Here is a 113,677-nt window from a genome sequence, read left to right as displayed (position 1 = left end):
CTCGACTGTTTGCGGGTTATATGACCCGCGAATGATGTTCAGCCACTTTTGCACATCATCCTTGTGCTTGAAGGTCGCGAGGACGCCGGTCCCACTGGCTGAAAAAAATTCGTTCAGGTCGAATTCGTCAAACTCACCCGCGCTGGCGATGGCTGTCAGTTCCTCGGGCATCTGGTAGGTGAACAGGCTGAGCATCGGTAGCGCCCCATAGGGATTGCGCTCTCCGGGACGCGTGGCGGCAAAATTGGCCTTGGCGCGCTGCTCGTCGGTATAGGTCCAGTTGAAAATCTGCTCTTCGATGAACTCGCCTGTGGCCAGCGCCTTGAACGGTGTGCCGGACAGATAGAGATAGGCCCGCGCCCTGATCGGCAGGAATTCCGATTCCGCCTCCAACGGCTGCTGCAAATCGGCGGCCTTGGCATTGATGCGCTCGATTTCCTTTTCGGTTCTGGCCGATAGCAGCGCCTCTTCGCGGGCAATGGCGTCTTCTTCGCCCTCGAAAAGCTCTTTGGCGCTGTCGCGCCACGCCCCGAAATGATACTCGTCGAAAACCACCAAGTCCCAGTTTACCGAGTGAATCCACTCGTTCTTGAGCTTGATGTTGCCCAAGGCATCACGCCCCAGAAGGTCTTGGAAGGAGCCGAAATACACAAGCGGCTGGTCGGCATCATATTCGACCGATCCGTTTCCGGCATTCTGCGAACGATACTGCCATCCATCAAAATCGACATGGCTCTCCAGGTCAGATTGCCAAGCATCCTCAACGGCTGGCTTGAAGGTGACGACCAACACCCGCTTTGCGGCCATCTGCTTGGCAAGCTGATAGCTGGTGAAGGTTTTGCCAAAGCGCATCTTGGCGTTCCACAGGAAGCGCGGCGCGGCCTTGGGGTTCTCGGTCCAGATTGAGTTGAAGTAGCCCATGGTTTTTTCCACGGCATCGGCCTGCTCGTCGCGCAGCGGAAAGTCTTCGTGATGCGTGCCGGATAGCCGCAGGCCCTTTTGCAACTCGGCAATGGCTGTTTTCACATCATCTGGCGAACACCGCATCCATTCCCGCGATGCGCCGATAACGACATTCTCGAACTTCTTGTCGATCAGGCGCTGGCGCACATCGTTGTCGCGAAACAAGGTGCCATCGTCACGTTCCGCCAGTGCGTCAACGTGCAGCGTGTAAGCCTGCTGCATCTGACCCTGCGACTGCCGAATCCGGTCATTGACGTCGGCCCGCGTCGTCTGCCCAACTTTGATTAACCCCGCATAGGCAGCAGGCGCATCATTGGGTGTCCATGCATAAATTCGTAACCGGGCCTCGGGCTTGGGGGCAAGGATCTCATCAATCGACCTACTCATCGAACAGGTCACCGTCCATCGGGCGTATCATGCTTTCAATGTAAGCTATTTCTTCTTCGGCTAATCCATATTTTTTGTATAGAACCGCGTCATTCCAATTTGCATCCCACGACTGCTGCGGAACCCAAGTATAGGTTGATCGAAGCGCGTGCTGGGTAATTTTTCTCAAAGAAACCAGAAATCTGAACAAACGCGTGCGATAGTAACTTGTAAAGCTACGCGCCTCTGTTTCAGAGACAAAAGGACCAGCCACAAGGTATGTTTGAGTGCATACTGAATTTGGCACGGCTATAATCGGAGGGCCGAGGACCATTGCGGGAATGGCTCCTCGCTCACCGTATGCTTCAGGTAACAACACCTTCCAATTTGGTATCAGTTGGCGATTTTTTCTGATGATTGAATCGTCCACCCAGCCGGTCGTGCGCCGCCCTTTCACAGTCAGATAAATTGAAAGCGTGCCGGGATTGCTTTTCGTTGAATAGTCTGTGAAATTTGTAGCCAAGCCAAATGGAGTATCGCCGCTCACGACTGATTCCAGCGTCGCCTCACGTTTGGCAAGAACCTTTTCAAGAATGGAGAGCGCGCGCGTATCGCGCACGAAAATGTCATGCTGGTCGAGATTCCGCTCGACGGTTGGCAGCTCTTCCTCCCCTTGGAAGAGGGTGTACCGGCATGAACCAGTGGTTTCTCTGTCCCATAGAAAATAGCCGACTCCGCCTTCGAAATCGACGCCGGGAAAAGCGGTGCTCATTTTCGTGTAGTCTATTAACTCGCGAATATGCCCATCGGTAAACATCCGCTTCCTGAATGAACCCATGTCTCGACCGCCTGCCAGCCAGCGGGATGGAACAACCATGGACAGGAATCGAGGCTCCAAGTCCATCGCCTGCTCGACAAAAAGGTGGTAGATTGAGGAGTCATTCGATCCTCCGCCCCCGCCTTTTAACTGATACGGTGGGTTCCCGATAATCACGTCAAACTGCATATCGGCTCCGAACAGCTCGCCGATGCGAGCCTTAATGTCATTGGTATGGATGAAAGCGTAAGCGTGGTTTTCCAGCTCTGGGCCACGATCAAAGATAGCGCGCGGTGCCCCGCAAAATTCACACTTGCCGTCCTTGCCTTCGGCAAACTTCTTGACCGTGTTGCCATGCTTGTCGGTAACATTGGTCCATTTGCTGCTGCCGACCCACGAATGATCGGTGTGCTGAAACCAGATGTTCCCATCATCATTCTCGAACGAACTGGTAATGGAATATTTGCCCGTGGCGTGCTTGGAACAATAGAGGCTGCGGCGCGCCAGCAGGCTGGTCAGCCGCGTAATGCCGATGCCGAAGATTTGCTGCGTAAGGATGTGATCTACGCGCGTTTGAAGGTCGGGAATCTCCGCTTCAAGCCCTGCGATCAGGCGCTTTGCAATCTCGCGCAGGAACACGCCCGATTTTGTGAACGGGTCCAGAAACCTGACCGAACTATTCGCCCAAATGTCCGCACCGGCATGGCTCTCCGCCCAAGCCTGCGCCAGCGTGTCCAGCATCCGATTGGCAAATTCGGGCGGCGTGAAAACCTCGTCGTTCGATAGATTGGCAATGCAGGTCAGCACATCGGGATTGCGCCCGCGCAGGGCAAAGCTGGCCGGTTCGTTCATGCTGCGGCCCCCAAGCCATCAAACGCTGCCGCCAGATCGGGCACGGTCATCGGCGGATAGCTTTTGGCCGGGGTGAAAATCTCATGCTTGCCAAGCCCTGCAAACAGCGACCCTTCGGCGCTGAAACTGGCCATGCCAGTCAGCACATCAAGCCGGAAATCGCGGCGCTGGAATTTGCCCTTGCCCAGATAGCCCCACTCCACAACGGTGATTGGATTGCCGTCAATCCCGCGCATTGTCATCGCGTCCCCATGCACAAGGTTGAGCGAAAGCACGTGGGCAGCAGCGCGATAAAGGTCATCGGCCTCGTCCAACCCCAGATAGTCGGCAAAAATGTCCAGCATGTTGGCCCGGCATTCCGCGATGTTATCCTCCAGCAACTCCACCCCGTAGGCGCACATCAAGCCATACAGCGCATAATGCCGCTTCTCGAAGTCAGACTTGCCGAACTTCAATTCCACTGCGGCCAATTTGCGTTGCAGGATCGGCACAAGGAAATTGCCACTGCCGCAAGCAGGCTCAAGAAAACGTGCGTCGATGCGCTCCGCTTCCCCTTTTACAAGGTCAAGCATCTGCTCGACCAACCAAGGCGGCGTGAACACCTCCCCATGATCGGCAACGCGCTTTTTTGATTTGATCAGGTTCATTTACAATACTTTGGAATAAACATCGCGTCAGTGTCGCTCCTTGGCGCTGAGGATAGACTGAACTGCGATTGTTCTCAACGCATTGCTTACCCGATTCCTGCACTTGCCGCCTTCGACGCCGATGGTCCCGGCATAGCGGCCTGTGCGATGGCGGTTTGCACTTGCCCTGCCCGCTCATTGATCGCGGAAACCAGCTTGCCGCGATCATTGGTGTAGATCGCGACGGACTCCTTCGCGCGGGATATGCCGACATAGAATGACTTCTGATCGACAAGGTTGGTGGCCTTGCTGTCGGCGTGGATCATCACATGATCGGCGGTGCGGCCTTGGGCGGCGAACGCGGTTTCGACATAGGCATGAGCAATGTGCTGGTCGCGGGCAGCATCAAGGCTCAAGGTCTGGGTTTGGCCGCGCGGATTTCGGATTTCCGCCGTGCGAGCCTGCGCGTCAATCGCGGTCACTTCGCCGCGCGCGCCATTGATCCGTCCCGCCTCCCGGTCGTTGCGGGTGAACCGGATGCTGTCGCCGGTTTTGAGTTCGAGCGATTGGGCGGCGAATGTCTGGCTGTTGCCTGCGCCCCATTGCCGCAAACGCCAATCGACCTCCCGCCCGTCTTCTGATTTGAGCGCAATGGAGGCTTTGGCCGGGTCTATGCTCTCCACCCTATACGCTTCCCCGCGCGCCACGCCCTTGTCGGCATAGTCGCGGGTGAAGCGGACAACATCGCCCTTGTCATAACTCATCGGGTCGCAAGCCTCGGCGCGGGTCAGCCCTTTATTGGCAAGGCTTTGCATGGTGACGGCGGGTCCGGTCAGCGCACCCGTTTTGGCAAGCTCCGCGCGTATGTCGGCGGTCAGCGTATCACGGCCCTCGCGTGATGGCTCGATAACAAGGGTGCGGGCGCGGCTGGCCTTGTCCAGCTTGGCATATTGCTCGGCGATGGCGGTAAACCGTTCGGCACGGTCGGCATTCTCCACGATCCTGCCGCCGCCACGGTCCAGCGCGGCGAGAGCCTTCTTGGCGTCCCCCTCGATGGATGCCAGCACTGCGTCTTTGGTCGCGGTATTGGTCTGCCGGACGATCTCGCTCAGCTTGGCAACCTCCATGCCCGCGCCCTGCAATTGCGCGAAAGCCGCGCCTGCTTCGACCGATCCGAGCTGCTTTACATCGCCCACGAGGATGATGCGGGCGTTCTGCTTCTTCGCCAGGTCGAACAGCTTGGCAGTATCGCGGGCGGACAACAGCGATGCCTCGTCCACGATCCATGCTGCGGTCTGTCCCTGACTTGGGCGCTCGGGTGATAGCAGGTGCCGGGCAACGGTATCGCTGCGCACGCCAAGCGCATCGCCCAAGACCATCGCTGCCGACGCGGTGGGCGCAAGCGTGACAACGGGAACGCCCCGCGTCTCGGCCTCGCGGGCAAAGGTCGCCAGAACGGTGGTGGTCTTTGCCGTGCCAGCATAGCCCTGCAACGCGGTTATGCGGTTGCGGCTGGTCAATAGCTGCTCGGTCGCGGCGCGCTGCTCGGCATTCCAGCCAAAGCCCGCGCGTTCACCCTGCGCCGATGCGGTTGCCACGGCCATGGCGGCGACAAGCGGTGTGGCGATGGGGGACAACGTGCCGCGTCCCTCGGCCTCGATCCGCAGCAGCTTGGCCTCGGTTTCGACATTGGCGCGGGTGGTGAACCCGGCAAACTCCGCGCCGCGCCGGTCGATGTGGGTGCGGTCGATCAACTCGCCCTGTTTGGTTGCTGCCGCAATGGCCTCCTCGATTTGCGCATAGCTGACCTTGCCCAGCCCGACGCGCCCCGCTTCCTCGTGCAAGGCAGCGGCGGAGAAAACCGATTGCCGCTCGCCCAGCTTGTCGGCGGCATGGGCAACGGCGCGGTTTGCCACGCTATCGCCCTGCAATTCTATCGTGGCGCGATGGTCGCCGCTGGCGGCGATGCCCTCGGCCTCTTTGACCATCGCCAGCCTCGCCTCTGGCCCGAACCCGGCTGCGCTGGCGGTATCGCGCCAATCTGCGACAAGCGCCGCAGGATCGGCGGAAACTTTGGCCTGCCGGGTATCGAGTGCCGCAACCTGCTTCTCGGCGGCGGAGGCATCGTCGCGGGACGTGCCACGTTCGCCAAGTGCGGCCTCGATCTCGGCGCTACGGGTGCTGAATGCGGCCATGACCTCGGGCGAAACGCCCTTGATCTCGAACATGGAGCCTTTGCCCACTTCGATCTCATAACCCAACTCACGCACCTTCAAGGCCAGCTCCTGCCGGTAGATCGCACCAATCTGCTTTTGCAGTTGGTAGATCGCGCGCGGTTCAAGGCTACGCCATGTGCCATCCTCGCCCTTGGTGGCATTGAGAATGACATTGTGGGTGTGAAGCTGCGGGTCTTGGGCGCGGCTCGTGCCGTGCTGAAAGCTGGCGACGACAAGATTGCCGGTAGCCTCACGGTTTACCGCGCCGCCGTCACGGATGCGGGTTGCCGCAATATGGCTCTCGACATGGGCAAGTGCGGTTTTCACCGCTGCCCCGTGCGCCGCGATCAATCGTCGGTCGCCCGCCACCTCGGCCATGATCGACACGGACTTTGGCGCGCTCAAGGTCACATCCCAGCCGGGGCGGTGTTCCAGCTTGCCGTCGCGCGTGGTTCCCAACTGCTGGTCGGCAACTTTGCCATCCAGCAACTCGCGAAACTGGTCGCGGTCAACATCGCCGGACAAGCCCAATTCCTCCGCGCCTTTGCCCTGCCATTCCGATGGGGACTGGCCCCCGTCGGCATAATATTCGCCAGCGGATTCATAATAGCTGGCGGCCTGACCCGAACTGGTCAGCGCGGACACGGATGCAACCATCAGACTGGCCCCTTGCTGGTGGGCGATGGCGTTGGCGGCGGCACAGCCTTTGGCGCGGTCGCCTCTGGCTGCTTCCAGTGGGTGGCCTTAACATCGCCGGGCACAAATCCTGGATGACGGGCACCCCCGCGCCGCGCGATATGATCGGCGGTCAGCCTGATCCGCGCCACCGGCAAGCCGTCCGGGAACAGCAAGTAGCCCTCGAACTTGGGCAGGCGCAGTTCGCTTTCCAGAATAGCCGGGCGCATATTGCGGATTTTGCTCAGCGTGGTCCGGGGCTTGTCGTCGCCGTCTGCCAGCGCGTCGGTCATGGTCTGAATCTCGACCTCGCATTCGCCGATGGTCTGACTGGCCCAGACGCGCGTCTCGCTGTCGATGGTTTGCAGGAACAGCTTGGTGTTGCAGCAGCCCAGCATGGCTTCGGCGATCTTCGGGCCGTAGCGATGCTGCATCTGGCCCAGCGCCTGAAAGGTCAGCACCACTGCGGCACCGAACTTGCGGCCCTCGGGTAGCAGCCGCGCCAGATTATCGACGCGGGGTAAATCGGCCAGCTCGTCCAGCACGAACCAGATGCGCCGGTCGGGCGATGGGGGAAGGCCCAGCACGGCGCTGGCCGCGCATTCCAGCCAGCAGGCGAGCAAGGGCTTCGACGCCTCGAAATAGTCCTCCTTGCGCGGCACGAATATCCACGGTTTCGCGCCCTTGCGCTTGTCCAGCCCGTGTATGAAATCCCGGAATGCGAAGGGTGTCCCGCCGCTGCCATCAACTCTCAGAAACTGGATAAGGTCGGCGGCCTTCGCGAGCATGAACAGCACGCTGCCTGTCGCCCGGTCGGCATCATCGGCAAAGGTCCGCGCCGATGAACTGCCTGCCAGCCACGTTTTCAGGTCATCCTTGGTCCGGTCCTGCAAGGCGTGCAGCAAAGCGGGCAAGGTGGCGTTGCCTTCGCGCCAGAGCGCTCGGATCATGTTAGCGACAAGGATGCGGCTAGTGTCGAGCCACACGTCGCTGTCATGTTGCCCTGTCTCGGTAATGAGCTGGCGGGCAATGCGGTCGGCGTCGGCGGGGTGGGCAATCTCGGCGAAGGGCGACCAGTAGGCGCACCGGGCATCGAACGGGTTCAGGATCACGTCGCCGCGTTCGGGCTGGTAGTAATGCGCGACGAACTCGCCGCTGGTGTCATAGACCAAGGCGGCTTCGCCCCGCGCTTCGATCCCGTCGAGCATCTGGCGCAAGGCGGTGGTCTTGCCGCTGCCGGTCGTGCCGATCATCGCCACGTGCCGGGTTTCGAGCCTGCCGGGAATGGGTACGGTGCCAACGCGCAAGGCATTGGGCTGCGCCTCGGTGCTGGTCAACGTCGCCAGTCCTGCCTCGCTCGTCACCAGCGTTCCGGCGATAACTCGGTCACGCAACGCGCGTTCGCGCCGCCGGGCGATGGCTCCGCGCAACAGGATCAGGCTCACCAGCCATCCGCCAAAGCCCAGCGAGCATCCCCAAATCCCGTATGCAAAGACATCGTGCGCCGCATTGCCGTAGTAGGGATGCGCGGCAACCGCGCGGGCCGGAACGGCATAGGCTTGGCCGTCCTGGCTGATCGTTATGGCCGGATCGACCACCGTGCCTTGGGCGAACCACAGTTTTGCCTTGGCGGCGGCGTATGTGCCCGCTGCCTGCATCGCCTGCTGGTCCAACGCCACATAAGGTGTTGCGACTGCGCCCATAGCGATGGACGCAAGCATGATACCTGCCTGCCGCCGGAAGCGCGCGGCCTGATTGTTGCGGTTGTGGCGGCGCAAGGCGTCGGCATGGGCGCGCCGGTCGTGAGACTGGTTCATTCCCGGCCCTCCTGCGCGCGCCGCCGCTGGCGGTCATAGGCCGCGTTGATCTCGGCGGTAACGGCCTCATCGGTCGTGCGAGCACCCAGCGCCGCATGGCGGGCATAGCAATAGGCCGCGCAAGCGGTGAACAATGCCCGGTCCAGCATCCGCTCGACATCGACTATGCGGGTGCTGACCGACGCCAGTTCGCTGACGATCTCGCGGTTGTCGATCTGGTTGCCTGCCCCGTGAACGAGGGCGGCAAGGCCCGCGTCTACGACGCGGGCGAGCATCGCATATTCGCTTAATCCATAGCTTTTGGCGAACCCGGCAAGGGCGCGATGACGGGCGGGGGTTAGCCGCACGGTCTGGGCGCGGGCGCTCATCGTGCCGCACCCGATGAGATGCTATTCGCCATCGCGGAAAATGGCAGAATTACGCCGTTCTCGCGGTCTGACCTTTGGCGAGAGGCTATTAGCATCCCGCCAAACCCGCAGAATTGCGCCATGCACCCGTGCGTGAGGTGTGTATCTGAATTGCTGGCTCGATGCGTAGCATCGCAGCCCCCCAACATTGCCTTTTGGCGGTTCGGTTCAAGCATGACCCAGCCCCTTCCGGCATACGGCGCAAAGCGCGGGAACGGGTTCGCCAGATGCAGTTTTGGCCGTGGCAGCGGGCGGCTTTGTCGAAGCATCTGCCTGCCGGTCGCTGCCAGCCAAAGCCGCGATCAGCGCCTTGGCTTTCCGGTCAGCCCTGCACCTGTCGAAATGCTCCGGGACCGGTGGCAGTGCGGTTAGATCGTGATCTTCGACCCACGTTTGAATGACGGCCTCAATCGCCTGCTGCATCTTTTCGTGAAGTGCCTGCGCCTCGAACGGATCAAGATGGGCAGTAACGCCGGGTGACAAGATCAAGCCGCCAAGCGGAACCCAGTCCCGCCCAGCTTCCTGCCAAGGCCCGTCGATCCTGCACCGGGATGTGTCACCCTGATAGGATGCAAGCGGTGGCCGCTCGGCCTCGTGCCACGGGACAAGCGCGGCTCGGTATGTGTCACCGTCCTCGCCCTCGGCGAGCAGCTTGTTGATCAGCGGCACGACGTAGCAGGCAGTCCGATATTCAGCGGTGAAGCGCAGATTGACCTTGCGGCCAATCCAGATGGAATCGGCGAGCCGATCCATGACGCGTTGGAAAATAGACATGGGGCATCCTTTCGTGAAATCACGATTGCAAGTGTTCGTGGGGGTGAGGGCAGGTGCGCCCGCCAAGCAATTAAGCTGGGCCGGTTCGGCGGTGGGGCAGGTCAGTAGCGACGGGTCTGGAGGCTGCTCAGCCAGTCCTCGATGTCGCCCGAGCGCCAACGGATTTTGCCCGCGCCTATATGGCAGGGGCACGGAAATGCGCCGCTGCGTGCGCGGCGATACAGTGTGGTGCGGGATTTGAAGCCGGTGACGTTGAGCACGTCAGTTACGGTCAGGAGCTGGTCCCGGTTCGGAGGCATTGCGTGGTCCTTTCATTCGCTGGAATGCAGGAGGTCGCAAATCGGGGCGTCAGGGTGAATTCAGTTCCGCATTCACGGTAATTCATGCATCGGCAAAGTGCGCAGAAAATTGTTGAATGGCGGGTATATACCGGCGTTGATTTTTTCCATGCGGCTATCCGGCAACCCCTCTTGCCGTAGCCTTTCCTTCTTCTCCTCGAACGTGATGCCCTCGAATTCTGGGCGCTTGAGGGCGACGACGATTTGGAGCGCTTCACGAAATGACTTTGCCTTCGTGCCAGCCTTATCGGCCTGAGACAGCAGCCATTCGACGCGCTGATCGAACAATATGCGATCCGGCTCTTTAAGCAGTGTGCGAGACGTGACGACGACGGGCGCAACGCGCCCGCCAAGTCTGATCCACAAAGCGCTCATGGGAATTGGCCTGTGCGGGATGCATTGCCAAAGCGATTGATCACGGCTGACGACAAGGAGTGAGCCGTGGTCCGCAAGGAAAGCCGCCCGCGCCCTCGGCGACAGCGGCTTCAAAGTTCCATCCGGCAAACGCTCTTCGCAAATCACGTCACCGTTCGCGATCAGGTGCTTCAAATCGTCAAGCGCTCTAAGATTGCTTTGAAGCGGGTCGTTCGGCTCGGTAACCAGTTCGTCAATCTCGGGCTCGCGGCGGACCTTGCTACGGTCATGTGACCAGACGAATGCGCCTCCGCCCAAAAGAAGAATGGCAATACCGATAATGCCAGGGTTCACGAATGCGCCGAGAACAGCGCCCACAATAGCCACCAACAAAGAGGCAACGCGCAAGGTGACGAGCACACGCTGGCGAATGCGCCCGCGACGCGCTGCCGCTGCCATCACGTCGAGCACAGCCTGCGGGATGATTAGCTCGATGGGTGTCCCAGCAGGTTGCTTGAGAAACGCAATGAAGCCGTCCCTGATTTTGACGAACTCGGCGGGGCGAAGAGGCAACTGCTCTTGCATCCGTCAGGCGAAAATACATGGAATCGGAGTGGCGTTCAATTCGCAAACGCGGGCCGAAAATGTTCACATTCGATGCGTTGGGATGCACCGCGATGAGAACATTCAGGCATTATCTGCACCACCAGCGCACCACCAGAGCAAATTGGGGTTAAAGCTCTTCCGAGGAAATGTCGCTAAGTGCTTGAAATATTGGTCGGGACGAGAGGATTCGAACCTCCGACCCCCACACCCCCAGTGTGATGCGCTACCAGGCTGCGCTACGTCCCGACCGGCCCGATTGGGCAGGCGAGGCCCCTAGCGCGGCTTGACGGGGGATGCAAGCGGGAAGCCATGGCTTGATCTCGCCGTCTGCCTCCCCATGTCAGCGCGGCCCGCGTGGGGGGAGGGCGCGCAGCGAGCGGTTGCGTCGAAATTCCCCGCGTGATAGGCGCCGCGCCATTATTTGCGCGCCCGTTCCCCAGGGGGAGAGGGCGATGCTGCAAAGAGAAAGTCTTTCATTCATGTCGACCAATCTGCTTCTGACCCAGGCGGCTGGATCCGGGGGCGGGGCCGCCGGTTTCATCATGCTGGTGCCCTATCTGCTGATCTTCGTGGTTTTCTGGTTCTTCCTGATCCGCCCGCAACAGGTGCGGATGAAGGAACATCGCGCCAAGGTCGCGGCGGTGAAGCCGCGCGACCAGGTCGTGACGGGCGGCGGCATCGTCGGCAAGGTGACGCGCGTCGATGATGATTTCGCCGATATCGAAATTGCGCAGGGCGTGAAGATCAAGGTGGTGAAATCGACCATCTCCGACGTCCTGCAGCCCGGCGCGAAGCCCGCGAACGACTGACGCCTTCGGCGCCGCCGGCGTCGGCGGCGCCCAGAACCGGAATTTCCCTATGCTCGATTTCCCGCGCTGGAAGACCATCGGCATCAGCATCATCCTGCTGCTCGGCATCCTCTTCACCATCCCCAGCTTCCTGCCCGAAAAGACCTTCGACAAGCTGCCGTCCTTCGCGCAGATGAAGGTCAATCTGGGCCTCGACCTTGCCGGCGGCAGCCATTTGTTGCTCGAGGCCGATGTCTCCGATCTCCAGAAGACCCAGCTCGCCAACATGGAAAAGACCGTGCGCGCGGCGATGCGCGGCGAGCGCGGGCCCGACGACGACATCGCGATCGGCGAACTGTCGACCGCGGGTGGCAAGATCAGCTTTCTCGTCCGCGACCAGACGAAGCTCGACGAAGCGCGCGACCGGCTGTTCAATGAGACGCGCGGCGCGGGGCTCACCGGCCAGCGCGACTGGAACATCGACGTCGTCGACACGACGCGCCTGGTGCTGACGCCGACCGCGGCGGGGCAGAAGCAGGCGATCGCCAACGCGATGGATACCGCGCGCGACATCATCGACAAGCGCGTCAACGCGCTCGGCACGCGCGAACCGACGATCATCCGCCAGGGCGACGACCGGGTCGTCGTCCAGGTGCCCGGCCTTCAGGATCCGCAGCAATTGAAGGACCTGATCGGCAAGACCGCGCGGCTCGAATTCCGCATGGTCGACGCCAATGCCGACCCCAATGAAGCGGCGGCGGGCCGGGTGCCGGTGGGAAGCGAGATCGTTCCCTATGCCGACGGCGCCGGCGCCGGTGCCCCGTTCGAGGTGCTGCGCCGCCAGGTGATGATCAGCGGCGAGCAGCTTCTCGACGCGAAGCAGGGCTATGACGGACAGTCGGGCCAGCCCGTCGTCAACATCCGCTTCGATTCGGGCGGTTCGGCGACTTTTGCCAAGGTGACGGCGCAGAATGTCGGCAAGCGTTTCGCGATGGTGCTTGATGGCCGGGTGCTCTCGGCGCCGTCGATCAACGAGCCGATCCTGGGTGGCAGCGCCCAGATTTCAGGCAGCTTCTCGGTCGCCACCGCGAACAACCTCGCCATCTCGCTTCGCTCGGGCGCGCTGCCGGTCAAGATGACGGTGGTCGAGGAACGGACGGTGACTCCGGAGCTTGGCGCCGATTCGATCCGCAAGGGTGCGATCGCGGGCATCATCGCGACGGTCTCGGTGCTCGTGCTGATGCTCATCGTCTATGGCCGCTTCGGCGTCTATGCGTGCCTCGCGCTCTTCTTCAACGTCTTTCTGATCATCGCGATCATGGCGGGGTTCAACGCGACGCTGACCCTGCCCGGCATCGCGGGCTTCGTGCTGACGATCGGTGCCGCGGTCGACGCGAACGTGCTGATCAACGAGCGCATACGCGAGGAACTGAAGCGAGGGCGACGCGTGTTCCAGGCGGTCGAGCTCGGCTATTCCGAGGCCAGCCGCGCGATCTTCGACGCGAACGTCACCAACGTCATCGCCGCGTCGCTGATGTTCTGGTTCGGCACCGGCCCGATCAAGGGTTTTGCCGTGGTGCTGACCATCGGCATCGTCACCAGCGTCTTCACCGCCGTCACCGTCACGCGTCTGTTTGCCGCCCGCTGGCTCCATGCCAAGCGTCCGGCGACGATCAACATTTAAGAGAAAGGGAGCGAAACGATGCGTCTGCTGAAACTCGTCCCCGAGGACACGAACATCGACTTTCTGCGCTGGCGGAAGGTTGCGTCGGCCGCGAGCTTCCTCCTCGTCGCCATATCGATTGCGCTGGTCGCGGTGAAGGGCCTCAATCTGGGCGTCGATTTCGTCGGCGGCCAGTCGGTCCGCGTCGAATTCCCCGGCACGATGCCGAAGATCGACGAGATTCGCGAAAAGGTCGGCGACATCGGCCTCGGCGAAGCGACGATCCAGCAATTCGGGTCCGACAAGGCGGTGGCGATCCGCACCGCGCTGCCCGAAGGCGACAAGGCGGCGGCCGACCGTGCGGGCAAGCAGCTCGTCGACGGCATCCACAAGGCCTTTCCGACCGCGCACACCGGCTCGGTCGAGACCGTGTCGGGCAAGGTGTCGGGCGAGTTGATCCGCACCGGCGCGCTCAGCCTTGCGCTCGCCATGCTCGGCATCTCGATCTATATCTGGATCCGCTTCGAATGGCAGTTCGGCGTCGGCGCGCTTGGGCGTCTGTTCCACGAAGTGGCGCTGACTTTCGGCCTGTTCGCGGTGACGCAGCTCCAGTTCGACCTCAACAGCATCGCGGCACTGCTGACGATCGTCGGCTATTCGCTGAACGACACGATCGTCGTCTATGACCGCGTGCGCGAGAATCTGAAGAAATACCGCAAGATGGAGATTGTGCCGCTGCTCAACCTCAGCATCAACGAAACGCTGTCGCGCACCGTGATGACCAGCGTGTCGGTGATGCTGGCGCTTGGGATGCTGCTGCTTTTCGGCCCCGACGTGATCTTCGGCTTTACCGCGGCAATGCTGTTCGGCGTCTTCGTCGGCACCTATTCGTCGATCCTGATGTCGACGCCGGTGCTGGTGTGGCTGAAGGTCGGCCCGCAGAGCTTCGTCCCGCGTACCAGCGCCGCGACCGAAGGCGCCGAGCGCATCACCCGCAAGGACGACGGCGCGGTGGTGTGAGTTTCGGCTTCGACCCGGGCCTTCACAATTTCTTGAGAAGTGCGTCAGGACTTCGCCGCCGCTTTCGTCTTCATTGTCCCCAGCTTGAAAGGACGTCGTCGTCCGGCAGGGGAGATATATGGGACGGGTCAGCACAAACAGCGGCGAACAACTGAACTTCACCCGCGACTCCGGCATTGCCGTTTCGCTGCGCGTCTGGTCCGAAACCGACGTCAGCGGCGTCATATGGAGCAACGGGGGGCATATTTCGTCGTCCAAGACCGAGATCATGCAGGTCTTCCTCCAGCGGGAGGACGGGCGCGAAATCGATGTGAAGATCAACAATGCCGGCATCGGCGCGCGCGAGGGACATTACCTGTCGCTGATATGGGCCAACAGCTCCGATTCCAGCGGCGATGTCGGCGTGGCGATGGTGAACCACAGCACGGGACGATATCAGATATTCGGAAATCGCATCGATGAACTGATGGCGAAACCCATGGCGAACCTCAACGGATGTTGCCTTGCCGTGGTCATCATCATCGCCGCCGCGCTTTTCGGATCCTTCCTCGGGCAATTCAAAGCGGTCGTGATCGGCCTGGCGCTGTTGGCGATACCCGTTTTGCTCATGGCGAGCATCAGCAAGACCAAGGGGCAAAGGGCCGGTGTCCGGGAGGACTATGCTGCCCAGGTCGAACGATATGTCGAGGATATTCTGGCCCGCGAAACCTGAACCCGCGGTCCGGCCCTCATCGTTCGGCGCAGCGGCGGAGATGCGCCGCCAGTTCGCGGCCGTTGCGGTCCCAGTCGAAGCGGCCGCCGAGGCTGGCGGCAACATCGCCCGGTAAAGGCGGGGCGGCGAGGATGTCCCGAACCGCGGCGGCGAGGGCCTGCGGCGTGCGCTGGGCGATGCGGCCCGCAACCGGCGAGGTGACGAGTTCGGCGGCGCCGCCCGCGTCGCTGATCACGATCGGCGTGCCGCAAGCGAGGGCTTCGACCCAGGCATTGGCGAGGCCTTCGCTGACCGACGGCGTGACGACGATGTTTGCGGCGCGATAGAGAAAAGGCAGGTCCGCGTTGGCGACCGACCCCATCAGGTGGACGCGGTCGGCGACGCCGAGCCGCTCGGCCAGCGCGCGGTAGCGGCCTTCCTCTTCGCCCGCGCCCGCGAGCCAGTAATGAACGCCGGGAAGGTCGGGCAACGCCTCGATCACCAGCGCCTGGCCCTTGCGCGGAATGAGCGCGCCGACCGTCGCAAGCACCGGGGCGTCGTCCATGCCGAGCGCGGCGCGCGCGGCGGCGCGATCACCGGGGTGGAAGCGTGCGGTGTCGATGCCGGTATAATGGACCGCGACCTTGGCGGCGTCGATCCCGATCGCGTCCATGTCGCGGCGCATCGAATCCGATACGGCAAGCAGGCCCGCAGCGCGGTCGGCGGCGTTGAGCACCGCCGCCCGGGTTGCGGGATCATGTCCGAAATAGCTGATGTCGGCGCCGCGCGCCTTGACCGAAAAGGGCCGGTCGAGCGCCTCGGCGACCTGCATCGCGGCGGGACCGTCGGGATAGAAGAATTCCGCATCGATCACGTCGAAGGTCTGCCCGCGCACGGCCGACAGCACGGCACGCGCGACTTGCGCCGGATTGAAGCGCGCGCCGTAACGCGGGATCAAGGCGAAGCGCGGGCGATGGACGGTGATGCCGTTCCATTGTTCGGTTCGCGGCAGATCGCGAAGCGCACGATAGCGGCCGTGCAGCGATAGCGGGAAGGGCGGCAGGCCGACCGGCGCGACGACGGTGAGGTCGATGCCCGGCTGCGCGGCGAGCGCGCGGAGGCTTTTTTCGACGAACAGGCCAAAGGTCGGCCGCGCGGCGTCGGGGAAGAGCGTGGCGATGGAGAGGATGCGGAGGGGAGAATTCATATCTGCCCCTTGGAACATTGAATCATAAATCTACCGCCTCCCCGAGCGAAGCCGAGGGGCACGTTCGAGCGCAGCGAGAACCGCACCGTCACAGCCTCGACTTCGCTTGGCAGAGCCCCTCGGCTTCGCTCGGGGAATCGGTGATTAGATTGCATGTGATTGGCTCTAGAGCGACCGGATCAGCCGCACCGCCATCGCCGCCCAGGGCGGATTGCTTACGACCTGCTGACGCTGGCCGGTGCCAAGCGGAAGCAGATGGAGCTTTTCGCCGTCGACGTTGAGCAGCCGCGCGAAGAAGAAGCGGCCGGCGGGGCGGGGGACGAGCAGGTCGCGGTTGAGCGCGCTCGCCCAGTCGCCCTCGATGCGGCGGCACCATATTTCGTCGCCCGCGCGATAATCGCCGATCGACGAGGTCACGCGCACCGCGACCATATCCTCGCCCGGCCGCGCGGTGATTGCCTGCTCGACGCGGGCTGGCGCCTGCGCGCCATCGGCACCGAGCAGCGCGGTGATCGTGAGCTGTGTGTCCTGCGGAAGCCGGACAAGTTCGGCCGCCTCGACCCCCAGCGCCTTGGCGATACGATTCATCCAGCCGAGCGACAGCGTTCGCGTGCCCGTCTCAAGGCGGCCGATCGTCTGCGCGGTCGTCGGCGGATCGCAGCGCTGGCCGACCTCCTCGAGCGTCAGGCCCTTGGCGCGGCGGACGGCGCGGATGCTGTTGATCATGAAAGAGCTCCGATAACCAAATCGGTTTCTTCTTTCCTACAAAATCATCCAATGTCAAGCAGGCGTGCCAAGAAGGAGATTCGCATGACCGCACGCCGCCTGGAAACCCGCCTCCACCCCGACGACCGGCTCGATCCCGGCAAGGCGGGGCCGCAGGTGATGCGGCACGTCACGGTCAATGCCGCCGAAAGCCCGATCGCGTGGCTTGCGTCGCGTGGGATGCTGACCTCGGCGCAGCTTGCGGCGGGCGAGCGGCTGCGCGCCGATTATGAGCACGCGGGCCTGTCGGCGCGCCTGACGATGCGTTGGGACGCCGCGCCGCCCGCAAAGGGCCGCGGCGGTGCGCGCGCGGCGGATGCCTCGCTCGCGCGGATCGACGCGCATCGGCGTTTCCACGCGGCGATAGACCATGCCGGGCCGGGGCTCGCCGACATCTGCTGGCGCGTGATCTGCGCGGGCGAGGGGATCGGCGGCGCGGAGAAGAGCCTCGGCTGGCCGGCGCGGTCGGGGAAGCTGGTGCTGGGGTTGGCGCTCGACCGGCTGGCGCGCTTTTACGGGACGGGGTGATGATTCCGGTGGCTGGAAGTGGCCGGAAGCGGACCTATCTTGCATCGTCATCCCGGATCAAGTCCGGGATGACGAGAGTCTGAAAGTCGTGCTCAGCATCTCTCATCTTCGTCATCCCCGCGAAAGCGGGGACCCAGAGCGTACGTCGGCTAACCCCACACTGGGTTCCCGCTTTCGCGGGAATGACGAAAGTTGGGAAAGGGCTGCTCCCCACCCCAAACCGGACGTTATCCCAGTGCCTCGACTTCCTCAGCCAGCGCCAGCCAACGATCTTCGGCTGCCGCCTTTTCTGCGCGCAGCTGGTCGAGCTTGCCGGTCAGCGCATTGAAGCGCGCATTGTCGCGTGCGAACAGGCTGCCGTCGGACAGTTCGGTCTCGATCCCCGCCATTTCCGCCTCGATCTCCTCGATCCGGCCGGGGAGGAGGTCGTAGTCGCGCTGGTCCTTATAGCTCAGCTTCTTGCGCGCCTGCGGCGGCGGGGGCGGGGCTTCGGTCGCGGCGGCCTTCGCCTTGGCCGTCACCGGTTTTGCGCGTTTCGCTTCCCAGTCGGCGTAGCCGCCCGCGACGATGTCAACCTTGCCCGATCCGTCGAGCCCCAGTGTCACCGTCACCGTGCGGTCGAGGAAATCGCGGTCGTGGCTGACGAGCAGCACGGTGCCTTCATAGTCGGCAATCACTTCCTGAAGCAGGTCGAGCGTTTCGAGGTCGAGGTCGTTGGTCGGTTCGTCGAGGACGAGCAGGTTCGATTCGCGGGCGAATTCGCGGGCGAGCAGCAGGCGCGAGCGCTCGCCGCCCGACAGCGCGCCGACGCTCGCCTCGGCGATGGCGGGATCGAAGAGGAAATCCTTCAGATAGCCCTGAACATGCTTCTTGACCCCGCGGACCTCGATCCAGTCGCCGCCGTCGGCGAGGATGTCGCGCACCGTCTTGTCGGGCGAGAGCAAGCTGCGCTGCTGGTCGATGACGATGCCGTCGAGCGTCGGGGCGAGCGTCACGGTGCCTTCGTCGGGCGCGATCTCACCGGTCAGCAGCTTGAGTAGCGTCGACTTGCCCGCGCCGTTGGCGCCGACGATGCCGATGCGGTCGCCGCGCTGAACGCGGAAATCGAAATCCTTGATGATCGTGCGGTCGCCGAAGCGCTTGCCGATATGATCGGCGACGATCACCGATTTCGAGCGGACATCGTCGTTGGCGAGGCCGAGCTTGGCGACGCCGGGGCCGCCGATTATCGCGGCGCGGGTGGCGCGCATTTCCTTGAGCTTTTCGAGCCGCCCCTGGTTGCGCTTGCGCCGCGCGGTGACGCCGCGTTCGAGCCAGTGCGCTTCGAGCCGGAGCTTTGAATCGAGCTTTTGCGCGGCGCGCGCTTCCTCGGCGAACACCGCTTCGGTCCATTCGTCGAAGCCGCCGAAGCCGATTTCCTTACGGCGGATGCTACCGCGGTCGAGCCACAAGGTCTGGCGCGTCAGGCGGGTCAGGAAGGTGCGGTCGTGGCTGATGACGACGAAGGCGCCGGTGTAGCGCGCGAGCCAGTTTTCGAGCCAGTCGATCGCGGCGAGGTCGAGGTGGTTGGTCGGTTCGTCGAGCAGCAGCACGTCGGGATTCTGCGCCAGCGCGCGGGCGATGGCGGCGCGGCGGCGCTCGCCGCCCGAGGCGCTGGCGGCGGTGCGCGCCATGTCGATGCCAAGCTGGTCGGCGATTGCGGCGACGTCATGCTCGGCGGGGGCGTCGGCGCCGGACGTGGCATAATCCATCAGCGTGTCGAACGCCGACAGGTCGGGCTCCTGTTCGAGCAACACGACATGGGTGCCCGGAACGATCGTGCGCTTGCCCTTGTCGGCGTCGATGCGGTTCGCGAGCAGCTTGAGCAGGGTCGTCTTGCCCGCGCCGTTGCGGCCGATCAGCGCCAGCCGGTCGCGCGCGCCGACATAGATGTCGAGATCCTCGAACAGCCAGCCGCTGCCCTGGACGAGGCCAAGGCCTTCATAAGAAAGAATGGGTGCTGCCATGATGAACGGCTCGCTACTGGCGCGTTCAGCATCATGCAAGCGTATCCCACGCAAAGGCCGGAACGGGTTCGCTCCGTCAGCGTTACGGAGCGACGACAGGAGAATGAAATGACGAAGCAGATGCTCACCGCTATGGCCGCAGGATTGATGCTGGCGGCCGCGACGCCCGCTTTTGCCCAGCAAGGAGGATCGACGGTGACGACAGCGACGGTGCAGGGCCCGATTCTTTCGTTCAGCGTGAGCCAGGAGGTGCGCTCGCGCCCCGACCAGGCGACCGTGGGCGCCGGGGTGACGACGACGGCGCCGACCGCGGTCGAGGCGATGCGCGCCAATGCCGCGGCGATGGACAAGCTGATCGCCGCCGCGAAGGCGCGTGGGATCAAGGTCGAGGATATCCAGACGAGCGGTATCAACCTTTCGCCTCAGTACGACTATAACAACCGCGGCGACGGCCAGCCGCCGCGCTTCCTTGGCTATCAGGTGTCGAACAGCGTTCGCGCGACGACGCCGAAGATCGACGATATCGGGCCGCTGCTCGACGCGCTGGTCGCGGCGGGCGGCACCAATGTCGACGGGCCGTGGTTCGGGATGAAGGATCCCGATGCGCAGCTCGTCGGCGCGCGCGGCGCGGCGATCAAGGAAGCCGAGGCGAAGGCGGCGGATTATGCGCGTCTCGCGGGCTATCGCGGCGCCGAGTTGGTGGCGATCGGCGAAGGCAGCTTCGGCGGGCCGCAGCCGCCGATGCCGATGGTGCGTCTGCAGGCGATGGATGCGGCAGGAAAGGCGACGCCGGTCGAGCCGGGACAGGTTGCCAATACGCTGACGCTGAGCTTTCAGTATCGGCTGGTGCGGTAGAGCGGCGAGTCCCTGGTCAAACATCAGGGTGTCCCCGCCCTTCGACGCCGCCTGCGGCGGCGCTCAGGATAAACTGCCCCTTCGGGGCAGGCGGGGACCCATCTCCGGTCGGTTCCATCTTGCGCCGACGGGAGATGGGCTCCCGCCTTCGCGGGAGCACGCAGGCTTTCTAATGCAAAGCCTAGAACCGCGCGCCGCCGTCAGGGCTTGAGCTTGATCTTCCGCTCGACTTTGGCGACTGCCTTTTCCTCTTTTTTGCGCCGGTTGAAGACGCGGCGCATGTAGCGGACGTCGGTGGCACTTAGATGCGCTTCGGCGGCCACGAACTGTTCCTGCTCCTCCTCGCCGACGTGATGGAGATATTCCTCCTTCAGCGCGGCGAACCGGCGCAGCCAGCCGGGCGACGCCATGTCGCGGGCGGCGAGGTCGCCGAGCATGTCGTCGATCTCCTTATGCTCGGCGATCGCGTGGCGCGCGAAGTCGGTGGTTTCGGGATCGCGCAGCACGCTCGACCACAGCGCCTGCTCCTCAGCCGCGGCGTGGGCCTTGAGCTCCTTCACCAGTTCCTTGAACAGCGTCTGGCGATTGGGCGATTTGCCTTCGGTCTCCTCGATCATCGCCAGCAGGGCGCGGTGGCGGTCGTGATCCTCGACGAGGCGGCCGAAAATATCGGGGTCGCCGCGGAATTTTGTTTTCGGCGTGCTGCCGATCCGCGCCGCGACGCCGGGTGCGACCGCCTTTGCCTTCGCGATGGCCCCGACCTTCGCCTTTGCCGCGGGTTTGCGCTTCGCCGTATCGCGATCGATCGTTCGTGCCGTCATGTCGGTCCCGCTCCTTTGGCTGGTCCTATTCGAACGCGGGCGGGAAATCATGGTTCCGGCGGCGGGTCAGCCCAGCTCGTCTTCGGCCCACGGCCATGGCCGCTCGCGGAACCATTTGGTGATGATATATTTGCGCCCCTTGCGCACTTTCATCCCGTGATGGAGCGTTTCGGGGTTGGGGGTGCCGTCGGGGCGGACGTTGTTCCACGCGAGCAGCTTGCCCGTTTCGGGCTGGTGGAGCTTGCCGGTCGACAGGAAGCGCGTCGCGCCGCCCGCGGCGGGCTCGTTGAGATAGATCATCAGCGTCCAGCTCCGCTGGCCGGGGATCGCGCAATAGGTCTCCCAGTCCACACCGTCGGGGTCGAAATAGTCCGTATGCGCCTTGAACTCCTCACCGACGTCGTAGCGCTGGCCCTGGAGCGGCTCGCCATATTCGAGCGGAATGCCGGTGAGGGCGTGGAGCCGGTCGTTGACAGCGGCGACCGCCGGATGGCGATGGTCAAGGTCGCAGGTCGAGCTGGTGCGAAAAGCGTCGTCGCCATTGGGATCGGCGATCGTCGAGGGCCGCGCCTTCGCGTCGATCAGCGCGATCAGCGCGGCGCAGGTGTCGGCGTCGAGGAAGCGCGCGAGCATATATTGCTGGAGCTTCGGGGACGGCGCGCGCCGGATGCCGGGGACCGCCGCGAGCCGCTCGGCAGTGCGGTCGGCGCCCGAGGCCTGCATGTCGACATGATCATTGTCCGCCATGCCGTGCTTTTAATGGCGCGATCCCGTGCGAACAATGCTTGACGACAAAAGGCCCCGCGCCTATCGCCGCGCGCTGTCAGAGGCGGTTTCGCCCGACGTGTGGCGATCATAGCTCAGTTGGTTAGAGCGCCGGTTTGTGGTACCGGAGGTCGTGGGTTCGAGCCCCATTGGTCGCCCCATTTTCTCTATCTTCGCGCGCAGCCGCTTTTGGGGTGACTCGGCGCCCATGACGGATTATTACGCTTTGGCGTAATTTTCTAACGCGAGGAGTCGCGCATGTCTGCTGTCTGGGATTTCGCCGATTTCGACGATCATGAGCATGTCCACATGTTCCGCGATCGCGCCAGCGGCCTCACGGCGGTCATCGCGGTCCATTCGACGCACCTCGGCCCCGGCGCGGGCGGCGTGCGATACTGGCATTATCCGCAGCGCGCCGCGGCGATCACCGACGCGCTGCGCCTGTCGCGCGGGATGAGCTACAAGAATGCGATGGCGGGGCTGCCGCTGGGCGGCGGCAAGGGCGTGATCCTGGCCGACGAAGGGCAGGCGAAGACCCCCGAACTGCTCGCCGCCTTTGGACGCGCGGTCGAATCGCTGGGCGGCGCCTATGTCACCGCCGAGGATGTCGGCATGTCGGTAGCCGACATGGTCGAGATCGCGCGCGCGACGCGCCATGTCAGTGGCCTTCCGGCGGCGGGCGACGCGGTGGGGGGCAATCCCAGCCCGCTGACCGCGCTGGGCGTCTATCTGGGGATCGAGGCGGCGATTCGCGAGAAATTGGGCGCCGACAGCGCTCATGGCGTGCGCGTCGCGGTGCAGGGCGTCGGCAGTGTCGGCGAAGGTGTCGCGCGGCGGCTCGCGGCCGACGGCGCGAAGCTGATCCTCGCCGACGTCGATCTGGCGCGGGCGAAGGCGCTTTCCGAAGAACTGGGCGCGGACCTCGCCGATTCGGCGGCGATCATGGAGGTTGAGGCCGACGTGCTGAGCCCCAACGCGCTAGGCGCGACCCTGACCGAACAGAGCATCGAGCGGCTGAAGGTGTCGATCGTCGCGGGCGCCGCGAACAACCAGCTCGCGACCGCCGCCGACGGGCAGCGCATCCACGACCGCGGCATCGTCTATGCCCCTGATTATGTGATCAACGCGGGCGGGATCATCAACGTCGCGCTCGAATATCTGGGGCAGGGGAGCCGCGAAGAGGTCGAAAACCGCATTCAGGCGATCCCCGGCCGCCTCGCCGAAATCTGGGCCGAGAGCAAGGCGAGCGGCACCCCGGCGTCGGTCGTGGCCGACCGGATGGCGCAGGAGCTGATCGGTAGAGGCTGAGCGTCGCCCCAGCGAAGGCGGGGGCCGTTGTCGTTTTCCTCCGCTGTGTCGGGTAAGACCGACAGCGGCCCCGCTTTGGTGGGGGCGACGGCATGGGATCGCAGGAGCGACGGTATAGGATGGCGTCAGCGGGAAAACCCGCTAAGCCTCGCCGGCGATGAAACGGCATTTCTATCTGGTCGCCGGCTGGGCGTCGCTGGGGCTCGGCGCAATCGGGGCGTTCCTGCCGTTGCTACCGACGGTACCGTTCGTCATCCTCGCCGCCTTCTGTTTCGCGCGCTCGTCGCCGCGGCTTGAGACCTGGCTGCTGACCCACCCGCAATTCGGCCATCATATCGTCGCGTGGCGCGAGAAGGGCGCGATCAGCCGCAAGGGCAAGATCGCGGCGACCGCAGCTTTCGCTTTCAGCATCGTGCTCGCGGCGATCTTTTCGCCTTGGCCGTGGGTGATGGCGCCGGTGATCGCGGCGGCTGTGACCGGAAGCTGGATCTGGACGCGGCCTGAGGCTTGACCTCGCAGCTCCGGCGGGCGAGAGAAGCGCCGCCGGGTCGCGCCAGGCAATTCACTGGACCGGCAAACCGGCCTCACCTAAAGACGACGCGAGACCGATGCACGCTTACGCCAACCCCACCCGCTTTCTCGCGATCGCCAAGCCGCTGACGCCGTGGCTGCTCGGCGTCGGGTTGCTGCTTTTGCTCGCCGGGTCCTTTGCCGGACTGACGATGGTGCCCGGTGAAGCGAAGCAGGGCGAGACCGCCCGAATCCTCTATGTCCATGTGCCTTCTGCCTGGCTTGGCATGGGTGGCTGGACCTCGCTCGCAATCGCGGGGCTGGTGCAGCTCGTCTGGCGCCATCCGCTGTCGGGCATCGCGGCGCGCGCAATTGCGGTGCCGGGGATGCTGTTCACCGCGCTCTGCCTCGCGACCGGGTCGATCTGGGGCAAGCCGACCTGGGGCACCTGGTGGGAATGGGATGGCCGGATGACCTCGATGCTCGTCCTCCTCTTTCTCTATGCCGGCTTCATTGCGCTGACGACGGGCGATGAAGGCCAGCGGCAGGGCGGGTCGCTGTCGCGCGGCGCGGCGATTTATGCGCTGGTCGGCGCGATCAACATTCCGATCATCAACCGCAGCGTCGTGTGGTGGAACAGCCTGCATCAGGGGCCGAGTATCACGCTGGGCGGGTCGAGCATCGACGGCTCGCTGCTGTGGCCGTTGGGGCTGACCGTGCTCGGCTTTTCGCTGTTGTTCGGGGCGATCGTGCTGATGCGGATGCGGCGGATCATCGCCGACAACCGCGTTGCGGCAAGGCTGCGGCGGCTGGCCGACGACGACGAGGGGTTTTGAGCCATGGCGGGGGTGATCAGCGGGGGTGGGCAATGGGCCTATGTGGTCGCGGCCTATGCGCTGACGGCGCTGCTCACCGGTGCTGTGCTGTGGCATAGCTGGCATGCGATGGCGAAGGCAGAAAAGCGCAGCGACGCACTGCGTAGGGACCGCAAATGAAAGCGAAGCATCAACGACTGATATTGGCGCTGGTGGCGCTGGGCGGTGTCGCGGGCGCGGGTGTGCTCGCGGCGAGTGCGCTTCGCGACGAGGCCGCCTATTTCCGCACGCCCGCCGAAGTGAAGGCGGGCAAGGCCGAGGTCGGCGAGGCGATGCGGCTGGGCGGCATGGTCGCAGCGGGCAGTATCAAACGCCAGAGCGACGGCGTGACGATCCGCTTCACCGCGACCGACGGCAAGGCGTCGATCCCGGTCCAGTTCACCGGCATCGTCCCCGACCTGTTCGCAGAGAACGCGGGGATGGTCGCCGACGGCCGGCTGCGCGCCGATGGCGTTTTCGTGGCCGATCGCATCCTCGCCAAGCATGACGAGCGCTACATGCCGCCGCAGATGGGCGAGATGCCGAAGAATATGAAGCTGGTGCCGGGGGAATGATGATGTCTTACCGTCGCCCCCGCGCAGGCGGGGGCCGCTGGAGGCAAAATCCAGCATCACCGCGTAAAACGACCGCGGCCCCCGCCTGCGCGGGGGCGACGAATCCATGATCGCCGAACTCGGTCTTGCGCTCCTGTGGATCGCGGCGGCGCTGGCGTGCCTGTCGCTTGTCGCGGGCATAGCCTATGTCCGCACCGGCAAGGACGATCTAGCGGCGCTGGTGCGCCCGGCGAGCGTCGCACAGGGGGTGCTGACCGCGGTCGCCTTCCTGCTGCTCATCACCCTATTCGTGCGGTCCGACATGTCGGTCGAGCTCGTCGTACGCAACAGCCACAGCCTGAAGCCGATGCTGTTCAAGGTGGCGGGAGCGTGGGGCAATCACGAAGGATCTATGCTGCTGTGGTTGACGATCCTCGGCCTATCGGGCGCGCTCGTCGCGATCTTCGAGAAAAGGCTGCGCAACGACACGCTGATCGCGACGCTTGCGGCGCAGGCGGCGCTCAGCCTTGGCTTCTTCGCATTCCTCCTCTTCTCGTCGAACCCGTTCAAGCGGCTTCCGGTCGCGCCGCCCGACGGGCAGGGGCTCAACCCGCTGCTCCAGGACCCTGGCCTCGCTTTCCATCCGCCGACGCTTTACATCGGCTATGTCGGGATTTCGGTCGCCTTCAGCTTCGCGGTCGGGGCGCTGATCACGCGCGAGATCGGGCCCGCCTTTGCGCGCGCGATGCGGCCGTGGGTGCTCGGGAGCTGGATTTTCCTGACGCTGGGGATCACCGCGGGGAGCTATTGGGCCTATTATGAACTCGGCTGGGGCGGCTGGTGGTTCTGGGACCCGGTCGAGAATGTCTCGTTGATTCCGTGGCTCGCGGGCGCCGCGCTGCTCCACTCGGTCAGCGTCACCGCAACGCGCAACGCCTTGCGCGCATGGACGGTGATGCTCGCGGTGATCGCCTTCTCGATGTCGATGGTCGGGACGTTCATTGTCCGATCGGGCTTGCTCACCAGCGTTCACAGCTTCGCGGTCGATCCCGAACGCGGCACCTTCCTGCTCGCATTGATGTTCATCTATATCGGCGGCGCGCTGACCCTCTTCGCGTTCCGGGCGGGGGCGGTCGCCGAGGGCAAGAAATTCGCGCTGCTGAGCCGCGAGGGATCGCTGGTCATCAACAATCTGTTGCTGACGACGATCCTTGCGCTTGTCCTGCTCGGCACCCTTTATCCGATCGTTGCCGAGGCGATGGGCGAGAAGATTTCGGTGGGTCCGCCCTATTACAACAAGGTCGCGGGGCCGCTCGCGCTGATCCTCTGTCTTGTCATGGTCACGGGACCGCTGCTGAGTTGGCGCAAGGACGATGGGAAGAAGCTCTGGTCGCGCTTGCCCGTCGCGGTGCTGGCGGCGATGATCGTGCTGTTCGGGCTGGTCCTGTTCGGGGGCAAGGTCGGGGTGCTGCCCTTGCTCGGCATGACGGTCGCGGGGCTGGTCGGGGTCGCAAGCCTCGCGCCCCTCTGGGGCCGCAACCTCCGCCGCACGCCGCTGCCGACCTGGGGCATGGTGATCGCGCATTTCGGGGTCGCGGTGGCGCTCGCCGGCATGGGCGCCGAAAGCGCCTTTATCAAGGAACGGCTCGTCGCGGCAGCGCCGGGCGAGACGGTGACGGTCGCCGACTTCTCGGTAAAATTCGCGGGCGTCAAGCCGATCGTGGGGCCGAATTACACCGCGATCGAGGGTACGCTGATCGCGACGACGCCGTCGGGCGCCTCTTTCACGCTGCATCCGGCGGCGCGGACCTTCCCCGGGCTGATGGGCGGGCCGCCGACCGAGACCAATGAAGCGGCGCTGCTGACGCGGCCGGGTGGGCAACTTTACGCGGTGCTCGGGCAGCCGGTGACCGGAGCCGACGGGACCGCCGACCGCTATCAGCTTCGCCTGTGGTGGAAGCCACTGGTGTGGTGGATCTGGCTCGGCGGGGCGCTGATCGCGATCGGCGCGGCGCTGTCGCTGCTCGGTCGCGCGCAACTGCTCGAAATCTGGCGTGCGCGGCGCGCCCGCAAGGCGCAGGAGCGTTTCGCATGAGGAGCCGCTGGGTTCTGTTCGTGCCGCTGGCGATCATGGGGTTGCTGTTCGGTGCGTTCATCTATCGTCTGACGGTGCCGAACGACACGCTGATCCAGTCGCAATGGATCGACAAGCCGATGCCGCTGTTCGACCTGCCGCCCGCGACCGCCGGCGTCGAGGGGTTGAAGAGCAGCCAGCTCGCCGACGGCAAACCGCGGCTGGTCAATGTGTTTGCAAGCTGGTGCATCCCGTGCCGCGCGGAGGCGCCGCAGCTGGAAGCGCTGAAAGCTGCGGGGGTGCCGATCGACGGCATCGCGATCCGCGACCGCCCCGAGGATGTCGCGCAGTTCCTGCGGGAAAACGGCAATCCGTTCGAGCGAATAGGGTCCGACCAGCAGAGCAGCGTCCAGATTGCGCTCGGATCGTCGGGGGTGCCCGAAACCTTCCTGATCGACGGCAAGGGGATTATCCGCGAGCAAATTCAGGGCGTGATCCTCGCCGATCAGGTGCCGGAGATCGTCGCCAAGCTGGAAGCGATGAAGTGAGAGAGCTGGTTCAACATCGCCGTGCCCCTGCGCAGGCAGGAGCCCATCTCCGAAAGGCGCGCCATCAAACGGCCGGCTGCGCCGGAGCGCGGCGGCGGGAGATGGGCCCCTGCCTCCGCAGGGGCGCGTGGGCTTTTTTGCTCGCGGTTCTGTCTCTCGGGTCGATGCCGTCATCCACCGCACAGGACCGCCTGCCGCCCGCACCCTATGCCTATCAGCAGCTTCGCGATCCCGCGCAGGAAGCGAAGGCCAAGGAACTGATGGAGACGCTGCGTTGCCTCGTCTGTCAGGGACAGTCGATCGCCGACAGCGACGCGCCGCTCGCAGGCGACATGCGGCACGAGGTGCGCACCAAGATCGCGGCGGGCGAGAGCCCCGATGCGATCCGCAAGTGGCTCGTCGCGCGCTATGGCAATTGGGTGAGCTATGACCCGCCCTTCGATGCGGCGACGGCGCTGCTGTGGCTTGGGCCGCTGCTGTTCCTTGCGCTCGGCGGCTGGCTCGCCTTCGGGCGTTTCCGGCGCGGCGACATCGGCAGCGAAGGGGAGAGCGAGGCATGATCTGGCTGCTCATCCTGATCGCGGCGGCGCTGACCGTCGGAGGCATCTTCTGGCTCGGTCGGCTGCCTGTTGCGGCGCGTCCGCTCGCCGGCGCGGCGGTGATGCTGGGGCTGACCGGCTATGCTTTGCAGGGCAGCCCCGCGCTGCCCGGCCATCCGGTTGCCAAGGCGACCGAGCCCGAGGGTTTCGGCGAAGCGATCACTGACCGGCAGCAGGGGATGGCCAACCGCTTCGGCCCGGCAGCGCAATGGATCGGCATGTCCGACGGCTTCATGCGCACCGGCAAGACCGAGCTCGCGGCCCAGACGCTTGAAAAAGGGCTCGATCGCTATCCGGACAATGTCGACCTATGGGTAGGGCTCGGCAATGCGCTCGTCGCGCATGGCGGCGGGGTGATGTCGCCCGCGGCGGCACTGGCGTTCGACGAGGCGGCGAAGCGCGATCCGAGCCATCCCGCGCCGCCCTTTTTCGCGGGGCTCGCGATGGCGCAGAGCGGCGACCTGAAGGGTGCCGAGGCCGTGTGGAACCAGCTTTTGCAGCGCTCCCCCGCCGACGCGCCGTGGCGTCCCGATCTGGAGATGCGGCTGGCGCAGCTTCGGCAGGCGATGGGGGCCGGTCTGCCGCCCGAGTCGCCGGCCGGGCCCTGAGGCGCGTCCCGATTTGGAACCTATTATCCTTCCGCGGGCTCGTTTAAAGGGCCGCCATGACTGCTGAGTCGCAACGGGCGGAAAGCGGCGCGGGACGCGTGACGACAACTGCCGAAACGGCCCATTACGGCCACGGACATCATAGCGATGGGAAGCTGAAGCTTGCCGTCGGCGCGGTCGGCGTGGTGTTCGGCGACATCGGGACGAGTCCGCTCTATGCGTTCCGCGAAACTTTCGCCGGTCATCATTCGATCGAGGCCGACCGGCTGCACATATATGGCGTGCTGAGCCTCGTCTTCTGGTCGATGATGCTCGTTGTGACCTTCAAATATGTGCTGACGATCATGAAGGCGGACAACAAGGGCGAGGGGGGCAGCCTGGCGCTGCTGGCGCTGATCAGCCGCTCGTCGGAGGGCAAGCGCTGGACCTGGCCGATCGTGCTGCTCGGCGTGTTCGCGACCGCGCTCTTCTATGGCGACTCGATGATCACCCCGGCGATGTCGGTGCTGTCGGCGACCGAGGGTCTGCAATATGTGAGCCGCGGGTTCGAACCCTATATCGTGCCGATCGCGCTCGCGATCCTGATCGGGCTGTTCGCGATCCAGTCGCGCGGAACCGCGAAGGTCGGGGCGCTGTTCGGGCCGATCATGCTCTGTTACTTCCTGATGCTCGCGATCCTGGGGGTGACGCATATCGTGGACCATCCGTCGATCGTGATGCACACGCTCAACCCGATCAATGCGCTGCGCTTCTTCTGGCTCGACGGTTTCACCGCCTTCGTCGCCCTCGGCGCGGTGGTGCTCGCGGTGACGGGGGCGGAGGCGCTCTATGCCGACATGGGGCATTTCGGGCGCGCGCCGATCGGCCTGTCGTGGCTCTGCTTCGTGCTTCCCGCGCTGATGCTCAATTATATGGGGCAGGGCGCGATGGTGCTCGCGGGCGAGGTCGCGCCGACCGCGCAGCTCATCCAGGATCCCTTCTTCCTGATGATGCCCGATGCGTGGAAAGTGCCGGTGGTGCTGCTGGCGATGCTGGCGACGATCATCGCCAGCCAGGCGGTGATCTCGGGCGCCTTTTCGCTCACCCAGCAGGCGATCCAGCTCGGCTTCATGCCGCGGCTGCGCGTCGACCACACCAGCGCCTCGGCGCAGGGGCAGATCTATATCCCCGTGGTCAACTGGGGGCTGATGGTGATGGTCATCCTGCTCGTCCTCTTCTTCGGATCGTCGAGCAATCTTGCCGCGGCCTATGGCATTGCGGTGACGGGGGCGATGTTCATCGACACCTGCCTGATGAGCGTCGTGCTGTTCGTGCTGTGGCGCTGGCCGGCCTGGAAGGCGATTCCGATCCTCGCCGTCTTCTTCATCGTCGACATCGCCTATCTCGGCGCCAATCTGATCAAGGTGCCCGACGGCGGCTGGGTGCCGCTGGCGATCGGCCTCACCATCTTCACCATGCTGACGACCTGGTCGCGCGGGCGCAAGCTGATGCAGCAGGAAATGGCCGAGGGCGCGATGCCGATCCCGATCTTCGTCAAGTCGGCGGCGAACAGCGCGACGCGGGTGCCGGGGACCGCGGTGTTCATGACCTCCTCGTCCGACGGGGTGCCCCACGCGCTGCTTCACAACCTCAAGCACAACAAGGTGCTGCACGAACGCATCATCTTGCTGACGATCAAGATCGCCGACGTGCCCTTCGTGCAGGAGGAGCGGCTCTGCCAGCTCGACGACCTGGGGCAGGGGTTCCACCGGCTGGTGCTGAATTACGGCTTCATGCAGCCGGTCGATGTCCCCGAGGCGCTGAAGCGCGTCACCGGCTGCGGCGGCGAGTTCAAGATGCTCGAGACGAGCTTCTTCCTGTCGCGCCAGACGCTGATCGCCGCGAGCAAGCCCGGCATGCCGATCTGGCGCGAGAAATTGTTCGCCTGGATGCTGCGCAACTCGGAAAGCGCGATGGAATATTTCCGCCTGCCGACGAACCGCGTGGTCGAACTGGGGAGCCAGGTCGCGATCTGACGTTCGCCGGGTTAACTTACCGCAATGTCAGAATAAGCGTTTGAACATTCGGACAAGTCTTGCGATGCAGGATCGATCCCTCGGGCAGGGCGACCAGCGACATGCGGACGGAGAGCAGCAACAGGCCGATCATGCCGGTGGTGCCGGAACCCTTTGCGCTGATCGTCGGGAGAATGGGCGACGGCGGCGAAGCCGGATTCATGGGTGCGCTCCGCCGCATGGGGCTTCGTCCCGAAACCGTGACGACGAAGGATATGCGGGCCGAAGCGCCGCTGGTTCGCGTGCGGTTCGGATCGACCTCGGCGCTGATCGGGCGTGCGTCGGCCGACACGCTCGATCTTGCCGATCCGTTGCACCCGGCGACCAGCCAGCTCGCACCGCGCTTGGACGAGACATGGCGCGATGTGGGGCGTGTGTGGGCGGTGATTCCCGAGGCGGAAGGAAGCCTCGATACCGCCGGGGATATGGCGGTGCGCTTGCGCGAATTCTTCAAGGCGATGGTGCTGCTGATCGACTTGTTCGACGCGAGCCATATTTTCTGGACCCCGGCGCGGCTGTGGACCGACGCGCCCCAATTTCGCGATGCGATCGCCGAGATGCTGGCGAGCGGGATGCCGCCGGTGCTGCATCTCGTCGCCTTTCGCCGCAGCGATGCACCAGGCGGCGGGGCGATCGTCCGAACCCGGGGACTGGCGCTGTTCGGCGGGCAGGAGATCGAGGGGCGGATTCCCGTGGGCTGGACGGTTGCCGAAATGGTCCGGCGGCTGGCACGGCTGGCGCTCGACATCCTGTTGAACGGCCCGGTCGCCGCGCCGCGGCGGCTCCGCGGGCTCGACCCCGGCGAGTGGGTGTCGCTGACTCCGGTGGCGGATGAAGCGGATGGGAGCGGCACTGTCCGCGTGGAATTCGGCAGCGACCTTTGATGGCGGGGCGCTGGTGGCAAGGTGCTCCGCCGCCCCGCGCCGGTTTCCAGCGCCACCATCTGATCCCGGTCGGTCTGTTGCGGTGGCCGCAAATGGCCGCGATGTTCGATCAGCTGCGCGCCGATGGCTTTGCGCTGCACCGCTTCGACCGCAACGGGTTGATGTTGCCGGCGTGCGAGAGCGCGGCACTGTCGTCGGGCCACGCGCTCCATCGCGGACCGCACCGCGATTACAACGATGTGCTGGCGGCGCGGGTCGAGCGGATTCGCGCCCATTTCGCGCTGCAGGCGCCCGCTGATCTTGGCGCCGCCCGGCGGACCGCGACGATGCGGTTGCGCCTGTTGCAGGACGTGATGCGGCGCGCGCTGACCGACCGGCACGGCGGCGCCTTCTGGCTCAACCGCCGCGACCCGATGCGGCTGTTCGCCGACCGTCCCTATCTGGACGACGCGATCGGCCGGCTGTTCGGCGAAGGCTAGAGGCGGACTTTCGCCTCCAGCTCGCGGCGCGCGGCGATATATTGCGCTTCGAGTTCGGCGACGAAGTCGGCGACCGGGCGCACGCCGCGGATCGCGCCGATGCCCTGGCCCGATCCCCAGATGTCCTTCCACGCCTTCGCCTTGGTGTTGCCGCCCGAACCGAAATTCATCGTCTTGAGGTCGCCTTCGGGCAGCGCGTCGGGGTCCATTCCCGCCGCGACGATCGACTGGCGGAGATAATTGCCGTGAACGCCGGTGAAGAGGTTCGAATAGACGATGTCGGCGGCGCGCCCCTCGACGATGCCGTTCTTGTAGCCGTCCTCGGCATTGGCTTCGGCGGTCGCGATGAAGGCGCTGCCGATATAGGCGAGGTCGGCGCCGCACGCCTGCGCGGCGAGGATCGAGCGGCCGTGGCCGATCGCCCCCGACAGCGCGACGGGGCCGTCGAACCATTCGCGGATTTCCTGGATCAGCGCGAAAGGCGACTGGCGGCCGGCATGACCGCCGGCGCCCGCCGCGACCGGGATCAGACCATCGGCGCCCTTTTCGACCGCCTTGCGGGCAAAACGATCGTCGATGACGTCGTGCAGCGTGATGCCGCCCCAGCCATGGACCGCCTGGTTGAGTTCCTCTCGCGCCCCGAGCGATGTGATGGTGATCGGCACCTTCCACTTCTCGCAGGTCGCGATGTCGGCTTCGAGCCGGTCGTTCGATTTATGGACGATCTGGTTGACCGCGAAGGGGGCCGAGAGGCGATCGGGGTTGGCGCGGTCCCACGCCGCGAGCTCCTCGGTGATCTGGTGCAGCCATTCGTCGAGCAGCGACTGCGGGCGGGCGTTGAGGGCGGGAAAACTGCCGACCACCCCGGCCTTGCACTGGGCGATGACGAGTTCGGGCCCCGAAACGATGAACAGAGGCGAGCCGATGACGGGCAGGCGCAGACGGTCGAAGATCGGGGGAAGGGCCATGAATCAGTCTCTCCGGTTGCGGTTTGAAACTGACCTTAACGTAAACGGAAGGTCGCGCAAGAGAGGATGGCATAGCGATAATGCCAGGGCCGGGTAGGCCGGGACGGGAGTCGGCGGCCGATGTTCCCTGCAGGGCTCAGCCCCGGGCCGCGGCGGCCGCGTGCCGGTCTTTTTCGGCGCGTAGCCGTTCGGCATCGAGCAGCTTGTCGGCCATCGCCTGCCACGCCGCCGCGGCGCGCAGATTGCGGTCGCGGACCTGGGTCAGCGGCGAGGCTTCGGCCTCCGCCGAGCATTTTTCGGCCTGGGCGAGATAGAAATCGATGGTGGCCGACACGGCGGCGCCTCCTTTCAGCTTTGGGTCAGTCGACCATATCGGCGATGATACGCCGAAGCTCGCGGCGCGACAGCGTCGGGCGGCGGCGGCGCGGCAGGATTGCCGTCTGCGCCTTTCCGGCCAGCGACAGCGCGGGCAGAGCGGGGAAAATCGAATTGTTGTTGAACATAGTCATCATCTTTATCTTTAAACTTCAGTGTTTTGGTTGTTGGAAGCCGGCACGGTTTCGCACCGGCTCCTTCGGTCAGAGCCCGCGCCGCTTGCGCTGGCTGGGGGGGACCGGCCCGCCCCCGCGTTCGCGGTAGACGAGGCGGCCCTTGGTCAGGTCATAGGGCGTCATTTCGACGCGGACGGCATCGCCGACGACCGACCGGATGCGGAAACGCCGCATCCGGCCGGCGGTATAGACGATCACGCGGTGCCCGTTTTCGAGCACGACGCCGAAGCGTCCGTCGGGCAGGATCTCGTCGATCTGCCCTTCGAAGGTCATCAATTCCTCTTTGGCCAAGGATCAGGCCGACTGGAGGTTGATCGCCGAGGTCTTGCCGTTGCGGCCGGTTTCGAGATCGTAGGAGACGCGCTGATCCTTGTTCAGCGTGGTCATCCCGGCGCTCTGGACGGCGGTGATATGGACGAAATTGTCGCCCGAGCCGTCCTCGTTCTCGATGAAGCCATAGCCCTTGTCCTGGCTGAAAAATTTGACGGTGCCGATCGGCATGATGGTTTTCCTTTCACGGAAATGGAGAATCCCCCGGCAAAAGGCACCGGCGGAGCTGGTAGCGTGTGAAGGGAAGATAGTGCCCCGAAAGGGCCCGTAAATTTCCGTCGCAGGCGACGATAGCGGGGCCTATATGAGGGATAAGGGCTGAAAAGTCAAGGTTTGGAGCCGTCAGCCACTCGCTTCCCGGTTTCAGGGAGGGCCCGTCGGGCGACTTCGGCGCTCCGCCGATCGGTTGACCCACCACCAGATACCGCGCCCGACCACCATGACGATCGCTATCACAAAGAGAAGCGCGATGGCGGTCATTTGCCAGTTGCGCCAGCGTTCAGGCAGAGCCGCCGTTGGAGCCCAGACGAAGAAGGTGAAGGGCATGATGACGAAGAGGAAGATTGCAGTCTGCCACCACGGGACTGCAAATCCGCGGGCGAGCTTTTCGCTGCGGGAGAGTGCGCGCACCGGGGGATTGCGATCGAGCCGGGACCACAGCTTTGCAATGAATCTCGCGCGCGCCAGCCGCTGGACGACCGCGACGACGAACCAGCCAACAAGCGATCCGATCGCCAGCAAGCCGAACAACGGTGTGAGCGCGATGCCCAGCATGCCGAAGAGAGGAAAGCCGATGACGGCTATCCAGACCGATCGCGAAAAGCGGCGTGTATGGCGATGTGACATCAACTCGAACTCGACGAGCATCGCAACAGCTTCGTCCTCGCTGACCATCCGTCCTTCACCGCCCGGTGCGCGCGAATAGACGAGCCCCGCCGGATCATGGCGAAAACGTAAGAGGAAAGCGGACCTTTCCTGGTCAATCGTGTTGTTACGGGCGGCCATGGTCCGACTTTAAGCGCGGGACTTTAATAACTTGCCAAGGCCGCGCAGGCGCCGGCTGCCTTGCGCGGGTTCGCCCTTTCCGGCGCGGGATCGTTGGCGGGATCGGGGAGGCCGAAGAAGGCGCGGCGGGCGGCTTCGCCGGCGCGGCGCAAGGGGGCATGGGCCTCGGCGACGGCGGCTTCCCAGGCGTCCTCCTCGTCGGGGTCGAGCGAGCGCTCATAATCCTCGTCGCCGAACCGGCCTTCCTCGATGCCGAGATAGTCGTCGGGGGGCGGGAAATTGGTGCGCAGGTCGCCGGTGACATCGTCGTGCCAGACGGTCATCGCCGCAGCCGCCTCCTCGGGGGTCGGCCCCTCTTCGTCGGCGCCTTCGGGTTCGCCGCCGGGATCGGCGGAAAACCGCGCAACTTCATTCGCGATTGCGGTGCCCTGCCACAGCGCGGCGAGCGGGTTGGCGCGATTGTCGCGGCCCGCGAGCCAGAGCGCCAGCGCGGCGGCCATGCCCTCGGTCGGGCCAGCCGCGGGTGCGGCTTCGGCGCCGGCGTTGGGTTCGCTGTCGGGCGCCGCTGCGGCCGATGCGGCGGCGGTGCGCGCGGCCTCGGCGGCATCGAAGAGCGAGAGGAAGCCCGGCCAGTCGCCGGCGATGACCTGCGCCAGCATCTCTTCGCCCGCCCGCGCGCGGGTTTCGACCATCTTGTCGAGCCGCGCGAGCATCGCGAGGCCGAGGCGGCTGTCGATGCGGCGGCGTTTAGTGAGGCTGCGGTCCTCCTCGCGCATCACGGTGGTCATCTCGTCATGCCCCCAGATCGCGCGGTCGAGCAATTCGTCGACGAGCCGCCCGCGCGCGATCAGCACCGCCGCCGCGCAGCCGAGCCGGAACGCCGCGCCCTCGGGCCGCTGCTTGAGCTGATAGACGGCGGACGGCGACATGCAGACCTTCGCCGCGGAGATCTTCACCGAGCCGTTGGTGGCGAAGGCCTCCAGAAACGCGCGCTGGAGCAAGGGCGTCCAGTGATAGCTGGACGGGGCGGGGATATCGGCGGGGTTGTAGGGGGATTCGTCCATCGGTTCGTCCTTTTGGTCAGGTGAAACTGATCGAATGAACCATATGGGTGAATTGTAGGAAAGGCGTTAAAGTGCAGGGCGCTTCTAGGGCTATCTCCACAATGAAATTTTCTATCGTGAACATTCGACGCGCGATGCTAAATGGACATCGGGAATTGAGGGGAATCGATCTTTTGTGACTCTGGAGACTTTGAAAGACGCCGTTCGGAATATTGGGAAGCGCTTTCCAGATCGCGAAGAGCGTGCACGTCGATTATTTATAACTGAACGAGCAGCATCCCTGCACAAGAGGGAGGATGTCGAATTCTCGATAAAAACTGATATATCGAGATTCTTGGACATTCCGTACTCTTCTGTTAGCTTCTGTGGGTCAGGACAACTCGGCTTTAGCGTTCATAAGAATAAGCTGTTTGAGCCAGGGGTTTCCGATTTGGATGCCGCGTGCATCGATCCATACCTCTTTCAACGCGCGTGGATGGATGTCATCACGACAACCCGTGCGTTTAGCGACCTCACCAAATTCGGGACGGCAGGTTCAGGTCGGGTCGACCTTCTTCGGGATCAGATCGTACGAAGAGGGATGATAAGGGTCGATGCGATGCCTCTTTCCGACCTATCTAGGAAGTGGAGCACATTCCAGGGCGAGTTGAGCAGAAAGCATACAGCGCTCTACAGGAACGTTACGATTGCAATTTATATAAATGAGTATGCGTTTTGCTGGAAGCAAGATAGCGCACTCAATACCCTGATGAGGTAAGAGATGCAGAACGAATTGAAATATACTGTTAGGTCTAGAGAGATCGTTGATTTGGCGGCAGCGATGAAGAATGCTTCTTTGACACTGTCTCCGTACTTCCAAAGAAATTTGGTTTGGCGAGATGCTCATCGGAGAGACTTCATCGACACCATCTTAAAGGGGTATCCGTTTCCTCAGATATTCCTGGCTCGCGGACCGATTGACGTCGAGAACATGACGGCGAGTCAAGCCGTCGTAGATGGTCAGCAGAGGTTGAATGCTATCCGCGATTTTATCGATGGGAAGCTTGATGTAGGTGGCAAGTTATTTAAAGAATTAGACCCTAAGAAAAAAGAAGAGTTTCTAAAATACGAGGTTGCAGTTATTGACTTTGATCTTGATGCCGGTGATGAGCGATTGAAAGATGTTTTTCATCGTTTGAATAGAACTTACTACGCTCTTTCCGCTATTGAAAAACTTGCTTCTGAATATTCTGCATCAGAGTTTCTTCTGGTTGCCCGTGCTCTGGCAGGGGAAATCCTTAAAGACGTGCCGGCGATTGAAGAGTTGGAGGGTGTTGTCAACGTTGACGCGGCCAATCCAATTGCCGAGAACGTTTTTAGCCGCGATCCTGGGATTGATGATGCGACATGGGCATGGATCGTACAACAGGCAGAAGGACCATTTTCCAATTTAATAAGACGAAATCCGGTATTCACACCGTTCGAGTTTGATCGAAAGGTGCCTCTCATGTTCGTGCTGAACGTCATGAGCACTTATCTCACTGGATACTACAATAGGAATGATAGGGTTCGGATGTTTTTAGAAGACAGATCGGACAATTTTCCGGAAAAAGAAGAGATTTTGAAACAGGTTAATGAAACTGCTGAATATATAGACGAAATGAATTTCGCTGAAAATTCGATTTGGTGGAACAAGGCAAATTTCTTTTCTATTGTAGCGGAATTAGGCCGAGTGCCCGCACTCCGCGCTCAATCGCCGCAGGTCTCCGCTGACAAGCTCAATGCTTTTGCGGCAAACCTGTCTAGCGACTACGCGTTGGCCGCACGCGAGGCAGTGAACGGAAAAGCTCAGCGCGAATTTAGAGGGCTGAAAGTGCGAGAAGCGCTAGAGGGATAGAGAACTGCTGACGGCTGGATCACGGTTTTGCGCCAACGTCATCCCTCAGCCCCGTTCGCCGCCGACAAAATCGCCCGCACACTCGCCGTCGCCACGTCCGTATCCAGTCCGCAGCCGAACAGGCTTTTCCCGTCCGCCGTGCGGCATTCGACATAGGCTGCGGCCTGCACGTTGCTGCCCTGGCCGATCGCGTGCTCGCTATAGTCGACGATGTCGAGCAGCGGGCCGCCGCTCTCGGCGAGGGCGGCGACGACGCTCGACATCAGGCCGTTGCCGCGGCCGCTGACGCTGCGTTCGGTGCCGTCGATGGTGAGCTTGCCGGCGAAGATGCGGTCGGCGCCGCTATGCGTTTCGGCCCAGTCGACGAGTTGGAAGCGCTTGGCTTCGCTGGCGAGATAGGTGCGCTCGAACGCCTGCCAGATGTCGTCGGCGCCGAGTTCGCGGCTCGTTTCGTCGGCGACAGCCTGGACGACGTGGCTGAAGCTCGCCTGCATTTTCTTGGGCAGTTTCAGGCCCTTGTCCTGTTCGAGCACCCACGCGACGCCGCCCTTGCCCGACTGGCTGTTGACGCGGATCACCGCTTCGTAGCTGCGGCCTAAATCGGCGGGGTCGATCGGGAGGTAGGGGACTTCCCATTTTTCGTCATTCTGGCGTTCGCGCGCGGCGAAGCCTTTCTTGATCGCGTCCTGATGGCTGCCCGAGAAAGCGGTGTAGACCAGCTCGCCGCCATAGGGGTGGCGTGGGTGGACGGGCAAATTGTTGCAATATTCGACCGTCTGGATGACCTCGTCGATGTTCGAGAAGTCGAGTTCGGGGTCGACGCCCTGCGTGTACATGTTGAGCGCGACGGTGACGAGGCAGGTGTTGCCGGTGCGCTCGCCATTGCCGAACAGGCAGCCCTCGACGCGGTCGGCGCCCGCGAGCAGGCCGAGTTCGGCCGCCGCGACGCCGGTGCCGCGGTCGTTGTGGGTGTGCAAGGATATGATCGCGCGGTCGCGGTTCGGCAGGTTCTTGCCGAAATATTCGATCTGGTCGGCGTAGATGTTCGGCGTCGCCGCCTCGACCGTCGCGGGCAGGTTGAGGATGATCGGGTTTTCGGCGGTCGGCTGGAGGATGTCCATCACCGCTTCGCAGCAGGCGATGCTGAAATCGAGCTCGGCGGTCGAGAAGGTTTCGGGGCTGTATTCGAAGCGCCAGTTCGTTTGCGGGAGGCGCGCGGCATTGTCGCGGAGCTGCTTCGCGCCCTCGATCGCGATCGCCTTGATCTCGTCCATCTCCATGCCGAAGACGATCTTGCGCCACGCGGGGCTGACCGCGTTGTAGACGTGGACGATCGCGGTCTTTGCGCCCGCGAGGCTGTCGAAGCTGGTGCGGATCAGGTCGGCGCGGCTCTGCGTCAGCACCTGCGGCGTGACGTCGTCGGGGATGCGGCCCGAGCGGACGAGGTTCTGGATATAGTCGAAATCGGTCGCGCCGCTGGCGGGGAAGCCGACCTCGATCTCCTTGAACCCGCTCTTGACGAGCAGGTCGAAGAAGCGGGTCTTCTTTTCGGCGTCCATCGGGTCGATCAGCGACTGGTTGCCGTCGCGCAGGTCGGTGGAGAGCCAGATCGGCGCGCTCGTGGTGACGCGGGAGGGCCATTCGCGGTTCGTCAGCGGAACCTGCGGGAAGGCCGAATATTTGACCGAGGGGTCGCGGAGCATGGTCATGGAAAAACTTCTTCTGCTGTCGGTTGCTATGCTGTGTCGATCGGACCCTTGAGCGGGTGGCCGCGACTAGCGCGCAGCCAGTGTCACGCCCAAGGGCGTGTAAGTCGCAGAAGAAGAAGGGCGTTGCCGCGCATGGCCGACCCCATGATGCAAAATGCCCTGCGATGCAAGGGGGAGGTGCGGAAATTTCGTGGGATGGGTGCGACATCCACCCTCATCATTCCCGCGAAAGCGGGAACCCAGATGCACCGTTCGCTCGCTGGGTTCCCGCTTGCGCGGGAATGACGAGAGGTTTGTGGCCTTATTGTTTCTCGAATGCCGCGTGGATTTCGAGTTCGACTTCGTCGCCGACCATCGGGACGCCGAAGCCGAGGCCGAAGTCGCTGCGGCGGATCGTCGCTTCGGCTTCGAAGCCGACGGTCTGCTTGCCGCCCATCGCGCCGGCGCCGTGGAAATCGACGTCGAGCGTCACCGGGCGGGTGATGCCGTTGAGGGTGAGGTCGCCGGTGACCTTTGCCTCGTCGCCGTCGTCATCGAGGACGACGCGGGTCGAGACGAAGCGGGCGTCGGCGGGGGCGGGGCCGAAGAAATCGGGCTTGGCGCCGTCCTTGCCGGGGCGGAGCAGGTGGGCGGTGAGGCCCGCGCTCGCGGTGGTGACCTTGGCGATCGGGATCGTCACGTCGACCTTGGCCGCCGCGGGCTTGGCGGGATCGAGGACGAGCGTGCCGGTGACGTCGCCGAAAATGCCGGTGTAGTTGCTGAAGCCGAGGTGATCGAGTTTCCAGACGACCATCGTGTGGTTGGGATCGGCGGCATAGGTGCCCGCGGTGACGCGGCTCCGGTCTGGGGCGCCGGGCGCGCTCGCGGGCGGCTGGGCGATGACGGCGGGCACCGCGATCGCGGCGAGCAGGATAGCGGCGAGGGGAGCGAAGCGGCGCATGGGGGAACCTCCTGTCTTGGGGGAGGCGCAGGCTAGGCGAATGACAGGGGCAGCGTCAATTCTGTGCGGCGGCGGCGCCGTTTTTCGCGGCGCCCATCGCGCGGCGTTCGGCGAACCATTGGCGGAGCGCGGCGGCGGTGCAGCCGGTGTAGCCGTAGCTGCCGACTGGCGAGCAACTGTTCGGGCGGCTCGCCGCGGCGGCCCCGTAGCTATTGCCCTCGACCGCCGAAGCCCAGGAGCCGCCGCCGACCGAAGTATCCTCTTCCTTGTGGCGCAGCGCCTTGGGGACGCGATAGCGGTCGGATTCGGGCTGCTGCGCGCAGACGACGATCTCGTCCTCCTTCGGTTCGGGGCAGGGTTCGTTGCCATAGGTATAGAGAACCGACACGCGTTCGGGAGGAGAGCCGGTCTGGGCCAGATCCTCGTCCTGCGCGTGCGCCGGCGCGGCGAGAGCGAGGAGGAGAAGCCAAAACGGGGTGGGTCTTTTCATCGCGTGCATTCCCTGACGACCATCCCCTGCGGGCCGGTATAGGCCGCGAAGATGAACCTCAGCCGAATTGGGGGCATCGGTAGACATTCCCGCTTCGTCATTCCGGGCTTGACCCGGAATCCCGCTTTTTCGGTGCTTGGCATATCCGGGTAGCGGGACCCCGGATCAAGTCCGGGGTGACGAAAGAAAATGGGGGCAGCGCTATCGGAGATCGTCGAGCGATGTCGCGATCGCCCCCCACACCTGCGCCAGTTCATCGGGCACGATGCCATAGGGGGGCATGACGTAGACGGTGTTGCCGAGCGGGCGGAGGAGGACGCCGCGGTCGCGGTAATGGGCGATCAGGCGGGGAGCGAGGGCCGAGAGATAGCCCGAATCGGGAGCGACGATGTCGAAGGCGGCGATGGTGCCGAGGCGGCGGGGACTGGCGACGCGCGGGTCGGAGGCGAGCATGCCGAGGTGCGCGGCCTGCGCGTCGGCGAGGGCGTCGATGCGTTGCTGGACCGGCTCGTCGCGCCAGATGTCGAGATTGGCGACCGCGGCGGCGCAGGCGATCGGGTTTGCGGTGTAGCTGCTCGAATGATAGAAGGTCTTCGCGCGGTCGGTCGAGAGATGCGCGGCGAAGATCGGCTCGCTGCACAAGGTCACCGCGAGCGGGATCGCGCCGCCGGTCAGCCCCTTCGACAGGCAGACGATATCGGGGATCACCCCCGCCTGATCGCAGGCGAAGCGCGTGCCGGTGCGGCCCCAGCCGGTCATCACCTCGTCGGCGATGAAGAGGACGCCGTGGCGCGCGCAGATCGCGCGCATTTCGGCGAGCACCCACGCGGGATAGATCAGCATGCCCCCGGCGCCGAGGATCAAGGGTTCGACGATGAAGGCGGCGGGTTTCTGTGCACAAGCGGCTTCGAGCGCATCGAAGGCCGCCTGCTCCTGCCCCTCGTGCGGGAAGGGGATGGTGCCGACGTCGAACAGCAAGGGCTGCCACGCGCGGTTGTAGACGCCGCGCTCGCCGACCGACATCGCGCCGATCGTGTCGCCGTGATAGCTGTGCTCCATCACCAGGATGCGGCTGCGGTCCTCGCCGATGTTGAACCAATAGCCGAGCGCCATCTTGAGCGCGACCTCGACGCTGGTCGAGCCCGAGTCCGAAAAGAAGACGCGGGTGAGCGGATCGGGGGTGATGCGGATCAGTTCGGCGGCGAGGGTTTCGGCGGGTTCGTGGGTCCAGCCCGCGAAGATGAGCTGGTCGAGCTTTTCCGACTGGTCGCGGATCGCGGCCATGATGCGCGGGTGGGCGTGGCCATGGGTAGTGACCCACCAGCTCGAGATGGCGTCGATCCAGTATCGGCCGTCGGTGCCGTAGAGCCGCGCGCCCTCGCCGCGGGCGATCAGCGGGATCGGCTCGCCGAGGCCGTGCTGGGTGAAAGGGTGCCAGATGGGGGACGGGTGGGTTAGCGTCATCGTCTGCGTTCGTCCTTCCCGCGAAAGACGAACCCAGTGGCAGCCTTGCCGGACGAATGCCACCCCATGGCAGGATTTTATCGTTCGTCATCCCGGCGAAGGCCGGGATGACGATTCAAGAGAGGCGAATGAGTTGATCGAACCCTAGATGCGGAAGCTCAGCGTGCCGCCGATGGTTCTGAACGCTTCGGGCATGACGATCTTGGAATAGCCGTCGGGATTGATCACGCCCGCGGCATAGGGCGCGTAGAAGCGCTTATCGAGCAGGTTGCGCGCATAGAGGCCGACCCGCCAGCTGCCGTCCGCCGCGCCGAATCCGATGGTGCCGTTGAGCAGGCCATAGGAGGGGATTTCGGCTTTCGGATCGCCGATCACGGCCTGGGTCTTCGTGCGCCACGCCCAATTGACCGCGGCGTCGATCGCCATGTCGCCGCCGATCGCCTGCTTGTAATCCGCGCGCAGGATATACGACCATTTCGGCGCGTTGGGCAGGCGGAAACCGCGATAATTGGCGACGGTCGTCGTCGTGCCGGGAAGGACGTAGCAGCCCTCGCCGACCACCGGCGACATCGGCTGGCCCGGATAGCATTGCCCGTCATAGTCGCGGAACGTCGCGTCATTATATGATCCGCTGGCCGAGAGGCGCAGCGCCGGGGTCACGCGAAACCCCGTTTCGACCTCGATGCCGCGCGCGCGCAGCAGCCCGGCGTTCGACAGATAGAAGGCCGGCGGGGTGATCGTGATGTCGAAGGTCTGGGCCTGGAAATTGCGATAGTTCGACCAATAGGCGGCGATGTTGAAAGTGCCTTTCCCGTCGAGAAAGCTGCTCTTGAGGCCGATTTCCCAGCTCTTCACCGTTTCGGGGCGGACCTCGCGAATGATGCCCGCCGTGCCGTCGATCGCCGGGCCCTTGAAGCCCGTCGACCAGGTTGCATAGAGCATCAGGTCGCGGCTGGGTTCGAACTGCACGCCGACCTTGCCCGACACATTGTCGGCCTTCACCGTGCCGTCATAATCGGGCAGGGTGCTGAGCGCGTAGGCCGGGAAGGGCAGCTTCGACACGACGAGCGTCCCGTGGTTCCGGTCGTTGGTGTAGCGTAGTCCGCCGATCAGCTTGACGGCGTCGGTCAGCGCGAAAGTGACATTGCCGAAGGCGGCGAGACTGCGCACCTTGTTCGTCGCGTCGCGGCGGCCGCCGCCGACCACGACAGGCACCCCGAACAGGCCGTAATAATTGCCATATTGGGTCGCGTAGCCGCCGTTCTCGGTCTGGTAATAATAGAGGCCGAGCACATATTCGAGGCGCTGGCCGCCGGGCGAGGTGAGGCGAAGCTCCTGCGTGAACTGGTGGCTGTCGACGCCGCCGTCGCTGTTGTTGAAGACGTTCGCGGGCGAGGCGTCGATGTCGGAGAGCTGGAGCGTCTTGAGCTTGCGGTAGGCGGTGATCGAGGTCAGCGTGTGATCGCCGATGCCGGCGTTGATCTCGAGCGAACCCGCGTAGAGCGAAGTGTCCGCGGTCCAGTCGCCATCCATATAGCTTTTATAGACGTTCGGACCCGGCTTTTCGGCAAAGCCGGCAAATTGCGAATTGAACAGGGCGCTGGTTCCGAGCGACTGGATGATCTGGCCGTCGCGCGCGAACGCGGTCTGATATTCGCCCGACAGGAGGAAGGAGAGATTGTCCGACGGTTCCCAGAGCAGCTTGGCGCGGATGCCGTTGTTGCGGCGGTCGCCCACCGCGCGCCCCGGCGTCAGCACATAGGGAATCGCGCCGTCCTGTCCGTTGCTGTACCCCGACAGGCGCAGGGCGATCGTCTGGCCGAGCGGAATATTGGCGCTGGCCTGCACGACGCGGTCGTTCCGCTCGCCATATTTGAGATCGAGCGAAAAGGAGGCGTCGTCCATGCGCGGCTTTTTCGTGACGACCTGGATCACCCCGGCGCTCGAATTCTTACCGAACAGCGTACCCTGCGGGCCGCGCAGCACTTCGATGCGTTCGATGTCGGCAAAGCCGGTCGAGCCGGGGTCGCGCGACAGGCCGATGACGACCCCGTCGATCACCAGGCCGACGGTCTGTTCGACGCCGCTGTCATAGGTCTGGGTGCCGACGCCGCGGATCTGGTAGCCGCCGCCGTTCGACACGGGATTGGTCGCGGAGAAGGTGATGTTCGGGGCGAGATACTGGATGTCGCTGACTTCCTTCAGTCCCGACTGCGCCAGGCTTTCCCCCGAAACCGCGGTCACCGACAGCGGGACGTCCTGCAATCGCTCCTCGCGCCGCGTCGCGGTGACGATGATCTCGTCGCCGGTGGGCGCCGCGCCGGGCTTCGCGTCCTGCGCCCATAAAGGTGTCGCAGGCAGCGCGACCGCCGCAACCGAAGCGAGCCAAATGCGCCGCGCGCCAAATCGAACCATGATAACCTCCCCAACAAGGCGCTCGCGGCGCCGATGCCGCTTGATAGGCCTGTAAGATAAAAGCAGTCAAGACCGCTTGTAAGTTGTTGCCCGGATGATAGGATGATGCGGTGATATGGGGAGGAATGTTTCATGAAATCTTTTGTTTTCATGCCGTTGGTTCTGGCTTCGACCCCGCTTGCGGCCGCGGGGCCCGTGCCTGCGGTCGGCGTCCTGGCCGATCCGTGCGCGGCCTTGCCGCCGATGCCCGCGATCGTCGCCGATTATCTGGCGCGTGCGCAGGCCGCGCTCGCGGCGGGCGAGCCGCTGCCGCCGCGTTCGGAGGAGGGCATGGCTATCTATACGAAATGGCAGCAGGATTTGCTGCTCGCCGACTTTGCGGGCGAGTGCCGTTACGCCGCCGCGAATCGCGATCTGCCGCCCGCGACCCCGAACCGGACCGTCTTCCTCGGCGATTCGATCACCGAATTATGGCTGCGCGAACAGCCGGACTTCTTCACCGGCGACCGCATCGATCGCGGGATCAGCGGCCAGACGACCACCCAGATGCTCGCGCGCTTTCGCGCCGATGTGATCGATCTGAAGCCGCGCGTCGTCCATATCATGGCGGGCACCAACGACATTGCCGGGAACGGCGGGCCGACGTCGCTCGACCGGATCGAGGCGAATATCCGCACGATGATCGACCTGGCCGAAGCGCACGGGATCGAGGTCGTGCTGGGCTCGGTGCTGCCCGCGCGGCGTTTCGACTGGCGGCCCGACATCGCGCCGGTCGAAGCGATTACGGCGCTGAACGAACGGCTTCGGGCGCTCGCCACGGAAAAGAAGCTGGTCTTCGCCGACTATCATGCCGCGCTCGATGACGGCGGGCAGGGGCTGGCAAAAGCGCATTCCGAAGACGGCGTTCACCCGAACGCCGCCGGCTATGCCGTCATGCGCCCGGTCGCCGAGCGCGCGCTGGCGTCGGCGGCGTCATAGGCGGCCGAGGTGGCGATAGGCCGAACCGATGGCGGCGATCACCCGGTCCGCCGGCGTCTCCTCTTCCTCGATGAAGGCATAGCGAACGCCCGCTGCGGTCATCGCCCGCACCACGGCCGCGAAGTCGACGACGCCTTCGCCGATCGGCGCGGTCGGCGGAATGCGGTCGACGGCCGGCTCGATCGGGCCGCGCCAATCCTTGAGATGCGCGAGGCTCGCGCGGCGGCCGAGGCGTTGGAGATAGGGGAGCGGATCGACTCCAGCAGCAATGGTGTTGCCGACGTCGAGCTCGAAATCGACGAACGCGGGGTCGCAGCGTTCGATCATGTCGTCGAACGCATAGCGTCCGTCGAAGCGCAGGAAGTCGAGGCCGTGGGTGTGGTAGGCGAAGCGCATTCCGGCGCTCTGGACCTTGCCGCCGATGGCGTTGAAGCGGTCGGCGGTGCGCAGGAAGTCATCGCGCGTCAGCGCGGCGATCGCGTCGCGAAAAGGGTTGTCGGACTTGCCGACCAGCGCCCGGTAGGCCGGAACGAGCGGCACCGGCGCGACGGCATAATCCATGCCGATCCCGGCGCATTGCGCGATCAGCCGGTCGATCTCCGCATCGTCCATGTCGGCGCGCAGCGCATGGGCGCCGACCGCGACGAGGCCATTGTCGGCCAGCGTCCTGCGAATGGCGGCGGCGTCCCGGTCGTAGAAGCCCGCGAATTCGACATGGCGGACGCCGGTTTCGGCAATGGCGGCCAGCGTGGCCTCGAAATCCTTCGCGAGCAGCTCGCGCGCCATGTAGAGCTGGACCCCGATGACCGGCCTGGGCGAAGCCGCAACGACGCCCCGGGGAAGCATCGCGGCGGCCGCGGCGGCGGCAAGAAAGTGACGGCGTTCGATCATCGCGTGCTCCTTTATGCTTGTCATGATCCTATGGCGCACATATGTTACGGTCAATACTGCTTGTAAGTGTGGAGTGGATGGATGGCCGAGAAAGTGCGCCGACGGACACAGGCGGAAAGAAGCGCAGGCACGCGGGACGCGTTGCTGACGGCGGCGATCGATGCGCTGCACGCGCATGGCTATGCGGCGGCGTCGACGATGCTGGTCGCCGAAAAGGCGGGTGTCAGCCGGGGGGCGATGCTCCACCAGTTTCCGACCAAGGCCGATTTGATGACCTTTGTGGTCGAGGCGGTCTTCGAGCAGGAAGTGCGGCACTATCGCGACTATCTGAAAGACATCGACGATCCGCAGCAGCGGCTGCTCGCCTATCCCGACATGGCGTGGGAGGTTCTGAGCCGGCCGTCGGGCGTCGCGGTGCTTGAGATATTGCAGGGTTCGCGCAGCGACCCCCAGCTTTGCGAGAAGCTTGCGCCGGTCCAGGCGCGGATCGAACGCGAAGCGCTGGATTTCACGCACCTTGCCGCACCGGGGGATGCGCGCGGCGCGATGGCGCTGATGCGGCTCGTCGTCTGGGCCATTCGCGGCCTGTCGGTCGCGCAGGTTCTGGCCCCCGCACCGGGCAGCATCCGCGATTCGGTGAAGGTGCTCAAGCGATTGATGGAGGCGGGCCTCCAGACCGGCGTCCTGTCGGTAGAGCCGGAAAAAACCACATAACAGGAGAGGGAAATGGGACGCGCCATGTCCACCGCCATCATGGCGGTTGCCACGATTATTGCCACGCCGGTGACGGCCAAACAGGCGGACGGAATGACCAAGCAGCAGGAAAAAGCGGCGGACGATCGCGCCGTGGCGATCGTCGATGCGATGACGCTCGACGAGCAGATGTCGCTGACCAAATCGGTGTCGGGCGGCAGCCTGCTCGACCTCGGCATTCCGCTGCCGCCCTTCATTCCCGAAGCGATGCGGCAGCCGAAGCCCGAGGGCGCGATCGGCACCGCCGGTTTCGTGCCCGCGGTCGAGCGTGTCGGCTTCCCGGCGCTCCATCTCGGCGATGCGAGCCTGGGGGTTGCCGATATCGGCTATCTGCGTCCCGGGCAGGAATCGACGGCGCTGCCCGCGACGCTGTCGCTCGCGGCGACCTTCGATCCCGCGATGGCGCGCGAGGCGGGGCGGCTGATCGGCGCCGAAGCCTTTGCAAAGGGCATCAACGTGATGCTCGCCGGCGGCGTCAATCTGGCGCGCGAACTGCGGAACGGGCGCAACTTCGAATATCTTGGCGAGGATCCGCTGCTCGCGGGAGTGCTCGTCGGCGAACAGATCGCCGGGATACAGGACCGCCACGTCGCCTCGACGATCAAGCATTTCACGCTGAACCCGCAGGAGAGCGGGCGCTTCGTCTATGATGCGCGGATCGACGAAGCGGCGCTGCGCGAATCCGATCTGCTGGCCTTCGAGATCGGCATCAAGCGCGGCCGGCCCGCATCGGTCATGTGCGCCTATAACAAGGTGGGCGGCACCTATGCGTGCGAGAATGCCCATCTGATGCGCGATGTGCTGAAGGGCGACTGGGCCTATCCGGGCTGGGTCATGTCCGACTGGGGCGCTGTGCACAGCCTTGCGCCGTCGATCGCGGCGGGGCTCGACCAGCAGTCGCCGCAGGACAAGGATTATTTCGCGGACCTCCCCGCCGCCGTGAAAGCGGGTCAGGTCGAAGCGGCGCGGGTGCGCGACATGGCGCTGCGCATCGTCCGCTCGATGGCGCGGGTCGGGGCGCTCGATCATCGCGCGGTGCCCGGCGGCGCGATCGACCGCGAAGCGCATAGCGCGCGGGCGCAGGCGATGGCCGAGGCGGGGATGGTCCTGCTCAAGAACGACGGCATCCTTCCGCTCGCGGCGACGGCGAAATCGATCGTCGTCATCGGCCGCCACGCCGACAAGGGCGTGCCGATCGGCGGCGGATCGTCGCAGGTCATCCCGTGGGGCGGCGTCTATCGCGACGCGCCCGGCGCCAATCCGCTGTCGGCGCTGCTCGCGCCGAGCTATGGGCTCTCCTCGCCGCTGAAGGCGCTCGAGGCCGCGTTGCCGGGCACTCCGATCAGCTTCGACGACGGCAGCGACGCGGCGCGCGCGGCCGAAGCGGCGAAGAAGGCCGAGCTGGTCGTCATCTATGCGGTCAAGCCCGAGATGGAGGGTATCGACCACGCCGATTTCTCGCTCCCCGATGGACAGGATGCGATGATCGATGCCGTCGCCACCGCCAATCCCCGGACGGTCGTTGTTCTTCAGACGGGCAATCCGGTTGCCATGCCGTGGCTGGACAAGGTCGGCGGGGTGCTCGAAGCCTGGTTCTCGGGCCAGCGCGGCGGCGAAGCGATGGCGGCGATCCTGACCGGGAAAAGCGCGCCGCAGGGACGGCTGCCGATCAGCTTTCCGGCCAGCGCCGAGCAGCTTCCGCACAAGACGGTCGTCGGTTACGATCCGGCAAAGCAGCGGCCGCTGGGGATCGGGGTTCAATATGATCCCTTCCCGATCGACTATGTCGAGGGGAGCGACATCGGCTATCGCTGGTTCGAGCGAACCGGCGCGAAGCCGCTCTTTCCCTTTGGTTACGGGCTGACCTACACCAGTTTCGATTATGGCGGCCTTGAGTCTCGCGGCGGCAAGGCGCTGAGTGTCACGGCGCGTATCACCAATACAGGGACGCGCGAAGGGACCGAGGTCGCGCAGCTCTATGTCGCGGCGCCGGGTCGTACGCATCGATTGGCGGGCTGGGCAAAGGTCAGCCTCAAGCCCGGCGAAAGCCGCGTCGTGACGATCGACGCCGATCCCTGGCTGCTTCTGTCCTATGACGCCGCCGCCGGGCGTTGGACGCGGCCGCAGGGCGACTATCGCTTCTTCGTCGGCAAATCGGCGGGCGAGCCGATGCTGACCGGCAGCGCGGTCCTGACCGCCGCCGCCGAAGACCGGGCGCGCTGACCCGTGCGGCGCCTGTCGATCGCGGCCTTGCTGTTCGCGGCAACCGCGCAGCCCGTCACGGCGCAGGAGGTTGCGACCGCCGAAGGCCGGGTAAGCGGCGCGGCGGAGGAGGGCGCCGAGGTCTTCAAGGGGGTGCCGTTTGCCGCGCCGCCGGTCGGCGACCTGCGCTGGCGGCCGCCACAGCCCGTGGCCCCCTGGCAAGGCGTGCGCGCGGCGACGCGGTTCGGGCATGACTGTATGCGACCGGCGGCCGATCCGGCGTTCGAGCCCTCGGAAGACTGCCTTTATCTGAACGTCTGGCGTCCGGCCGGCGCGGTGACCGGAAAGCGGCCGGTGATCGTCTGGATCCATGGCGGTGCCTTCGTGTCGGGGTCGAATGTTCCGGCCGAGGCCTCGGGCGCTGCCTTCGCGCGCGACGGCGTGGTCTTCGTCGCGCCGAATTACCGGCTGGGGCGCTTCGGCTTTTTCGCGCACCCGGCGCTGTCCGCCGAACGGCCCGATGAGCCGAAGGGCAATTACGGCTATCTCGACCAGATCGCGGCGCTGCAATGGGTGCAGCGCAATATTGCCGCGTTCGGCGGCGACCCGGACAATGTGACGATCATGGGGGCATCGGCGGGCGGCGAGTCGGTGCTCGCGTTGGCGGCCTCCCCGCTCGCGCAGGGCCTGTTCCGGCGGGTGATCGCGCAGTCGGGCGGCGGGCGCACCCAATTGCTCGGCGCGCAGATGCTGTCGGCGGACAGCGAGGCGCATCCTTCGGCCGAGAAGATCGGGGTTGCCTTCGCGGCGAGCGTCGGCATCGCGGGCGATGACGCGGCGGCGCTCGAACGGCTGCGCGCGCTGCCCGCCGAAAAGATCGCGGGCAATCTGACCGCGCTCGGCATGGTGTTCCTGGGCGAGCGGAGCCGCTTTTCGGGGCCGATCGTCGATGGCCGTATCGTCACCGCACAGCCCGCCGAAGCACTGAAAGTCGCCCCGCCGCTGCCGGTGATCGTCGGATCGGACGAGGCCGACCTCGGCCTCAATCGCGCGACGTCGAAGGATGCGGCCTTTGCGGCGTTCGGGCCGCGTGCCGACGAAGCGCGCGCCGCCTATGATCCCGCCGGCACCGCGACGCTCGATGACATCAACGGCATGATCGGCCGCGACCGGACGATGATCGAGCCCGCGCGGCTCGTCGCGCGCACGGTCGCGGCGAACGGCAAGCCCGCCTGGCTGTTTCGCTTTTCCTACGTCGCCGAAGCGCAGCGCGGCAAGCCGACCAAGGGCGCCGAACATTCAAGCGAGGTCGTCTATACGTTCGACACGCTGGGCGCGCTGCTGGGCGACAAGGTGAGTGCGACCGATGCGGAGGTCGCGTCCACGATGCATCGTTATTGGGTGAATTTCGCCCGCACCGGCGACCCCAATGGCGCCGGCCTGCCGTCGTGGACGCCAGTTACCGCAGCCGCCGACCCGCTGCTGGACTTTCAGGCCGACGGGCGGGCGGTGGTCAAGGCCGATCCGTGGAAAGCGCGCCTCGATGTGACCGAGGCGCAGGCCGAAGCCGCGAACTGATCGAACAAAGGGGAATGCGGGGATGAGATATTTTGGAGCGCTGGCCGCCGCGCTGGTCGCCGTCCCCTGTCATGCGGCGCCCGCGCTGATGCCGCTGCCGGTGGCGGTGGTTCCGAACGGCACCGGGGTGCTGCGGGTGGAAGGGCCGCTGAAAGCCGAATGGCAGGGGTGCGGCGATGCGGCGGTGCTCGATCGCGCCGCCGCCCGGCTCGGCAGCGACGTGCTGCGGCAGACGGGGCTGATCCTCGATCCCGCGAAGCCGGTGCCGGTGCGCGCGACCTGCCGGTCGGCGCAGGACGGCGCCGATCGCGGCGAAGCCTATCGCCTGACCGTGGAGAGCGGGGGCGTCGTCATCGATGCCGACGGCCCCACCGGCGTGCTGCGCGCCTATGCGACCCTGCGGCAACTCGCGGGGCTTTCGCCCTCGGGCATCGCCATTGCGCATCAGTCGATCGCCGACGCGCCGCGCTTTGCCTGGCGCGGGGTGATGCTCGACCCCGCGCGGCATTTCCTGTCGGTTGCGACGATCAAGCGGCAGATCGACGCGATGGAGCGGCTGAAGTTCAATACGCTTCACCTCCACCTGTCGGACGATCAGGGTTTTCGCGTCGAAAGCCGGCGCTATCCGAGGCTCAACGCCGACGGTGAATTTTACCGGCAATCGGAGATTCGCGACCTCGTTGCCTATGCGGCCGATCGCGGTATCCGCATCGTTCCCGAATTCGACGTCCCCGGCCACAGCCGCGCATTCGTCACCGCCTATCCCGAGGTCGGCACCGTTTCGAAGACGATGTTCCTTGGCCAGCCCGAGGTCGCGCTCAACCCGGCATCGGAGGAAACCTACCGCTTTCTGGAACGCCTGTTCGGCGAGATGGCGCCGCTGTTTCCCGACCCGCATTTCCATATCGGCGGCGACGAGGTTTCCCGGACGGTCTGGGCCGATGCGGAGGATGTGAAGGCGCTGATGGCGCGCGAAAATCTGGCCGACAGCAAGGCGGTCGAGGCCTATTTCCTGCGCCGCGCGGCGGCTATCGTGCGCCGGCTCGGCAAGACGGTCATCGGATGGGAGGAAGTGTCGGACGCGGGACTCCCCAAGGACAGCATCGTCCAGGCCTGGCAGGCGTCGAACGCGATGGCGGACGCGACCGCGAAGGGGCAGCGGACGATCGTGTCGGCGGGCTATTACCTCAACCTGCTGATGCCCGCCGATTATCATTATGGCATCGATCCCGCGGCGACCGCCGCGGCCGGGCTGACGCCCGACCATGCCAAGGCGCTGCGCGGACTCTCTCCGCTGCTCGCGAATGTCGTCACTGACGCGCTGGTCGATTTTCCGCGCGCGCCGCTGTCGGCCGAGCAGGAAAAATGGCTGATCGGGGCCGAGGCGCCGCTGTGGGGCGAGATCGCGACCGACGAGCTGATCGACCATCATCTGTGGCCGCGCGCCGCCGCGCTGGCCGAGCGATTCTGGTCGCCGGCCAGCACGACCGATACCGCCGACATGTACCGGCGGCTCGCGGTCGTGTCGGCGCAGCTCACGGTCAGCGGGCTCGACGATCGGGCGACCCGGCAGCGGATCGCCGCCCGGATCGCGCCCGACGACGATGGCGCGGTGGCCGGTCTGCTGGCGATCACCGGGCCGGTCCGCAACATGGCGCACGATCATCGCATCAAGGCGATGCTCGCGGGCCAGCGTATCGTCCAGCCCTTGAACGCCCTTGCCGACGCGGCGCCCGTCGACAGCCTGGTCGCGCGGCGGTTTGCAGAGGAGGCGAAGCGCTATGTCGGCGGCGAGCGCGCGCTCGGTGCGCCGCTGCGCGCGCAGCTCAGCGATTGGCGGAATCTGGAAGCGCGCTTCACGGCGCTCGCGGCCGGCAACCCGATGCTGGAGCCGGCGCGTCCGACCGCCGCTTCGATCGCAGCGGCGGCGACGACGGGTCTCGAGGCGCTCGACGCGTTGGAGGCGGGGAAGCCGTTGCCCGCCGCGCAGGCGCAAAAGGCGAAGGACCTGCTGGCGCGACTGGAAGCGGAGGAAGCGGCCTCGTGGCGGCCGTTCGATTCCTTCCTGCGCCCGCAGCCCGCCGCCGACCTGATCGTGAAGATCGGGCCGGGGGTCAGCGCGCTGGTGGACGCCGCCGCCCGATAGCGGGGGCAGGCACCGGCGTCGCGCCGGTGCCTGCCCCCCGTCGATCAGGCGAGCCCGCCGCGTTTGGCGATGGCGCCGAGGAAGCGCGCCGAGGGTTTCGGAATACGGCGGAACGTCCCGGGCTCGACCGCTACCAGGCCGAATTTCGGCCGATAGCCGGCAACCCATTCCCAATTGTCGAGCAGCGACCAGTGGATATAGCCGCGCAGGTCGATGCCGTCGGCAAGGCAGCGTTCGACCCCCGCCACGGCGCCTTCGATATAGGCGATGCGGCGCCGGTCGTCCTCGGTCGCGACGCCATTCTCCGTCACGTAGAGCGGGCGGTCGGTGCGGCCCGCGACCAGCCGGATCGCGCCCTCGATGGCGCCCGGGGTGAAGGCATAGCCCATTTGCGTGACCTCGATGCCCGGCGCGGGCGGAACGTCGGCATCGGGCCCGACTTCGCCGCCGGTATAGGTCTGGATGCCGACGAAATCGCCCGGCGCGGCGAGCCAGCGGTCGAGCATCTCGGCCTGTTTGCGCTTCAGGCCGCGGTCGTCGCCACCGGCGGCGGTGTCGGCGGGAATGGCCAGCGACAAGCCGATGGGGAAAGCGGCCCCGGCGGCACGCATTGCCGTAATCGCCTGCGTGTGAGCCGCGACGATGCCGTCATATTGGCGGTCGCCCGCGAGCATCGGGCTCGACCAGTTCGGGGCATTTTGCGCGACACCCGCTGCTTTCTGCGCAGCCTCGATATAGGGGCGGTATTGTTCGGACAGCCCGCTCCAGCGGACCACGGTCGCGAGATTGGGTTCGTTGAAGGTGATCGCGAGATGAATCCTGTCGCCCATATGCTGGACGACACGCGCGCAATGGGCGGCGAACGCCTCGACGTTGGCGGGATCGGCAAAGCCCCCGCTCGCGGCGACCCAGCGCGGGACGGTGAAATGGCTGAGCGTGACGACCGCCTTCATCTTGCGGCGTTCGCAGGCTTCGAGAACGCGCCGGTAATAGGCGAGCGCCGCTTCGGAAATCTGCCCGCGCTCGGGCTCGATCCGCGCCCATTCGATGCCGAAGCGATGGGTGTTGAAGCCGAGCGAGGCCGACAGCGCGATGTCTTCGTCGAAGCGGTGATAGACGTCGCAGGCGTCGCCCGACTTGTCCGCGAAAATCGGCGGCACGACATGCTCCATGACCCACAAATCGCTGGCGACGTTCGCGCCCTCGACCTGATAAGCGGCGCCGGCCGTGCCCCAAAGGAACCCGGCGCGCCCTTTGCCGGGTGCGGCCGTCGCCGGTCCGGCCATCAGCACCGCCCCTGCCGCGCTGCCGGCCATGCCCAGAAAGTCACGACGTTCCATATATTCTCCACTTACGGTCAGTTTAGACTGTAAATGGATGGTTTGCCGATGGGAAGCAAGGGAAATCGGGGCCCCGGTGGTGACCGGGCGGGAATGCGAAACCGGCTGCGCCGACCTTATGGCGTCGCTGCCGCGCCGGATTGTTTCGGTTTTGCGTAGGGGCGGGGAGGGGGGAGGGCGCCGTCGAGCGCCGGGGAAAAGATGGCCGCCACCACCTCCGCCAGCCGGTCGATTCCCTGCGGCAGCGGCGCGCCGGCATGCGACCAGTAGAGCCACAGGCTGGAATTCAGGAAGAAGGCATGCAGCGCGAGGTCGAACAGGGCATCGTCGGGCCATGGCGAACCCAGCGTGCGCAAATGCCTCGCCAGCGTGCGGGCCTGTCCGGCCGCATGGCTGCGCGCGATATCCTTGAGGGCCGGGAAATAATCGGCGGCTTCCTCCATCACCAGATCGTAGCCCGATGCCGCTTCGCGCGCCTTGACGTCGTGAATCCAGCGCCGGACGCCTTCGCGCCAGTCGCCGGCGACGGGTTCGATCGGCGTTTCGACCATCGCCCGGATACCGGCAAGCTTGCCCTCGTAGAGGGCGAGGATGATCGATTCCTTGTTCGGATAATAATGATAGATGGCGCCGATCGACACGCCCGCCTCGGCCGCGATCGCGGGCGTGGTGATATGCGCGGGACCGTCGCGCCGCAGGACACGCTCGGTCGCGTCGATGATGTCGGCGATGCTCTGCCGCCCGCGCGCCTGCGTCGGCTGCTTGCGTTGCCTGATCGATTTCGCGGATGTCGCGCGCTTTGCCACATGGTCCTCCCTTGCCGGCCAGAGTGTCGTCCCGTTCCCGCCCAGTCAATCTTGCATCAAAAACAGAAACCGAATAATGTTTCGGTAATGACTCGGAGCCGATCCGGCAACCGGGCGGATGAGGGAGAAGAAGGGCGTGAAAAATATCAATTTGAACCAGCGACTTGCGTGGATGGCTTCGGGCGCGATGCTGTGCATCGCCCAGCCCGCGGTGGCGCAGGATGCCGAGGGGGCCGATTCGGCGAGCGATCATTCGGGCGACATCATCGTCACCGCGCAGCGGCGCGAACAGCGGCTGATCGACGTGCCGAGCTCGGTCGCGTCGGTCGACAGCGAGACGATCCGCAACCTCAGCGTCCAGAATGTCTCCGACCTCGCGACGCACGTTCCCAATCTTCAGATCAATTCGTCGACCTCGCTCGGCTCGACGATCATCATCCGCGGCGTCGGCGCCAGCAGCCGCAACATCGGCTTCGACGCGCGCGTCGGCGTCTATCTCGACGGCGTCTATCTGGGGCAGTCGCCGGCGCTGAACCAGGAACTGGTCGACCTCGAACGCGTCGAGGTGCTGCGGGGGCCGCAGGGCGCGCTGTTCGGCAAGAACACCGTCGCGGGGGCGATCAACCTGATCTCGCGCCCGCCGAGCTTCGACACCGAGGCCCATGTCAGCGTCCGTATCGGCAATTATGACGAGCGGCAGGCGACCGCGCGGCTCAATCTTCCCGTATCGGATACCGCCGCGGTCAGTTTCTCGGTCAATCGGTCGAAGCGCGACGGCTTCACGACCAATGTCTTCGACGACAGCACGGTCGGCACCCGCAACGTCACCTCGTGGCGCGGACAGCTTCGGTGGGACGCGACGCCGCAGTTCAGCGTCCGGCTGACCGCCGACGGGCTGCGCGCGCGCGAAATCGCCGAATATGGCAATGCGATCACCGACACGTTCGGAACCGCGCTGTCGCCGCTCTATGAGCAGCCGCGCAAGGTCGATCTCGACGCGCGCAATATCGACCGGCGCGATGTCTATGGCGCCGCGCTCGAGCTTTCCTATGCGATCGACGACGGGCCGACCTTGCGCTCGATCACCGCGTGGCGCTCGACAAAGTTCGCGAGCGAGAACGACCTCGACTATTCGCCCGCCGATTTCCTGACGGTCGATTTCTCCGACCGCTATCGCCAATGGACGCAGGAATTTCAGCTATTGTCGGGCAAGGGCGGGCCGCTCGACTATGTTTTCGGCCTCTATCTCTATCAGCAGGACGCGCGGACCGCGCGCGCGGCGCGCGCCGGCTCGCTCGGCCCGCTGCTCGGCGTCGCGCCCGGCGCCGAACTGCCGACGACGGGCGAATTGCGCACCCGCAACGTCGCGCTCTATGGCAATGCCGAATATGAGCTCATCGACCGCCTGACCCTCGGCCTCGGCTTTCGCTGGTCGTGGGAAGAAAAGCGCGTCGATTACAGCATCGACGGCAGCGCCTTCCCGCTCGGCCTCGCGACCGGGCGCTTTCAGGACAAGCGCAGCGACCATGATTTCTCGCCGACGGTGACATTGACCTATGAGTTGATGCCGCGGCTCAACGTCTTCGCGCGCTACGCCCAGGGCTACAAGAGCGGCGGCTACAATCTCGACTTCGTCGGCGCCGAGATATTTCCCGGCTCGCTCGAATTCGCGAAGGAGAGCGTTTCGTCGTTCGAGGGCGGGGTCAAGGGCGACCTGTTCGATCGCAGCCTGCGCTTCAGCCTGACCGCTTTCGACACGCGCTTCGACGATTATCAGGTCGACCAGTTTCAGGACATGGGCGACGGGGTGACCGCGATCGTGATCGGCAACGCGTCGAAGGTGCGCAGTCGCGGCGTCGAGTTCGAGGCGTCGCTCCGCGCGAGCGACCGGCTCGATTTCACGCTGGGCGCGGGCTATCAGGACACGATCTTCACCAGCTTCCCCGGCGGCGGGGCGGGCGGCGGCGACGCCTCGGGCAAGCGCATGCCCGGCGCGTCGAAATTCCAGAGCCAGATCGGCGCCGATTACCGGCTGCCGCTCGGGTCCGAGCTGCAACTCGCGCTGCACGCCGACCATACGCACCGCAGCGCCTATTATACCGACATCGGCAACGACCGCACCATCGCCATCGGCGGGATGACCATCCCCTACGACCGCGTGCCCGCGACCGATTTCGTCAACGCGCGCATCGCGCTCGGCCGCGCGGACCGCGGCTGGGAGGTCGCGCTCTGGGCGCGCAACCTGTTCGATGCGCAGGCGATCTTCAACTACGGCAAAGACTTCTTCGGCACCCGCACCCGCACCTATGCGCCGCCGCGCACTTGGGGCGTCGAACTCAGCGCATCATTTTGAACAGGGAGAGGACAGGATGAAACGCCCGCTTTTTGCTGCCTTGTCGGCTTTGATGCTCACCGCGAACGGACCCGCTCCCGCGCCCGAGGCACTGCTGTCGCCGACCGACATCGAACTCACCGCGCCCGAAAAGGCCGAGATCGCGCTCGGGTTGAAACCCGACGCCTGGTTTGCGGCGCAACTTCGCGGCCCGCGCGAGCGGATCGACGGCCAGCTCCTCAATCCGAAAACCCAGTTTCTGGCGGAAAGGAGCCGAGAGCGCGGCGCGGATAGCGAAGCCGACCTGCTCGCGGCCTTCGACACGCCGGAAAAGCGGGCGAAGATTCGCGCATCGGTCGATCGCGAATGGCGGATCCACACCGCGCTTACCGCCGACATGGCATCGGTTCGCGACGCCGTCGTGCCGGGTCGTGGCGGCCCGATCCCGGTGCGCGTCTATCGCCCGGTGACGACCCGCGACGGGCCGCTCCCCGTGCTCGTCTATTATCATGGCGGCGGCTTCCTGTTCGGCAGCATCACCGCGATGGACCGCGTCGCGCGGCTGATCGCCAACGAGGCGGACAGCATCGTCGTCTCGGTCGACTATCGCCTCGCGCCCGAGCATCCCTTTCCGGCGCCGCAGGACGATGCCGAGGACGCCTTCCTCTGGGCGCGCGACCATGCCGCCGAATGGGGCGGCGATGCGGCGCGGGTCGGCGTCGGGGGCGACAGCGCGGGCGGTCATCTCGCGCTCGTCACCTCGCTGCGCCAGCGCGCGGCGGGGCGCCCGGTTCCCGCCTATCAGCTTCTCTATTATCCGGCGGTCACGCTCGATCAGGGCGACCCGTCGTACCGGCTTTTCGGGACCGGCTACGACCTGGACATTCCGTTCGTGAAGGCAGCGATCCGGCTCGCCTTTCCCGATCCGGCGACGCACAGCGCGCCCGGAAGCTGGGTGCTTGCCGAAAAATCACTCGCGGGGATGCCCGCGACGATCGTCGCGACCGCGGGCTTCGACCCGCTGCGCGATCAGGGGCGCGAACTGGCGCGGCGGCTCGAGCGGGACGGGGTCAGCGTGACCTATCTCAACTATGCCTCGCTCAGCCACAGCTTCCTCAACTGGTCGGGGCTAATCGACGACGCGCGCCACGCCGCGACGGTGACCGCCGCGCTGTTCGGCGACGCGATCCGCAGCCGCGACGTCGCGGCGCTTCAAACATCCAGGGGAGCGCCTCCCGCCGTGCGCGGGCGACCATAGAGAAGATAGAGCGCGGCGCCCGCGGCGATATAGCTTCCCAATATCGCCGCGGGAATCCACTCGCCGGAGGCCGCTTTCAACGCGATGTCGGTCAGCACCGGGGCGCCCATCAGGACGCACGAGAGCAGGGCGAGCACCGGTACCGTCCCGATCCATCGCCCGCGCAGGCGAATGCCGCCGAAGGGAACGCGAAAGGGCCGCGGCAGGTCGGGATGGCTGTTGCGCAGCACGATCACCGCGATCGCGACGGTCATGAAGACGCACAGGGTGCCGAGGCTGACGAGGTCGGCGAGCAGCGATATCGGCAGGACCGCGGCGGCCACGGCCGAAATCATCGCGACCGAGATCGTCGCGGCGACCGGGGTGCGATAGCGCGGATGCAGCCGGGCGAGCGCCGGGGGCAACAGCCCGTCGCGGGCGATGGCGTGACAGATGCGCGACTGCGCATAGGTGTTGACCAGCAGGACCGAGCCGAGGCCGGCGAGCGCCCCCACCTTGATGACCACCGCGAAGACCGGCATGCCGATCGCGTTCACCGCGATCGCGATCGGATCGGGAACGTCGAGCGCGCGATAGGAGACGATGCCGGTCAGCGTCAGCGCGACCGCGACATAGAGCAGGGTGCTGGCGATCAGCGCGCCGACGATGCCGATCGGGACGTCGCGTTGCGGCCGGCGCGCCTCGGCCGCCGCCGCGGCCACCGCCTCGAAACCGAGATAGGAGAAGAAGAGGATCGACGCGGCGCGGAACACGCCCTCGATCCCGAAGCGGAATCCGCCTTCATTGACGGGGATGAAGGGCGTGAGGTTTGCCGCATCGATGTGGCGTGCGCCGACGATCACGAACCCGGTCAGCACCCCGATCTTGACGACGACGAGCAGCGCGTTGATCGCCGCCGAATGGGCGACGCCGCGGATCACCACGAGCATGGCGGCGACAAGCGCCGCCACCGCGACGAGGTTGAGACCGCCGCTGACTGCGAAGGACAGCCCGTCGGGGCCCGCGACGGCCAGCAGCCACGGCGTCGCGGCCGCCTTGGGAATGGTCAGGCCGAAATCGCCGAGCAGGCTGGTGAAATAGCCCGAGAAGCCGACGGCGAGCGCCGATCCGGCGAGGCCGAATTCGAGCATCAGCATCCATCCCAGCCCCCACGCGAACCCCTGGCCGAGCACCGCATAGGCATAGGAATAGGAGGCGCCCGAGGCGGGCAGGACCGACGCCAGTTCGGCATAGCAGAGGCAGACGAGCAGACAGGCGAAGGCGGCGATGACGAAGGACAGCGCGACCGCCGGCCCGGCATGGTGCGAGGCCGCCGTCCCGGTCATGACGAAGACGCCCGCCCCGACGATGCAGCCGATCCCGATCATGACGAGCTGGAACGGCCCCAGCGTCCGGTGCATCGCCGCCGTTTCGCATTCGCGCCGGATCGCCTCGACCGACTTGCGCCGCGATGGCGCCTTGCCCGATGGTGCCTCGCTCATTGTCTTTCTCTCCCGCAGGGATTGCGGAAGCGAAGATTATGCGGCCCGCCCTGGCCGGCGCCAGCGAACGGGCGGAATATCGTCGGGAACGGGCGCTATTGCGGGGAAAGGGCGCTATTGCTTCAGATACTGGCTCGGTGGAACGCCGAAGGCGCGGCGGAACATCGCGGCGAAACCGCTGGGGCTGTCGTAGCCGACGTCATAGGTGACGCGGGTGATCGAGGCGCCCGCGGCGAGCATCGACAGCGCCTCCATCAGCCGCACCTGCTGGCGCCACACCGCAAGGCCCATTCCCGTTTCCTGCTTGAAGCTGCGCGTGAAGGTCCGGCGTCCCATCGCGGCGAGCCGCGCCCAGTCGTCGATGTCGCGCGGGTCGGCGGGATCGGACAGGATGGCGTTGCAGACGCGCAGGAGGCGCGGGTCGGTCGGCATCGATACCTGATAGGGGGCGTTGGGCATCCGCGCGATCTCGTCGAGCAGCAGCTCGACGATGCGTCCCTCGCGCCCGCCGATGTCGTAGAGCGGGGGGAAATCCACAACCTCGAGAATCAGCGATTTCACGAGGTTCGACACTTCGAACACGCGGCATATGCGGTCGCGGTCGCTGGCACTGTTCGGCAGATAGAGCGTCCGCAGCGAAACCGGGCCGCGGCACGCGACCTCGTGCTTCATTCCGGCGGGAAGCCAGATCGCGCGCTGCGGGGGGATGACGAAGCTGGTTTCGGGGGTCCGCACCGACATGACGCCGGTCGAGGCATAGAGGATCTGGATATGATCGTGGCTGTGCATCGGATCGATATATCCCGCGGGATATTCGTCCTGCAGCGCCATCACCGGCCGCGCCGTCCGCAGGATGTCGATGCTGTGCTTCATGGCCCAATTCCCACATATGTTGGCTAAGCCTATCTTACAGGCCAGAGCCGCTTCTGGCCAGATGCGGCGGCGGCAATGGCCTGACCCGCACGGTGATTGGCCCGATCGGGCGATAGGGGCGCGATCGCGGGCGCTATCAGCCGGAGGAGCAGCAAAGCGGAGAGGAAAATCCATATGCCCGATGGCTTGAGCGTGGCGCAGGGCGACAGGATCGACGTCGATGTCCGGCGCTTCGTCGACGGGATCGCCGCCGCTTATGCCGAGCAGGGCGCGTCCGCCGGAGGCGGCCTGACGGAGCGCCGCGCGATTGCCGAGCGCGTCCGCCGTCCGTGGCGCGAGGGTGGCCCGATCATGGCCGAAAGCGCTGATATGGATATGGACGGCATCCGGCTGCGCCTCCACCGGCCGGTCGCGGGCGAGAAGCTGCCCGTCATGCTCTATATCCACGGCGGCGGCTGGGTGCTGTTCAGCGTCGATACGCACGACCGGCTGATGCGCGAATATGCGGCGCGCGCGGGCATCGCGGTGATCGGGATCGATTACAGCCGGGCGCCCGAAAGAAAATTTCCCGTCGCGCTGGAGGAATGCGCCGCGGCGCTCGACTGGATCGCGGCGCGGGCCGAGGCGTTGAACCTCGACGCTGCGCGTATCCTTATCGGCGGCGATTCGGCGGGCGCCAATCTGTCGGTGGCGACCTGCCTGCTCCGGCGCCAGCGCGGCCAGTCGCTGCCCGCCGGGATGCTCCTGAACTACGGCGCCTTTGCGCCCGAGCACACGCCGAGCTATGCCCGGTTCGGCGATGGCAGCTATTCGCTGGAGGCCGACGAGATGGACGCTTTCTGGACCGATTATGTCGATGGGCCCGAACGCTTCGCCGACCCGCTGGTCGCGCCGCTGCGCGCTGACCTGACGGGGCTGCCGCCGGCCTTCATGGCGATCGCCGAATGCGACATATTGGCCGACTGCAACCATGCGTTCGCGTCGCGGCTCGGCGAAGCGGGGGTGCCCGTCCGCGCCGTCACCTATGCGGGGGCGACGCACAGTTTCCTCGAGGCGGTATCGATCGCGCCGCTTGCCGCGCGCGCCTTCGACGAGCAAGCGGCGTGGATAAGGGAGATCGTCGGGAATGATTCGCTGTGAACCCAGAGAAGCGGCCGATGTCGCGCGGCTGATTGCCGACTATCCGCTGGCCTGGGCCGTATCGCGTGCCTTTCATGCGAGCCCGCTGCCACTGATCGCCGAAACCGATGTCGACGGCCGCGTTACCGCGCTTTTCGGCCATTGCGGGCGGCGCAATCCGCTGGTGGCCGATTTCGCCGCCGACCGGCGCGGGCTGGTCCTGTTCAACGGGCCGCAGGGCTATGTTTCCCCGTCGCTGCTGTCGCAGCCCGACTGGGCGCCGACCTGGAATTATGCGGTGCTGCGCTTTGTCGTCGATGTCGATATCGTCGAAGACGAGACGCTCGACGCGCTCGATCGGCTCGCGGCGCACCTCGAGGGCGATCGCTGGTCGACCGATCGGGTCGGACCGCGTCGCGAGACCTTGCTGCAGCACATCGTCGCCTTTCGCGCGCACGTCGTGTCGGTCGAGACCGGCTTCAAGCTGGGGCAGGACGAAAGCCGCACGGGTTTCGCCGAAATCGTCGCGGGCCATCCCGACCGCACGCTTGCGGCGTGGATGGAGGAGCAGGCGCGGCCGTGAAACTTTTCTTCGACGAACGTCAGACCGCCCACGCGCCGCTTCGCGAACTGCACAACGGCGACTGGGTGCCGTTCGCCGAAAATGTCGAGCGGCCGCGCTCGATCGTCGCCGCGCTGGACGATTGGCAGCCGGTGCGCGATTTCGGCATGGCGCCGCTGCTTGCGGTGCATGACGCCGATTATCTGGGCTTTCTGGAGCGCGCGCATCGCGACTGGATCGCCGCGGGGCGGAGCGGCGACGCGATCGGCTACACCTTTCCCATCCGCCGCCGCCGTCCGCTCGGCTTCGGCCGGATCGATGCCGAACTCGGCGCTTACAGCTATGATGCCGGCACCCCGATCGCCGAAGGAACCTGGCTGTCGGCCTATTGGTCGGCGCAGGGCGCGCTGACCGGGCTCGACCATCTGGCGACGAGCGGGGAGGCGCATGCGTTCGTGCTCTGCCGCCCGCCCGGCCATCATGCCGGGCGCGATTATATGGGCGGCTATTGCTACCTCAACAATGCCGCGATCGCCGCGCGCGCGGCGCAGGCGCGCGGGCTGGGGCCGGTGGCGATCCTCGACATCGATTATCACCACGGCAACGGCACGCAGGACATCTTCTACGCAGACGGCGATGTCTTCTTCGCCTCGATCCACGCCGATCCGCGCACCGACTATCCCTTTTACTGGGGCCATGCCGACGAGCGCGGCGAGGGGGCGGGCGAGGGGACGACGCTCAATCTGCCGCTGCCGCGCGGCACCGACGGCGCGGCCTATCGCCCGGCGCTCGGCACGGCGCTGACCGCCATCGCGGATTGGGGTACGAAGCTGCTGATCGTCTCGTTCGGCGCGGACACCCACCGCAGCGACCCGATTTCGAGCTTCGCGCTGGAGCGCGAGGATTATGGCGAGCTGGCGCAGGCGATCGGGGGACTGGGCGTTCCGGTGCTGATCGTGATGGAGGGCGGCTATGCCGTCGGCGATCTCGGCGCCAACGTCGCGGCGTTTCTTTCCGGCTTCTGAAACAGAAAAAGGCCGCCCCGCCAATCCGGCGGGGCGGCCTCTCTACGCGCTTAGTTCAGGCTGAAGCGAACCGTCGCGCCGATCGTGCGCGGCCGTTGCACCGACCCGGCGAACGAGAAGGGGGCGTTCAGGATACCATATTGGTCGAACAGATTCTTCGCGAACAGCCCGACCTCGATCCGATCGGCGACGGTGATCGACGCGTTCAGGTCGACGATGTGATAATCGCCTTTTTCGAGCGTCGCTCCGAACGCCACCGGCGCGCCCGACATATAGCGGTGCGACAGGTTGAAACGCGGCTTGAGCGGCGCGTCGGGGAAGGTCAGATCGACCGAGTTGGACAGTATCCACTCCGACGCGCCGGGCAGGCGGCTGCCCTTCGCATAGCCGCCGCCCGGCGCGAAGCTGTCGGGCAGCAGCGTCGACAGGCGGGCGTCGTTATAGGAGACGTTCGACGCGAAGGTCAGGTTGCGCGTCGGGCGCAAGGTCAGGCTGAGCTCGACGCCATCGACGTCGGCGCCGCCGCCGTTCACCGTATAGGCGTTGAAGTCGACCGGCGTGAACAGCCGCGCCTGGATGTTGTTCCAGTCGATATGATAAACGGTGATATCGGCGGTGAGCGTCTTGTCGATCAGGTCGAAGCGCGATCCGATTTCGTAATTCTTTGTCGTGTCGCTCGCAAAGGTCAGCGGCAGGCCGGGAACCGCGGCCGCATAGACGTTGATGCCGCCGATGCGGAAGCCTTCCGAATAGAGGGCATAGATCATCGCGTTGTCCGACGGCTTCCAGGTCAGCGAGACCTTCGGGATGAAGTCCGAATCCTTGCTGGTCCCCGGCGCGAAGTCGAACGGCGCGATCAGATTGGCGTTCGGCAGATATTGCAGCCGCGGGCTCGACCGATATTCGAACAGACGTCCGCCGACGGTCAGGGTCAGCGTGTCGACGATGTCGAACGAGGCTTCGCCGAAGATCGCCTTTTCGGTCACGCGATTGCTGCTGACCGTCCGCGTCGCGAGGTCGCCGGGCGCGAGCGTGTCGCCCGGCTGGCCGTCGAACTCGCCCGGATTGGCGTCGATATAGTCGGCGATCCCCTCGATATAGGTGCCGTCGGTGTTGGCCGACCGGAGGCGCGTGTAGTTGGCGCCGATCAGCCAGCGGAAGCGGCCGCCGTCGGGCGAGGCGAGGCGAAGCTCGGCATAGTCGGTCTTCGACTTGCCGACGCTGCTCGCGAGTTCGGGGGTGTTCGTACGCGGGTCGTTGCCGCCGAAGATCGAATTGTCGAACGCGAGGTTCGCCTTCTTCTCGGTATGGCTGCCGATCGCGGTCAGGGTCGCGAAGCCGAGATCCTGTTCCAGTTTCAGGCTGTGGAGCATGAAGCTGGTATCCTGGAACTCGGCGACGTTGGTCGCGCGGTCGAAGGTCTTGGGCGGGCCGAAGAGCACATAGGTCTGATCGTCGAGATCATATTCCTGATACATGCTGAGCGCCGAGATCGTCGTCGTCTCGGTCGGGGTGAAGACGATCGAACCGCGCAGGCCGCGCACCCGCAGGTCGTTGCTGCCATCCTTGCCGAGCAGCGTGTTGTCGAGATAGCCGGCGTCGACGCGCTGGAGTGCGACGAGGCGCACCGCGAGCTTGTCGGTCACGATCGGCAGGTTGACCATCGCCTTCGCGGCATAATTCACCTCGCCCGCGCGCCGGGTCGACGACAGGTCGCCCTCGAAGCCGAGGTCGAAGCGGCTCGGGTCGGCCTCGTTGACGACATAGTTGACGGCACCGCCGAGCGACGAAGAGCCGAAGAGCGTTCCCTGCGGGCCGCGTAGCACCTCGACGCGATTGACGTCGAAGCTGTCGACGTCGGGAATGACGAGCGGGAAGCCGGGCTCGATCAGCGGCACCTGGTTGAGATAATAGCCGGTCGTCGCCTGGTTCGCCTCATGATAGGTCGAGGAGGCGATGCCGCGGATCACGACTTCGGACACGCCGGGCTGATAGTCGTTGAAGACGACGCCCGGAACGCGGGTGATATAGTCGGACAGGCTTTGCGCGTTGATCTTCTGCAGCGTCGCTTCGCTGACCGCAGAGATCGATCCCGGAACGTCGCGGACCGACTGTTCGCGCTTGGTCGCGGTGACGACGATTTCGCTGTCGTCGGTGCTTGCCGCCGTATTTTGCGCCATCGCGGCCGATGTCTGCCCAAGGGCAAGCAAGGAAATGCCACAAACAACCGCGCCCTTAACCGATGCAAAGGACATTTTCGCCTCCCTCTTGGTAGAAAATTCCAATCGTGACGCTACCAGCTTCCCGGATCGTGTCGGCGAGGGTCGGGCCATTATATCATCCTATCGGGCCAGCGATCTATTGTATGAGGCGCCGTGGCGGGTGCGGATTTGCCCGATGGATGGATTGCGCGGCCTGATCGCCGCTGACAGGCCGCCAGCGTTCCATAAGCTGCGCCAGATACGAGAGTGCGGCACGGGAAGGGTCGAGTCATGGGCAAAGCGGATTTCGGGCGGCGGCGGTTTCTGGGGGCTTCGGTCGCCATCGCCGCGCTGGTGGCGGGACCGCTCGCGCGGGCGGCGGAAAAGGCGCGGCGCCTGGCCGGGCGCTGGCCCGCCATCGCGGCGCCGCAACCGCCGCGTATTTCGCACGAGATCGTCCAGCTCGGCCGCAAGCGTGACGATGTCTATAGCTGGATGAAATTCATTCCCGCCAAGGGCGAGCGCACGCGGACCAACCTGCCGAAGCCGGTCGCCGCGATGCTCGCGGCCGAGAGCGGCTATGCCGAGGCGATGCTGGAGCCGCTTGCGGACCTGCGCGGGGAACTGGCCGCGGCGATGCTCGCCCGCTCGGCGGGCGCGATCGCGGCGCCGCCGCTCGAACGCGACGGCTGGACCTATTCCTCCGCTGTCCCGCCGGGTGCGGTCCACGCCGTCTACAGTCGCCACAAGGGCGGCGGTGCAGAGGAAATTCTGCTCGACGAAGCGGCCCGCGCCGCGGGGCAGCCCTATTTCCGCAGCACAGCCCATCAGCCGAGCCCCGACCATCGCTGGTTCGTCTGGGCCGAGGATGTGATCGGCAACGACCGCCACCGCATCTGTATCCGCGACAATCGCGACGGGAGCGTCCGCACCCTCGTCGACAAGGATGCCTATGGCTATGGCGGGCTCGTCTTCGGTCCGTCGTCCGAGTGGGTCTTCTGGATCTGGCGCGACGCGCGCAATCGTCCGACCCGCCTCTATCGCACCGCGGTCGACGGCAAGGCGACCGAACTCGTCTATGAGGAGCACGACCCCGCGATCTTCATGGGCATCCGGCGCACCGCCGCGGACGGTTTCGTCGCGCTGACGCTGTCGGGGCCCGACACCGCCGAGGTCCGCCTGATCCGCGCCGGCGATGAAAGCGCGGAGCCGGTGGTCGTCTGGCCGCGCCGGCCGGGCGTGCTCTACGACATCGACGAATGGGAAGGCGATCTGGTCGCGACGACCGACGCCGACGATGCTTTCGACGGGAAGCTGCTGCGCCTCGATGCCGGGGATTTCAGGGTCAAGAGCGTGCTCGTCCCGCACCGGCCGGGGACGCCGATCCTGTCTGTCCATCCCTTCGCCAGGGGGCTGGTGCGGCTCGAGCGGATCGACGGTCAGCACAGCGTTGCGATCCTGCGCGCCGACGGCAGCGAAAGCCGCGTCGCCTTTCCCGATCCCGCCTATGCGATCGAAGTGCCCGCCGAGCAAAGCTATGGCGCGGCGGATGTGCTGATCGTCCACCAGTCGCCCAAATCGCCGCGGCGCTGGATCAAGGTCGGTCTGTCCGACGGCCGCCAGACGGTCGTGCAGCAACAGGCGGTCGCCCATTTCGACCCCGACGATTATGAGGTCGAACGGCTGTTCGCGCCCGCGCCCGACGGCGAGATGGTCCCGATCACCCTGTTGTCGCGGCGCGGCGCGCCGAAGGACGGCAGCACACCGCTGCTGCAATATGGCTATGGCGCCTATGGCGTGCCGAGCGATCCCGAATTTTCGATTCCCGCGCTGGCGCTCGTCGATCGCGGCTGGCGCTATGCGATCGCGCATGTGCGCGGCGGATCCGAAAAGGGGCGGCGATGGTTCCTCGGCGGGCGCAAGTTCACCAAGCGCAACAGCTTCACCGATTTCGTCGCCTCGGCCGAATATCTCGGCCGCGAAGGCTATACGGCGCCGGGCCGCGTCGTCGCTTTTGGCCTGTCGGCCGGCGGGCTGCTTGTCGGGGCGAGCATGAACATCGCGCCGACCCTGTGGGGCGGGGTGATCGCGAAAGTGCCCTTCGTCGACATGCTCAACACGATGAGCGACGCGAGCCATCCGCTCGTTCCGCTGTTCCGCCCCGACTGGGGCGACCCGCTCGCCGACCCGGCGGCCTATGATTATATCGCGTCGATCTCGCCCTATGAGAATGTGCGCGCCGCCGCCTATCCGCCGCTGCTTTGCACCGCGGGTCTCAAGGACGACCGTGTGTCCTATTGGGAGCCCGCGAAGCTGGTTGCCGAGGTGCGTTACCGGTCGACCAGCGGCAATCCCGCGATGCTGCTGACCAATATGGACAGCGGCCATCAGGGGAGCGGCGACCTCAAGAGCGAATATGCCGAGGCGGCGCTGTTCTGGGCCTTTGCGATGCGCTGCGTGGGGTGACGCGGCGCGGCGCCGGTCAGGCCGATATCGGGAAGGTCGGCCAGGTGCCCGTGATCGCCGCCCCGTCGAACAGCAGGATATCGCCGAATTGCAGGAAGACGGCCTCGCTCTGGTTCGGGCGGAAGAAGACGCGATCGTCGGGTTTCAGCGCCACGTGCGTCGATCCGGTCAGCATCTCCTGATTGCTCGACCGACCATAGAGGTCGCTGAACTGCAATCCCGGCGGCGATACCGGGGTCGCGAGCCAGTGACCGCCGTAGATGAAGAAGGCGCGCGCGGCGTTGGGGTCCATGAAGGTCAGCGGCCCGGTCAGCCATTCGTTGCCGGGCAGTTCCATGCGCTTCGCCTTAATCACCGGGGTCGCGATGAAGCTGGCGGGGACGTGACGGGCAAGCGAGGGGAGGTCGAAATCGGCCGGCTTGACGAAGGCCGATCCCACCGACACCTCGTTCGCGGCGGTGCCCTGCGCATGGCGCGCATAGGTCGGGCTGCCCGCGCCGTTGAGCGTCAGCGTCGCCGGATCGACGCCGAGCTTCTCGCGCAGCACGCCGGTCGCGGTGCGATAGAGCGCCTGCGACGCGGCATAGGCCTCGTCGGGATCGCTCATCTTGGGGACATGGGCATCATAGCCCATCAGGCCGCTCACGCTGACATGCGGTAAGGTGCGGGCGAGGTCGACCGCCGCCGCGAGCGATTGGCCGTCGGCGAAGCCGCCGCGATGGAGGCCGACGTCGATCTCCATATTGGCGCGCAGCTTGGCGCCGCGCGCTGCGGCGATGTCGGCATATTGCTTCAGCCGCGCGGGCGTGTCGATCAGCCACTGGATGCGGCCCGCCGCCTCGGCGCCGACCTTGTCGACCATCTCGGCATATTCCATCGCGGGCAGCGGCTTGCCGAGCAGCAGGTCGGCGTCGGGCCGCGCCGCCATGATGTCGAGCATCGCGCCGTTGAACACCATGAAGCGGTTCGTCGCCATGCCGCGCGCGACATGGTCGATCAGCCCGGTCGCGGGCAGCGACTTGACGACGACGCGCAGCGGCAGATTGGCGGGCTTCAGCGTCGCGCGCGCCGCGGCGATGTTGCGGTCGAGCCGCGCCTGGTCGATCACGAGCACCGGATGCGCGATCCCCGCCTTGCGGAGCGCCGCCGTCAGCGCGAGGAAATAGGCATCGTGGGCGCCGCCATGATCGCTCTTGCGCGAGGCGAGCACCGCCGCGCCGCCGACGACCGCGAGCCCGCCGCCGACCATCGCCGCGCGGCGGGTCCAGCGTTTTGTCCGTCCAGCGTCAGCCATCGAGGAAGATTCCCTTCAGATAATCGTTGAGCATCCGCCCCTCGGGGTCGAGCGCGCGGCGCACCTCGCCGGCCTCTTTCCAGCGCGGATAGAGCGCCGCAAGGTCGCGCGCCTTCAGGCTGTGGAGCTTGCCCCAGTGCGGGCGGCCGCCGTGGCGGCGGAAGATCGGCTCGACGATGCTGAAGAAGAAATCATGGTCCTCGCGGTAATAGGCGTGAACCGCGATCGACCCGCTCTCGCGCTGGTAGAAGGGCGACAGCCAGGCGTCGTCGGGCGCGATCACGCGCACCTCGATCGGGAAGAAGACGTCCTTGCGATGCTCCTCGATCGCGGCGATGACTTCGCGCAGCGCCGGAATCTGCGCCTCGATCGGCAGATGATATTCGCATTCGTTGAAGCGCACCGGCCGCTCGTTCGACAGCAGTTTCCAGCCTTCGTCGACCATCTCCTCGGGCGGAACCTTCGCCATCTCCTCCGCCGCGAGCTTGCGGCGCAGCGAGGGAGCGAATTCGAACCAGTCGCGAAGCTGTTTGAGGCCCATCAGCGTCTCGGTATCGGCGTCGGGGCCGCGCGGCTTGACCGGCCGGTCGGTGATGTCGTTGGTGATCACCGCCGAGTGGCCGGTGAAGGGCAGGACATAGAATTCGACGTTGCGGTGCTTCTGGCGCAGCGCCGGCCAATCCTCCAGAACCTCGTCGGTCGGGCGCACTTCGGTGCGCTTGAGGATGCGGTGGAGCGGCTGATTCTGGAGCGTGACCTGCGTCACGACGCCGAAAGCGCCCAGCCCGACGCGTGCGGCGTTGAACACCTCCGGGCGGGTGGCGGCGTCGCAGTCGATGATCTCGCCCGCCGGAGTCGCGATCCGCATCGCGACGACCGACCCGTGCACCGCCTGGATGCCGCGCCCGGTGCCGTGCGTCGCTGTACCGATCGCGCCCGCGATCGATTGCTTGTTGATGTCGGGGAGGTTGATCATCTCCTGCCCGATCGCCGCGAGCGCGGGGCCGAGATCGGCGAGGCGGGTACCGCCGCGCACCGTCGCCTGATTCTTCGCGGCGTCATGGCTGACCAACCCTGCCATGCCGTCGAGCGTCACCAGCGTGCCGTCGGTCGGCACCAGCGCCGTGAAGCTGTGTCCCGATCCCACCGGGCGCACCGGGGCGGGGGCCCTCGTCAGGATGGAGAGCAATTCCTCCTCGCTTTTCGGCGCGCCGCGCTTTTCGGGATAGCTGTGCGCGATGCCCGACCAGTTCGACCAGAGGAGATGACCCTTGGCGTCCTGCGTTGCCAAGGCCGCGGGTTCGCGGTCGCGCAGCCAGTTGCGCCCGGCCAGGCCGCCGGCGCCGATCGCGCCGACCCCGATGACGCTGCCCCCCGCGATCAGCGCACGTCGCGTTACCTTGCCCATCAATTCCTCCCCGCCATGAAGCGAATAAGCGCCTTATAATCATCGGGCGCGCACGAAAAACACTGCCCGCCTGCGGGCATTCCGTTGAGGCCCTGGACCGCGCTGGCGAGCAGCGCATCCTCGCCCTTCGCCCAGCGCTTGTCCCACTGGGTGCGGTCGCCGGTGAGCGGCGCGCCGGTGTCGGCGACCGTGTGGCACGACTTGCACGCCTGGTCGTAGAGGCCCGCGATGCGCGCGTCGGCGGGCTTCAGCGCCGCGCTCTCCTCGGGCGTCAGCGGCTTTGCCGGCGGCGGCTCCGAATGGCAGGCCGCCAGCAGCAGCGCCGCAGGCAGAAAGCGGAGCGCGCGCATCAATATTTGACCCGGAATTCGACGCCGAACATCCGCGGTTCGCCGCGGAACTGTTCGATGAAACCGAAATCGGAAAGGTCGACGGCGTAGTTGATATATTTCTTGCGCGTCAGGTTGCGGCCGAACACCGCCGCTTCCCAGCGCCCGTCCTCATCCTTGAGCGCGATGCGCCCGCCGAGCAGCCAATAGCCCTGCTGCTTGAGGAGGGGGCTGTTGTCGGCGGAGAAATATTGGCCGCTGCGATAGGAGGCCGAGGGCTGGAACGCGATCGCCAGCTTATCCGACACCGGCACCTCGTAATTGGCGGTGCCGCTGAAGGTCACGGTCGGCGACAGCGCGAGCCGGTTGCCCGAATAGTCGGCGGTCGCGGTGACGAAATCCTTCACCTCGGTGTCGAGCAGGCCCAGGTTGAGCGTAATGTCGAAGCGGTCGGCGGGCTTGGCGATCAGCTCGAACTCGGCGCCATAGATGGTCGCATTCGCGGCATTGTCGAGCAGCGACAGCGGAATCGCGCCGGTGTTGATCAGCGTATAGAGCTGAAGATCCTTATAGTCGTAATAGAAGGCCGCGGCGTTGAAGCGCAGGCGGCGGTCGAACAGGGTCGACTTCAGCCCGATTTCATAGGCGGTCAGCGTCTCTTCGTCGAACGGCTGCGCCTGCAACGCCGCTTCGGCGGGGTCGAAGCTCAGGAAGCCGCCGTTGAAGCCGCCGCTCTTGAAGCCCGTCGAGATGCTCGCATAGGCCATCACGTCGGGCGCGATGTCGTAATCGAGCCCGATTTTGAACGAGACGTTCTTGAACGATTTGCGGTTGTCGAAGGCATAGAGCGGGATGATGCCGCCGGGGATCGGCGCGACGGTGACGGCGCCTTCGCCGCCTTCCTCGTCGGGCACGATGATGCTGTTCTCCTCCAGCCGGGCCTCGGCGAGGAAGCGCTTGCGCTCGTAATTGTAGCGGCCGCCGATGGTCGCGCGCAGCGCCGGGGTCAGTTCGATCTCGGCCTGGCCGAAGATCGACGCCGCATTGGTGGTCTGGCGATTGAGCGTGCGCGAGAAGAGCACGGGGATGCCGCCCGTCGCCAGTCCGTCGGGATCGCCCGCGCCGTCCGGCAGGGCGGCGCGCACCTCGCCGAACAGGTCGCCGGTCTGGTTCTGGTTCAGCGTCTCGTGCAGATAATAGCCGCCGACCACCCAGTTGACCCCGCCACCCGTGCCCGACAGGCGCAGTTCCTGCGTGAAGGCCTTCGACCGCACGCCATAGTCGATGTCGAGAAGGCGGAACGGGCTGGCGTCGGTGTCCTCGCGGTGCAGCTTGTCGTTCCAGTCATAGGCCGAGATCGACGTCAGCGTGATGTCGCCGAAATGCCAGTTGAGCCGCGCCGACGTGCCCCAATTCTTGACCACCAGCCGGTCGCTGCGGTCGTAATTGCCGTCGTAGAAGCCTTCGGGGCTGACATAGCCGAAGACGTTGCCGCACTGGTTCGCCATGATCGCATCGGGCGCGCAGGGCGTCGTGAAGCCGGTGTCGGGATCGAGCAGGCCGAGGCTGCGATATTGCGGCGAGCGGACGTCGACCTTGCCGCCGTGGACGTTGAGCAGCGCGTCGAAATTGTCGGTGATATCGAGGGCCAATTGGCCGCGCAGCGCAAAGCTGCCCTGGCCGTTCTCGCGGCGGCCGGTCAGCAGATTGTGGACATAGCCGTTCGAATGGGTGCCGGTGCCCGAGATGCGGAAGCGCACGGCGTCGGAGATCGGCCCGCCGATCGCGGCTTCGCCGGTGATCGTGTCGAACGAGCCATAGGAGAGCGAGGCCTGCGCCTGGAAATCCCGGCTCGGCTTTGCGGTGATGAAGTTGATCGCGCCGCCGGTGGCGTTGCGGCCATAGAGCGTGCCCTGCGGACCCTTCAGCACCTCGACGCGGTCGAGGTCGAAAAGCTGGAAGGTCTGCGCGCCGGGGGAGGCGATATAGACTTCGTCGACATAGACGCCGTTCGGCCCGGCGTTGTTGCTATTGGTGTCGGCAAGCCCGACGCCGCGGATATAGATCAGCGGCTGGTTGCCTTCGCCGCCGGGCAGGCCGATTTCGAGGTTCGGAACGACGCCCGCGATGTCCGAGCTCGACTGAATGCCGAGGTCGGCCATGGTGTCGCCCGAGAAAGCAGTGACCGCGACCGGCACGTCCTGCAAATTCTGTTCGCGGCGCTGCGCGGTGACGACGATGTCGCCGATGCCCTCGCCGGATTCGGCGACACTTCCTTGATCCTGCGCCGTGGCGACGGCCGGTGCGGACATCGCGGCGATCGCCAGCACGGCGACGGAGAATCGCAGTTCACCCTTGAATTTCGACATTTTTACATCCCCAGACCTGTTATAGCTATTACTATATTATAGTGTTTGCTATAACAGCGCAACGCTCATTTCGATCCGGGTAAGGCGATGTGCTAGGCAGGATGGAGCGAATGAGGATGGAAGCATCGTGACGAAATCGAAGCCGAAGGACGTGCCGCCGGGGAAGCGCAAGCGATCCACCCGCGAGAAACTGCTCGATACCGCGGGCGAGCTGCTCGCGGAGTTCGGCATCGACCGCGTCACGACCAACCTGATCTGCGAGCGCGCCGGCGTGACTCCGCCCGCGCTCTATTATTATTTCGCCGACAAATATGAGGTCGTCGTCGCCCTCGGCAAAAGGCTGATGGACCGTCAGAACGAAGCGCTCGAACGCTGGCTTGACCGGCATCTGGACGGCGGCATTCGCGCTTATGCCGAAAACACCCTGGAATTGTTGCGCGAAACCGCCGAGATCACCGAAGCCGAACCGGGCGGAATCTGGATCGAGCGCGCGCTCCATTCGAGCCCGCGCCTCGAACATGTCCGGATCGAATCGCACCGCTATGTCACCGACAAGCTGACTGAGATCTATGTCCCGATGCTGCCCGGATATCCGCGCGAGCTCATCTGGCTCCGTATGCGGATGCTGGTCGAGTTCGGCTATGTCGCCACCGAATTGCTGCACGCGGAAAGCGGCATGGAACGCGAGGCCATATTGGCGGAAACCGCGCAGATGCAAAGGCTTGCGACGCTCGCGTTTCTCGACTGACTCCCGGCAGCGGGCCTGCCGCCGGATCGCCGCGATTTCCAGATGCGGGCTTGCGCGGCGCCGAAGATCGTTCCAAGGGCTGCCGCTCGTTTCCAGGCGTGGGCGCGCATGCACCCCGGCGCCCCGCGCCGCCGGGGCTGCCGCACCTCCGCCGCCCTATTGCCACAGGAGATCCGGCAGTGAGCGAACCGCTTCACGACACCATCCTCGACCGACTGTTCCGCACCGCGCGATCCTACAACGGATATCTCGACCGGCCGGTCGCGGAGGCACAACTTCGCGCGATATGGGATCTCGTGAAATTCGGCCCCACCAGCGCCAACGGATTGCCGGCGCGTATCGTCTGGTGCGTATCGGAGGATGCGAAGGAGCGGCTCGCGACGCTCGCTTCGCCGGGCAATGCCGACAAGGTCCGCAAGGCACCGGTCACCGCGATCATCGGGATGGACAACGCATTCTACGACTATCTTCCCGAGCTTTTGCCGCACACCGACGCTCGGAGCTGGTTCGTCGGCAAGGACGAGCTCGCCCGCACGACGGCGTTCCGCAATTCGAGCCTGCAGGGCGCCTATTTCATCCTCGCGGCGCGCGCGCTGGGGCTCGATACCGGGCCGATGTCGGGGTTCGACAATGCGGCGGTCGACGCCGCCTTTTTCGGCGATCGGCCGAGCGTGAAGAGCAATTTCATCTCGACTCTCGGCTATGGCGATCCCGCGAGCATCTTCGAGCGCAGCCCGCGCCCCGATTTCGAGCGTTTCAACCGTATCGCCTGACCGGCGCGCGGCCTTATCGCGAAGCGGGCGTGCCGGTGGAACTGCGCAGGATCAGTTCGGACGAACTCGTCGCGTGATAGGATCTGGCCAGCTTTTCCTCGGGCGTGCGTAGCCGGTCCATGAACCAGAGGGCGCAATTGACCGCGAGCGACTGAATCGGCGGGCGGATGACGGTGATCGGCGGCTGCCACCATTCGCACCAGTTCGGATCGCCGAAACCGATTACCGACATCTGATCCGGGATTGCGATCTGAGCCCTGCGAAGCGCGACGATGATGCCCATCGTCACATGCGCCGAGCCCGACAGGATCGCCGTCGGACGCTCGGGCAGGGCCAGCATCTCGTGCACCGCGCGCTCGCCCCACGTCAAGGTCGGCGCGTCGAGGAAGGTTGCGAGCGACGATGGCGGAATGCCGCGCTTGCGATAGGCGTTGTGCACCCCTTCGAGGCGGCGCCGTCCGGTCGACAGGCGTTCGGACGCCGCGACATAGGCGATGCGTCGATGCCCGAGGTCGAGCAGATGGCTCGTCGCCCGCTCCATCGCGTCGCTGTCGTCGATTCCGAACCAGAGATCGTCGGGGCCGCCGGCGTAGCGAAGCAGTTGCACATGCGGAACCTGGCGCAGCAGCGCAATGCTTTCGCGCTTCAGGTCGGCGCTCGGCACCAGGATGATCCCGGCGACGCGGGCGCCGACGAAATCGCGGATGTGCCGCACTTCGGTTTCGGGGTCGTCGCCGGTTATCGATAGCACAATCCGATAGCCCTGGCGGTCGCAACTTTCGGAAAGCGCCTGCGCGATCGAGGCGAAGAAGTCGTTCTGAATATCGGGGAGGATCAGCCCGATCAGGTTGCTCGATCCGCCGCGCATCATGCGCGCGGGGAGGTTGCCGACATAGCCGAGCTCCTCTGCCGCGGCGCGCACGGCGTGCTTCGTCCGCTCGCTGATCCGCGCATCGCCGGACAAGGCGCGTCCAACAGTAGATACTGAAAATCCTAGTTTTTTTGCAATGTCCTTGGTTGTTACCATTCGCCTCGCATCCCCCGCGGTTGCTGTCTGGACACCCATCGAAACCCGCCGCCGCCGATGTAGGAGGCCGGGCCTGGTCCCGGGGCCGTGCAGCTCGTCCAAGGCAGCATAGGCGAGGGCGGAAGGAGCCGCAATACGCGCGTCGCAACAAGGGCGTTGCCATCGGTAAAGTTTATGCTATCGATTGCGCAATCGAGATGAGGGAGAGCGAGAGATGATTCGCAACGTCAACCACGTCCTGTTCCGCCACGAAGGCGATATGGAGGCGATCAAGCGCTTCTTCGAGGACTTCGGCCTGTTCGTGTCGCATGAGGACGAGCGGCGCGTCTATTTCCGCGGCTATGAGAGCCGCCCCTTCATCTATGTCGCCGAACGCGGCCCGCGCAGCTTCGGCGGGCTCGGTTTCGAGGTCGAGAGCGCCGAGGCGCTGGAGGCGCTGGCGCGGCGTTTCGACGTTCCCGTGACCGACGGCGCGACTCCCTGGGGCGGCCGGCAGATCGCGATCGAGGACGCCGACGGCAATGCGATCGAACTGGTTCACGGCCTCCGGCAGCTCGAGCCCGTTGCGCTGCCGCGCCCCCCGGTGCCGCTGAACACCGGCAATATCGTCCAGCGCCGCGGCCGCTTTCCGATCTTCGAGCGCGGCCCCGCGCCGGTGCTTCGCCTCGCGCATGTCGTCCAGAACACGCCCGATCCGGGTCGCCTGATGGACTGGTATGTCGACAATCTGGGCGCCTATCTGTCGGATGTCATCATGGTCGGCGAGCATCGCGCGGGCGCCTTCATCCGCTTTCCGCGCGGCAAGGACTATGTCGACCATCATAATATCGCGGTCTTTCAGGGGCCGGCGAACACGGCGCAGCACGCCTGTTTCGAGACGATCGACGTCGATGCCGTGCATATGGGGCACCAGCATCTCGCGGCGAAGGGCTATCGTCCCGCCTGGGGCGTGCTGCGCCACGCGGTCGGCGGCGCGCTGTCGGACTATTGGTACGATCCTTCGGATTTCCGCGTCGAGCACGTCACCGACAGCGACTATCTGAACGACGAATATCCCACCGGCTATCACCAGCGCGGCCCCGAAACCGCAATGCAGTGGGGCGGCGACATGCCCGACCACTTCCGCGACTGATCGGCGCACACGCAGCAGAATCGAGATATTGGGAGTAGGCAGATGCAGGAATCGCGCGACGCGGCGTTCGACCGCGGCTTGGCCATGCGCAAGAAGATCGCGGGCGACGTTCCGCCGCCGCCCGGCCTCGACGAGGATCTGCGCGGCCTGATCCTGCGCTATGCCTTCGGCGACGTGTGGAGCCGGCCGGGGCTGGACGTCGATACGCGGCGCCTGCTGACGCTGTCGATGACGCTGGCCGGCGGGCATCTGGAGGAATTCAAGCTGCACCTGCGCTTCGCGGTGACCAATGGCGTCGACCGCGCGACGGTCAAGGAACTGATCCTGCACAGCGCCGTCTATTGCGGCATTCCCGCGGCGCTCGACGCCTTTCGCGCGGCGAACGAAATCTACGCCGAACTCGACGCCGCCTGACCGCCGCGCTTCCCACCGCCTTTCACGAAAGCAGGACGATGCAAGGGACCAACCTCGCCGAATGGCGTGCCGGCTGGCCGGTGGTGCTCGTCGGGATCGCGGGCGCCGCGACCTCGTCGATCCAGACCGTCGCGCTCAGCCTGATCATCCCTTCGCTGTCCGCCGAACTCGGCTGGTCGCGGGCGGCGATCTCGGTCAGCTTCACCATCACCACCATCGGCGCGCTGCTGCTCAGCCCGCTGGTGGGCGCGCTGCTCGACCGTTTCGGGACGCGCCGGGTCGCCATCGCGGGGGTGATCGCAAAGGCGAGCGCGCTCGCCGCGGTCTCGCTCACCACGTCGCAGATATGGACCTGGTATCTCGCCTGGGTCTTCGTCGCGCTGGCGGCGCCCTTTGCGAGCCTGGTCGTGTGGACCAAGGCGGTCGCGGGCCGCTTCGCCAAACAGCGCGGCTTGGCGCTCGCGATCACGATGACCGGGCTGCCGATCGCGAACATCGTCTTCACCTTCGTTGCGGCGCAGACGATGGGCGCCATGGGATGGCGGGCGGTCTATCCGGCGCTCGCGGCCTCGGCGCTCTGCGTCGTGCTGCCGCTGGCGATCTTCTTCCTCTATGACGAACGCGATCTGCTGCGCCGCCGGGCGCGCGCGGTCGGCGAAACCGTGCAGGCCGCGCTGCCCCGCGCGCTCGGCCGCGGGGCCGAGATCGGCGAGGCGCTGCGCAACCGGCGTCTCTGGCAGATATTCATTCCGGGTTTCCTGGTGTCGATGTCGCTCGGCGGGCTGATGGTCCATCTGCCGTCGATGGTCACCGATGCCGGCGCGACGCCCGCCGAGGCCGCGACGGTCTTCGCGCTCGCCTTCGGTCCTTTTGCATTCGCGGGCCGCGTCGCAACGGGATTGCTTCTCGACCGGCTGCACGCGCCCTTCGTCGCCGGAGCGGCGTTCATCCTGCCGGCGCTGGCCGCGCTGATCTTCTACTCGGCGAACGGTGACATCGCCTGGCTGATCGCGGCGGGTGCCCTCGCGGGCTGCGCGCTCGGCGCCGAGCTCGAGGGGATCGCCTATCTGGTCAGCGTCTATTTCGGCCAGAAGAATTACGGCTTTCTCTATGGCATCGGCTTCGGTTTCTATTCGGTCGGTTTCGGCATCGGGCCGGTCATCGCCGGCCATATCTATGACAGCTACGGCAGCTATGAGCGATATTTCGTCTTCATCGCCTCGGCGCTGCTGATCGCCGTTCCCTTCATCACCTTGCTCGGCCGCTACCCCGATTGGGGAAGCGGGGAAGAGCGGGCGGCCTGAATTCACCATCATCATCTGGAACGACGGCCGCGGGACTGACCGAAGCGGCCGCCAAGAGCGGGAGGACTATATGAAGACCATCAAGACGACCCTGTTGATCGGGGCTGCCTCGTGGGGGCTGCTGGCGGCCTTGCCTGCGATGGCGCAGGACGGCGGCGCGCCGGCCGAGGACGCGGACGGCGCGGCCGCGTCGTCGGGCATCGGCGACATCGTGGTGACGGCGCGCAAGCGGGCCGAGAGCGTGCAGGACGTTCCGGTTGCGATCACCGCGGTCAGCGCCGAGCAGATGATCGACCGTTCGGTGAAGGATATCACCGATATTGCCGCCTCGACCCCCAGCTTCTTCACCCAGATGTCGAGCGCTGACCCGTCGGCGCTGCTCGTCTCGATGCGCGGCCAGTCGGCGACCGACGCGCTGATGACGCTCGACTCGCCGGTCGGCGTCTATGTCGACGGCGTCTATCTGCCGCGCTCGATCGGCCTGCGCGCCGCGATGGTCGACATCGAGCGCGTCGAGGTGCTGCGCGGTCCGCAGGGGACGTTGTTCGGCAAGAACACCACCGGCGGCGCGGTCAGCATCACGACCCGCCAGCCCGACCTCGTGGAAACGGGCGGTTTCGTCAGCATGGTGCTGGGCGAGCACGGCAAGATGGAAGCGACCGGCGCGCTCAACGTGCCGCTGGTCCGCGATGTGCTCGCGGTGCGCGGCGTGTTCCAATATTCGGGCAACAACGGCTATGGCCGCAACCTGCTCGGCGAACGGATCGGCGGCGACGTCACCAAGACGGGGCGGATCAACGTCGCCTTCGCGCCGAGCGACCGCCTGCGCATCAACCTGTCGGGCGATTATCAGCGGATCAAGGGTGACGGCATCATCACGCGCCTGTCGTGGCTCAACCCCTATCCGCAGGAAACCGGTTCGGTTCTGCCCGCGCCGACCAATCTGCTGCGCGCGACGCTGGCGCAGCAGGGCCTCGCCGATACGCCGGCGAACCGCGAGGCGGCCTATGCCTATCTGCAGACCGCACTGATCGGCAACAGCGCCGGCTCCTTCTACGACGCGCCGACGACCTCGCCGCAGGCGAACGACTATGAAGGCTATGGCGTGTCGGGGACGATCGAGTTCGACGTCAGCGACTATCTGAGCCTCAAGTCGATCACCGCCAACCGCTGGGCCGACCGCGACTCCTATGTCGATTTCGACGGCACGCCGATCGTGCTGTTCGAGCCCCATTATGTGACCAAGTCGAAGGTGTTCAGCCAGGAACTGCAACTGCTGTCCGACCCGGCCGAGCGTCTGTCGTGGATTCTCGGCGGCTATTATTCGAAGGAGACGGGCAACGAGTTCACGGTGAGCCGCACGCTGCCGCCGATCCTGCCGACCAATCCGGGGATCAGCGACGGCGACGTCACCAACAAGAGCGTCGCGGTGTTCGGACAGGCGAACTATCGCGTGTCGGACGCGGTTCGCATCACCGCCGGGCTACGCTGGACCGAAGAGACGAAATCGCTGTTGACGCGCAACCGCAACGCGCTCGGCTGCAACATCCCGGTTTCGATCCGCATCGACGGCGCCTGCGAAGGCTATTTGTCGGACACCTATTCGGACTGGTCCTATCTGCTCAGCCTCGACTGGACGCCGGGCACCGGAACGCTCTTCTATGCCCGCACCTCGCGCGGCTTCAAGGGCGGCGGCCAGAATCTGCGCGGCCAGGCATCCGATCCGCGCACCTTCAACCCGTTCCGGCCCGAGACCGTCACCGACTATGAAATCGGCGCGAAGCTCGACCTGCTCGACCGGCGCCTGCGCCTGAACCTCGCCGGCTATCACGCCATCTATGAGGATATTCAGCGCAGCACGAGCATTCAGCCGCCGATCGGCAGCGCGACGACGCTGGTGACGAACGCCGCGAAGGCGAAGATCAACGGCGTCGAGGCCGAAATCACCGCCCAACCGACCGATGCGCTGACGCTGAACGTCAACGCGAGCTATACCGATGCAAGCTATTCGAGCTTCGCCGATCCGATCATCGGTGACCGCAGCGACGAACGCTTCCCGGTTCCGCGCTGGACGCTGGCGACGAACCTGACCTACCAGCTTCCGACCTCGATCGGCGACCTCAAGTTCATCGCCGGCTGGAACTGGCGCAGCGCGACATCGCTTCGTCCCGCCGCGCTGGTGCAGTCGAGCGTGACGCAGAAGGCCTATGGCCTCGTCGATGCGCGGATCAGCCTGCACGTCGACGAACTCGATGCCGATGTCGCGATCTTCGCGAAGAATCTGCTCGACAAGGAGTATATCGTCGGCGCGGTCGATCTCGACCGGACGCTGGGATATAATATCGTCAACGTCGGCACTCCGCGCCTGATCGGCGTGGAATTCCGCAAGAGCTTCGGCAGCCGTTAATCGGGTCGGCCATGCTATCGTTAGCCCTGGTGGCTGGCGATGGCATGGCCGCTTCCCATCATCGCCCCACATTATCGGAGGAAGATATGAGCTTTGCACTTTGCGTTCTGGAAAAGGGCGGACAGCGTGTTCCCGCGGTCAAGATCGGCGAGCGTTTCTGGGCGCTGAGCGACGTCGCACCGGGACTGATCCAGCGGCCCGACGAAGGCCTGCTCGACCTGCTTCCCGCGTGGGACGAGAGCTTTGCCAAGCTGGAAAAGGCGGTCGCGGCGTTCGACGGAGCGGCGAAGACCGCGCTCGTCCCCGGCGAAGGCGGCGTCCGCTATGACCTGCTCGTCACCAACCCCAAGAAGATCGTCTGCGCGGGGATGAATTATTATTGCCACATGCGCAAGGACGCCAAGCGCGAGATCAAGAAGGAGGATTATGACTGCCTCTTCTTCCTGAAGGCGTCCGACCAGCAGCTTGCCGCCGACCGCGACATCCCGTTCCCCAGCCATACGAAGAAATATGACTGGGAAGTCGAGATCGTCGTCGTGATCGGCAAGGAAGGCCGCAACATCAAGGCCGCCGATGCCGCGCAGCATATCGCGGGCTATGCGGTCGGCAACGACCTGTCGGCGCGCGACTGGCAGTTCAATCCGCGCCACGTCCGCCAGTTCGACCTCGTCGCCGGCAAATCCTTCGATCATTCGGCGCCGGTCGGCCCGTGGCTCGTCCCCGCCGCTTTCGTCGACATCGAAAATCTCTGGCTGAAGCTGTGGGTCAACGACGATCTGAAGCAGGATTCGACGACCAAGGAATTCATCTGGTCGGTTGGCGAACTGATCGAATCCTATAGCTCGCACAGCACGCTGCGTCCCGGCGACCTGCTGTTCACCGGCGCGCCCGCGGGGGTGGGCATGGCGACCGACACCTATCTCAAGCCCGGCGACGTGATGGTGGCCGAGGTCGAGGGGCTGGGCCGTCTCGAAACGCGGCTGCTCGCCGAGTGAGGGAATGGGGAGGGCGGCCCAAGGGGCGCTCTCCCGCCAACAGCGGGCGGAGTTCGCGTTGATACAGGGATTGTCTCCATCCGCCGCGTCGGCGGACGCCGATACGGTCGTATCGGCGCTGCTCGAATGCGGGATGATCGCGGCGAAGAGCGAAGTGCGGCGGATCGTCTCCGTCGCGGGCGGCGTGTCGTGCGACGTCTATCGCGTCGATCTGCCCGGCCGTTCGGTCGGGGTGAAGCGCGCGCTGCCGCGCCTGCGCGTCGCCGCCGAATGGAACGCGCCGGTCGAACGCTCGGCCTATGAAGTGCTGTGGCTGCGCCGCGCGCAGGCATGGGGCGTGCGCGCGCCGCACGTGCTGGCCTCGCTGCCCGACCGCAACCTCTTCGTCATGCAATGGTTCGACGCCGCCGCGCATCCGGTATGGAAAGCGGAACTGCTCGCGGGGCGTGTCGATGCGGATTTCGCGCGGCGCGTCGGGGCGGCGCTGGCGCTCGTCCACAACCGCAGCAGCGCCGACGAGACGGTCGCGCGGGATTTCGCCAGCGACGAACTGTTCCGGCAGCTTCGCATATCGCCCTATCTCGACGCGACGGCGGTCGAGCATCCCGATCTCGCCGCGCGGATCGGCGGGCTCGCGGCATCACTCGCACGCACCAAGGTCGCGCTCGTCCATGGCGACGTCAGCCCGAAGAATATCCTGTGCGCGGCGGAAGGGCCGCTGTTCCTCGACGCCGAATGCGCCTGGCACGGCGACCCGGCCTTCGATGCCGCTTTCTGCCTGACCCATTTGCTGCTCAAGGCGCTCAAGCTCGGGACCAGGGCGAGCCGCGATGCGTGCGGCGCCTTTGCCGGGGCATGGCTGGACGATGCGGGTTGGGAAGAGGCGGCGGCCCTGTCGCGCCGCACCGCGCCGCTGCTTGCCGCGCTGCTCCTCGCGCGCGTCGACGGCAAGTCGCCGGTCGAATATCTGAACGCGTCCGAACGCGCCTTCGTCCGCCGTTTCGCACGCGACTTCCTGCATCGCCCCGCCGAAAACGGCGACGACATCGATGTGCTCAAACATATGTGGTTCGAAAGATTGGATAGCCGATGAACAACAATATCGCTCAAGTCCGTGCGCGTTCGGTGTGGGATTCGCGCGGGCGGCCGACCGTCGAGGCGGAAGTGCATCTTGCTGGCGGGGCCATCGGGCGGGCGATCGCGCCCGCGGGGGCGTCGCGCGGGAAATATGAAGCGGTCGACCTGCGCGACGGCGGCAGCCGCTTCGGCGGCATGGGGGTCGAGCGCGCCGTCGCGGCGGTGAACGGCGAGATCGCGCCGCTGCTGATCGGCGCCGACGCGCGCGAGCAGGACCAGATCGACGCGCGCCTCTGCCGCGCCGACGGCACGCCGAACAAGGGCCGCGTCGGCGGCAATGCGACCGTCGCGGTATCGATGGCGGCCGCGCACGCCGCCGCCGCGGCCGAGGGCGTGCCGCTGTGGCGCTGGCTGTCGCGCGGCGGCCCGGTCTCGCTGCCGCTGCCCGAAATCCAGATCTTCGGCGGCGGCGCGCACGCCGGGCGGCGCACCGACATCCAGGATTTCATGATCATGGTGCCGAAGGCGGCATCGATCCGCGAGGTGCTGGAGGTGACGGGCGACGTCTATCGCGCGGCAGGCGAGGTGATGCAGGACCGCGACCGCATGGTCGGCACTGCCGACGAGGGCGGCTGGTGGCCGATGTTCGACACCAACGAACAGGCGCTGGAAACGCTGGTCGAAGCGATCGAGCGCGCCGGCCATCGCCCCGGCGAGGACGTCTTCATCTCGCTCGACATCGCAGCGAGCGAGTTCGCGGAAGGCAATGGCTATGTGCTCGCGCTCGACGATGCACGGTCGTCGAGCGAGGAGATGGTCGAGCGCGTCTGCGACTGGGCCGCGCGCTATCCGATCCTGTCGATCGAGGATCCGGTGGGGCAGGACGACACGCCGGGCATGGTCGCGGTGACGCGGCGGCTCGGCGGACGCATCCAGATCATCGGTGACGATTATCTGGTCACCAACAGCGACCGCGTCGACGCGGCGGCGGCGGCGGGCGCGTGCAATGCGGTGCTCGTCAAGGTCAACCAGGCCGGGTCGCTCAGCGAAGCGAAGGCGGCGCTCGACGCGGCGCAGCGCCGGCAATGGGGGACGATCGTGTCGGCCCGGTCGGGCGAGACCGAGGATGTGACGATCGCGCATCTCGCGGTCGGCTGGAACGCCCGCCAGCTCAAGGTCGGCTCCTTCGCGCGCTCGGAGCGCATGGCGAAATGGAACGAACTGCTGCGGATCGAGGAAGCGCTGGGGGCCGACAATCGCTTCGACGGCATCCGCGCCTTCGCGCCCGGCGTTTCGGCGGCCCTCGGCGCATGAAGGCGGTCCTCCATTATGGTGCGAGCCCCGGCTTTCGCGCGTCGCTCGCGGGGCTCGCCGACGGGCTGGATATCGTGGTGGTCGACGAGGAGAGCCCCGATTTCGCCCGCGAGATCGCCGACGCCGAAATATTGCTCCATGTGCTGAAGCCGGTGACACGCGCGATGATCGAAGGAGCGCCGCAGCTTCGCCTGATCCAGAAGATCGGCGTCGGGGTGAATACGATCGATCTCGACGCGGCGCGGTCGCGCGGCGTCGCGGTCGCGAACATGCCCGGCACCAACAGCCAGGCGGTGGCCGAACTGGCGCTCGGGCTGATGCTTTCGGTGCTGCGCCGCATCCCCGCGCTCGACGCGATGACCAAGGGCGGACGCCAATGGTCGCCCGAGCCGGCGCTGATCGATTCCTGCGGCGAAATATGCGGGCGGACGGTCGGTTTCCTCGGCTTCGGCGAAGTGCCGCGGCGGCTTGCCGGGGCGATCGAGGCGCTCGGCGGCAGCGTGCTGCGCCACGATCCCGCCGCGGCGCCCGATGCGCCGGGGCGCGCGGTCGATCTCGATACCCTGTTCGGCGAAAGCGACATCTTGTCGCTGCACGTGCCGCTGACCGACGCGACGCGCCATATCGTCGATGCCGCCCGGCTCGGCCGGATGCGGCCGGGGGCGGTGCTGATCAACACGGCGCGCGGCGAGCTGGTCGACGAAAAGGCGCTTTACGATGCCATCGCCGAAGGACGGCTGCGCGGCGCCGGGCTCGACGTGTTCGAGGCCGAACCGGTGCGGGCGGACAACCCGTTGTTGACGTTGCCCGGGATCGTCGCGACGCCGCACCTCGCCTGGCTGACGCCCGAGACGCTGGCGCGCAGCATGGCGGTCGCGGGCGAAAATTACCGGCGGCTGGCGGCGGGCGAGCCGCTGCTGCATCAGGTCGTTTGAAAAAGGATGAAGCGGCGATGAGCGTCGAGCAGCGCGATACCTTCCCGGCACTTGCGCGTCATCTGGCCGTCGCCGCCCCCGATGCGCCGGCTTTCATCGTCGATGGCGAAGCGATCGGTTTCGCCGCATTCGAGGCACGCGCGCGGCGTGTCGCGGCCGCTTTGCGGCGCGACGGCGTGGGGGCGGGAAGCCGCGTCGCCTGGCTGTCGAAGAACCATATTTCAGGCTTTGAATTGTGGCTCGCCGCGAACATGGTGGGCGCGACCTTTGTTCCGCTCAACTGGCGGCTTGCCGCGGGCGAGCTTGCCTTCATCGTCGCCGATGCCGAGGCGCCGATCCTGTTCGTCTCCCCCGAGTTCGACGCGATCGCGCGGCAGGCGAGCGCGGGACTCGCCCTTCGGATCGTCGGCCTGGGAAGCGAATGGGGCGCGTGGCTGGACGGCGCCGATGCCGATGCGTCCGATGTCGTCGCGGGAACGGCCGAGGATATTTCGCTTCAGCTCTATACTTCGGGAACGACCGGCAAGCCCAAGGGGGCGATGCTCAGCCACCGCGCGTTGCTCGGCGCACGGCCTGCGTGGCGCGATCTCGACTGGTATCGCTGGGACGAGAGCGACGTCGGTCTGCTCGCGATGCCGATGTTCCACATCGGCGGCATGGGCTGGGCGCTGATGGCGTTCGATTCGGGGCGGCCGAGCGTCATCCTGCCCGAATTCGATACCGAGGCGATCCTGACGCTGATCGACGAGCGGGCCTTTTCGAAGATTTTCCTCGTTCCCGCGGCGTTGCAGCTTCTGATCGATCATCCGCGCGCCGACGCGATCGATTTCGGCGGGCTGAAGACGGTGCTCTATGGCGCAAGCCCGATGCCGCTCGCCGTGCTCGACCGGGCGATGCAGCGGCTTCGCTGCGATTTCGCGCAGCAATATGGCATGACCGAAACCGCCGGAACCGTCGTCGCATTGGCGCCCGATGATCATCGGCCGGGCAATCCGCGCCTCGCCTCGGCGGGCAAGGCTTTGCCGGGCGTCGAACTCGAAATCCGCGGCCCGTCGGGCGAGAGACTGCCTGCCGGTGAAACCGGACAGATCGCCATCCGGTCGGTCGCCAACCTCAGCGGCTATTGGCGCCGGCCCGAAGCGAGCGCGGAGGCGATCGACGGCGACGGCTGGCTGCTGACCGGCGATGCGGCCTATCTCGACGCGGACGGCTATCTCTTCGTGCGCGACCGGCTCAACGACATGATCATCAGCGGCGGCGAGAATGTCTATCCGGCGGAGGTCGAATCTTTGTTGTCCGCACATCCCGCGATCGTCGAGGCGGCGATCGTCGGCCTGCCCGACGCGCGCTGGGGCGAGGCGGTGACGGCCGCGGTCGTGCTGCGCGACGAGAGCGTCGCGGACGCCGATATCGCGGCGTGGATGCGCGGGCGGATCGCGGCCTACAAGATTCCCAAGCGGATCGCGCGTTTCGCCGTCTTGCCGCGCAACGGCGCCGGCAAGATTCTTCGCCGTGCGATCAGGGAAGAGCTGGCGGCATCCGCAAAGAAGCCCGGCTGATCCGCTCTAGCCGAAATCGGCTGAATCGAAGTTTGCGGCGAAGGCTTCGGCGAGTTCTTCGGGCGTCAGCGGATCGACGATGGGCAGGCGGCCGAGACGGCGGACGCCGCCGAGCTTGGCGATGATCGCCTCACTGTCGGGCATCGCTTCGCCGAGGAAGGCGAGGCCGTGGATTGCGACGCCCCGGCGTTTCAGCGCTTCGATCGTCAGCAGGCTGTGGTTGATCGTGCCGAGGCCGGTGCGCGCGCAGACGATCACCGGGATGCGCCAGCGCGCGAACAGGTCGGCGTAAAGCAGCGTGCGCGTGACGGGGACGAGGACGCCGCCGGCCCCCTCGACGATCAAGGCGCCATCGGGGGGCGTCAGCGCGTCGGGGTCGATTTCCACGCCGTCGATTTCGGCCGCGAGGTGCGGCGAGGCGGGGGTGACGAGGCGGTAGGCTTCGGGACGCACGGAAACGCCCGCGAGGCGCGCGACAATTTCGCTGTCGGTCTCCTCTTCGAGGCCCGACTGGATCGGCTTCCAATAGGGGACGCCGAGCGCGCCGGCGAGCGCGGCGGAGAAGATCGTCTTGCCGATGCCGGTGTCGGTGCCGGTGACGACGAAGCGGGTCATGCCTCTGCCATCGCGGTGGCCAGCGCGTCGACCATTGCATCGACCTCGCGCTCGCCGACGTTGAGGGTGATCGCGATGCGAAGGCGCGCGGTGCCCTCCGGCACCGTCGGCGGGCGGATGCCGCGGACGTCGAAGCCCGCGGCCTGCAGCGCGGCGGCGATCCGCATGGTGCGGCCGTTGTCGCCGATGACGACCGGGATGATCTGGCTGCCGCTGGCGGGCAGGCCGAGCGCGGCGAGGCGGGTTTCGGCATGGCGGACGAGGCCCTGAAGCCGCGCCGCCCGTTCGGGCTCGTTCGCGACGATTTCGAGCGCCTGGCGGACGAGCCATGCCGTCAGCGGCGACGGGGCGGTCGAGAAGATGAAGGGGCGGCCGCGGTTGACGATGAAGTCGCGGACGATCGCCGGCCCGCAGAGCAGCGCGCCTTCGCAGCCGAGCGCCTTGCCGCAGGTGTGGAGAGTGATCAGATTGTCGCGGCGGCTGAGATCGTGCGCGAGGCCTTGGCCCGCGGGACCGTAGACACCGGTCGCATGGGCTTCGTCGACGATGAGCACGGCGTCGTGGCGGTGGGCGACCGCGGCGAGATCGGCGAGCGGGGCGCGGTCGCCGTCCATCGAATAGAGGCTTTCGACCGCGATCCACGGCGTCCCGCTGCCGCCGCCGCGCCGCCAGCGCGCGATGATGTCGTCGAATGCCTGCGCGTCGTTGTGGTGCGCGTCGACGCGCCCGGCGCGGCCGAGCTTCATCCCGTCGTGCGCGCTCGCGTGGATGAGTTCGTCATGGACGACGAGGTCGCCGCGCTGCGGCAGCGTCGCGAACAGCGCGGCATTGGCGGCGAAGCCGGTGGGGAAGAAGAGCGCTGCCTCGCTGCCGTAATGGCGCGCGGCATGGGCTTCGAGCGCCTCATGCTCGTCATGATTGCCGCGCAGCAGGCGCGAGCCGCCCGAGCCCGCCGGCAGCCCGCGCTGAAGACCCGCCGCCAGCGCTTCATTGAGCGCGTAGGAGCCGGCGAGCGCGAGATAGTCGTTCGAGGCGAAATCGGCGCCGGCGCGCGGCGCGAGCGCGCGGCGGCGATCGGCGGCGGCGAGCGCGTCGAGACCCTTGCGGTGGGCGTGGAAGGGGGAGATGGTCATTCTGCGTCCCTGTCCGTCATTGCGGGCGAAGCGAAGCAATCCAGAGCCCGCGTAAACCGCTCTGGATTGCTTCGCTTCGCTCGCAATGACGAAGTTATTGGTGGGATCGATTGTGCCACAGATTCTGCCGTTCTTCGGCGGTCAGCCGGTGTGGCGGAGCGATGGGGGCGAGCGTTTTCGGATCGAACAGCGCGGCGCGGCGACGGTCGCCCGAGACGACGTCCTTGATGGCGCGCACGAAGAAGCGTCGCATCAGCGTGACCATGGACATCTTGCGAAGGTCGCTGGCGTCGCCGATCGCCTCGTGCGTGAAAAGATGTCCCCCGGTGGCGCCGAGGAGCCGGTCGCGCGCCGCAGTGTCGCAGGCGGCGAGTTGAACCGTGATGAAGGGCAGCTTGCCGTTCGCATAGGTGTTGAACAGCGGCATCCGGCAACATTGGGCATACCAGCGCAGCGTCGGCTGGTCGGTGAGGTGGACGCAGGCGAGCCGGTCTCGGCCCGATGCCAGCCGCATCCGCGCGCACCGCGTCTGATACAGCGCCGTGCCGCCTTGTGCATCGAGCACCCGCTCGTGGCCGAGATAATGAGCGAGGTTCTGGCAATCGGTGCAATGACATATGACGTGATCGCCCCCGGCGTCGATGGTCAGCGTTCCGGAAACGGCGCCGCATTCGCAGGCGAAGGGGAGGTCGGGACGCTGGGTGTGGAAGTTTTCGTGCACCGTTCCCTCCGTTCGCCCTTCGCTTGTCATTGCGAGCGCAGCGAAGCAATCCAGAGCGGTTTACGCAAGCTCTGGATTGCTTCGTCGCTGCGCTCCTCGCAATGACGATGAGATAAGGGAGGACTTAGTTGACCGCCTTGTCGACCAGCTTGTTCTTGGCGATCCACGGCATCATCGCGCGCAGCTGCGCACCGGTCTGTTCGATCGGGTGCGCGGCGGCGGCCTTGCGGCTCGCCTTCAGCTCGGGCTGGCCGGCCTGGTTGTCGAGGACGAAATCCTTGACGAAGCGGCCCGAGGTGATGTCGGCGAGGACGCGCTTCATTTCGGCCTTGGTCTCGTCGGTGATGATGCGCGGACCCGTCTTGATGTCGCCATATTCGGCGGTGTTCGAGATCGAATAGCGCATGTTGGCGATGCCGCCCTCATAGAGGAGGTCGACGATCAGCTTGGTTTCGTGGAGGCACTCGAAATAGGCCATTTCGGGGGCATAGCCCGCCTCGACCAGCGTTTCGAAGCCCGCCTGGATCAGATGGGTGACGCCGCCGCAGAGCACCGCCTGCTCCCCGAACAGGTCGGTTTCGCACTCTTCCTTGAACGTGGTCTCGATGATGCCGCTGCGGCCGCCGCCGACCGCCGACGCATAGCTGAGAGCAAGCGCCTTGGCGTGGCCGTTGCCGCTGTTGCCGCTCGCTTCCTGCGCGACCGCGATCAGGCAGGGGACGCCGCCGCCCTTCTGATATTCGCTGCGCACGGTGTGGCCGGGGCCTTTCGGCGCGACCATGAAGACGTCGATGTCGGGACGCGCCTCGATCAGGCCGAAGTGGATGTTGAGGCCGTGCGCGAAGGCCAGCGCGGCGCCGGGCTTCAGATTGTCGGCGAGGTCGTCATAATAGATTTTCGCCTGATGCTCGTCGGGGGCGGCGATCATGATGACGTCGGCCCATTCGGCGGCTTCCTTGTTCGACAGCACCTTGAAGCCTGCGCCTTCGGCCTTCTTCGCGGTCGCCGAACCGGGACGGAGCGCGATCGCGACGTCGCGCACGCCGCTGTCGCGGAGGTTCTGCGCATGGGCATGCCCCTGGCTGCCATAGCCGAGGATGGCGACCTTCTTGTTCTTGATCAGATCCTGGTCGGCGTCGCGATCGTAGTAAACCTGCATGTCTTTCTTCCCTTATTTTCGTTCGTCATGCCGGACTTGGTCCGGCATCCATTCGGCGCTCCGTTTCCGGCGAAGTTCTGAATGGACCCCGGATCAAGTCCGGGGTGACGATAGTTGAAACCCAATGCTTGAACTCTAAAGCGCCTCCGCGCCGCGGGCGATGGCGACGACGCCGGTGCGGCCGACCTCGACGAGACCGCATTCGCGCATCAAGGCGATGAAGCGGTCGACCTTGTCGCTGTTGCCGGTGATCTCGAAGATGAAGCTGGTCAGCGTCGTGTCGACGACCTTGGCGCGGAACACGTCGGCCATGCGCAGCGCCTCGATGCGCTTGTCGCCGGTGCCCGCGACCTTGACCAGCGCGATCTCGCGCTCGACATGCGCCTCGTGGTCGGCAAGGTCGACGACCTTGTGGACGGGAACGAGGCGGTCGAGCTGCGCGATGATCTGGTCGATGATCGGCGGTGGGCCGGAGGTGACGATGGTGATGCGCGACAGCGCATGGTCGGCGGTGATGTCCGCCACGGTCAGGCTTTCGATATTATAGCCGCGCGCGGTGAACAGGCCGGTGATCTTGGCGAGCACCCCGGCTTCGTTGTCGACGGTGACGGCGAGCACATGACGCTCGCCCGCTTCGGTTTGAATTTTCATGTTTGTCCCCTAAGCGTCGCTTCGCGCGTAATCGATTACCCGATCAACAAGCGTGCCGCTGTCAGGCCAGTTGGAAAATTGCTCGACGATGATGAAGGGTTCGAGGAAGTAACTGAAGGTCCGGCCATCGGTTTCAACTGCTTCGGTGGAATCGCCTTCACGCCAGATGATCCGCGAATTCTCATTCCACGGCTCCTCTGCGAAGGGCAGTTCCTCGCGATCTGTAAAACTGCGAGCGTCGCGTACCAGTGCGGCCAACGTGATCTGATCTGTCATCACACCAGCGCTTTCGCTTCGTCGTCCATCGTGCCGGTGACGTCGCTCGGCTGGAGGATCATGTCGGTGTGTGCAGCGCCCGACGGGATCATCGGGAAGCAGTTGGCGAGCTTCGCGACGCGGCAGTCGACGATCACCGGGCCGGGGGTGTCGAGCATCGTGCGAATGCCGTCCTCGAGCTCGCCGAGCGTGTCGATGCGCAGGCCCGTCCAGCCATAGGCCTCGGCCAGCTTCACGAAATCGGGCAGGCTGTCCGAATAGCTGTTCGAATAGCGGCTTTCATAGGTCAGTTCCTGCCACTGGCGGACCATCCCCATCCATTCATTGTTGAGGATGAAGATCTTCACCGGCAGGCGATATTGCGCCGCAGTGCCCATCTCCTGAATGTTCATCTGAAGCGAGGCCTCGCCCGCGATGCAGACGACGAGGCGATTGGGATTGCCGATCTGCGCGCCGACCGCGGCGGGGAAGCCGTAACCCATCGTGCCGAGCCCGCCCGAGGTGAGCCAGCGGTTGGGGGTCGAGAAGCCGAAATGCTGCGCCGCCCACATCTGGTGCTGGCCGACCTCGGTGGTGATGATCGGGTCGCGGCCGCGCGTCGCGTCGAACAACGCCTTGACCGCGCGCTGCGGCATGATCTCGGCGGCAGCGTCCTTCTTTTCGGGGAAGTCGAGGCAGCGCGCGGCGCGCCAGCCGTCGATGCGGCGCCACCATTCGCCATAGTCGCGCGCCTTGTGGCCCTTGTCGGCCCATGCGGCGACTAGCGCGTCGAGCGCGCGCCCGGCATCGCCCGCGATCGCGAGGTCGACGGGGACGATCTTGTTGATCGAGCTGCGGTCGATGTCGATGTGGATCTTCTTCGCTTCGGGCGCGAAGGCGTCGAGGCGGCCGGTCACCCGGTCGTCGAAGCGCGCGCCGACCGCGATGATCAGGTCGGCGCGGTTCATCGCCATGTTCGACTCGTACGTGCCGTGCATGCCGAGCATGCCGAGCCACTTCGGATCGTCGGCCGGAAAAGCGCCGAGCCCCATCAAGGTCGAGGTGATCGGCGCGCCGGTCAGCGACACGAGCTGGCGCAGCGCCGCGCTGGCGCCGGGCCCGGCGTTGATCACGCCGCCGCCGGTGTAGAAGACCGGGCGCTCGGCCGCGGCGATCATGTCGATCGCGGCGGCGATCGCATCGGCGTCGGGCTCGATCTGCGGGCGATAGCTGGCGTGCTGGATGATCTCGGGCACCGAATAGGTGCCGGTCGCGACCTGCACATTCTTTGGAATGTCGATCACCACCGGGCCGGGGCGGCCGTGGGTCGCGATGTGAAACGCCTCGTGCAGGATCGGGCCGAGCCGGTCGGGGTCCATCACCAGATAATTATGCTTGGTGCAGTGGCGCGTGATGCCGACGGTGTCGCACTCCTGGAAGGCGTCGGTGCCGATCAAGGTCGTCGGCACCTGGCCGGTCAGCACGATCATCGGGATCGAATCCATCAGCGCGTCGGTGATGCCGGTGACCGCATTGGTCGCGCCGGGCCCCGAAGTGACGAGCACGACGCCGGGCTTGCCGGTCGAGCGCGCATAGCCCTCCGCCGCGTGGGTCGCCGCCTGTTCGTGGCGGACGAGGATGTGCTTGATCGTCGGGTGCTTGTAGAGCGCGTCATAGATGGGAAGGACCGCGCCGCCCGGATAGCCGAACACCGTGTCGACCCCGAGGTCGACCAGCGCCTGAACCACCATGTCGGCACCGCTCATTTCCGTCACGACGAAACTCCTTTCAACAGCAGAAAGGCAGCGCTTGTGCGCTGCAACAGGGCTGCGGGCAATAGGTGCATGATTCTATCTTGTCAACAGTCTATCACGTAATAAAATTGCTATTTTGTCGATGGAATCGATGTTTAATGATTCTTCGTGGCGCGGCCAATCGGCGGGGGGCTGGTGGCGGAACCACGTATATTGGCGCTTTGCATATTGGCGGGTCGCGGCCTGCGCCTGCGCGAGTGCTTCGTCGCGGCTGATCGCGCCCGCCAGATGGGCCGCGATCTGCGGCACGCCGATCGCGCGCATCGCGGGCAGATCGGGGTCGAGGCGGCGCGCGAGCAGCGCTTCGACTTCGGCGATCGCGCCCCGTTCGAACATCTGGACGAGGCGCGCGTCGCAGCGGGCGCGCAGGTCGTCGCGCGGCGGGAGGAGGATCAGCGGGGTGAGGGCGATGTCGTCGGCGATGCCGCCCTCGCGCGCGCGCTGCCACTCGCCGAGCGGGCGGCCGGTCGAGCGGACGACCTCGAGCGCGCGGGCGACGCGGGTGGCGTCTGCGGGGTGGAGCCGCGCGGCGGCTTCGGGATCGGCCTTTGCCAGCGCGGCATGGGCTTCGGCGACCGGCAGCGCGCGGACGGCCTCGCGGATCGCCGGGTCGATCTGCGGTACCGGCGCGATGCCGAAGAGCAGGGTGCGAAGATAGAGGCCGGTGCCGCCGACGAGGATCGGGAGCGCGCCCGCGGCATGGGCCCGCGCGATTTCTGCCTGCGCTTCGGCCGCCCAGCGCGCGGCGTTGCACGCCTCCTTGCCGTCGATATGGCCGAAAAGGCGGTGCGGCACGCCCTCCATCTCGGCTGCCGCCGGGCGCGCCGAGAGGATGGCGAGGTCGGCATAGACCTGGCTCGCGTCGGCGTTGATCACCACTGCGCGGCCGCAGGCTTTTGCGAGCGCGACCGCCAAAGCGCTCTTGCCGCTGGCCGTGGGTCCGGCGATAAGTACGACGGGCGGCCGCCCGCGAACGGAAGAGACAGAAGGAGAAGCCATGTTCGTTGCCACGCTGATAGCAGCCGGAAAGCTCACCGACGAGGTGGTTCGCGAAGCGATCGACCGGCTCGACATGACGGGGCACGATGTCGGCGCGCCGCACTGGATCGACGAGCATGATGCGGCCGACATTTTCTTTCAGGGCAGCCTGGTCAGCGCGCGCGCCGAACTGGCGAAGATGGACCATGGTGCGCTCGACATCGTCGTCCAGCCGTTCGGCGACCGCACCAAGAAGCTGATCATCGCCGACATGGATTCGACGATGATCGGCTGCGAATGCATCGACGAACTGGCCGATTACGCCGGGATCAAGGATCAGGTCGCGGCGATTACCCAAAGGGCGATGCGCGGCGAGGTCGATTTCCGCGGCGCGCTGACCGAGCGCGTCGCGCTGCTGCGCGGGCTGGGCGAGGATGTGCTGACCCAATGCCGGATGGAGCGCGTCCGCCTGACCCGCGGCGCGCGCACGCTCGTCCAGACGATGAAGGCGCATGGCGCGCATTCGGTGCTCGTGACGGGCGGTTTCACCGCCTTTGCGGGGCCGGTGGGCGAAGCGATCGGGTTCGACCGGATCGTCGCCAATGAATTGCGGATCGAGGGCGGCAAGCTGACCGGCACGGTGAACGAGCCGATCGTCGACAAGGATGCGAAGCTCGAGACGCTGAAGAGCGAGGCGGCGAAGCACGGCCTGCCGCTCGCCGAGACGCTGGCGGTCGGCGACGGCGCGAACGACATTCCGATGCTGACCGCGGCCGGGCTGGGCATCGGCTATTACCCGCACGCCGCGGCGGCCGAAGCCGCCGACGCGGTGGTCCGCCACCACGACCTGACCGCGCTGCTCTGGGCGCAGGGCTATCCGCGGCGGAGCTGGGTGCTGGGGTAGAGGCGGAATTGCTGCGACCCTGGAGGGAAGAGCGGATTTCGAGCATTTACCGTCATCCCGGCGAAGGCCGGGATCTCACCCTATCGCCATGACGCACCGGCGAGATCCCGGCCTTCGCCGGGATGACGAGAATAGGTAGTCAAAGTCCGCTCTCCACCCCGTAGCGGAAGGAAAAGGCCGTCAGAAGATCAACTGGACCTTCTTGCCGTCGATCTCGGTCCGGAATTCGCGGCGGCTGGTGAAGGCCGGGGGAATATTCTTTTCATCCCAGCGATCGAAACGGCGCTCCAGATCCGCGACGGCTTCGGGCTGCTGCGACGAAAGGTCGTTCGCTTCGTCCCGATCGCGGACGATATCGAAGAGCATTTGCCATTGTCCGAGCGGCGATATGCCGAGCTGCGTGCCGTCGGGCAGGGGTTTCCCCATCACATCCGCGAGCGTCTGGACCTCGGCCGCCTTGTTGATCGTGATCAGCTTCCACGGGCCGCTCCGCGCCCAGTGATTGGGCCCCATGCGCCAGAACAGCGTCCGATCCGCCGGCAGGGCGGACGCGGCGAGCAGATTCTGTCCCTCGCTCTGCGGCGGCGCGGGCCGGTGCATCGCGGCGGCCATCGTCGGCATGATGTCGAGCGTCGAGATCGGGCGCGCCTCGACCTGGCCGCGCTTCACCCGTCCGGGGGCGCTGAGGATGAAGGGCACGCGCACGCCGCCTTCGAGCGGAAAGGCTTTCCATCCCGCGAAAGGCGCGTTGGAGCAGGCGCCTTCGGCATAGTTGGGGCAGCCATTGTCGCTGATGAAAAAAACAATCGTTCGACGATCAAGTCCGTGCGCTTTCAAGGCGCCCATCAGCCGCCCGACATTCTGGTCGAGCTTTGTAATCATCGCCTTGTAGATTCGGGATTGCGGCGACGGATCCTTCGCAAATGGCTGCACATCTTCCTTCGTTGCCGCATATGGCGAATGCGGTGCATTATAGGCCAGATAGAGGAAGAAGGGGCGATCATGTCCCGATCCGACGAATTTTACGGCCCGGTCGGTGAACACATCGGTGATGTTGCCGGGCGGATTGACGGTTTCGCGCCCCTCCATGATCGGAAAGCGCTTGCGCGTGATAAGCTTGCCTTCGCCGCTGTCGGTGGTCACCAGTCCCTTGGTGCCGTCGGGATAATAGCTGGTCGCGCCGCCGAGGAAGCCGAAAAAGCTGTCGAAGCCCTGGTCGAGCGGGTGGCGCCCGACCCCGTCGCCGACGTGCCATTTGCCGATCATCGCGGTCTGGTAGTTCGCCTGCTTCGCGACTTCGGCGAGCGTCGTCTCTTCGGCCGGCATGCCGACGTCGCGGCCGACGAGATTGTAATAGAAGCCGAAGCGCCCCTGAAACCGGCCGGATAGGAATCCGGCGCGCGACGGGGAGCAGATCGGCGCGGTCGAATAGGCGGTATCGTAGCGGATTCCCGACCGGGCCAGCGCGTCGATATTGGGGGTGCGAATGGCGCCGCCGTAGGCGCTGAGGTCGCCGTGACCGAGGTCGTCGGCGACGATCAGGATGATGTTCGGCTGGTCGGCGGTCGCGGCGGGCGGGGTCGCTGCCGTCCGTTCGCGCGGCGCCGCGCAGGCGCCGAGCGCAAGAGCGGTCAGGACGGTAGCCGCCGTCGTCAAGACGCGCCGCGCCGCCGCCCGGCGGCCGGTGGGGCGCGGTGCCCTTTTTGCATGGGTCATTCGCGATCCTTCCCTGATGTGCCTGCGGCCGATGTGGGCCGGATCGATTGGCCGATCGATTCGAGGCTCGCGAGCGTCGAGCGATCGGATTCGCGGACCGGCGCCGGATGCAGCGACCGGCGGGTGATCAGCACGATGGCGCGCGCCGCGCTCGCGGCGACATCGCGCTGCCGCGACTTGATCGCCGCCGCCATGAGCCGGTGGGCGTGGAGCGATTCGACTTCGGTTTCGACGGTGCCGGGCAAATGAAGGCGCTGCTGCCAAAGGACGAGCCGGCCGATGTGCAGCAGCATCCGTTCGGCGATCGGGCTGCCCGAATGCTGGCCGATGAAGGCGCCGATCGAGAAGGACAGGCGATAGAGCTGCCCCTTGTCCGCCGTATCGGGCAGGTGCGCCGCGTCGGCGGGAATATGACGATCGAGTTCGGCGAAGGCGGATTCGGGCATATGCTCGCTCGCCAGCGCCGCGCAGCGCGCATAAATATCCTCGAGTATGCCGAGCGCATCGATGAACTGGTCGATATCGATATTCGCGACGCGGGCGCCGCGCCACGGCAGGATATCGACGAAGCCCGCCTGCGCAGCGAGCCGCAACGCTTCGCGCGCCGACGGCCGGCTGACTTCGTAGCGCTCGGCGATCTCATTTTCGCGGAGCGGCATTCCGGGCTGGTGCCGCTGGACGATGATCTCGCGGATGATCGCTTCCGAAAGCCAGGCGTCGGTGGTGCGATTATCGTCGCTGTTCCTGCTTCTGCCGCTGCTCTTTGCCATTTTTCTTACCTCGTGCGCGAAGCGGGGGCGCGTCTTTCGCCCCGGTTCGCGCCGCATGATTTGCGCCGATCGACGGCGGGATTCCGTCCTTTGCGGCAGTATAGACAGCGCCTCTTTCCAACAAGCCGTCATGGTTCTTCCCCGGTCGCAGGTCCGGCGAGCGCCGCTTTCGCATCGAACAGGCCTTTGCGAAGCCAGCCGTTCTCGTTCGAGTTTCGCGAGGCCGCGAGCAGCGCCTCGAACGCCGCGATCCGCGCCTTGAGGGCCGCTTTGCTGGCCGGATCGGCCGCCAGGGCGGCGCTGGTCAGGCGGAGCGCCGTCGCCGCCCGATGATCCGCGATCAGCGCTTGCGCGCGGGCGGCGACAGCGTCCGCTCCGCCCGCCAGGCGCGTGAGTTCCGCATAGGCCTCGTCGGGCGACACCGGATAGATCGAGGCGGGGTCGCCATCGAACCAGCCGATATAGGCATCGTAGATGCCGCGCACCGACCAGGCGATCTTGCCATAATCCTCGCCGACGTCGAGCGACGGCGGCAGCTTGACGTCGCGCATCAGCGTATAGACGTCCTTGCCCTCGTTCATCCCCTTCACCGTGGCGTCGTGGACATAGAGGATCGCATCGCGATAGCGGGTCAGCACCCGCTGCACCGTGTCGGCGCCCTCGATCGGGACGCCGTGGCTGGGCAGAACGATGGCGGGTTTCAGCGCCAGAACCTTGTCGATGGAGGCGACATAGTCGAGCGCCGGCCGGGGTTCGGTGCCGCGCAGCGTGTAGAGATTGGGGAAAGACTGGTAATAATTGTCGCCGATGAAGAGCGCCTTGAGCTCGGGAATCCAGACATTGAGCATGTCGGGCGTCTCGCCCGGCGCCGCGAAACAGACGAAGGTCAGTCCGCCGAGCGTAAAGCGATATTCCTTGTCGAACACTATGTCGGCGAGCGGCCCCGCGGCGTGATTGCCGGGATTGGCGTGGCTCACCACGGTCCTGCCCGTTTTGGTATATTGCGCGCTCGCGCGGGTTGCCAACAGGCCGCTCAGCCGCGCGCGATAGTCGAGAAACTCGCCCTCTTTCTCCTGTGCGATCACATGCGTGCCGGGCCCGCGCCACAGTGGAAGTCCGCCGCTATGGTCGGTGTGGGCGTGAGTCAGGATGACATAGCGGACGGGCGCGCCGGAAACCTTGGTGAGCCACGCATGGTGCCGTTCGGCGGCGCGCGCGTTCGACGTGTCGATGATGACATTGCCGTCGGGTGTCGGCACCATGAAGCTGTTGCCGAACGCCGTCGCCTGATAGATGCGCCCGCCGAGATAGGGATGGGCTTCGGTCTCGCCCTGTCCGGTGCTGAGCGCGGGGTTCGACGCGGGGCCGGCGTCCTGCGCCGCGGCGCCGGGCATGGTCAGGCAGGCAAAGGCGATTCCGGCGGCGGCCGCGGTCCATCGCATCGGCGATATCCCACGCCTGCGCGACGTTGGTCGATCCGCATGTGCCGGCATTTACGACACCGTCCCGATCAGCTTGCCGAGGAATATATTGTCCGAATAATCCGACGATGCCGAGTCGTCCGCGAAACGGACTACGACGAGATCGAGCGACGGGATGACGTAGAGCCGCTGAAATCCCGCGCCCGCCGCCATATACATATCCTCGGGAACGTCGGGCGCGATCTGGTCGTCGTCGGGATCGATCGGCAGCGCGGCGGCGGGGACGATATCGACGTCGTCGTCATAGGTGCCGTCATAATGGCGGTTCAGCCACCAGGTCAGTCCGTAGCCATGAAAGGAAGGATTCGTATAGCCGCCCGTCCCGGTGCCGGCGGTGCAATAATCGACCGTTGCCGCCGGCAGATGACGAGCGCTTTGCCACGTGCCCTTCTGCAGCATGAACTGCCCGTATTTCAGCCAGTCGGTTGCGCTGAACGATGCGCCTCCGGCCATCTGGGGGTGCCCTTGCACGTCGCGGGTCCAGCCATAGGAGGTGGATGCGATGCCAAGCGGCGTGAATAATTTCGTCTGCAGATAATCGACCGGGTCGGTGCCCCCGGTGACGGCGCCGCCGCTGCCGTAGGTGCCGCCGGACGATATCTGGAACAGCAGCGCGAAATTCTGGAACGACAGCGGGTCATAGATGAACGCATTGCCCCCCGCCGGATTGCCGCTGTCGATTTCGTTGACCGCGAGATTATAGGTATCGAGTGTGGGCACCGTCCGCGGCGAATAGGCCGGATTGCCGTGCATTCCGGAATTGAGACCGAGCAGGTGGAGCACGGTGATCGGCGATTTGTCGGGATCGCTCTGCCAGTCGGTGATGCGCGACGAGACGTTGGTCGTGAGGTTCAGAAACCCGTCCTGCTCGGCAAAGGCTTCGAGTGCGCAACTGAAGCTCTTGGTGCCGCTCGCCAGAATATGCGGTTCGTTGTTGTAGCCGTCCGCATAACGTTCAAAGACCTTTCGGCCGTGCTGCAGCACAACCACCGCGACCCCGCCGTTCGAGGCCTCCTCCGAATAGTCGGCGGCATTGTTATAGTTGGTGTCTTCGGCGGTGGTCCGGGCGTGCGGCAGCGTCGCGTTTACCGGATCGGTGGCGGACGACAGTCCGCCCGACGAAAAGGCGACGACGGTGACCGTCAGCTGATCGCCGGGGCTCAGCCCGGTCAATTGCGTCCCCGGCGTCGCGCCGACCGTGTTGACGTGCAGCGTGCCGCCGTTGATCTTGTAACGCACGCGGTAGCCGGTGGCGCCGGGGGCGGAATCCCAGCCGATATAGGCCGATGTGTCGCCGGTCGCATCGTCATAGGCGGGGTTGACGAACAGGCCGGTCGGGGTCGGCGGGGTAACGAGCGTGCTTCGCGTCGCCGCAAGCGTTTGGGGCACGATGACCGGGGCGTCGGCGATCGCCGCATAGTCCGATCCCTCCCCGCAGGCGGCGAGAAACAAGGCCGCGACGCCGGCCAGCGCTGTTTCGACGCGGCGATCGCGGGGGCGCGAAAATCGGTGTCGGCAATCGTCAATCATCGGTCATCTCCCCAAGTTGAGAGTGTATAATCGAGCGGTATCAGGTGATTGCCCACGCAAGCTCAGCCATATCGAGCGAGCGGCGGAAAATGATAAACTCCGTTCAATAGTGGCGCTTGCGGCACATAGGCGCGCATCGAGAGCACAAACGGCTTGGCCTCTGGCGCGGGAAGCCAGTTGGCCCGGCGCGCGGGGCCGGGATCCTGGCGGGCGATCCAGATATCGATCGAGCCGTCGCGATTGCGGACAAGCCCCTCGGTGCGGTCGCCGATCGCGTAGCGCTCGATCGGATTGGGCGTGAAGAAAAATTGCCCGTCGCCGGTCGCTTCGTAAAGCGTCATCGACCAGAAACCATCGACGGGCGGCAGCGCACCGGGCGCGAAATGCAGGTGATAGCGGTCGCCGTGGAACAGGCCGTCGGGGGCGTCGCCGGTCGAGCGGGTATAGAAGGCCTCCTCGAGCGGCAAGGCGAACAGGCCGCTCACCGCGATCTGGGCGCGAAATTCATAATCCTGTTCGAAACGGCCGAGATCCCACGGCGGATAAGCCCAGCCGTCCCTGGTCAATTTGCCGAGCTGCGACTGCGCGGCGATCGCGCGGGCCTCGGCGAGTCCCGCTTCGATCTCGCGGATCGCTTCCGCCGGGAAATCGGGCGGCCGAAAGCCGGAGCGGGTGAGCCCGAGCGGCGCGATCCGGTCGAACAGCGCGTCGTCGGTCACCGGCGGCGGCGATTCGGCGATCAACGCCGCTGCTCCGGCGAAATAGTCGCGCCACGGCGCGTCGCGTGCGGGCACCGCGATTGTCGGGGCGGGGCCGCCCGCCCCCTCGATCGCCAGCCCGTCCTGCACGGCGCGAACCGCGGCGACGTCCGACGGGCCGTCGACCAGCGCCCGCGCGAGGAGGAAGGCCCAGTCGGACGGGGTCCGGATCGCATTGGCGGGGGCATCGCCATGGGGCCCCGCGACGATGAACCGCCCGCCGTCCCCCCCGGTGGTGCGCGTGCCCAGCACCGCGACCGTATTGGTATACATGTCGACCAGTTGCACCGAAAAATAGCGGTCGCCGGTCGCGGGCAGCGTCAATTCGACCGGCCCGGCCGCAAGATCGAGCATCGCATGCGAATACATGGTGTCGTTGTTCGGCGACGTCACCTTCTGCGTCTGGATGTTGGTCAGGTTGCGGTTGTGGACGAAATGGTTCGCCGGACCCTTGGTGAGGATTCGCCGCCGCACATTCGCCACCTCGATCAACGGGACCGAATAGAGCCAGGCATCGCGCGCCGCAGCGCGAAGCGACGGCGTCGCGGCAAGGGCCCGGCCCCCGAAAACGGTCCCGCCGATCGCCGCAGCGCCCGCCGCCAGCAAATGTCTGCGATCCAGCATCTCGACCTCTCCCCGTGGTGTTTATTGTCCGTCGATGCAATTTTGTCTAACAATAATTATAGGCGAAGGTCAATAGCCATGCTCCGTCTGTCACCGGAATTTATGGAAATATAAGGGATTTTTATAAAATATATCGAGGATAGAACCGCGAGGCGGCTGGAGGATGGCGTTACTCCATCTTCATATCGTTTGACAATAATGGAAGATTATATGACAAGGGCGCAAACAAACCGATGGGAGGGTGATATGGGCAAGAGAAGACTGATCGGGGTCAGTGCAGGGGCGATCGCTTTGGCAATTGCGGCGCCGGCATTTGCGCAAACGGCCTCCGGCGCGTCCGGGGCGGCGCCGAACGATCAGGATATCGTCGTCACGGCGCGCCGCGTCGCGGAAACCGCGCAGGACGTCCCCGCCGCGATCACCGCGATCGGCGGCGAGCAATTGTCCGACCTCCTCGTCGACGATGCCGCGAGCATGATCCGCCAGATCCCCGGCGCGACGCTCGTCACCAGCGGCCCCGCCTTCATCGGCGACGTCTCGATTCGCGGGCAGGGCGGCGGGCGGATCAGTTCGTCGGAAAGCGCCACCGGCATCTATCGCGACGGCCATTATGCCGCGGGCGGCAAGTTCGGCGGCCGCACGCTCACGCGGCTCGACCTGTTCGACCTTCAGCGGCTCGAGGTCCTGCGCGGCCCGCAAGGCGCGCTCTATGGCCGCAACGCGGTGGGCGGGTCGCTCAACGCGATCGCGAACAAGCCGGGGTTGGACGATGCGAATGGATGGGTGAGCGCCGGTTACGACAGCGTCGAAGCGCTCGACCTCGAAGGCGTGGTCAACGTTCCGCTGGTCGAGGGCAAGCTGGCCGCGCGCGTGGGCGGATTCGTGATCGACCAGAACGACGGCCACATCACCAACGTCACCACCGGCCACATCGTCGACCAGAGCAGCAGCACCGGGCTGCGCGCGGCGCTGGCGTGGAAACCGTCGGACAGCGTCGATACGCGGCTGACGTTCGAGAATTATTACAGCCGGACGCCGGGCTTCGGCAGCCTCGGCTATCGGGAGACGCTCTACAATGGCGACCCGCTCGATCCCGGCATTTTCGAGCGCGTGCTGAGTACCGAGGCCTATGCCCATATCAAGCAACGCGCGCTTTATTGGGATACCACGGTCGCCACCGGCTATGGCGACTGGCATTTCAACTTCGATTACAAGCACCGGACGGGCAGCCGGTACGACGAGGATTATGATCATTTCCTCGGTTACAAGGGCGTCATTCTCGGCGGCCAGCCGGTGACGCTGCGCAACAACGAGAAGGAAAGCTTCGAGAACGGCGGCGCGCAAATCTATCTCGCCTCGCCGCGGTCGGGCGGGCGCTGGTCGTGGGTCGTCGGGATCGACGGGCTGATCAACAAATCCAACGACGTCGTCATCGTCGATGGTTCGGCGACCCCCGTCGCGTTGCGGCGCCAGTTCCGCAGCGACCTCAGCATCGAGAAACTGCGCTCGTTCGCGGCCTATGCGACCCTGGGCTATGATATCACGCCCAAGCTCAATCTCGACCTTGAGCTGCGCGTGCAGAGCGACCGCAAGAGCATCGATTTCGATCGTTCGGCCAGCAACAGCAGTTCGCTGACCAACACGACGTCGTTCGACATGCGGCAAAGCTGGACCCGCGTCCTGCCGACCGCGACGCTGCGCTACAAGTTCAACGATGCGCAGATGATCTATGCGCGCTTCGCCACGGGCTATCGCCCCGGCGGTTTCAACACCAGCATTCCGGCCGACATCCCCGATGCCGAAAAGCTGATCCCCTATGATCCCGAATATGTCTATGGCGGCGAGTTTGGCTGGAAGGCCGAATTCTTCGACCGCGCCTGGACGGTCAATCTCGCGGCCTATTACACCGAAACCCGCAACGTGCAGTCGCTGACCGCGGCGAGCATCACCAATCCGCAGTTCATCCTGCAGAATGTCGGCGGCAATCGCATCTATGGCATCGAGCTCGAAACGCGCGGGCGGATCGATCTCGGCTTTGGCCGGCTCGACCTCAACGCGGCGGTGTCGACCAGCGACGGGCGCTTCGACAAGGGGGCTATGATCCTCGACAATACCGGCACGCTCGTCGATCTGTCCGGCAATCGGGCGAACCAGACGCGCGACCTCGAATTGAATCTCGGCGGGGTCTTGCGGGTGCCGCTGGGCGGGCGGGCAGTCGCCAGCCTGGGCGCCAATATGCGGACCGAACATGGCGGCTATTTCAACGCCACCAACGACGATAAATTGTCCAACTACACGATCGTCGATCTTACCGCGAGCCTGACGATCGATCGCGTGCAACTCCGCTTCTTCGTCCGCAACGTCGGCGACCGCGTCTATCTGCTGCAAACCGTGAGCAACAATAATTTCTATAACTCGCCGCGCGAATATGGCGGCAGCATCAAGGTCGCCTTCTGAGATGCGATGGCGCGGGTGGCGACTGGCGCGCGGGCGGGGAAGGGCGGCTCTGACGGCGGGCGCGATACCATGCGCCGCGACCGGCGCGGCCGCAACCGACAAGGATTTCGATCAGCAGCTCTGGCTGCCCCTGATGGACATGGTCCGCTGAGCGCATCGCCGCGCGATGGGCGCGACATCGATAGGAGTCGACAATGACGGCAACGACCAAATTTCTTCTCGCCGGCGCCTTGGCGGCGTGCGCGGTGATCGGTGCGGGCGCGGCGGCCCAGCAACGCGGCTTCGCCCGTGCGGGGGCGTGGGCGGACGAGGCGCCGATGAAGCATGTTCCGCCGCCCGCCGGCACCCGGATCGAACGCGACATCGCTTATGGCAGCGACCCGGCGCAGCGCCTCGACCTCTACCGGCCGGCGAAGGCCGAACGCGCTCCGATCCTGGTGATGGTGCACGGCGGCGGCTGGTGGCGCGGCGACAAGGCGCGCCCGCCCGTCGTCGACAACAAGGTGAATCACTGGCTGCCGAAGGGCTATATCTTGGTGTCGGTGAACTATCGGATGGTGCCGAGCGCCGATCCCCTCGCGCAGGCGGGCGACGTCGCCGACGCGCTGGCCTATGTCCAGAGCCATGCCGCGAAATGGGGCGGCGATCCGGCGCGCGTCGTCCTGATGGGCCATTCGGCGGGCGCGCATCTGGTCTCGCTGCTCGCGGCGGCGCCCGAGATCGCCCGCGACGCGGGCGCCAAGCCCTGGCTCGGCACGATCGCGCTCGACAGCGCGGCCTATGATGTCGTCGCGGTCATGGAGCGGCGGCATTTCGACCTCTATGACCGGGCGTTCGGAACCGACCGGGCCTTGTGGAGCGCGGCATCGCCGACCCTGCGGCTCAAGACCGCGCCGACGCCGATGCTGCTCGTCTGTTCGTCGAAGCGCGCCGACGCCTGCCCCCCGGCAGAGGAGTTCGCGAAGCGGGCGCAGGCGCTGGGCGCACGGATCACGACCTTCCCGGTCGACATGACGCACGGCGAGATCAACGCACTGCTCGGAACCAAGGGCGCTTACACCGATGCGGCCGACAAATTCCTCGGATCGATCGGATTGCAATAAATGGTTCTGGTTTGCGGATGATGGCGAAGAAGGCGATCAGGGCCAAGGGCGCGGGCGACAACCGGACCACCGACGCGTGGCTGTCGGAAGCGCTGATCCGCGAGATCATCGTCCAGCGGCTTCAGCCCGGAATGCCGCTGCGCGAGCAGGAAATCGCCGATCGCTATCAGGTCAGCCGCCCGTCGGCGCGCGAGGCGTTGCGGCTCGCCGCGCAGGTCGGCTTCGTCGAGATTCTGCCGTGGCGCGGCGCGCGCGTCACCAATATCGATATCGACCAGTTCCTCGACATTCTCGGCATCCTCGAGGATGTTTACGCCCGCTGCGCCGCGCTGGCCGCCGAGCGCATGCCCGAAACAGCCTTTGCCGAGCTCGATCGCCTGGTTCCCGGCGACGCCGCGCTGTTGCCCGACACCGCCGACAAAGGGAAGATGTACCAGATATCCTTCACGATCGGCGCTTTCGTCGGTCAGCATTCGGGAAGCCTGATCGCGCAGCGCATGCTGATCCATGTCGGACGATTGGCGCTGTGGCAGCAACGGCTGCACCGGCCCGGTTCGGTCGAGTCCGAGATCGAATCGCTCTACGCCCATCAACTGATGGCCGCGGCGATCAAGTCGCGCCAACGCGACGTTGCCGCCGGCGCGGCCCGCGCCACCGTGCTCATCACGCGCCGCTCGCTCCATCCGGAACCCCGCCGCGCGTTCGGAGAAAAGCCATGAACAAGGCCCTGTCGCGCCGAACCTTCCTGCTTGCCGGAGCGAGCGGTCTCGCCATGCCCGGCGTCGCCTTCGCGCGCGCGAAGGCGGGCAAGCCGCGCGGGCCCGCCGCCGATGCCCTGCGCACCGATTGGCCCGTATACGGCGGGCTTAACAGCTCGGCCAAATATTCGCCGCTCGCGCAGATCGATCGCACCAACGCTGCGCAGTTGCAGGTCGTCTGGGAATGGGAATCGCCCGATCGCGACATCATCGCCGCGCATCCCGACCTTCGGCCCGGCGAATTCCAGGTCACGCCGATCATGGTCGACGACGTCCTCTATGTCGCCACCGCGATGAGCCAGGCAGCGGCGATCGACGCGCGCACCGGCCGGACGATCTGGGTCTATAATCCCGAAGCCTGGACCAACGGCAAGCCGAGCACCAAGGGCTTTCAGCATCGCGGCGTCGCCTATTGGGCCGACGGCGACGACCGCCGCATCTTCCTCGCCACCTGCGATGCCCGGCTGATCGCGCTCGATGCCGCGACCGGGACGCCCATTGCCGATTTCGGCACCAATGGGGAGATCGATCTGCGCAGGGTCGGGCTGCAACGGCCCGTTCCGACGAAGCCGAGCGTGCTTTACGGCTGTTTCGGCCCGCCGTTGATCGCGCGAAACATGGTGGTGGTCGGCGGCTATATCGACGATCAGCCCGTGCTGCCGATCATGCCGCCCGGCGACGTGCGCGGGTTCGACGCGCGCACGGGGGCGCTGCGCTGGACCTTTCACACGGTGCCGACGAAGGGCGAGTTCGGATACGACAGTTGGCACGGCGGAAGCGCCGAACGGAACGGCAACGCGAACATCTGGGCGCCGATGAGCGCCGATGAAGAGCTTGGGCTCGTCTATCTGCCCGGCACCTGCGCGACCGACAATGTCTATGGCGGGCGCCGCCCGGGCGACAATCTGTTCGCCAACAGCCTGATCGCGCTCGACATCGAGACGGGCAAGCGCCGCTGGCATTATCAGTGCGTCCACCACGACCTGTGGGACTATGACCTGCCGTGCGCGCCCAACCTCGTCGACATCATCGTCGACGGCCAGCCGATCAAGGCGGTCGCGCAGGCGACCAAGCAGGGATATCTGTTCGTCTTCGACCGGACCAACGGCAAGCCGGTCTGGCCGATCGAGGAGCGGCCGGTCCCGCAAAGCGAGCTCGCGACCGAGCATAGCGCGCCCACCCAGCCGCATCCGACCTGGCCGCCGCCGTTCGAATCGCAGGGCATGAGCGAGGATCTGCTCGTCGACTTCACGCCGGAGATCAAGGAAGAGGCGAAGCGGATATTGTCGCGCTATCGCTACGGCCCGCTTTACACGCCGGTCGGCAGGACGCCGACCCTGATCCATCCGACGTGGACCGGCGGCGCCAATTGGCAGGGGGCGGCGGTCGATCCCGAGACCGGGATTCTCTATGTCACCTCGCACTCCTCGGTCTCGCAACTCGCGCTCGACGACAATGGCAAGCTGGCGACCGCCGGGCCCGTGAATACCGAGATCGCGGGCGCGGCGGGGGTGGTGAACGGTCCGGCGGGGCTGCCGCTGATCAAGCCGCCCTACAGCCGGATCACGGCGATCGATCTCAATACGGGCAAACATCTGTGGATGTGTGCCAACGGGCCGGGGGCAACCGACGACCCGCGTTTCGCGCCGTTCAAGCTCGGGTGGATCGGGTCGGAGCAGCGTACCGCGCCGCTGGCGACCAAGACCTTGCTTTTCGTCGGCGAGGGGCCGCACGACCCCCGCCACGCGAAGAAGGTGCTGCGCGCCTATGACAAGCTGACCGGCGAGCTGGTGGCGGAAACGCCGCTCCCCGGCCATGTGCTCGGCGCGCCGATGACCTATTCGATCGATGGGCAGCAGCGGATCGTCTACGCGATGGGATTCCGCGTGTGGCCGCACAAGCTCGTCGCTTTGGGCCTGGGGGGCTGACCGCAGCATGAAGGAGATGCCGCGATGCGGACATGGATGATCGGATTGGGCCTGGTCCTCGCGGCGGCCTTTTCGGCCGGGACTCCGGCGAGGGCGGACACGGCGGACCCGAAAGCCGTCAAGATTTACATCATGATCGACGTTCCCGACCTCACCAACCTGGGCGCGCTCGATCGCTGGTACATGACCTATCATTCGCAGCAGATGCATCGCGCCATGCGCGCCTGGCAGAAGAATTATCTGTCCTATCGCAGTTACATCGTGCCCGACGACGTCGCCCGGCGCTATCATGTGTGGCGCGGGCGGATGACCGAAATCTATTACGACAGCCTCGGCGATTTCGCCGAGGGCCGAAAGAATAATCCGCTCGTCGACATGCTCGATCCGCCGCCCGGCGGCTGGGCGGACCGCTCCTTCGCGCGGTCGCAGCCGGTGATCGTCCCGGTCAATCCCCAGCAAGTCTATCTTCAGGGGCGGGTACCGCCCAAGGAAACTCCCTATTTTCGCTGGGTGATCTATTTCCGCTATCCCGCGGGGGTCAGCGAGGCGGAGGGCGACAAATGGCTGCTCGGCACGCACGTCCCGGAAATGGCGAAAGTGCCGGGCTTGCGGCGATATTTCGGTTATCGCACCCTCGAGGATCCGGCCGACCCGGCCACGGCGGCGGAGAAGCTCGCCCCCGACAACCGGCCGCGCTACGGCCGCGTCGAGGAACTGTGGTTTGACGACTATAAGGCGTGGCGCAAGGCCTTCGTCGATACCCCGCCCGCGTTCACGAAGCCGGGCTGGGGCGGCGAATTCCCCTATGTGGATTACATATCGACCTTCATCGGGGAGAATCCCGATGTCGATTTCCTCAATGACAAGAGAGTCATTCCCTGAGGCGGCGTAGCGCAGGCCCCAGAGAAGGCCGAACTATTGGCTCACCACCAGGCACGCCTGGCCGCCTTTGCGGACCGCCGCGCAGAGGTTTTCGGCGTCGGCCTTGCTCGCGAAACCGGCGGTCTGGAGGCGGGTGACAGCGCCGGCCTTGGTATAGACGGGCGTGCGCCCGGCGAGGGCGGGGTAGGATTTTTCGAGGCTTTTCCAGAGGCTGCGGGCGTTCGCTTCGACTCCGAAGGCGCCGAACTGGGCGCGCCACGGACTGGTGCCGCTGTGGACGGCAACGGCGGCTTTCGCCGGCTGCGGCGCGGGTTTCGGGGCCGCCGCGGGTTTCTCTTCGGGCTTCGGCGGCAGCTTGCCGCTTTCGGGCGGCGCGGCGTAAGTGGTTCCGGGGGCACCGCCCTTGGCCGCGGTGGCGGCGGCGGTCGCTTCGCTGGCGGCGGTCGCGGCGGCGACGGCGGCCGGGGTCGAGAGCGTCGGTGCGGATTTGGCCGGGGCGATCACCGGCGGCGGGGTGTAGGTGGCGCCGGGGGTCGAGACGGGAAGGCTCGCGGTCCGGATCGGCGACGGAGCCGACTTTGCGGGCTCGGGCGCGGCGGCATTGACCGCGGCGAGGCGCGCGCGTGCTTCGTCCTTTTCGATCGCAGGCAGCATCGCGAGCCCCGCCTGCCGCTGGTCGAGCGGGATCAGATTGTCGAGCTGGACGAGCCGCGCCGAGGCGATGCCGAGCCCCGCGTCGCTCGCGCGCTTGGTCAGGGCATAGGCGCGCGGCCAGTCCTTCGTGGCATAGTCGCCGTTGAACATCGCGGTGCCGAGGACATATTGCGCGCGCGGTTCGCCGCGCGCCGCCGACGCCTTGATATAGGGCATCGCTTCATCGCGCTTGTTCGCGGTGAAGAGGATGAGGCCGAGATTGTCCTCGGCCTGGAGATGGCCCTGCTTCGCGGCGCGGCGATACCAGCTTTCGGCCTGGCCGAGGTCGGCGGGAACCCCGCGGCCGAGCTTGTAGGCCTGGCCGAGATTGAATTCGGCGTCGGCGTCGCCAGCAACCGCAAGCGGCCGCCATTCGGCGACCGCCTGCTGATAGTCGCCCGCCTGCCAGGCCTCGACACCGGCCTTGACGTCGGCGTGCGCGGGCGCGGCGAGCGCGAGGAGCGGCAGGGCCAGGAACGTGGCGGCGCGGAAAGAAGGCATGTCGATTCTCCAATGACTTGCGGCGCGCGACGGGCGCCGGCAGTCCCCGGGACGGTGCCCTACCCATAAAGGGCTAACAGCGCGTTAGCATCATCCAGGGGCAAACCGACTCCGTGCCGGATCGGGACACAATGGTATCAACGGTCCGTTTACCATGGATGTGCGCAGGTCGTTCACCTTCTTTTTATCATCGTTAACTCAATTTTAGCGCCCCGCATGGCATCCCGTCGCCGATTTCAGATTGTCGAGGGGGACATCAGTGCGCGTTTTGGCATTGGCTTCACAGAAAGGCGGGTCGGGCAAGACCACCCTGTCGGGGCACCTGGCGGTGCAGGCGCAGCTTGCCGGCGCCGGGCCGGTCGTGCTGATCGATATCGACCCGCAAGGCTCGCTCGCCGACTGGTGGAACGAGCGCGAAACCGACCTTCCGGCCTTTGCGCAGACCACCGTCGCGCGGCTCGCCTCCGACCTCGAAATCCTGCGACAGCAGGGTTTCAAACTGGCGGTCATCGACACGCCGCCCGCGATCACCATGGCGATCCAGAGCGTCATCGGCGTCGCCGAACTGATCATCGTTCCGACGCGGCCGAGCCCGCATGACCTGCGCGCCGTCGGCGCAACCGTCGACCTGTGCGAACGCGCGGGCAAGCCGCTGGTGTTCGTCGTCAACGGCGCCACGCCCAAGGCGAAGATCACCAGCGAGGCCGCGGTCGCGCTGTCGCAGCACGGCACCGTGGCGCCGATCACGCTGCACCATCGCACCGACTATGCCGCGTCGATGATCGACGGCCGCACGGTGATGGAGGTCGATCCCAATGGCCGCTCGGCCGAGGAAATCCGCCAGCTCTGGACCTATGTCAACGACCGGCTCGAAAAGAATTTCCGCCGCACCATCTTCTCCTCACCGATGCCCGCGCAGCCGGGTTACGGCACGGTCCGCCCGATGGGCGGTGGCTTCGGCCGCCGCATCGCGGGCCAGTAAGGGGAGCGGAATGATGGGCGAACCCAAACCTCTCGCTTCGCTGTCCGCCGGACTGCTCGCCCGCAAAGGCGGCGCGCGTCCCGCGATGCGCCGCGCGCCGCTGGGCATGGGCGCCGCCGCGCCGATGACCGGCGAAGGCTATGACGACCTTGGCTGGAACGACATGGGCTATGACGTCGATCCCGACCAGAATGCCGCGGCCGAACCCGCGCGCATGGTCGACCTGAAGCCGCTTCTCGCCGGATCGGTGCTGACGCATAATGCGGAGGCCGAACATGCGGTCGAGGAGTCGGTGGGTCACGAACTGACCGATGCGCTCGCCGCCGGGTTCGAGCCCGAAGCGACCCCGGAAGCGATCGACGTGCCCGAAATCGTGCGCCAGCAGGAATCTTTGCTCGACCGCGTCGCCGCCGTCGCGCGCAAGGTGGAGACGCGACCCGCGCCGCAAGCGAAGAAGGAGCGCGCGCCGCGCGCGCTGCGGGCGCGCGAGAAGGCGGCCTTCACGCTGCGCCTCGACGCCGAGCGCCACCTGCGCTTGCGCCTCGCGAGCGCGGTGACGAACCGCTCGTCGCAGGTCATCCTGACCGACCTGCTCGACGACTATCTGGCCTCGCTGCCCGAGATCGACGCGATGGCGAGCCGCCTGCCGGCGGCGCGGCCGACGCGCCGGACACAGGCGTCCTGAACGAGATGGGGGGACTTTCGATGAACCGCAAATTGCTGAAGAACCTCGCGGTTTCGGGTTTCGCGCTGAGCGTCGTCACCGGATGCAGCGGGATGGCGAAGATGGCGAACGCCGCGCCCGAATCGAACCGCGCGCCCGCGACCGCCGCCAAGGCCGCCGACAAGGCACGCGACGCGCTGGAGGCCGGCAAGCCGACCAAGGCGGTGGCGCTCGCCGAAGCCGCAGTCGCCGCGAGCCCCCGCGACGCGACCTATCGCGCGTTGCTCGGCCAGGCTTATC

Annotated in this window: 101 protein-coding genes and 2 tRNA genes (2 of these 103 running past the window's edge); 51 read left to right on the top strand and 52 right to left on the bottom strand. The window is 65.7% G+C overall.

Annotated features, from left to right (window positions below):
- The 10 genes from NP825_RS11140 to NP825_RS11095 all read right to left on the bottom strand — a co-directional run.
- Positions 1–1,350, bottom strand: the 5' portion of a protein-coding gene (locus tag NP825_RS11140) for a DEAD/DEAH box helicase family protein (protein ID WP_257543363.1). 1,224 nt of this gene lie to the left of the window's left edge; 1,350 of the gene's 2,574 nt are visible here — the first part of the coding sequence; its start codon is at positions 1,348–1,350; its stop codon lies beyond the left edge, outside the window.
- Positions 1,343–2,998 (bottom strand): Eco57I restriction-modification methylase domain-containing protein, encoded by a 1,656-nt coding sequence (locus NP825_RS11135; RefSeq protein ID WP_257543361.1) that lies wholly within the window; start codon positions 2,996–2,998, stop codon positions 1,343–1,345. The genes NP825_RS11140 and NP825_RS11135 overlap by 8 nt, the downstream gene beginning before the upstream one ends.
- Complete coding sequence (locus NP825_RS11130) at positions 2,995–3,645, bottom strand: SAM-dependent methyltransferase (protein WP_257543359.1); 651 nt, start codon at positions 3,643–3,645, stop codon at positions 2,995–2,997. The genes NP825_RS11135 and NP825_RS11130 overlap by 4 nt, the downstream gene beginning before the upstream one ends.
- Before the next feature lie 86 nt (positions 3,646–3,731).
- A complete protein-coding gene (mobF, locus tag NP825_RS11125) occupies positions 3,732–6,497 on the bottom strand; it encodes a MobF family relaxase (protein ID WP_257543357.1) in 2,766 nt (921 codons plus the stop codon).
- Positions 6,497–8,332 (bottom strand): type IV secretion system DNA-binding domain-containing protein, encoded by a 1,836-nt coding sequence (locus NP825_RS11120; RefSeq protein WP_257543353.1) that lies wholly within the window; start codon positions 8,330–8,332, stop codon positions 6,497–6,499. The genes mobF and NP825_RS11120 overlap by 1 nt, the downstream gene beginning before the upstream one ends.
- Complete coding sequence (locus NP825_RS11115) at positions 8,329–8,700, bottom strand: hypothetical protein (protein WP_257543351.1); 372 nt, start codon at positions 8,698–8,700, stop codon at positions 8,329–8,331. Before NP825_RS11115 ends, NP825_RS11120 begins: the two co-directional genes overlap by 4 nt.
- A gap of 207 nt (positions 8,701–8,907) precedes the next feature.
- Entirely contained in the window at positions 8,908–9,513 is a 606-nt protein-coding gene (locus NP825_RS11110) for a hypothetical protein (RefSeq protein ID WP_257543349.1), read from the bottom strand.
- A 101-nt stretch (positions 9,514–9,614) separates the two neighbouring features.
- A complete protein-coding gene (locus NP825_RS11105) occupies positions 9,615–9,812 on the bottom strand; it encodes an AlpA family transcriptional regulator (RefSeq protein WP_058457431.1) in 198 nt (65 codons plus the stop codon).
- 72 nt (positions 9,813–9,884) lie between these two features.
- Positions 9,885–10,790 (bottom strand): hypothetical protein, encoded by a 906-nt coding sequence (locus tag NP825_RS11100; RefSeq protein WP_257543339.1) that lies wholly within the window; start codon positions 10,788–10,790, stop codon positions 9,885–9,887.
- 190 nt (positions 10,791–10,980) lie between these two features.
- Positions 10,981–11,057, bottom strand: a tRNA-Pro gene (locus tag NP825_RS11095).
- A 233-nt stretch (positions 11,058–11,290) separates the two neighbouring features.
- Here NP825_RS11095 and yajC point away from each other — a divergent pair.
- From yajC to NP825_RS11075, 4 genes are all read left to right on the top strand, one after another.
- Positions 11,291–11,620, top strand: coding sequence for a preprotein translocase subunit YajC (gene yajC, locus NP825_RS11090; protein ID WP_257543337.1), 330 nt, complete (start codon positions 11,291–11,293; stop codon positions 11,618–11,620).
- Between the two features lie 49 nt (positions 11,621–11,669).
- Positions 11,670–13,283, top strand: a complete 1,614-nt coding sequence (gene secD, locus NP825_RS11085; RefSeq protein ID WP_257543335.1) for a protein translocase subunit SecD — start codon at positions 11,670–11,672, stop codon at positions 13,281–13,283.
- A gap of 18 nt (positions 13,284–13,301) precedes the next feature.
- Positions 13,302–14,282, top strand: a complete 981-nt coding sequence (gene secF / locus NP825_RS11080) for a protein translocase subunit SecF (protein WP_257543333.1) — start codon at positions 13,302–13,304, stop codon at positions 14,280–14,282.
- Positions 14,283–14,400: 118 nt separating this feature from the next.
- Positions 14,401–14,994 (top strand): hypothetical protein, encoded by a 594-nt coding sequence (locus tag NP825_RS11075; protein ID WP_257543331.1) that lies wholly within the window; start codon positions 14,401–14,403, stop codon positions 14,992–14,994.
- Positions 14,995–15,010: 16 nt separating this feature from the next.
- Here NP825_RS11075 and NP825_RS11070 read toward each other — a convergent pair whose 3' ends face one another.
- Together NP825_RS11070 and NP825_RS11065 are read right to left on the bottom strand one after the other, a co-directional pair.
- Entirely contained in the window at positions 15,011–16,180 is a 1,170-nt protein-coding gene (locus tag NP825_RS11070) for a glycosyltransferase (protein WP_257543329.1), read from the bottom strand.
- A gap of 165 nt (positions 16,181–16,345) precedes the next feature.
- A complete protein-coding gene (locus tag NP825_RS11065; protein ID WP_257543327.1) occupies positions 16,346–16,906 on the bottom strand; it encodes a helix-turn-helix domain-containing protein in 561 nt (186 codons plus the stop codon).
- Positions 16,907–16,990: 84 nt separating this feature from the next.
- Here NP825_RS11065 and NP825_RS11060 point away from each other — a divergent pair, with 84 nt between their 5' ends.
- Positions 16,991–17,473 carry a DUF6456 domain-containing protein gene (locus NP825_RS11060; RefSeq protein WP_374046488.1) on the top strand — a complete coding sequence of 161 codons (483 nt, stop codon included), beginning with the start codon at positions 16,991–16,993 and terminating at the stop codon, positions 17,471–17,473.
- A 227-nt stretch (positions 17,474–17,700) separates the two neighbouring features.
- Here NP825_RS11060 and NP825_RS11055 read toward each other — a convergent pair whose 3' ends face one another.
- Positions 17,701–19,479 (bottom strand): ABC-F family ATP-binding cassette domain-containing protein, encoded by a 1,779-nt coding sequence (locus tag NP825_RS11055; RefSeq protein ID WP_257543324.1) that lies wholly within the window; start codon positions 19,477–19,479, stop codon positions 17,701–17,703.
- 108 nt (positions 19,480–19,587) lie between these two features.
- Here NP825_RS11055 and NP825_RS11050 point away from each other — a divergent pair, with 108 nt between their 5' ends.
- The gene (locus NP825_RS11050; RefSeq protein ID WP_257543323.1) at positions 19,588–20,334 is read left to right on the top strand and encodes an SIMPL domain-containing protein; all 747 of its coding nucleotides are present in this window, start codon (positions 19,588–19,590) and stop codon (positions 20,332–20,334) included.
- A gap of 200 nt (positions 20,335–20,534) precedes the next feature.
- On the opposite strand, the gene NP825_RS11045 is transcribed toward NP825_RS11050, so the two are convergent.
- Both NP825_RS11045 and NP825_RS11040 read right to left on the bottom strand, forming a co-directional pair.
- Positions 20,535–21,155, bottom strand: coding sequence for a hemerythrin domain-containing protein (locus NP825_RS11045; RefSeq protein WP_257543322.1), 621 nt, complete (start codon positions 21,153–21,155; stop codon positions 20,535–20,537).
- Between the two features lie 66 nt (positions 21,156–21,221).
- Positions 21,222–21,902, bottom strand: a complete 681-nt coding sequence (locus tag NP825_RS11040; protein ID WP_257543321.1) for a 2OG-Fe(II) oxygenase — start codon at positions 21,900–21,902, stop codon at positions 21,222–21,224.
- Between the two features lie 102 nt (positions 21,903–22,004).
- Between NP825_RS11040 and NP825_RS11035 the strand changes: the two genes are divergently transcribed.
- From NP825_RS11035 to NP825_RS10975, 13 genes are all read left to right on the top strand, one after another.
- A tRNA-His gene (locus NP825_RS11035) sits at positions 22,005–22,081 on the top strand.
- Positions 22,082–22,178: 97 nt separating this feature from the next.
- The gene (locus tag NP825_RS11030; protein WP_257543320.1) at positions 22,179–23,228 is read left to right on the top strand and encodes a Glu/Leu/Phe/Val dehydrogenase; all 1,050 of its coding nucleotides are present in this window, start codon (positions 22,179–22,181) and stop codon (positions 23,226–23,228) included.
- A 157-nt stretch (positions 23,229–23,385) separates the two neighbouring features.
- A complete protein-coding gene (locus NP825_RS11025) occupies positions 23,386–23,739 on the top strand; it encodes a YbaN family protein (RefSeq protein ID WP_257543319.1) in 354 nt (117 codons plus the stop codon).
- 97 nt (positions 23,740–23,836) lie between these two features.
- Complete coding sequence (gene ccmC / locus NP825_RS11020; protein WP_257543318.1) at positions 23,837–24,574, top strand: heme ABC transporter permease CcmC; 738 nt, start codon at positions 23,837–23,839, stop codon at positions 24,572–24,574.
- A 3-nt stretch (positions 24,575–24,577) separates the two neighbouring features.
- The gene (locus NP825_RS11015) at positions 24,578–24,733 is read left to right on the top strand and encodes a hypothetical protein (RefSeq protein WP_257543317.1); all 156 of its coding nucleotides are present in this window, start codon (positions 24,578–24,580) and stop codon (positions 24,731–24,733) included.
- Complete coding sequence (ccmE, locus tag NP825_RS11010) at positions 24,730–25,167, top strand: cytochrome c maturation protein CcmE (RefSeq protein ID WP_257543316.1); 438 nt, start codon at positions 24,730–24,732, stop codon at positions 25,165–25,167. Before NP825_RS11015 ends, ccmE begins: the two co-directional genes overlap by 4 nt.
- A gap of 106 nt (positions 25,168–25,273) precedes the next feature.
- Positions 25,274–27,241: a heme lyase CcmF/NrfE family subunit gene (locus NP825_RS11005; RefSeq protein WP_257543315.1), complete on the top strand. Its 1,968-nt coding sequence runs from the start codon at positions 25,274–25,276 to the stop codon at positions 27,239–27,241.
- Positions 27,238–27,768 (top strand): DsbE family thiol:disulfide interchange protein, encoded by a 531-nt coding sequence (locus tag NP825_RS11000; protein ID WP_257543314.1) that lies wholly within the window; start codon positions 27,238–27,240, stop codon positions 27,766–27,768. The genes NP825_RS11005 and NP825_RS11000 overlap by 4 nt, the downstream gene beginning before the upstream one ends.
- Before the next feature lie 164 nt (positions 27,769–27,932).
- Positions 27,933–28,328 carry a cytochrome c-type biogenesis protein gene (locus NP825_RS10995; RefSeq protein ID WP_257543313.1) on the top strand — a complete coding sequence of 132 codons (396 nt, stop codon included), beginning with the start codon at positions 27,933–27,935 and terminating at the stop codon, positions 28,326–28,328.
- On the top strand, positions 28,325–28,975 hold the full coding sequence (locus tag NP825_RS10990; RefSeq protein ID WP_257543312.1) for a tetratricopeptide repeat protein: 651 nt from the start codon (positions 28,325–28,327) through the stop codon (positions 28,973–28,975). Before NP825_RS10995 ends, NP825_RS10990 begins: the two co-directional genes overlap by 4 nt.
- 56 nt (positions 28,976–29,031) lie before the next feature.
- Positions 29,032–30,990 carry a potassium transporter Kup gene (locus NP825_RS10985; protein ID WP_257543311.1) on the top strand — a complete coding sequence of 653 codons (1,959 nt, stop codon included), beginning with the start codon at positions 29,032–29,034 and terminating at the stop codon, positions 30,988–30,990.
- A 101-nt stretch (positions 30,991–31,091) separates the two neighbouring features.
- The gene (locus NP825_RS10980; RefSeq protein ID WP_257543310.1) at positions 31,092–31,913 is read left to right on the top strand and encodes a hypothetical protein; all 822 of its coding nucleotides are present in this window, start codon (positions 31,092–31,094) and stop codon (positions 31,911–31,913) included.
- On the top strand, positions 31,913–32,392 hold the full coding sequence (locus NP825_RS10975) for an AHH domain-containing protein (protein ID WP_257543309.1): 480 nt from the start codon (positions 31,913–31,915) through the stop codon (positions 32,390–32,392). Before NP825_RS10980 ends, NP825_RS10975 begins: the two co-directional genes overlap by 1 nt.
- Here NP825_RS10975 and NP825_RS10970 read toward each other — a convergent pair.
- The 7 genes from NP825_RS10970 to NP825_RS10940 form a co-directional block, all read right to left on the bottom strand.
- The gene (locus NP825_RS10970; protein WP_257543308.1) at positions 32,389–33,360 is read right to left on the bottom strand and encodes a nitronate monooxygenase family protein; all 972 of its coding nucleotides are present in this window, start codon (positions 33,358–33,360) and stop codon (positions 32,389–32,391) included. The two genes, NP825_RS10975 and NP825_RS10970, sit on opposite strands and share 4 nt — an antisense overlap.
- Before the next feature lie 136 nt (positions 33,361–33,496).
- Positions 33,497–33,694, bottom strand: coding sequence for a hypothetical protein (locus tag NP825_RS10965; RefSeq protein WP_257543307.1), 198 nt, complete (start codon positions 33,692–33,694; stop codon positions 33,497–33,499).
- Positions 33,695–33,719: 25 nt separating this feature from the next.
- Entirely contained in the window at positions 33,720–33,869 is a 150-nt protein-coding gene (locus tag NP825_RS10960) for a hypothetical protein (protein WP_257543306.1), read from the bottom strand.
- Positions 33,870–33,938: 69 nt separating this feature from the next.
- Positions 33,939–34,202, bottom strand: a complete 264-nt coding sequence (gene infA, locus NP825_RS10955) for a translation initiation factor IF-1 (protein WP_136173950.1) — start codon at positions 34,200–34,202, stop codon at positions 33,939–33,941.
- A 3-nt stretch (positions 34,203–34,205) separates the two neighbouring features.
- Positions 34,206–34,412 carry a cold-shock protein gene (locus NP825_RS10950; RefSeq protein ID WP_257543305.1) on the bottom strand — a complete coding sequence of 69 codons (207 nt, stop codon included), beginning with the start codon at positions 34,410–34,412 and terminating at the stop codon, positions 34,206–34,208.
- A gap of 192 nt (positions 34,413–34,604) precedes the next feature.
- Positions 34,605–35,246 (bottom strand): hypothetical protein, encoded by a 642-nt coding sequence (locus NP825_RS10945; RefSeq protein ID WP_257543304.1) that lies wholly within the window; start codon positions 35,244–35,246, stop codon positions 34,605–34,607.
- 23 nt (positions 35,247–35,269) lie between these two features.
- Positions 35,270–36,310: a hypothetical protein gene (locus NP825_RS10940; protein WP_257543303.1), complete on the bottom strand. Its 1,041-nt coding sequence runs from the start codon at positions 36,308–36,310 to the stop codon at positions 35,270–35,272.
- Positions 36,311–37,070: 760 nt separating this feature from the next.
- On the opposite strand from NP825_RS10940, the gene NP825_RS10935 reads away from it, so the two are divergent.
- Entirely contained in the window at positions 37,071–38,186 is a 1,116-nt protein-coding gene (locus NP825_RS10935; protein ID WP_257543302.1) for a DUF262 domain-containing protein, read from the top strand.
- A 38-nt stretch (positions 38,187–38,224) separates the two neighbouring features.
- Here the strand turns inward: NP825_RS10935 and leuA are convergent, their stop codons facing one another.
- The 5 genes from leuA to NP825_RS10910 all read right to left on the bottom strand — a co-directional run bounded on the left by leuA (position 38,225) and on the right by NP825_RS10910 (position 45,204).
- Positions 38,225–39,889, bottom strand: coding sequence for a 2-isopropylmalate synthase (gene leuA / locus NP825_RS10930; protein WP_257551378.1), 1,665 nt, complete (start codon positions 39,887–39,889; stop codon positions 38,225–38,227).
- Positions 39,890–40,196: 307 nt separating this feature from the next.
- Positions 40,197–40,835: a YceI family protein gene (locus tag NP825_RS10925; RefSeq protein ID WP_257543301.1), complete on the bottom strand. Its 639-nt coding sequence runs from the start codon at positions 40,833–40,835 to the stop codon at positions 40,197–40,199.
- Between the two features lie 55 nt (positions 40,836–40,890).
- Positions 40,891–41,325: a hypothetical protein gene (locus tag NP825_RS10920; RefSeq protein WP_257543300.1), complete on the bottom strand. Its 435-nt coding sequence runs from the start codon at positions 41,323–41,325 to the stop codon at positions 40,891–40,893.
- 201 nt (positions 41,326–41,526) lie between these two features.
- Positions 41,527–42,789: an adenosylmethionine--8-amino-7-oxononanoate transaminase gene (locus tag NP825_RS10915; RefSeq protein ID WP_257543299.1), complete on the bottom strand. Its 1,263-nt coding sequence runs from the start codon at positions 42,787–42,789 to the stop codon at positions 41,527–41,529.
- Between the two features lie 144 nt (positions 42,790–42,933).
- Positions 42,934–45,204: a TonB-dependent receptor gene (locus tag NP825_RS10910; RefSeq protein WP_257543298.1), complete on the bottom strand. Its 2,271-nt coding sequence runs from the start codon at positions 45,202–45,204 to the stop codon at positions 42,934–42,936.
- A 132-nt stretch (positions 45,205–45,336) separates the two neighbouring features.
- Here NP825_RS10910 and NP825_RS10905 point away from each other — a divergent pair, with 132 nt between their 5' ends.
- Positions 45,337–46,182, top strand: coding sequence for an SGNH/GDSL hydrolase family protein (locus NP825_RS10905; RefSeq protein ID WP_257543297.1), 846 nt, complete (start codon positions 45,337–45,339; stop codon positions 46,180–46,182).
- Here the strand turns inward: NP825_RS10905 and NP825_RS10900 are convergent.
- Complete coding sequence (locus tag NP825_RS10900) at positions 46,177–47,073, bottom strand: sugar phosphate isomerase/epimerase (protein ID WP_257543295.1); 897 nt, start codon at positions 47,071–47,073, stop codon at positions 46,177–46,179. The two genes, NP825_RS10905 and NP825_RS10900, sit on opposite strands and share 6 nt — an antisense overlap.
- 81 nt (positions 47,074–47,154) lie before the next feature.
- Between NP825_RS10900 and NP825_RS10895 the strand changes: the two genes are divergently transcribed.
- Genes NP825_RS10895 through NP825_RS10880 form a run of 4 tightly spaced genes read left to right on the top strand, consistent with a single transcriptional unit; the run spans position 47,155 to position 53,752 of the window.
- Entirely contained in the window at positions 47,155–47,787 is a 633-nt protein-coding gene (locus tag NP825_RS10895) for a TetR/AcrR family transcriptional regulator (RefSeq protein ID WP_257543293.1), read from the top strand.
- Positions 47,788–47,811: 24 nt separating this feature from the next.
- Positions 47,812–50,049 (top strand): glycoside hydrolase family 3 protein, encoded by a 2,238-nt coding sequence (locus NP825_RS10890; RefSeq protein WP_257543291.1) that lies wholly within the window; start codon positions 47,812–47,814, stop codon positions 50,047–50,049.
- Between the two features lie 3 nt (positions 50,050–50,052).
- Positions 50,053–51,606: a carboxylesterase/lipase family protein gene (locus NP825_RS10885; RefSeq protein WP_257543288.1), complete on the top strand. Its 1,554-nt coding sequence runs from the start codon at positions 50,053–50,055 to the stop codon at positions 51,604–51,606.
- A gap of 22 nt (positions 51,607–51,628) precedes the next feature.
- Positions 51,629–53,752 (top strand): beta-N-acetylhexosaminidase, encoded by a 2,124-nt coding sequence (locus tag NP825_RS10880; protein ID WP_257543286.1) that lies wholly within the window; start codon positions 51,629–51,631, stop codon positions 53,750–53,752.
- Between the two features lie 44 nt (positions 53,753–53,796).
- Here the strand turns inward: NP825_RS10880 and NP825_RS10875 are convergent, their stop codons facing one another.
- A complete protein-coding gene (locus NP825_RS10875; protein WP_257543284.1) occupies positions 53,797–55,092 on the bottom strand; it encodes a glycoside hydrolase family 1 protein in 1,296 nt (431 codons plus the stop codon).
- 116 nt (positions 55,093–55,208) lie between these two features.
- A complete protein-coding gene (locus NP825_RS10870; RefSeq protein WP_257543282.1) occupies positions 55,209–55,898 on the bottom strand; it encodes a TetR/AcrR family transcriptional regulator in 690 nt (229 codons plus the stop codon).
- 136 nt (positions 55,899–56,034) lie between these two features.
- Here NP825_RS10870 and NP825_RS10865 point away from each other — a divergent pair, with 136 nt between their 5' ends.
- On the top strand, positions 56,035–58,251 hold the full coding sequence (locus NP825_RS10865; protein WP_257543280.1) for a TonB-dependent receptor: 2,217 nt from the start codon (positions 56,035–56,037) through the stop codon (positions 58,249–58,251).
- A 16-nt stretch (positions 58,252–58,267) separates the two neighbouring features.
- Positions 58,268–59,488 (top strand): alpha/beta hydrolase, encoded by a 1,221-nt coding sequence (locus tag NP825_RS10860; RefSeq protein WP_257543278.1) that lies wholly within the window; start codon positions 58,268–58,270, stop codon positions 59,486–59,488.
- On the opposite strand, the gene NP825_RS10855 is transcribed toward NP825_RS10860, so the two are convergent.
- Positions 59,443–60,969 (bottom strand): amino acid permease, encoded by a 1,527-nt coding sequence (locus tag NP825_RS10855; protein ID WP_257543275.1) that lies wholly within the window; start codon positions 60,967–60,969, stop codon positions 59,443–59,445. The two genes, NP825_RS10860 and NP825_RS10855, sit on opposite strands and share 46 nt — an antisense overlap.
- Positions 60,970–61,083: 114 nt before the next feature.
- Entirely contained in the window at positions 61,084–61,842 is a 759-nt protein-coding gene (locus NP825_RS10850; RefSeq protein WP_257543273.1) for a helix-turn-helix domain-containing protein, read from the bottom strand.
- A gap of 174 nt (positions 61,843–62,016) precedes the next feature.
- On the opposite strand from NP825_RS10850, the gene NP825_RS10845 reads away from it, so the two are divergent.
- From NP825_RS10845 to NP825_RS10835, 3 genes are read left to right on the top strand one after another with little or no spacing between them, the layout of a single operon-like run.
- Entirely contained in the window at positions 62,017–62,982 is a 966-nt protein-coding gene (locus tag NP825_RS10845) for an alpha/beta hydrolase (RefSeq protein WP_257543271.1), read from the top strand.
- Positions 62,969–63,544, top strand: coding sequence for an FMN-binding negative transcriptional regulator (locus tag NP825_RS10840; RefSeq protein ID WP_257543269.1), 576 nt, complete (start codon positions 62,969–62,971; stop codon positions 63,542–63,544). Before NP825_RS10845 ends, NP825_RS10840 begins: the two co-directional genes overlap by 14 nt.
- Entirely contained in the window at positions 63,541–64,548 is a 1,008-nt protein-coding gene (locus NP825_RS10835; RefSeq protein WP_257543267.1) for a histone deacetylase family protein, read from the top strand. Before NP825_RS10840 ends, NP825_RS10835 begins: the two co-directional genes overlap by 4 nt.
- Before the next feature lie 50 nt (positions 64,549–64,598).
- Here the strand turns inward: NP825_RS10835 and NP825_RS10830 are convergent, their stop codons facing one another.
- Positions 64,599–66,728 carry a TonB-dependent receptor gene (locus NP825_RS10830; protein WP_257543265.1) on the bottom strand — a complete coding sequence of 710 codons (2,130 nt, stop codon included), beginning with the start codon at positions 66,726–66,728 and terminating at the stop codon, positions 64,599–64,601.
- Positions 66,729–67,040: 312 nt separating this feature from the next.
- Here NP825_RS10830 and NP825_RS10825 point away from each other — a divergent pair, with 312 nt between their 5' ends.
- The gene (locus NP825_RS10825) at positions 67,041–69,215 is read left to right on the top strand and encodes a S9 family peptidase (RefSeq protein ID WP_257543263.1); all 2,175 of its coding nucleotides are present in this window, start codon (positions 67,041–67,043) and stop codon (positions 69,213–69,215) included.
- 16 nt (positions 69,216–69,231) lie between these two features.
- Here the strand turns inward: NP825_RS10825 and NP825_RS10820 are convergent, their stop codons facing one another.
- From NP825_RS10820 to NP825_RS10805, 4 genes are read right to left on the bottom strand one after another with little or no spacing between them, the layout of a single operon-like run.
- Positions 69,232–70,509, bottom strand: a complete 1,278-nt coding sequence (locus tag NP825_RS10820; protein WP_257543259.1) for an alanine racemase — start codon at positions 70,507–70,509, stop codon at positions 69,232–69,234.
- On the bottom strand, positions 70,502–71,917 hold the full coding sequence (locus tag NP825_RS10815) for a D-arabinono-1,4-lactone oxidase (RefSeq protein WP_257543257.1): 1,416 nt from the start codon (positions 71,915–71,917) through the stop codon (positions 70,502–70,504). The genes NP825_RS10820 and NP825_RS10815 overlap by 8 nt, the downstream gene beginning before the upstream one ends.
- Complete coding sequence (locus tag NP825_RS10810) at positions 71,917–72,267, bottom strand: cytochrome c5 family protein (protein WP_257543255.1); 351 nt, start codon at positions 72,265–72,267, stop codon at positions 71,917–71,919. The genes NP825_RS10815 and NP825_RS10810 overlap by 1 nt, the downstream gene beginning before the upstream one ends.
- The gene (locus NP825_RS10805; RefSeq protein ID WP_257543253.1) at positions 72,267–74,615 is read right to left on the bottom strand and encodes a TonB-dependent receptor; all 2,349 of its coding nucleotides are present in this window, start codon (positions 74,613–74,615) and stop codon (positions 72,267–72,269) included. Before NP825_RS10805 ends, NP825_RS10810 begins: the two co-directional genes overlap by 1 nt.
- Positions 74,616–74,742: 127 nt before the next feature.
- Here NP825_RS10805 and NP825_RS10800 point away from each other — a divergent pair, with 127 nt between their 5' ends.
- Complete coding sequence (locus NP825_RS10800; protein WP_257543251.1) at positions 74,743–75,363, top strand: TetR/AcrR family transcriptional regulator; 621 nt, start codon at positions 74,743–74,745, stop codon at positions 75,361–75,363.
- Positions 75,364–75,542: 179 nt separating this feature from the next.
- Positions 75,543–76,136, top strand: a complete 594-nt coding sequence (locus NP825_RS10795) for a malonic semialdehyde reductase (RefSeq protein ID WP_257543248.1) — start codon at positions 75,543–75,545, stop codon at positions 76,134–76,136.
- A gap of 13 nt (positions 76,137–76,149) precedes the next feature.
- Here NP825_RS10795 and NP825_RS10790 read toward each other — a convergent pair whose 3' ends face one another.
- Positions 76,150–77,163, bottom strand: coding sequence for a LacI family DNA-binding transcriptional regulator (locus tag NP825_RS10790; RefSeq protein WP_257543245.1), 1,014 nt, complete (start codon positions 77,161–77,163; stop codon positions 76,150–76,152).
- A gap of 214 nt (positions 77,164–77,377) precedes the next feature.
- Here NP825_RS10790 and NP825_RS10785 point away from each other — a divergent pair, with 214 nt between their 5' ends.
- From NP825_RS10785 to NP825_RS10745, 9 genes are all read left to right on the top strand, one after another.
- Positions 77,378–78,295 (top strand): VOC family protein, encoded by a 918-nt coding sequence (locus tag NP825_RS10785; RefSeq protein WP_257543243.1) that lies wholly within the window; start codon positions 77,378–77,380, stop codon positions 78,293–78,295.
- A 42-nt stretch (positions 78,296–78,337) separates the two neighbouring features.
- On the top strand, positions 78,338–78,709 hold the full coding sequence (locus NP825_RS10780) for a carboxymuconolactone decarboxylase family protein (RefSeq protein WP_257543241.1): 372 nt from the start codon (positions 78,338–78,340) through the stop codon (positions 78,707–78,709).
- A 38-nt stretch (positions 78,710–78,747) separates the two neighbouring features.
- Positions 78,748–80,013 (top strand): MFS transporter, encoded by a 1,266-nt coding sequence (locus NP825_RS10775; protein ID WP_257543239.1) that lies wholly within the window; start codon positions 78,748–78,750, stop codon positions 80,011–80,013.
- Between the two features lie 70 nt (positions 80,014–80,083).
- Positions 80,084–82,420, top strand: a complete 2,337-nt coding sequence (locus NP825_RS10770) for a TonB-dependent receptor (protein WP_257543237.1) — start codon at positions 80,084–80,086, stop codon at positions 82,418–82,420.
- An 86-nt stretch (positions 82,421–82,506) separates the two neighbouring features.
- Entirely contained in the window at positions 82,507–83,415 is a 909-nt protein-coding gene (locus NP825_RS10765) for a fumarylacetoacetate hydrolase family protein (RefSeq protein WP_257543235.1), read from the top strand.
- Between the two features lie 58 nt (positions 83,416–83,473).
- Entirely contained in the window at positions 83,474–84,508 is a 1,035-nt protein-coding gene (locus NP825_RS10760) for a phosphotransferase family protein (RefSeq protein ID WP_257543233.1), read from the top strand.
- A complete protein-coding gene (gene eno, locus NP825_RS10755; protein ID WP_257543231.1) occupies positions 84,505–85,806 on the top strand; it encodes a phosphopyruvate hydratase in 1,302 nt (433 codons plus the stop codon). The genes NP825_RS10760 and eno overlap by 4 nt, the downstream gene beginning before the upstream one ends.
- Positions 85,803–86,741: a D-isomer specific 2-hydroxyacid dehydrogenase family protein gene (locus NP825_RS10750; RefSeq protein WP_257543229.1), complete on the top strand. Its 939-nt coding sequence runs from the start codon at positions 85,803–85,805 to the stop codon at positions 86,739–86,741. Before eno ends, NP825_RS10750 begins: the two co-directional genes overlap by 4 nt.
- Positions 86,742–86,758: 17 nt before the next feature.
- Positions 86,759–88,300 carry a long-chain-fatty-acid--CoA ligase gene (locus NP825_RS10745; RefSeq protein WP_257543226.1) on the top strand — a complete coding sequence of 514 codons (1,542 nt, stop codon included), beginning with the start codon at positions 86,759–86,761 and terminating at the stop codon, positions 88,298–88,300.
- 6 nt (positions 88,301–88,306) lie between these two features.
- On the opposite strand, the gene bioD is transcribed toward NP825_RS10745, so the two are convergent.
- The 8 genes from bioD to miaA form a co-directional block, all read right to left on the bottom strand.
- Positions 88,307–88,915, bottom strand: coding sequence for a dethiobiotin synthase (gene bioD, locus NP825_RS10740; protein WP_257543223.1), 609 nt, complete (start codon positions 88,913–88,915; stop codon positions 88,307–88,309).
- Complete coding sequence (locus NP825_RS10735; protein ID WP_257543221.1) at positions 88,912–90,048, bottom strand: 8-amino-7-oxononanoate synthase; 1,137 nt, start codon at positions 90,046–90,048, stop codon at positions 88,912–88,914. Before NP825_RS10735 ends, bioD begins: the two co-directional genes overlap by 4 nt.
- 94 nt (positions 90,049–90,142) lie before the next feature.
- Positions 90,143–90,769, bottom strand: a complete 627-nt coding sequence (locus tag NP825_RS10730; protein ID WP_257543219.1) for a DUF6151 family protein — start codon at positions 90,767–90,769, stop codon at positions 90,143–90,145.
- Between the two features lie 124 nt (positions 90,770–90,893).
- Complete coding sequence (ilvC, locus tag NP825_RS10725; RefSeq protein ID WP_257543217.1) at positions 90,894–91,928, bottom strand: ketol-acid reductoisomerase; 1,035 nt, start codon at positions 91,926–91,928, stop codon at positions 90,894–90,896.
- Between the two features lie 135 nt (positions 91,929–92,063).
- Positions 92,064–92,579, bottom strand: coding sequence for an acetolactate synthase small subunit (gene ilvN / locus NP825_RS10720; protein WP_257543215.1), 516 nt, complete (start codon positions 92,577–92,579; stop codon positions 92,064–92,066).
- A 9-nt stretch (positions 92,580–92,588) separates the two neighbouring features.
- Complete coding sequence (locus NP825_RS10715) at positions 92,589–92,855, bottom strand: hypothetical protein (protein WP_257543213.1); 267 nt, start codon at positions 92,853–92,855, stop codon at positions 92,589–92,591.
- Positions 92,855–94,609 (bottom strand): biosynthetic-type acetolactate synthase large subunit, encoded by a 1,755-nt coding sequence (gene ilvB, locus NP825_RS10710; protein WP_257543211.1) that lies wholly within the window; start codon positions 94,607–94,609, stop codon positions 92,855–92,857. Before ilvB ends, NP825_RS10715 begins: the two co-directional genes overlap by 1 nt.
- A gap of 75 nt (positions 94,610–94,684) precedes the next feature.
- On the bottom strand, positions 94,685–95,647 hold the full coding sequence (gene miaA, locus NP825_RS10705) for a tRNA (adenosine(37)-N6)-dimethylallyltransferase MiaA (RefSeq protein WP_257543209.1): 963 nt from the start codon (positions 95,645–95,647) through the stop codon (positions 94,685–94,687).
- Here miaA and serB point away from each other — a divergent pair.
- Positions 95,646–96,530: a phosphoserine phosphatase SerB gene (serB, locus tag NP825_RS10700; RefSeq protein WP_257543207.1), complete on the top strand. Its 885-nt coding sequence runs from the start codon at positions 95,646–95,648 to the stop codon at positions 96,528–96,530. The two genes, miaA and serB, sit on opposite strands and share 2 nt — an antisense overlap.
- 180 nt (positions 96,531–96,710) lie before the next feature.
- Here the strand turns inward: serB and NP825_RS10695 are convergent, their stop codons facing one another.
- The 5 genes from NP825_RS10695 to NP825_RS10675 all read right to left on the bottom strand — a co-directional run bounded on the left by NP825_RS10695 (position 96,711) and on the right by NP825_RS10675 (position 103,409).
- Positions 96,711–98,246: a sulfatase-like hydrolase/transferase gene (locus tag NP825_RS10695; RefSeq protein WP_257543205.1), complete on the bottom strand. Its 1,536-nt coding sequence runs from the start codon at positions 98,244–98,246 to the stop codon at positions 96,711–96,713.
- On the bottom strand, positions 98,243–99,016 hold the full coding sequence (locus NP825_RS10690) for a GntR family transcriptional regulator (protein WP_257543203.1): 774 nt from the start codon (positions 99,014–99,016) through the stop codon (positions 98,243–98,245). The genes NP825_RS10695 and NP825_RS10690 overlap by 4 nt, the downstream gene beginning before the upstream one ends.
- A gap of 128 nt (positions 99,017–99,144) precedes the next feature.
- The gene (locus NP825_RS10685) at positions 99,145–100,458 is read right to left on the bottom strand and encodes an alkyl sulfatase dimerization domain-containing protein (protein WP_257543201.1); all 1,314 of its coding nucleotides are present in this window, start codon (positions 100,456–100,458) and stop codon (positions 99,145–99,147) included.
- Between the two features lie 51 nt (positions 100,459–100,509).
- A complete protein-coding gene (locus NP825_RS10680) occupies positions 100,510–102,027 on the bottom strand; it encodes a serine hydrolase (protein ID WP_257543198.1) in 1,518 nt (505 codons plus the stop codon).
- A 62-nt stretch (positions 102,028–102,089) separates the two neighbouring features.
- Positions 102,090–103,409 (bottom strand): DUF1254 domain-containing protein, encoded by a 1,320-nt coding sequence (locus NP825_RS10675; protein ID WP_257543193.1) that lies wholly within the window; start codon positions 103,407–103,409, stop codon positions 102,090–102,092.
- Positions 103,410–103,655: 246 nt separating this feature from the next.
- Between NP825_RS10675 and NP825_RS10670 the strand changes: the two genes are divergently transcribed.
- From NP825_RS10670 to NP825_RS10650, 5 genes are all read left to right on the top strand, one after another.
- Complete coding sequence (locus tag NP825_RS10670; protein ID WP_257543191.1) at positions 103,656–105,866, top strand: TonB-dependent receptor; 2,211 nt, start codon at positions 103,656–103,658, stop codon at positions 105,864–105,866.
- Positions 105,867–106,060: 194 nt separating this feature from the next.
- Positions 106,061–106,969: an alpha/beta hydrolase gene (locus NP825_RS10665; RefSeq protein WP_257543189.1), complete on the top strand. Its 909-nt coding sequence runs from the start codon at positions 106,061–106,063 to the stop codon at positions 106,967–106,969.
- A gap of 20 nt (positions 106,970–106,989) precedes the next feature.
- The gene (locus NP825_RS10660; protein WP_257543187.1) at positions 106,990–107,688 is read left to right on the top strand and encodes a GntR family transcriptional regulator; all 699 of its coding nucleotides are present in this window, start codon (positions 106,990–106,992) and stop codon (positions 107,686–107,688) included.
- Positions 107,685–109,655, top strand: a complete 1,971-nt coding sequence (locus tag NP825_RS10655) for a pyrroloquinoline quinone-dependent dehydrogenase (RefSeq protein WP_257543185.1) — start codon at positions 107,685–107,687, stop codon at positions 109,653–109,655. Before NP825_RS10660 ends, NP825_RS10655 begins: the two co-directional genes overlap by 4 nt.
- 24 nt (positions 109,656–109,679) lie before the next feature.
- A complete protein-coding gene (locus NP825_RS10650; RefSeq protein WP_257543183.1) occupies positions 109,680–110,537 on the top strand; it encodes a hypothetical protein in 858 nt (285 codons plus the stop codon).
- Between the two features lie 33 nt (positions 110,538–110,570).
- On the opposite strand, the gene NP825_RS10645 is transcribed toward NP825_RS10650, so the two are convergent.
- Complete coding sequence (locus tag NP825_RS10645) at positions 110,571–111,731, bottom strand: SPOR domain-containing protein (protein WP_257543181.1); 1,161 nt, start codon at positions 111,729–111,731, stop codon at positions 110,571–110,573.
- A gap of 259 nt (positions 111,732–111,990) precedes the next feature.
- Between NP825_RS10645 and NP825_RS10640 the strand changes: the two genes are divergently transcribed.
- The 3 genes in view from NP825_RS10640 to NP825_RS10630 are tightly spaced (at most 20 nt apart) and all read left to right on the top strand, a layout consistent with a single transcriptional unit that may run on beyond the window.
- Positions 111,991–112,713 carry a ParA family protein gene (locus tag NP825_RS10640; protein ID WP_257543179.1) on the top strand — a complete coding sequence of 241 codons (723 nt, stop codon included), beginning with the start codon at positions 111,991–111,993 and terminating at the stop codon, positions 112,711–112,713.
- 13 nt (positions 112,714–112,726) lie between these two features.
- Positions 112,727–113,398, top strand: coding sequence for a hypothetical protein (locus tag NP825_RS10635; protein WP_257543175.1), 672 nt, complete (start codon positions 112,727–112,729; stop codon positions 113,396–113,398).
- Positions 113,399–113,418: 20 nt separating this feature from the next.
- Positions 113,419–113,677 carry the 5' end (the start) of an SPOR domain-containing protein gene (locus tag NP825_RS10630; protein WP_257543173.1) on the top strand. 1,154 nt of this gene lie beyond the right edge of the window, so 259 of the gene's 1,413 nt are visible here — the first part of the coding sequence; the start codon lies at positions 113,419–113,421; its stop codon lies beyond the right edge, outside the window.

It is taken from the genome of Sphingopyxis sp. DBS4 (genome assembly GCF_024628865.1).
In the GTDB taxonomy this organism is placed as follows: Bacteria; Pseudomonadota; Alphaproteobacteria; order Sphingomonadales; family Sphingomonadaceae; genus Sphingopyxis.
This window is presented reverse-complemented; position numbering and strand designations above follow the sequence as displayed.

What these genes read in the sequence shown, in the direction of transcription:
- NP825_RS11135 (WP_257543361.1), bottom strand. Translation starts at nt 2,998, where the DNA reads ATGAACGAACCGGCCAGCTTTGCCCTGCGCGGGCGCAATCCCGATGTG.
- NP825_RS11130 (WP_257543359.1), bottom strand. Translation starts at nt 3,645, where the DNA reads ATGAACCTGATCAAATCAAAAAAGCGCGTTGCCGATCATGGGGAGGTG.
- mobF (WP_257543357.1), bottom strand. Translation starts at nt 6,497, where the DNA reads ATGGTTGCATCCGTGTCCGCGCTGACCAGTTCGGGTCAGGCCGCCAGC.
- NP825_RS11120 (WP_257543353.1), bottom strand. Translation starts at nt 8,332, where the DNA reads ATGAACCAGTCTCACGACCGGCGCGCCCATGCCGACGCCTTGCGCCGC.
- NP825_RS11115 (WP_257543351.1), bottom strand. Translation starts at nt 8,700, where the DNA reads ATGAGCGCCCGCGCCCAGACCGTGCGGCTAACCCCCGCCCGTCATCGC.
- NP825_RS11110 (WP_257543349.1), bottom strand. Translation starts at nt 9,513, where the DNA reads ATGTCTATTTTCCAACGCGTCATGGATCGGCTCGCCGATTCCATCTGG.
- NP825_RS11105 (WP_058457431.1), bottom strand. Translation starts at nt 9,812, where the DNA reads ATGCCTCCGAACCGGGACCAGCTCCTGACCGTAACTGACGTGCTCAAC.
- NP825_RS11100 (WP_257543339.1), bottom strand. Translation starts at nt 10,790, where the DNA reads ATGCAAGAGCAGTTGCCTCTTCGCCCCGCCGAGTTCGTCAAAATCAGG.
- yajC (WP_257543337.1), top strand. Translation starts at nt 11,291, where the DNA reads ATGTCGACCAATCTGCTTCTGACCCAGGCGGCTGGATCCGGGGGCGGG.
- secD (WP_257543335.1), top strand. Translation starts at nt 11,670, where the DNA reads ATGCTCGATTTCCCGCGCTGGAAGACCATCGGCATCAGCATCATCCTG.
- secF (WP_257543333.1), top strand. Translation starts at nt 13,302, where the DNA reads ATGCGTCTGCTGAAACTCGTCCCCGAGGACACGAACATCGACTTTCTG.
- NP825_RS11075 (WP_257543331.1), top strand. Translation starts at nt 14,401, where the DNA reads ATGGGACGGGTCAGCACAAACAGCGGCGAACAACTGAACTTCACCCGC.
- NP825_RS11070 (WP_257543329.1), bottom strand. Translation starts at nt 16,180, where the DNA reads ATGAATTCTCCCCTCCGCATCCTCTCCATCGCCACGCTCTTCCCCGAC.
- NP825_RS11065 (WP_257543327.1), bottom strand. Translation starts at nt 16,906, where the DNA reads ATGATCAACAGCATCCGCGCCGTCCGCCGCGCCAAGGGCCTGACGCTC.
- NP825_RS11060 (WP_374046488.1), top strand. Translation starts at nt 16,991, where the DNA reads ATGACCGCACGCCGCCTGGAAACCCGCCTCCACCCCGACGACCGGCTC.
- NP825_RS11055 (WP_257543324.1), bottom strand. Translation starts at nt 19,479, where the DNA reads ATGGCAGCACCCATTCTTTCTTATGAAGGCCTTGGCCTCGTCCAGGGC.
- NP825_RS11050 (WP_257543323.1), top strand. Translation starts at nt 19,588, where the DNA reads ATGACGAAGCAGATGCTCACCGCTATGGCCGCAGGATTGATGCTGGCG.
- NP825_RS11045 (WP_257543322.1), bottom strand. Translation starts at nt 21,155, where the DNA reads ATGACGGCACGAACGATCGATCGCGATACGGCGAAGCGCAAACCCGCG.
- NP825_RS11040 (WP_257543321.1), bottom strand. Translation starts at nt 21,902, where the DNA reads ATGGCGGACAATGATCATGTCGACATGCAGGCCTCGGGCGCCGACCGC.
- NP825_RS11030 (WP_257543320.1), top strand. Translation starts at nt 22,179, where the DNA reads ATGTCTGCTGTCTGGGATTTCGCCGATTTCGACGATCATGAGCATGTC.
- NP825_RS11025 (WP_257543319.1), top strand. Translation starts at nt 23,386, where the DNA reads ATGAAACGGCATTTCTATCTGGTCGCCGGCTGGGCGTCGCTGGGGCTC.
- ccmC (WP_257543318.1), top strand. Translation starts at nt 23,837, where the DNA reads ATGCACGCTTACGCCAACCCCACCCGCTTTCTCGCGATCGCCAAGCCG.
- NP825_RS11015 (WP_257543317.1), top strand. Translation starts at nt 24,578, where the DNA reads ATGGCGGGGGTGATCAGCGGGGGTGGGCAATGGGCCTATGTGGTCGCG.
- ccmE (WP_257543316.1), top strand. Translation starts at nt 24,730, where the DNA reads ATGAAAGCGAAGCATCAACGACTGATATTGGCGCTGGTGGCGCTGGGC.
- NP825_RS11005 (WP_257543315.1), top strand. Translation starts at nt 25,274, where the DNA reads ATGATCGCCGAACTCGGTCTTGCGCTCCTGTGGATCGCGGCGGCGCTG.
- NP825_RS11000 (WP_257543314.1), top strand. Translation starts at nt 27,238, where the DNA reads ATGAGGAGCCGCTGGGTTCTGTTCGTGCCGCTGGCGATCATGGGGTTG.
- NP825_RS10995 (WP_257543313.1), top strand. Translation starts at nt 27,933, where the DNA reads ATGCCGTCATCCACCGCACAGGACCGCCTGCCGCCCGCACCCTATGCC.
- NP825_RS10990 (WP_257543312.1), top strand. Translation starts at nt 28,325, where the DNA reads ATGATCTGGCTGCTCATCCTGATCGCGGCGGCGCTGACCGTCGGAGGC.
- NP825_RS10985 (WP_257543311.1), top strand. Translation starts at nt 29,032, where the DNA reads ATGACTGCTGAGTCGCAACGGGCGGAAAGCGGCGCGGGACGCGTGACG.
- NP825_RS10980 (WP_257543310.1), top strand. Translation starts at nt 31,092, where the DNA reads ATGCGGACGGAGAGCAGCAACAGGCCGATCATGCCGGTGGTGCCGGAA.
- NP825_RS10975 (WP_257543309.1), top strand. Translation starts at nt 31,913, where the DNA reads ATGGCGGGGCGCTGGTGGCAAGGTGCTCCGCCGCCCCGCGCCGGTTTC.
- NP825_RS10970 (WP_257543308.1), bottom strand. Translation starts at nt 33,360, where the DNA reads ATGGCCCTTCCCCCGATCTTCGACCGTCTGCGCCTGCCCGTCATCGGC.
- NP825_RS10960 (WP_257543306.1), bottom strand. Translation starts at nt 33,869, where the DNA reads ATGACTATGTTCAACAACAATTCGATTTTCCCCGCTCTGCCCGCGCTG.
- NP825_RS10950 (WP_257543305.1), bottom strand. Translation starts at nt 34,412, where the DNA reads ATGCCGATCGGCACCGTCAAATTTTTCAGCCAGGACAAGGGCTATGGC.
- NP825_RS10945 (WP_257543304.1), bottom strand. Translation starts at nt 35,246, where the DNA reads ATGGCCGCCCGTAACAACACGATTGACCAGGAAAGGTCCGCTTTCCTC.
- NP825_RS10940 (WP_257543303.1), bottom strand. Translation starts at nt 36,310, where the DNA reads ATGGACGAATCCCCCTACAACCCCGCCGATATCCCCGCCCCGTCCAGC.
- NP825_RS10935 (WP_257543302.1), top strand. Translation starts at nt 37,071, where the DNA reads ATGCAGAACGAATTGAAATATACTGTTAGGTCTAGAGAGATCGTTGAT.
- leuA (WP_257551378.1), bottom strand. Translation starts at nt 39,889, where the DNA reads ATGCTCCGCGACCCCTCGGTCAAATATTCGGCCTTCCCGCAGGTTCCG.
- NP825_RS10925 (WP_257543301.1), bottom strand. Translation starts at nt 40,835, where the DNA reads ATGCGCCGCTTCGCTCCCCTCGCCGCTATCCTGCTCGCCGCGATCGCG.
- NP825_RS10920 (WP_257543300.1), bottom strand. Translation starts at nt 41,325, where the DNA reads ATGAAAAGACCCACCCCGTTTTGGCTTCTCCTCCTCGCTCTCGCCGCG.
- NP825_RS10915 (WP_257543299.1), bottom strand. Translation starts at nt 42,789, where the DNA reads ATGACGCTAACCCACCCGTCCCCCATCTGGCACCCTTTCACCCAGCAC.
- NP825_RS10910 (WP_257543298.1), bottom strand. Translation starts at nt 45,204, where the DNA reads ATGGTTCGATTTGGCGCGCGGCGCATTTGGCTCGCTTCGGTTGCGGCG.
- NP825_RS10905 (WP_257543297.1), top strand. Translation starts at nt 45,337, where the DNA reads ATGAAATCTTTTGTTTTCATGCCGTTGGTTCTGGCTTCGACCCCGCTT.
- NP825_RS10900 (WP_257543295.1), bottom strand. Translation starts at nt 47,073, where the DNA reads ATGATCGAACGCCGTCACTTTCTTGCCGCCGCCGCGGCCGCCGCGATG.
- NP825_RS10895 (WP_257543293.1), top strand. Translation starts at nt 47,155, where the DNA reads ATGGCCGAGAAAGTGCGCCGACGGACACAGGCGGAAAGAAGCGCAGGC.
- NP825_RS10890 (WP_257543291.1), top strand. Translation starts at nt 47,812, where the DNA reads ATGTCCACCGCCATCATGGCGGTTGCCACGATTATTGCCACGCCGGTG.
- NP825_RS10880 (WP_257543286.1), top strand. Translation starts at nt 51,629, where the DNA reads ATGAGATATTTTGGAGCGCTGGCCGCCGCGCTGGTCGCCGTCCCCTGT.
- NP825_RS10875 (WP_257543284.1), bottom strand. Translation starts at nt 55,092, where the DNA reads ATGGAACGTCGTGACTTTCTGGGCATGGCCGGCAGCGCGGCAGGGGCG.
- NP825_RS10860 (WP_257543278.1), top strand. Translation starts at nt 58,268, where the DNA reads ATGAAACGCCCGCTTTTTGCTGCCTTGTCGGCTTTGATGCTCACCGCG.
- NP825_RS10855 (WP_257543275.1), bottom strand. Translation starts at nt 60,969, where the DNA reads ATGAGCGAGGCACCATCGGGCAAGGCGCCATCGCGGCGCAAGTCGGTC.
- NP825_RS10850 (WP_257543273.1), bottom strand. Translation starts at nt 61,842, where the DNA reads ATGAAGCACAGCATCGACATCCTGCGGACGGCGCGGCCGGTGATGGCG.
- NP825_RS10845 (WP_257543271.1), top strand. Translation starts at nt 62,017, where the DNA reads ATGCCCGATGGCTTGAGCGTGGCGCAGGGCGACAGGATCGACGTCGAT.
- NP825_RS10840 (WP_257543269.1), top strand. Translation starts at nt 62,969, where the DNA reads ATGATTCGCTGTGAACCCAGAGAAGCGGCCGATGTCGCGCGGCTGATT.
- NP825_RS10830 (WP_257543265.1), bottom strand. Translation starts at nt 66,728, where the DNA reads ATGGCGCAAAATACGGCGGCAAGCACCGACGACAGCGAAATCGTCGTC.
- NP825_RS10825 (WP_257543263.1), top strand. Translation starts at nt 67,041, where the DNA reads ATGGGCAAAGCGGATTTCGGGCGGCGGCGGTTTCTGGGGGCTTCGGTC.
- NP825_RS10820 (WP_257543259.1), bottom strand. Translation starts at nt 70,509, where the DNA reads ATGGCTGACGCTGGACGGACAAAACGCTGGACCCGCCGCGCGGCGATG.
- NP825_RS10815 (WP_257543257.1), bottom strand. Translation starts at nt 71,917, where the DNA reads ATGGGCAAGGTAACGCGACGTGCGCTGATCGCGGGGGGCAGCGTCATC.
- NP825_RS10810 (WP_257543255.1), bottom strand. Translation starts at nt 72,267, where the DNA reads ATGCGCGCGCTCCGCTTTCTGCCTGCGGCGCTGCTGCTGGCGGCCTGC.
- NP825_RS10805 (WP_257543253.1), bottom strand. Translation starts at nt 74,615, where the DNA reads ATGTCGAAATTCAAGGGTGAACTGCGATTCTCCGTCGCCGTGCTGGCG.
- NP825_RS10790 (WP_257543245.1), bottom strand. Translation starts at nt 77,163, where the DNA reads ATGGTAACAACCAAGGACATTGCAAAAAAACTAGGATTTTCAGTATCT.
- NP825_RS10785 (WP_257543243.1), top strand. Translation starts at nt 77,378, where the DNA reads ATGATTCGCAACGTCAACCACGTCCTGTTCCGCCACGAAGGCGATATG.
- NP825_RS10780 (WP_257543241.1), top strand. Translation starts at nt 78,338, where the DNA reads ATGCAGGAATCGCGCGACGCGGCGTTCGACCGCGGCTTGGCCATGCGC.
- NP825_RS10775 (WP_257543239.1), top strand. Translation starts at nt 78,748, where the DNA reads ATGCAAGGGACCAACCTCGCCGAATGGCGTGCCGGCTGGCCGGTGGTG.
- NP825_RS10770 (WP_257543237.1), top strand. Translation starts at nt 80,084, where the DNA reads ATGAAGACCATCAAGACGACCCTGTTGATCGGGGCTGCCTCGTGGGGG.
- NP825_RS10765 (WP_257543235.1), top strand. Translation starts at nt 82,507, where the DNA reads ATGAGCTTTGCACTTTGCGTTCTGGAAAAGGGCGGACAGCGTGTTCCC.
- eno (WP_257543231.1), top strand. Translation starts at nt 84,505, where the DNA reads ATGAACAACAATATCGCTCAAGTCCGTGCGCGTTCGGTGTGGGATTCG.
- NP825_RS10750 (WP_257543229.1), top strand. Translation starts at nt 85,803, where the DNA reads ATGAAGGCGGTCCTCCATTATGGTGCGAGCCCCGGCTTTCGCGCGTCG.
- NP825_RS10745 (WP_257543226.1), top strand. Translation starts at nt 86,759, where the DNA reads ATGAGCGTCGAGCAGCGCGATACCTTCCCGGCACTTGCGCGTCATCTG.
- bioD (WP_257543223.1), bottom strand. Translation starts at nt 88,915, where the DNA reads ATGACCCGCTTCGTCGTCACCGGCACCGACACCGGCATCGGCAAGACG.
- NP825_RS10735 (WP_257543221.1), bottom strand. Translation starts at nt 90,048, where the DNA reads ATGACCATCTCCCCCTTCCACGCCCACCGCAAGGGTCTCGACGCGCTC.
- ilvC (WP_257543217.1), bottom strand. Translation starts at nt 91,928, where the DNA reads ATGCAGGTTTACTACGATCGCGACGCCGACCAGGATCTGATCAAGAAC.
- ilvN (WP_257543215.1), bottom strand. Translation starts at nt 92,579, where the DNA reads ATGAAAATTCAAACCGAAGCGGGCGAGCGTCATGTGCTCGCCGTCACC.
- NP825_RS10715 (WP_257543213.1), bottom strand. Translation starts at nt 92,855, where the DNA reads ATGACAGATCAGATCACGTTGGCCGCACTGGTACGCGACGCTCGCAGT.
- serB (WP_257543207.1), top strand. Translation starts at nt 95,646, where the DNA reads ATGTTCGTTGCCACGCTGATAGCAGCCGGAAAGCTCACCGACGAGGTG.
- miaA (WP_257543209.1), bottom strand. Translation starts at nt 95,647, where the DNA reads ATGGCTTCTCCTTCTGTCTCTTCCGTTCGCGGGCGGCCGCCCGTCGTA.
- NP825_RS10695 (WP_257543205.1), bottom strand. Translation starts at nt 98,246, where the DNA reads ATGACCCATGCAAAAAGGGCACCGCGCCCCACCGGCCGCCGGGCGGCG.
- NP825_RS10690 (WP_257543203.1), bottom strand. Translation starts at nt 99,016, where the DNA reads ATGGCAAAGAGCAGCGGCAGAAGCAGGAACAGCGACGATAATCGCACC.
- NP825_RS10685 (WP_257543201.1), bottom strand. Translation starts at nt 100,458, where the DNA reads ATGCGATGGACCGCGGCCGCCGCCGGAATCGCCTTTGCCTGCCTGACC.
- NP825_RS10680 (WP_257543198.1), bottom strand. Translation starts at nt 102,027, where the DNA reads ATGATTGACGATTGCCGACACCGATTTTCGCGCCCCCGCGATCGCCGC.
- NP825_RS10675 (WP_257543193.1), bottom strand. Translation starts at nt 103,409, where the DNA reads ATGCTGGATCGCAGACATTTGCTGGCGGCGGGCGCTGCGGCGATCGGC.
- NP825_RS10670 (WP_257543191.1), top strand. Translation starts at nt 103,656, where the DNA reads ATGGGCAAGAGAAGACTGATCGGGGTCAGTGCAGGGGCGATCGCTTTG.
- NP825_RS10665 (WP_257543189.1), top strand. Translation starts at nt 106,061, where the DNA reads ATGACGGCAACGACCAAATTTCTTCTCGCCGGCGCCTTGGCGGCGTGC.
- NP825_RS10660 (WP_257543187.1), top strand. Translation starts at nt 106,990, where the DNA reads ATGGCGAAGAAGGCGATCAGGGCCAAGGGCGCGGGCGACAACCGGACC.
- NP825_RS10655 (WP_257543185.1), top strand. Translation starts at nt 107,685, where the DNA reads ATGAACAAGGCCCTGTCGCGCCGAACCTTCCTGCTTGCCGGAGCGAGC.
- NP825_RS10650 (WP_257543183.1), top strand. Translation starts at nt 109,680, where the DNA reads ATGCGGACATGGATGATCGGATTGGGCCTGGTCCTCGCGGCGGCCTTT.
- NP825_RS10645 (WP_257543181.1), bottom strand. Translation starts at nt 111,731, where the DNA reads ATGCCTTCTTTCCGCGCCGCCACGTTCCTGGCCCTGCCGCTCCTCGCG.
- NP825_RS10635 (WP_257543175.1), top strand. Translation starts at nt 112,727, where the DNA reads ATGGGCGAACCCAAACCTCTCGCTTCGCTGTCCGCCGGACTGCTCGCC.